71 protein-coding genes, 2 tRNA genes, 1 pseudogene and 1 riboswitch are annotated in these 80,808 nt (G+C 70.3%); of the genes and pseudogenes, 35 read left to right on the top strand and 39 right to left on the bottom strand.

The annotated features are described in order from the left end of the window. Window positions 1-193 precede the first annotated feature (193 nt). From FVS66_RS03420 to FVS66_RS03430, 3 genes are read left to right on the top strand one after another with little or no spacing between them, the layout of a single operon-like run. Window positions 194-1,786: a transposase gene (locus FVS66_RS03420; protein ID WP_262386790.1), complete on the top strand. Its 1,593-nt coding sequence runs from the start codon at window positions 194-196 to the stop codon at window positions 1,784-1,786. Then, on the top strand, window positions 1,783-2,901 hold the full coding sequence (locus tag FVS66_RS03425) for an AAA family ATPase (RefSeq protein ID WP_149179472.1): 1,119 nt from the start codon (window positions 1,783-1,785) through the stop codon (window positions 2,899-2,901). Before FVS66_RS03420 ends, FVS66_RS03425 begins: the two co-directional genes overlap by 4 nt. Beyond that, window positions 2,898-5,552, top strand: a complete 2,655-nt coding sequence (locus FVS66_RS03430; RefSeq protein ID WP_149179473.1) for a TniQ family protein — start codon at window positions 2,898-2,900, stop codon at window positions 5,550-5,552. Before FVS66_RS03425 ends, FVS66_RS03430 begins: the two co-directional genes overlap by 4 nt. 12 nt (window positions 5,553-5,564) lie before the next feature. On the opposite strand, the gene FVS66_RS03435 is transcribed toward FVS66_RS03430, so the two are convergent. From FVS66_RS03435 to FVS66_RS34785, 3 genes are all read right to left on the bottom strand, one after another. Then, window positions 5,565-5,966, bottom strand: a complete 402-nt coding sequence (locus FVS66_RS03435) for a hypothetical protein (protein ID WP_376501253.1) — start codon at window positions 5,964-5,966, stop codon at window positions 5,565-5,567. A gap of 720 nt (window positions 5,967-6,686) precedes the next feature. Continuing rightward, on the bottom strand, window positions 6,687-7,904 hold the full coding sequence (locus FVS66_RS03445; RefSeq protein ID WP_149179474.1) for a hypothetical protein: 1,218 nt from the start codon (window positions 7,902-7,904) through the stop codon (window positions 6,687-6,689). Window positions 7,905-8,240: 336 nt separating this feature from the next. Further along, window positions 8,241-8,774: a hypothetical protein gene (locus tag FVS66_RS34785; protein ID WP_187645365.1), complete on the bottom strand. Its 534-nt coding sequence runs from the start codon at window positions 8,772-8,774 to the stop codon at window positions 8,241-8,243. A gap of 145 nt (window positions 8,775-8,919) precedes the next feature. Between FVS66_RS34785 and FVS66_RS03460 the strand changes: the two genes are divergently transcribed. Both FVS66_RS03460 and FVS66_RS03465 read left to right on the top strand, forming a co-directional pair. Continuing rightward, a complete protein-coding gene (locus tag FVS66_RS03460; RefSeq protein WP_149179475.1) occupies window positions 8,920-9,315 on the top strand; it encodes a hypothetical protein in 396 nt (131 codons plus the stop codon). A gap of 385 nt (window positions 9,316-9,700) precedes the next feature. Then, window positions 9,701-10,171 carry a DIP1984 family protein gene (locus tag FVS66_RS03465; RefSeq protein ID WP_149179476.1) on the top strand — a complete coding sequence of 157 codons (471 nt, stop codon included), beginning with the start codon at window positions 9,701-9,703 and terminating at the stop codon, window positions 10,169-10,171. Between the two features lie 646 nt (window positions 10,172-10,817). Here the strand turns inward: FVS66_RS03465 and FVS66_RS35665 are convergent. Then, complete coding sequence (locus FVS66_RS35665; RefSeq protein ID WP_262386791.1) at window positions 10,818-10,949, bottom strand: hypothetical protein; 132 nt, start codon at window positions 10,947-10,949, stop codon at window positions 10,818-10,820. Between the two features lie 720 nt (window positions 10,950-11,669). Here FVS66_RS35665 and FVS66_RS03470 point away from each other — a divergent pair. After that, window positions 11,670-12,305, top strand: a complete 636-nt coding sequence (locus FVS66_RS03470; RefSeq protein WP_149179477.1) for a LysE family transporter — start codon at window positions 11,670-11,672, stop codon at window positions 12,303-12,305. 6 nt (window positions 12,306-12,311) lie between these two features. Here FVS66_RS03470 and FVS66_RS03475 read toward each other — a convergent pair whose 3' ends face one another. Further along, window positions 12,312-12,989 carry a GPP34 family phosphoprotein gene (locus FVS66_RS03475; protein WP_149179478.1) on the bottom strand — a complete coding sequence of 226 codons (678 nt, stop codon included), beginning with the start codon at window positions 12,987-12,989 and terminating at the stop codon, window positions 12,312-12,314. Between the two features lie 88 nt (window positions 12,990-13,077). Here FVS66_RS03475 and FVS66_RS03480 point away from each other — a divergent pair, with 88 nt between their 5' ends. Next, window positions 13,078-14,448: a serine hydrolase domain-containing protein gene (locus tag FVS66_RS03480; protein ID WP_149179479.1), complete on the top strand. Its 1,371-nt coding sequence runs from the start codon at window positions 13,078-13,080 to the stop codon at window positions 14,446-14,448. 19 nt (window positions 14,449-14,467) lie between these two features. On the opposite strand, the gene FVS66_RS03485 is transcribed toward FVS66_RS03480, so the two are convergent. The 5 genes from FVS66_RS03485 to FVS66_RS03510 all read right to left on the bottom strand — a co-directional run bounded on the left by FVS66_RS03485 (window position 14,468) and on the right by FVS66_RS03510 (window position 18,509). Then, window positions 14,468-14,920 carry a GNAT family N-acetyltransferase gene (locus tag FVS66_RS03485; RefSeq protein WP_149179480.1) on the bottom strand — a complete coding sequence of 151 codons (453 nt, stop codon included), beginning with the start codon at window positions 14,918-14,920 and terminating at the stop codon, window positions 14,468-14,470. Between the two features lie 396 nt (window positions 14,921-15,316). After that, the gene (locus FVS66_RS03495; RefSeq protein ID WP_149179481.1) at window positions 15,317-15,796 is read right to left on the bottom strand and encodes an NUDIX hydrolase; all 480 of its coding nucleotides are present in this window, start codon (window positions 15,794-15,796) and stop codon (window positions 15,317-15,319) included. 62 nt (window positions 15,797-15,858) lie between these two features. After that, window positions 15,859-16,755 (bottom strand): LysR family transcriptional regulator, encoded by an 897-nt coding sequence (locus tag FVS66_RS03500; protein WP_149179482.1) that lies wholly within the window; start codon window positions 16,753-16,755, stop codon window positions 15,859-15,861. A 231-nt stretch (window positions 16,756-16,986) separates the two neighbouring features. Further along, on the bottom strand, window positions 16,987-18,129 hold the full coding sequence (locus FVS66_RS03505; protein WP_149179483.1) for a cystathionine gamma-lyase: 1,143 nt from the start codon (window positions 18,127-18,129) through the stop codon (window positions 16,987-16,989). Continuing rightward, entirely contained in the window at window positions 18,129-18,509 is a 381-nt protein-coding gene (locus FVS66_RS03510; RefSeq protein ID WP_149179484.1) for a phage holin family protein, read from the bottom strand. Before FVS66_RS03510 ends, FVS66_RS03505 begins: the two co-directional genes overlap by 1 nt. 50 nt (window positions 18,510-18,559) lie before the next feature. On the opposite strand from FVS66_RS03510, the gene FVS66_RS03515 reads away from it, so the two are divergent. From FVS66_RS03515 to FVS66_RS03530, 4 genes are all read left to right on the top strand, one after another. Beyond that, on the top strand, window positions 18,560-18,877 hold the full coding sequence (locus FVS66_RS03515) for a cupin domain-containing protein (RefSeq protein WP_149179485.1): 318 nt from the start codon (window positions 18,560-18,562) through the stop codon (window positions 18,875-18,877). A 132-nt stretch (window positions 18,878-19,009) separates the two neighbouring features. Further along, the gene (locus FVS66_RS03520; protein WP_149179486.1) at window positions 19,010-19,252 is read left to right on the top strand and encodes a DUF5326 family protein; all 243 of its coding nucleotides are present in this window, start codon (window positions 19,010-19,012) and stop codon (window positions 19,250-19,252) included. Between the two features lie 246 nt (window positions 19,253-19,498). Then, a complete protein-coding gene (locus tag FVS66_RS03525; protein ID WP_149179487.1) occupies window positions 19,499-20,263 on the top strand; it encodes an IclR family transcriptional regulator in 765 nt (254 codons plus the stop codon). A gap of 138 nt (window positions 20,264-20,401) precedes the next feature. Then, window positions 20,402-20,836 carry an SsgA family sporulation/cell division regulator gene (locus FVS66_RS03530; protein ID WP_149179532.1) on the top strand — a complete coding sequence of 145 codons (435 nt, stop codon included), beginning with the start codon at window positions 20,402-20,404 and terminating at the stop codon, window positions 20,834-20,836. Window positions 20,837-20,980: 144 nt separating this feature from the next. Here FVS66_RS03530 and FVS66_RS03535 read toward each other — a convergent pair whose 3' ends face one another. Continuing rightward, entirely contained in the window at window positions 20,981-22,387 is a 1,407-nt protein-coding gene (locus tag FVS66_RS03535) for a YibE/F family protein (RefSeq protein ID WP_149179488.1), read from the bottom strand. 71 nt (window positions 22,388-22,458) lie between these two features. Further along, window positions 22,459-22,614: riboswitch (TPP riboswitch) on the top strand. Between FVS66_RS03535 and thiC the strand changes: the two genes are divergently transcribed. Continuing rightward, window positions 22,608-24,386, top strand: coding sequence for a phosphomethylpyrimidine synthase ThiC (thiC, locus tag FVS66_RS03540; protein ID WP_149179489.1), 1,779 nt, complete (start codon window positions 22,608-22,610; stop codon window positions 24,384-24,386). Its footprint overlaps the riboswitch before it by 7 nt. 253 nt (window positions 24,387-24,639) lie before the next feature. After that, the gene (locus FVS66_RS03545; RefSeq protein WP_149179490.1) at window positions 24,640-24,993 is read left to right on the top strand and encodes a DUF805 domain-containing protein; all 354 of its coding nucleotides are present in this window, start codon (window positions 24,640-24,642) and stop codon (window positions 24,991-24,993) included. 132 nt (window positions 24,994-25,125) lie between these two features. Here the strand turns inward: FVS66_RS03545 and FVS66_RS03550 are convergent, their stop codons facing one another. The 3 genes from FVS66_RS03550 to FVS66_RS03560 form a co-directional block, all read right to left on the bottom strand. Beyond that, window positions 25,126-25,869 (bottom strand): hypothetical protein, encoded by a 744-nt coding sequence (locus tag FVS66_RS03550; RefSeq protein WP_149179491.1) that lies wholly within the window; start codon window positions 25,867-25,869, stop codon window positions 25,126-25,128. A gap of 127 nt (window positions 25,870-25,996) precedes the next feature. After that, window positions 25,997-27,166, bottom strand: a complete 1,170-nt coding sequence (locus FVS66_RS03555; protein WP_149179492.1) for a metallophosphoesterase — start codon at window positions 27,164-27,166, stop codon at window positions 25,997-25,999. Window positions 27,167-27,490: 324 nt separating this feature from the next. Further along, window positions 27,491-28,606 carry a LacI family DNA-binding transcriptional regulator gene (locus tag FVS66_RS03560; protein WP_149179493.1) on the bottom strand — a complete coding sequence of 372 codons (1,116 nt, stop codon included), beginning with the start codon at window positions 28,604-28,606 and terminating at the stop codon, window positions 27,491-27,493. A gap of 391 nt (window positions 28,607-28,997) precedes the next feature. Here FVS66_RS03560 and hisC point away from each other — a divergent pair, with 391 nt between their 5' ends. From hisC to FVS66_RS03585, 5 genes are all read left to right on the top strand, one after another. Further along, window positions 28,998-30,080, top strand: coding sequence for a histidinol-phosphate transaminase (gene hisC / locus FVS66_RS03565; RefSeq protein ID WP_149179494.1), 1,083 nt, complete (start codon window positions 28,998-29,000; stop codon window positions 30,078-30,080). A gap of 502 nt (window positions 30,081-30,582) precedes the next feature. Beyond that, a complete protein-coding gene (locus FVS66_RS03570) occupies window positions 30,583-32,088 on the top strand; it encodes a cytochrome ubiquinol oxidase subunit I (RefSeq protein WP_149179495.1) in 1,506 nt (501 codons plus the stop codon). A 16-nt stretch (window positions 32,089-32,104) separates the two neighbouring features. Beyond that, window positions 32,105-33,106, top strand: coding sequence for a cytochrome d ubiquinol oxidase subunit II (gene cydB / locus FVS66_RS03575; RefSeq protein WP_149179496.1), 1,002 nt, complete (start codon window positions 32,105-32,107; stop codon window positions 33,104-33,106). 23 nt (window positions 33,107-33,129) lie between these two features. Then, a complete protein-coding gene (gene cydD, locus FVS66_RS03580) occupies window positions 33,130-36,777 on the top strand; it encodes a thiol reductant ABC exporter subunit CydD (RefSeq protein ID WP_149179497.1) in 3,648 nt (1,215 codons plus the stop codon). A 265-nt stretch (window positions 36,778-37,042) separates the two neighbouring features. Beyond that, window positions 37,043-38,113 (top strand): peptidoglycan DD-metalloendopeptidase family protein, encoded by a 1,071-nt coding sequence (locus FVS66_RS03585; RefSeq protein WP_149179498.1) that lies wholly within the window; start codon window positions 37,043-37,045, stop codon window positions 38,111-38,113. Between the two features lie 32 nt (window positions 38,114-38,145). Here the strand turns inward: FVS66_RS03585 and FVS66_RS03590 are convergent, their stop codons facing one another. Then, window positions 38,146-38,970, bottom strand: a complete 825-nt coding sequence (locus FVS66_RS03590) for an HAD family hydrolase (protein WP_149179533.1) — start codon at window positions 38,968-38,970, stop codon at window positions 38,146-38,148. Between the two features lie 167 nt (window positions 38,971-39,137). Beyond that, window positions 39,138-40,043, bottom strand: a complete 906-nt coding sequence (locus FVS66_RS03595; protein WP_149179499.1) for an LLM class flavin-dependent oxidoreductase — start codon at window positions 40,041-40,043, stop codon at window positions 39,138-39,140. Between the two features lie 535 nt (window positions 40,044-40,578). On the opposite strand from FVS66_RS03595, the gene FVS66_RS03600 reads away from it, so the two are divergent. From FVS66_RS03600 to FVS66_RS03620, 4 genes are all read left to right on the top strand, one after another. Further along, window positions 40,579-41,487, top strand: coding sequence for a hypothetical protein (locus tag FVS66_RS03600; RefSeq protein WP_149179500.1), 909 nt, complete (start codon window positions 40,579-40,581; stop codon window positions 41,485-41,487). 189 nt (window positions 41,488-41,676) lie between these two features. Continuing rightward, window positions 41,677-42,075, top strand: a complete 399-nt coding sequence (locus tag FVS66_RS03605; RefSeq protein ID WP_316248162.1) for a roadblock/LC7 domain-containing protein — start codon at window positions 41,677-41,679, stop codon at window positions 42,073-42,075. A gap of 135 nt (window positions 42,076-42,210) precedes the next feature. Further along, window positions 42,211-42,615 carry a hypothetical protein gene (locus FVS66_RS03610; protein ID WP_149179535.1) on the top strand — a complete coding sequence of 135 codons (405 nt, stop codon included), beginning with the start codon at window positions 42,211-42,213 and terminating at the stop codon, window positions 42,613-42,615. Window positions 42,616-43,134: 519 nt separating this feature from the next. Further along, window positions 43,135-45,144 carry an NHL repeat-containing protein gene (locus tag FVS66_RS03620; RefSeq protein ID WP_149179501.1) on the top strand — a complete coding sequence of 670 codons (2,010 nt, stop codon included), beginning with the start codon at window positions 43,135-43,137 and terminating at the stop codon, window positions 45,142-45,144. 401 nt (window positions 45,145-45,545) lie between these two features. Here FVS66_RS03620 and FVS66_RS03625 read toward each other — a convergent pair whose 3' ends face one another. The 4 genes from FVS66_RS03625 to FVS66_RS03640 form a co-directional block, all read right to left on the bottom strand. Next, entirely contained in the window at window positions 45,546-46,088 is a 543-nt protein-coding gene (locus FVS66_RS03625; protein WP_149179502.1) for an RNA 2'-phosphotransferase, read from the bottom strand. A gap of 125 nt (window positions 46,089-46,213) precedes the next feature. Next, complete coding sequence (locus FVS66_RS03630; protein WP_149179536.1) at window positions 46,214-47,155, bottom strand: MerR family transcriptional regulator; 942 nt, start codon at window positions 47,153-47,155, stop codon at window positions 46,214-46,216. A gap of 191 nt (window positions 47,156-47,346) precedes the next feature. Continuing rightward, a complete protein-coding gene (locus tag FVS66_RS03635) occupies window positions 47,347-49,116 on the bottom strand; it encodes an SDR family oxidoreductase (RefSeq protein ID WP_149179503.1) in 1,770 nt (589 codons plus the stop codon). Next, window positions 49,113-49,976: a M24 family metallopeptidase gene (locus tag FVS66_RS03640; protein ID WP_149179504.1), complete on the bottom strand. Its 864-nt coding sequence runs from the start codon at window positions 49,974-49,976 to the stop codon at window positions 49,113-49,115. Before FVS66_RS03640 ends, FVS66_RS03635 begins: the two co-directional genes overlap by 4 nt. A 225-nt stretch (window positions 49,977-50,201) precedes the next feature. Between FVS66_RS03640 and FVS66_RS03645 the strand changes: the two genes are divergently transcribed. The 6 genes from FVS66_RS03645 to FVS66_RS03670 all read left to right on the top strand — a co-directional run bounded on the left by FVS66_RS03645 (window position 50,202) and on the right by FVS66_RS03670 (window position 55,544). Continuing rightward, window positions 50,202-51,170 carry an ABC transporter ATP-binding protein gene (locus FVS66_RS03645; protein ID WP_149179537.1) on the top strand — a complete coding sequence of 323 codons (969 nt, stop codon included), beginning with the start codon at window positions 50,202-50,204 and terminating at the stop codon, window positions 51,168-51,170. Further along, on the top strand, window positions 51,167-52,045 hold the full coding sequence (locus FVS66_RS03650) for an ABC transporter permease (protein WP_149179505.1): 879 nt from the start codon (window positions 51,167-51,169) through the stop codon (window positions 52,043-52,045). The genes FVS66_RS03645 and FVS66_RS03650 overlap by 4 nt, the downstream gene beginning before the upstream one ends. After that, window positions 52,042-52,953, top strand: coding sequence for an ABC transporter ATP-binding protein (locus FVS66_RS03655; RefSeq protein WP_149179506.1), 912 nt, complete (start codon window positions 52,042-52,044; stop codon window positions 52,951-52,953). Before FVS66_RS03650 ends, FVS66_RS03655 begins: the two co-directional genes overlap by 4 nt. Before the next feature lie 15 nt (window positions 52,954-52,968). Further along, window positions 52,969-53,691, top strand: coding sequence for an ABC transporter permease (locus FVS66_RS03660; RefSeq protein ID WP_149179507.1), 723 nt, complete (start codon window positions 52,969-52,971; stop codon window positions 53,689-53,691). A gap of 116 nt (window positions 53,692-53,807) precedes the next feature. After that, a complete protein-coding gene (gene lpdA, locus FVS66_RS03665; RefSeq protein WP_149179508.1) occupies window positions 53,808-55,211 on the top strand; it encodes a dihydrolipoyl dehydrogenase in 1,404 nt (467 codons plus the stop codon). 248 nt (window positions 55,212-55,459) lie between these two features. Continuing rightward, a tRNA-Ser gene (locus FVS66_RS03670) sits at window positions 55,460-55,544 on the top strand. Between the two features lie 119 nt (window positions 55,545-55,663). On the opposite strand, the gene FVS66_RS03675 is transcribed toward FVS66_RS03670, so the two are convergent. From FVS66_RS03675 to FVS66_RS03715, 9 genes are all read right to left on the bottom strand, one after another. Further along, window positions 55,664-56,470 (bottom strand): HAD family hydrolase, encoded by an 807-nt coding sequence (locus tag FVS66_RS03675; RefSeq protein ID WP_149179509.1) that lies wholly within the window; start codon window positions 56,468-56,470, stop codon window positions 55,664-55,666. Beyond that, window positions 56,467-57,744, bottom strand: coding sequence for a serine--tRNA ligase (gene serS, locus FVS66_RS03680; RefSeq protein ID WP_149179510.1), 1,278 nt, complete (start codon window positions 57,742-57,744; stop codon window positions 56,467-56,469). Before serS ends, FVS66_RS03675 begins: the two co-directional genes overlap by 4 nt. A gap of 487 nt (window positions 57,745-58,231) precedes the next feature. Next, on the bottom strand, window positions 58,232-59,170 hold the full coding sequence (pheA, locus tag FVS66_RS03685; RefSeq protein ID WP_149179511.1) for a prephenate dehydratase: 939 nt from the start codon (window positions 59,168-59,170) through the stop codon (window positions 58,232-58,234). Window positions 59,171-59,205: 35 nt separating this feature from the next. Then, complete coding sequence (efeB, locus tag FVS66_RS03690) at window positions 59,206-60,450, bottom strand: iron uptake transporter deferrochelatase/peroxidase subunit (protein ID WP_149179512.1); 1,245 nt, start codon at window positions 60,448-60,450, stop codon at window positions 59,206-59,208. A gap of 7 nt (window positions 60,451-60,457) precedes the next feature. After that, window positions 60,458-62,416 carry a FixH family protein gene (locus FVS66_RS03695; RefSeq protein ID WP_149179513.1) on the bottom strand — a complete coding sequence of 653 codons (1,959 nt, stop codon included), beginning with the start codon at window positions 62,414-62,416 and terminating at the stop codon, window positions 60,458-60,460. Window positions 62,417-62,438: 22 nt separating this feature from the next. Then, a complete protein-coding gene (locus FVS66_RS03700) occupies window positions 62,439-62,957 on the bottom strand; it encodes a copper chaperone PCu(A)C (RefSeq protein ID WP_149179514.1) in 519 nt (172 codons plus the stop codon). Continuing rightward, window positions 62,954-63,652: an SCO family protein gene (locus FVS66_RS03705; protein WP_149179515.1), complete on the bottom strand. Its 699-nt coding sequence runs from the start codon at window positions 63,650-63,652 to the stop codon at window positions 62,954-62,956. Before FVS66_RS03705 ends, FVS66_RS03700 begins: the two co-directional genes overlap by 4 nt. A gap of 49 nt (window positions 63,653-63,701) precedes the next feature. Beyond that, window positions 63,702-64,472 carry a YcnI family protein gene (locus FVS66_RS03710; RefSeq protein WP_149179516.1) on the bottom strand — a complete coding sequence of 257 codons (771 nt, stop codon included), beginning with the start codon at window positions 64,470-64,472 and terminating at the stop codon, window positions 63,702-63,704. Between the two features lie 156 nt (window positions 64,473-64,628). Beyond that, a complete protein-coding gene (locus FVS66_RS03715) occupies window positions 64,629-65,420 on the bottom strand; it encodes a hypothetical protein (protein WP_149179517.1) in 792 nt (263 codons plus the stop codon). A 222-nt stretch (window positions 65,421-65,642) separates the two neighbouring features. On the opposite strand from FVS66_RS03715, the gene FVS66_RS03720 reads away from it, so the two are divergent. Beyond that, complete coding sequence (locus FVS66_RS03720; protein WP_149179518.1) at window positions 65,643-66,089, top strand: ATP-binding protein; 447 nt, start codon at window positions 65,643-65,645, stop codon at window positions 66,087-66,089. A gap of 151 nt (window positions 66,090-66,240) precedes the next feature. Here FVS66_RS03720 and FVS66_RS03725 read toward each other — a convergent pair whose 3' ends face one another. Together FVS66_RS03725 and FVS66_RS03730 are read right to left on the bottom strand one after the other, a co-directional pair. Continuing rightward, entirely contained in the window at window positions 66,241-67,704 is a 1,464-nt protein-coding gene (locus tag FVS66_RS03725; protein WP_149179519.1) for an aminopeptidase P family protein, read from the bottom strand. Window positions 67,705-67,877: 173 nt separating this feature from the next. Further along, window positions 67,878-69,560 carry a PP2C family protein-serine/threonine phosphatase gene (locus tag FVS66_RS03730; RefSeq protein WP_149179520.1) on the bottom strand — a complete coding sequence of 561 codons (1,683 nt, stop codon included), beginning with the start codon at window positions 69,558-69,560 and terminating at the stop codon, window positions 67,878-67,880. 523 nt (window positions 69,561-70,083) lie between these two features. Between FVS66_RS03730 and FVS66_RS03735 the strand changes: the two genes are divergently transcribed. The 3 genes from FVS66_RS03735 to FVS66_RS03740 all read left to right on the top strand — a co-directional run bounded on the left by FVS66_RS03735 (window position 70,084) and on the right by FVS66_RS03740 (window position 71,683). Beyond that, complete coding sequence (locus FVS66_RS03735; RefSeq protein WP_149179521.1) at window positions 70,084-70,770, top strand: bifunctional DNA primase/polymerase; 687 nt, start codon at window positions 70,084-70,086, stop codon at window positions 70,768-70,770. Continuing rightward, a complete protein-coding gene (locus FVS66_RS34790) occupies window positions 70,770-70,937 on the top strand; it encodes a hypothetical protein (RefSeq protein ID WP_187645367.1) in 168 nt (55 codons plus the stop codon). The genes FVS66_RS03735 and FVS66_RS34790 overlap by 1 nt, the downstream gene beginning before the upstream one ends. Window positions 70,938-71,056: 119 nt before the next feature. Next, the gene (locus FVS66_RS03740; RefSeq protein ID WP_149179522.1) at window positions 71,057-71,683 is read left to right on the top strand and encodes a hypothetical protein; all 627 of its coding nucleotides are present in this window, start codon (window positions 71,057-71,059) and stop codon (window positions 71,681-71,683) included. 285 nt (window positions 71,684-71,968) lie between these two features. On the opposite strand, the gene FVS66_RS03745 is transcribed toward FVS66_RS03740, so the two are convergent. The 3 genes from FVS66_RS03745 to FVS66_RS03755 form a co-directional block, all read right to left on the bottom strand. Further along, the gene (locus FVS66_RS03745) at window positions 71,969-72,940 is read right to left on the bottom strand and encodes a DUF5926 family protein (protein WP_149179523.1); all 972 of its coding nucleotides are present in this window, start codon (window positions 72,938-72,940) and stop codon (window positions 71,969-71,971) included. A gap of 71 nt (window positions 72,941-73,011) precedes the next feature. Further along, window positions 73,012-73,698: an ATP-binding protein gene (locus tag FVS66_RS03750; RefSeq protein WP_149179524.1), complete on the bottom strand. Its 687-nt coding sequence runs from the start codon at window positions 73,696-73,698 to the stop codon at window positions 73,012-73,014. Window positions 73,699-73,745: 47 nt separating this feature from the next. Then, complete coding sequence (locus tag FVS66_RS03755; RefSeq protein WP_149179525.1) at window positions 73,746-74,552, bottom strand: glycerophosphodiester phosphodiesterase; 807 nt, start codon at window positions 74,550-74,552, stop codon at window positions 73,746-73,748. Between the two features lie 217 nt (window positions 74,553-74,769). Between FVS66_RS03755 and FVS66_RS03760 the strand changes: the two genes are divergently transcribed. Then, entirely contained in the window at window positions 74,770-76,386 is a 1,617-nt protein-coding gene (locus FVS66_RS03760; RefSeq protein ID WP_149179526.1) for a trypsin-like peptidase domain-containing protein, read from the top strand. Here the strand turns inward: FVS66_RS03760 and FVS66_RS03765 are convergent. The 4 genes from FVS66_RS03765 to FVS66_RS03780 all read right to left on the bottom strand — a co-directional run bounded on the left by FVS66_RS03765 (window position 76,383) and on the right by FVS66_RS03780 (window position 78,603). Further along, window positions 76,383-76,691 (bottom strand): hypothetical protein, encoded by a 309-nt coding sequence (locus FVS66_RS03765; RefSeq protein WP_149179527.1) that lies wholly within the window; start codon window positions 76,689-76,691, stop codon window positions 76,383-76,385. The genes FVS66_RS03760 and FVS66_RS03765 overlap by 4 nt on opposite strands. A 52-nt stretch (window positions 76,692-76,743) precedes the next feature. Then, a complete protein-coding gene (locus FVS66_RS03770; protein ID WP_187645368.1) occupies window positions 76,744-77,025 on the bottom strand; it encodes a hypothetical protein in 282 nt (93 codons plus the stop codon). Next, window positions 77,022-77,426 carry a DUF1622 domain-containing protein gene (locus FVS66_RS03775; RefSeq protein WP_149179528.1) on the bottom strand — a complete coding sequence of 135 codons (405 nt, stop codon included), beginning with the start codon at window positions 77,424-77,426 and terminating at the stop codon, window positions 77,022-77,024. The genes FVS66_RS03770 and FVS66_RS03775 overlap by 4 nt, the downstream gene beginning before the upstream one ends. A gap of 223 nt (window positions 77,427-77,649) precedes the next feature. Beyond that, a complete protein-coding gene (locus FVS66_RS03780; RefSeq protein WP_262386793.1) occupies window positions 77,650-78,603 on the bottom strand; it encodes a DMT family transporter in 954 nt (317 codons plus the stop codon). A gap of 37 nt (window positions 78,604-78,640) precedes the next feature. On the opposite strand from FVS66_RS03780, the gene FVS66_RS03785 reads away from it, so the two are divergent. Both FVS66_RS03785 and FVS66_RS03790 read left to right on the top strand, forming a co-directional pair. Further along, entirely contained in the window at window positions 78,641-80,047 is a 1,407-nt protein-coding gene (locus tag FVS66_RS03785) for a PLP-dependent aminotransferase family protein (protein ID WP_149179530.1), read from the top strand. Window positions 80,048-80,244: 197 nt separating this feature from the next. Next, a tRNA-Ser gene (locus FVS66_RS03790) sits at window positions 80,245-80,329 on the top strand. A 154-nt stretch (window positions 80,330-80,483) separates the two neighbouring features. Here the strand turns inward: FVS66_RS03790 and FVS66_RS36515 are convergent. Continuing rightward, window positions 80,484-80,808, bottom strand: a pseudogene (locus tag FVS66_RS36515) (hypothetical protein); the annotation flags it as partial.

Below are 80,808 nucleotides of genomic sequence, written 5' to 3' on the forward strand. Positions count from 1 at the left end.
CCCAGCCGGATCGGCGACATCGCCCGAGCCGCACTCGTCCTCAACGGAATCTGGAAGTGATCACCGTTGAGAAAACCTCACTGATCGCACTATTCGACGGTGGGTCGCCGACTACCGCCGACACGGTGAGGCCGGCCTGGTCCAGCGGACAAGTCCCCAGGCACGGTCCTTCGGCAGGGCCGATGACCGATGGGTGGAGACCGCGCTGGAAGTCATGGTCGAGCACACCGGAGAGTCGAAGCCATCACGCAAGATGGTCATAGATCGGAATCAGGCCCGGGTGATCGCGCGGTTCGGTCCTGAAGTCGTACCCCAGCCCAGCCAAGCCACGGCCTACCGGGTGCTCACAGAGTTGGAGCGGCGACACCCGCTGTTCCGGCTGAGTACGAAGCGCAACCGGGATATCGCCGATCGGCCGGAGGGTCCGTACGGCAAGCTGCGGCCGACGCGGCCGGGCGAGTACCTGCTGATGGACTCCACCCGCCTGGACGTCTTCGCGTTCGACCCGCTGACCCTGAAGTGGGTGCAGGCCGAGCTGAGTGTCGGGATGGACTGGTACACCCGCTGCATCACGGGGATCCGGCTCACGCCGGTCTCGACGAAGGCGGTGGATGTCAGCGCAGTGCTGTTCCAGTCATTTCGGCCGCGGCTTGCGGGGCGGGACTGGCCGCGGCACGCGGTCTGGCCCGAGCACGGCATCCCCCGCACCGTCCTGGTCGACGTCAAGGGCGCCACCGGGCCGGGGCTGGCCTCGCCGCCTTTGGTTCCCGAGACGCTGGTCGTCGACCACGGCAAGGTCTATGTCTCGGAGCACCTGACCAGTGTCTGCCGACGGATGGGCATCTCCATCCAGCCGGCCCGGCTGCGGACGGGCCGCGATAAGGGGCCGGTCGAGCGCTACTTCCGGACTTTGCGGGAGGGGCTGCTGCAGGTGCTGCCCGGCTATAAGGGCCCCGACATCCACTCGCGGGGTGAGAGCCCGGAGGACGACGCGTTCTTCTTCCTCGACGAGCTTGAGGCGATCATCCGGGAGTGGACCGCGGCGGTCTATCACTTCCGGCCGCATTCCAGTCTGGTCGATCCGGGTCTGCCGGGTCTGCGGATGTCCCCGGTGAAGATGTTCGAGCACGGCATGGCGCGGGCGGGTTACATCGAAGCGCCCTGCGACCGGGACCTGGCTTACGAGTTCCTGCAGACGAAGTGGCGCACGGTCCAGCACTACGGGGTCGAGATCGGCCGCCGCCGTTACAGCGGCCCCGGCCTGCCCGAGCCGGGAGTCCGTAGCCCCTACGACAGTCCGGTCAAGAACGGCTGGCCTTTCCAGGTGGACCCCGACGACATCACCCGGATCTACTTCCGCGATCCGGCTACTCGGGCCTGGCGCACGCTGGTCTGGGAGCACGCGCCGTCGGCCGAGATGCCGCTGAGCGAGGACGCGTTGACGTTCGCCCGGCAGCTGGCGGCCTCGAAGTATCGCTTTCCTGACGACCGGCTTGCCGTCGCTGATTTGTTGGAGCGGTGGAATCTCGGGCTGGGCACCACGATCGCCGAGCGGCGCATGGCCCTGCGGCTCTCGCGCGAGCAGGCCGCCATCGAGCTTCCGGAGAGTGAGGCGGAGACGGTCGTCTCGCTTCCGTCCGTACGCAAGGCCCTCGGCCAGGACGAGCAGACCGCGGAACTGCGGGAGCCCGACGTGGTGACGGAGACGGGGGATGACGACGAGGCCGATCTGGAGGACCTCGCCGGGGAGGACGACTTCTACGCCGATGCCCTGGAGGACGTGTGAACGACGGCAGCGTTCCGCATCCGGGCAGTCTTGCCTTGTCGCGGAAGGAGGACTTCAAGGCGTTCGCAGAGAGCCCTCGCCGCAGCCGGCCCGACCTGCTGACCCGCAAGCAGCTGAAGTCCCTGCCCACACAGGCGCGGGCGGACTACGACCGTCAGCGCCGGCAGTGGCACGCGAACATCGGCCCGGTCAAGACGCCGCAACTGACAGAGCTCCATGAAGACCTATGGGACATCGTCGACAGCAACGAGCAGGACGGCGACAAGGCCAAGGGGGCGGTGGCCGTCGACGCGTTCCCAGGGCTGGGTAAGACGACCTCGGTGCTTGCCTTCGCCCGCGACTTCCACCAGCGGGAGATCGAAGAGTCAGGAGCCTTCACCAGCCAGGGGCACGAGCGGATCCCGGTCTGCCGGATCGGGCTGACCGGGAACACCGGAATGAAGGATCTCAACCGGGCCATGCTGGAGTTCTTCGGCCACCCCGGACAGATGCGGGGGACCACCGCCCAGTTCGGGCGGCGGGTGCTGGACTGCGTGCTGTCCTGTGATGTCCGCCTGGTGGTTCTGGACGATCTGCACTTTTTGAAATGGGGACAGAAGAGCGGCATCGAGGTGAGCAACCACCTGAAGTGGATCGCCAACGAGTTTCCGGTGACGTTGCTGATGGTGGGGGTCGAGCTCGCGAAGAAGGGCCTGTTCGGCGAGGGAACGAACGGGCGCGACACCGCTCTGGCCCAGACCGGCCGCCGCACCACCCGCCTCGGGCTTCGTCCGTTCACCATCGATATGGAGGCCGGGCGCCGGGAGTGGCGGCAGATGCTGCTGGCCCTCGAACAGCGAGTCGTGCTCACCGACAAGCATCCCGGCATGCTCGCGGACGACCTGTCGGACTACCTCTTCGCCCGCAGCACCGGACACATCGGCTCGCTGATGACGCTGATCAACCGCAGCTGCCAGCGGGCGGTCCGCACCGGCGCCGAACGTCTTGACCAGGAGCTCATGGACCGGGTGAAGAACGACGAGGCATCCGAGGCCGCCCGCCTCGAACTGCAGGCCGCGCTGGAGAAGAAACGGCTGACCAGCCGCCCGCGGCCCCGGAGCCTGCGACCCGCATGAGAACGCCGGTCCGCACCCTGCCGATCCGGCTGCCTCCACTGCCCGGCGAGGCTCTGGACTCATGGCTGGAGGCGATGGCCAGGCGGATGGACACCGCGCTCGGTGATGTCCTGCTGCACTTCGGCTTCCCGGTCCGGCACCGGGCCGGAAACCAGTTCAGGGGCATCCCGGCAGACTGGACGATCGTCCTCGACGAGCAGCAGACCAATGCCGTCGCGCACGCCACCGGGACGTCCCCGGAGACAGTCGCTGCCCTGACCCTGGCTCATTACGACGGACGGGCCCTCCACCTGAGTGCCGGGGGCCGGGCCGTGTCACGGCACGTCCTTTGGGGCCGCGGAGGGGGATCCCGGTTCTGTCCGGAGTGCCTTCATGCCACTGGTGGGCGATGGCAATTGTCCTGGAGGCTCGGTTTCTCCTTCGCCTGCACCCGGCACCGCAGGCTGGTGGCGGACTGCTGCCCGCACTGCGGGAGGGTGCTGCGGCAGCGGCCCCGTTCCGGCCGGTCCGTCCCCCGGCCTGAACTCTGCGGCAATCCACCGACCCGCCCCACCCGCCCGTTCTCGGCGGGCTGCGGCACCGATCTGACCCGCGCTTCGACGCTCCTCCTGCCTCCTGGCCATCCGGTTCTCACGGCGCAGGACCGAGTGATGGAGATCATCGACGGGGCAACGGCAGCTTTCGGCCCCTACCGAACCTCTCCCCAGCCGGCCTCGGCGGTGCTGGCCGACATCCGGGCCCTGGGCATACGCGTCCTGAGCGACCTGCCCGCAGCTGTCCTACGAGAACAGATCCCGGCTGACATCGCAGAAGCTCACCTCAGCACCGATGCGGTCTCCCCGCACACCGGACAGGCCATGGAACGTCCGGGGTTCATGGCCCCGCCCCGAGCCGCGGACACGGCCGTCGCGGTCACCATGGCCCTGAGCATCCTGGAGCAACCAGGAATCCACCCGGCCGGCGAGGCCCTGCGGAGCCTGCTGGAAGCAGTACGCGAGGAACTCACGCAGATCTCGGCGACCAGCATCGACAGCTGGGGCAGGGGCATCAGCCCGGTGCTGCAGTCCGTGCACCTGGCGGCCCTCGCCCCTTCCCTCCGCCCCAGCGAATACGTCCGCTACCGCATCATGACCGAGACCCCCCGCCGGCCGACCCGGACCACTCGGGACATCGAGCAGCGAGCCAGGAAGATCCCCACGATGTTCTGGCCGCCCTGGACGATCCGCCTCGCACCACCTGAAGGAATCCATGCGCGGGCTCTGGCTCCCGTTCTCGCCTCCCTGTTGCTGATTCCCGACAGCCGCACATCCCTGGACCAGGCAGCCGGGTTGATCGGTGACGTCATCGACGGCACTGAGGTGTCACGCCTCCTCCAGGAAGTCGACGACCTTCCGCAATGGCCGGACATCGCCACTGCTCTGGACCGGCTCGCGGACTACCTCGGTGCCAACAGCACCCCCATCGACTACGGTCGGCGCCGACTCCTCGACTACACCGGCCTGCTTCCTCATGACCGCTGGCTGGAGATCTGCCGCCACACCGGAACACCACCGGGAACCGGACGGCGCGAACGCATCGCACGCAGCCAGCTCTTCCAACGTCTCAGCGGCCTGCCCGCCGAGTCTGCCCCCGACGACCTGGGCGGGCCCGACAGTGCAGAGTTCCGGGCGACGTCCCTGCGGTTCACCGCGCTTCAGACCCCTGAACTCGCGCACGCCCTCCAGCAGGAAGCCCTCAACTTCCTGGCCTCACACCACATCCACGACGAGCCCATGACCTGGCAGCCGCCCGCCACCCTGCTGGCAGGGCTCTCCCTTCCCGGCCCCGACCCGGCACACGTCGACCTACCCCGCCTGCACCAGCTTGTCCGCGAACGCCAGCACCCTGTTCAGCACGCCGCCCAGGTTCTGGGCACGACCGTCGAGGCCATCCGACATGTTCTCGACGAACATCCAGCCCCTGCACCCCCGCTGACGAAGAGCACCGCCAGGGCCGCCGACCGCATCCGGCAGCAGGCCCGGCAAGCCATTCCGGCAGAGCGCTTCACCCGGCTCTACCTTGACGAACACCGGTCCCTCCAGCAGATCGCCACCCTCACCGGCTTCTCCCGCAGAGTGCTGACCGACCTTGCCAAGGAGTACGGCATCCCGCTCCGCGAGGGCCCCAAGGACTACAAGCGCCGCGGCACCGTCGAACGGGCCTGGCTCATCGAGCAGTACGTCCACCGCCGCCGGACCCTGCCGGACCTCGCCCGAGAAGCTGGCATGAGCACCGCGAACATGGCCCGCTGGGCCAAGACCCACAACGTTCCGCTGCGACCACGCGGAGGATCCAGTCACAGCCAGGTACTTCGGGCAATCGACCAGGCCAGCCGAGCACCAAGCATCCTTCGGCCGGCACTCGGCGGCCAGGGGGCCAGCGAACGGTTGAGCCGATTCGCGGCTGCATCTGCCTACCCCAGCCTCGGTGCCGCAGCGAGCGGCCTCGGCCTCAACACGTTCACCCTCGTCGCACAGATCAACCGGATCGAACGAGAACTCGGCGGACCACTCCTGGTCCGGGCGGAACGCGGTAGGCCCATGACGCTCACTCCCCTGGGGAAGAAGGTGCTCAAGGCCATTCGAAAGATGCAGGACAACACGATGCCCTGAGACGCGGCATGATCATTCCGGGTCGGCAATGCGTCGAAATACCCCGTCGAACTCGCCGGATGCCACGAGCCCGGCAATCACGCGCACCATGCTGCCGATGCCGGGATTCCGCACGATCAGCCCGTCCGCGCAGAAGAAGCACTGCCCGGAGACCGCCTCTCCGCTCGCCTCCCAGCTCCGCATGAGCCGATCCACCTCGGCGAGAGTGAAGATCGTGGAACTCCAGCGCGACCCGTCGGCAAGATGAACCTCGGCATCGACGTTGCAGACCTCTTCGATCGCCTCGTCCGGTTCCACGAGGAAGAGCACCTGGAAGCCGGCGGCCCGAACCCGGTAGTAGGGAGCCTCCCAGTCGGCATCAGAAGCCCGACCCTCGGACGCCGGGCCCGCCTGTTGCGGCATCGACGCCGTCACTGAAGCTCCTCACCCGGCGGTATGAAGGCGTCGGCGCTGTCGGCGTCCTCCACATGCCCCTGAGCATCGACTGTGATGGCAGTCGCCCGGCCCTGCGAAGTGATCAACCAGGCCAGCACCTGCTCCGTGAGAGGTGATCCACCCGGCCCTTCATCCGTCCAGTGTGCCCGCCATCCCCCACCGGGTATCGCGGCGACCACCTGATCGGCCCGCTCCAAGTGGGAGAAGTCCACGTAGTCCGTGACCTGGCGCAGTGCCCCTCGTTGCGGGTCGACCACCAAGGCTGTCCCGGTTGCGGGATCCCATCCCTCCACGCGCACCATGCGACCGATCTCGGTCTTAGTGCCATTGAAGATGGCGGTCCATCCGGTCTGATTGAAGTATCGGAGTTGCGTGGCGTCATGATCCCGGAGGTCCGGCGACCTGCTCGACCTCCGTGTCGTGGAAGCCGTGGTTATCAAGAAACCGGCAGGCCGGTGATACTGATGTCAAAGACCCGACGGACTGTGGAAGCGGACCCAGACATTCCTGTAGGGCTCACGGAGCTTGTGGCCGACCGGCGGGCAGCCGGGCCAGCGTTGCTGCCACAGATCCGTCAGAAGCACCCGCACATCTCCAGTCAGTGGAGCCGCGACTGGCTCCCCAAGCAGGGGAGGCCGCCGAGTAGGCGGGAGAGAGTGCGGTCAGTGGATTGCTGCTTTTCTATGCTGGTGCACACATTCACTCGTTGGGGGACTCCGTTGCCAGCGGGATACCGCACCGCCAGCAGTCGTTCGCGTGGTCGTCCTGGCAGACGTAGCCGATGGCACCATCCACGCACCATTCGGCGGCCTCCTCGGAAAGCAGGTCGGGCCCGGCAAGGAGCAGCCGACGAAATTCCGTGGTGTCCGCAATGTCGGCCGGCCGGTTGGTGAACCACTCGTCGAACCAAGGCTTGTCCCGGTATATGCGCCAGTGCGCATTCTCCCGGTCGTCGACAGCCGTAAGGAACCGATCGACGATGCGCCCCCAACTCGGTGCTCCGAACCAGCCGTTGTCGGACGCACAGAAGGATTCGATCAGGGTTCGCAGGCCGAACTCCTTCTCGTGAAGGCAGTACCTTCGCCCCCATGAGATCGCGACCTGCGCCATCTCCGCGAGTTCTTCTCGCGGATCAACCTCGTGCGCCGGGTCGTCAGGGTTGTGGCAGGCCAGCCCGAGCTCGAGTACGGACTGCCCTGTCGGTAGAACCCGGGACGGGTTGACGATCGCGAGACCGAGACCGATCCAGTCGACATGGTCGAACGACAGCATCGAGCGCACGAGTCGGGTGGTTGCCGTGTTGATCCGCATCATTGTGCCGTCGTGGAGCGGACTCTTCCCGGCATGCCAGTTCTCGACAGGTGTGTTGCGCCACACGGCGAGCGTGATGCGGGTGGCAGCGAGCCACAACAGGGCGTCGTCGTCGAGGTGCCCGAACCGCTTGGCACACTCCTGGGCGCCGTAGGTGATCAACTCTTCCGGTTTCGGCCACCTGTGGCTGTCGGGCCCTTCAGGCGCGTACTCATAGTCGTCGGCGTACTCGTCGAGGATCGCACTCAACTCGGTTGCGCTGTAAGCCTCGCTGTACTCGGAGCTGTCCGGCTCCTCGACGGTGTACATGTCGTGGTCCCAGGAGACGTACAGGTCGCCCCAGAGCACGACGTCGTCGCACTCGCTGGCGTTGTCCGTCACAACCGGCCTGATGGTGATCGGGGCAGTACGCCCGTCGGTTCGCTCGCCGTCCTTCTCGGCGGCCCATGCGGTGATGATCTTGAGTGGCTTCGGAAGGAGAGGGCCGACCTCGGTGATGCTGAAGGGTTCGTCGTCGTCATCGGTGTCGAACCGGCTGTTGACGAACGCGACCGCCTCGGAGGGCGTGCTGACGATGGACTGGGTACCGCTCTCGTTGTCAACCACTCGCCACAACGGGCTGTTCTTCAAGGTGCTCTCCGATCGCGGTGAGTGCACCCGGGGTGGGTGCGATGCGCCGGGTCGCTCGGCACTGACACCAACTTATGGGCTGATCAACCCATCCGTAGTCCCGAAGGTGCTTGTCGGCGATGACGTTCGGTACGTTCGCGTGCAACCTGCTTTTCGCGACCGCGGCGACACAGCACAGTCCAACAGCGGAGGAGGCGAAGATGGCGCTGAACAAGAAGGGTTCCCGGCGCATAACCGTTGACGGGATCGAGTACCGCTGGCGGATCCGCAGGAAGCCCTCCTACATGCAGGGACTCTGCTGGACACCGAGACCTATGCAGTTGAAGCGGCCAGCGGCAGCCAGTCGGGCGCGACCTTGATCGTCACCAGCGGCCAGGCCCATCCCAGCAACTGGGTGGGTGCCGAGGCAGTGCCCATCCGCCCAGCCCACGTTGCTGCCAGCATCCGAGAAGCACGGGACCGAGGCTGGGAACCAACCAAGGCCGGATCTCCCTTCCAGCTCGACCGATCCGCAGGGTTCATCGCCCAGCCATGAGACAAAGCGAACAAAAGCAGTCTATATCGGTCGAACTGCCGCAGAGGCTCCAGGCCTGGTTCTCCGAGCATGAGGAACGCCTGTAATCCTGCGGAATCACGGGTGCGGTCCAGCAGTCGCCCGAGGGCGGCCGAACCAAGAACAGCACCTGGATGACGCTCGAAAACGATGACTTCGTCGCCGTGCTCATCGTCTGGAGCAGCGGGGAAGCCGAGCTTGAGTACGGGGACATGGCAACAGGCTAGGTCCGACAACAGCACCGGGATCTCTGCACCTTCCAGGACCTCCTCGACGCCATCGAGACCATCCACGAATGGATCCGCATAAAGGGCGAGCCGTCCGTGGAAGGGTGACCTCCGGCGAGTTTGAGAAAGCCTGGGCCGAGTTCCTTGACAGATTGCAACCCGATCCCGCCGACCTCTCGGTGTTCCGAGGACTTCTTGGCATCATCGCGACATGACCCCGACCCTTCCCCGCACCATCCGAGCCGTCGACAGCGCTCAGCTGCTGGACCTGGCCCAGGAGGCCGCCATGCATGGCTTCAGCCAGCGGCTCCCGGTCGACTGGCTACGAGAGCACCTCGCCGCAGAAGCGACGCATTACCTGTTCCCGACGCTCGTGCAGCGGCTCACGCACCGTCCCGAGGTGCCGCTGCAGTGGAGGTGCCAGCAACTGCTGACCGTCAGCACCGGCGAGCAGATCTGGGGTCTCCTCGACGTCCTTCCCGACACCTTCGACAAGATCCCGGAGACCTTGGATACGGCGTCCAAGAAGGACATCGTCAACCGCATCGAGCAAGCAGTGAAGGTGCGGGAGTGGATGGAACGGACGGCCGCCGATGCAGGTTCATGAGGTCCGGCGCAGCCGGCTGGGCAGTCTGAGGAAATGACATCGATTTGAGACAGCCGCCTACGACACGTCGTGAGACTGGAGGGGAACGTCCAGGTCATAGCGTCGGCACATGACACCGAAAGTGAGAACCTACAGCACATGTGGGTTCTCAAATCCCGTGTCCTTTTCCCATCGGCGATGTCCACCGCGTGGCCAATCGGACAGGGGAGTGGGAGCCAGGCTGCCCTGACGCGCCGAGGCTGTCAGATTCCCAGTAGTTCTCCTTCGTGGCGTCCGCTCTGGCTCCAGTGGCTGGTCAGGACTCCAGCGGATCAGAATCCAGGTGCGTATGAGTTGATTCGCACTCGTATACTCGTGCGAGCTCTTGGAGGGGGAGGTGGAGACAGTGAAGCTTGCTGAGGCACTGGCAGAACGTGCGGAGGCGACGCGGCGTGTAGAACAGCTGCGAGCGCGCGTCGTCAGCAGTGCGCGGTACCAGGAAGGGGAGACACCCGCCGAGGATGCAGCTCAGCTATTGGCTGAGGCCGGTGAGGTGCTGGATGCTTTGGAAACGTTGATCCGGCGGATCAATCGGACCAATGCCACCGTGGAGATGGGTCCAGATGGGACGCTCACCGATGCCCTCGCACGCCGGGACGTCCTGCGGTTGCGTCACTCTGTGGTCACTGCGGCGGCGGACGCGGCAGCGGGTAAGGGCGAGCGGGGATACGGTCGGCAGCTTCGGTCCGAGCTGATGATGCTTTGCGCGCTTCCGGTCGCGGAACTGCGCGGTCAGGCGGATGCAATCGCCCGAGAGATCCGCGAGGTCGATGTGCGGATCCAGCGTACGAACTGGGAGGTCGACCTGCTGGACTGAGTAGTCCAGCAGGCTGGGACGATGTGGAGTAGGTAGCTGCTTCGGAGGCGTGCACACACCGAGGGCTGGCGGTTTTCCAGCCCACTCCTGGCGCGTGAAGAGCAACGCGGGGGTTCGACTCCCCATATAACAGTGCAGCTCAGCACCGCGTACAGGTAACAGTGCACATCGCACAGCACATCACCACGTGCAGATCCAGGCGGCGAGGGCGGGTTCGGGGCTTCCACATCGCAGCACCATGGAGAACGGCGATTTCCGGCGGACGCTGTTGGCGACTTCAGCGGTTCTCCTGCATCTTTCGCGAATGAGACTTCCGCGAAAGCCGGGTCGTCTGAGAGCGCTGGCTACCGGCGATCTCAAAGGACCTGGCAGCCGCGCAAGTCAGCAGCCCGCCAAATGCCACACGCCAGACGCAGTGCAACAGGACACATGCGGCGTGAACGAATAATTCCCCTCTTCGTGTACGGGACCACTCTGATCGTCGTCTTCGTGTGTACCAGGGGCAGGACCTCGGCGTTCGGCGGCTGAGAGGGCCGCTTCCGGAAACCCGAGGTTGGTGGGTCCGATGAGTACAGCGGTGGCCGCGCCGGTACGGCTGAGTGTGCGGCGTGGTGACGAGGCGGTGGTGAAGGACCTGGAGTGGCCGTCAGTGCCGCTCGGGCTGCTGCGGGAGGCCCGGCCGTGGCGGACGTTCCGAGGGCCGGGACCGCGCCTCCACCCGCCAGTGCTGTCTCAAGTGCAGTGCCTTGACGAGCCGTTCGGTCATGGGGCCGGTCATACGACTTCCTTTCTGTGCGGGCCTCTGGACGCCCAGTTCTGGTGCACCCCCCCCATGTTCCACCGTGGTGGGGACCGCAGGGTCGCTCCGCTCTCGGCCCCCGCCTCCCTGGTGACCGTCGGCAGCAGCGGCTTGCCGAGCCCGCTCGCCGCGGCCGTACCGGCGACGTCGACCGCGAGCACTGCCCACCCGCCCGGGTCGCCACGAGGACGTGCAACCGGGAAGGGAGATCGTGGCGGCGCGGAAGGATCCGGGGAGCACGGGCACCGCTGGCCCGGGCGCGGGACATGGCCGACCCCCGGGGCCCAGCCACCTGGCCGGGCTCCTGGTGGCCCCGCACTCCCTTGCGGGTGAGTGGCCGCGGTGGAGGCGGAGGGCGTCTTCGTCGCGCCCGGCCCAGAGGGCGCCCGCGCCCTCTTTCCGGCCCTCGACAACACCGAGCGAGCCACTGTCCGGTGAGGAAACGACACGGTCCTGAGATCCGAGGAACCTCGTCATCCACCGAGATCGGCTACAGAGCCGCTGGTCAGGAGCGCGTCATGTGAAGCGGTCGGTGAGAACCCACAGCGCGGAAATGGGTTGCCAGGCAGGGGTGGCCGTTCGCAGGATGCGGTTCATGACGAAGACCTGTGCCCGCCCGCTGCTGCCGACCTCCGCCGTACGTTGTTCGCGGCGTCAGCAGCAGGTCGGCCGGCGGTGGGGGTCGACGCGCGTGTTCGCGTGATCACCGCGCTGGTCGCGGGGCTCCTCGCCGGGTACGGGATCGCCGTGCCGGTGGGGGCCGTGGGGACCTACTTGGTGGCGCTGACGGCGCGCACGTCCTTGCGGGTCGGTGCCTGTGCGGCGCTGGGTGTTGCCACCGCCGACGGGCTCTACGCCCTGGTCGCCGCGGCCGGAGGGTCCGCGCTCATTCCGGTCCTTCAGCCCGTCATGGGGCCGCTGCGCTGGGTGTCCGGGATGGTGCTGATCGGGCTGGCGGTACGGGGCGGGGCCGCGGCGATCCGGCAGTACCGGCGGCGGCATGCGGTCGCAGCGGGATCGGACCGCGCGTCTCTCGGGCCGCTGCGGGCCTATCTGGTCTTCGTGGGCATCACGTTGATGAACCCCATGACCGTGATCTACTTCGCTGCCCTGGTGCTGGGAAGCCGCTCGGCCGTGGAGCCCAGCGTGCTGGAACAGGGGGTGTTCGTCGCCGCCGCCTTTGCGGCGTCCGCCAGTTGGCAGCTGTTTCTCGCCGGGGGCGGCGCGCTTCTCGGGCGGGCGCTGACCGGTGGCCGGGGGAGGCTGCTCACCACGTTGGTGTCCAGCGCCCTGATCACCGGTCTCGCCGTTCATCTGCTGCTGACGGCGGACTGATCTCCGTCAGGCGACGGTGCTCGCGATGGTCGCGGCGGTGACCGCGGCCATCGCCGCCTGCATGTCGCGGATGGCTTTCCGGACGCTCGCGCCCGCCCACTGGCCTTCGGCGATCTCCGCCATGCGGGGCTCGACCCGCCTGCGGGGCACGTCCGGGAACGTGATGCGGTGCAGCCGGGCACCCTGCAGCAGGGCGATGAGCGCGGAGGTGCGTTCGTCGGGACGGGCGCCCTCCAGGACGACCCGGGCCAGCCGGTCGCGCAGTTCGCGCTCCACCGAGCCGTCGGCCTCCGGGTAGCGCCGTACGGGGAAGAGGCCCAGCGTACGGTGCCGCTCCTCCACGACCAGGCCGTGCTCGCAGAGGCTCCGCACCGTCGCGCGCACGGCCGTCGTCTGGTCCTTCGCCAGCCAGTCGGTGACCTTCCCGCGACGGTTGCGGTGCGCCCAGTCGGTGAGCCGGCTCAGTCGCTCGTCGAGCAGCGGGACGCCGGTCGGTGAGTCGTCAGCGACTCTCGGACGGCCGCCGGTGACGGCTACGCGGTGCCTCAGGGCGAGTTCCAGGAGGGTGCCGCCCGCGACGGCCCAGCCGGCGGAGGAGCGGTCCTTCGCCACACCCGACACGTCGTCCAGCGACAGCAGCATGACTTCCTCGCTCAGCGTCACGGACTTGTACAGCTGCGACATACACGGCTCCCCTCGATCACCACGGTCACAGAGGTCGACGCCACGGTCCGGGCGGAGGTTGCGTGCCGGGGGATGGATCATGGGGCCCATGACCTCATCACTCGAAGCGCTTCTCCCGGGGACGGAGCGTGCGCTGCTCCACCGGATCGCCGTCGGCCAGTCGGAAGGCCGGGCACCTTCACTCGTCGGGGCCGTCGCCAGGGGCGGCCGCGTGGTGTGGACGGGCTCGTGCGGAGATGTCGGTTCCGCCGTCGATACGCAGTACCGGGTCGGCTCCATCACCAAGACCTTCACCGCCGTGCTGGTGATGCGGCTGCGTGACGAGGGGCTGCTCGGCCTGGACGACCCGCTGGAGATGCATCTGCCGGGCACCGGCGTGGGGGAGGCGACGATCGCCCAACTACTCGGCCACACCGGCGGTTTGGCCGCCGAGTCGCCAGGTCCCTGGTGGGAGCGTACGCCCGGTTCGCTGCGCCCGGAGCTCGCCGACGTGCTCGGCGAGCGGCCGTTGGCGCATCCGCGCGGGCGCCGCCACCACTACTCCAACACCGGTTACACGCTGCTCGGTTCACTGGTCGCGGCGGTGCGGGGCGTGTCCTGGGAGGAGGCCCTGAGCGCGGAGGTCCTGGAGCCGCTGGGGCTATCCCGGACGACGGCACGGCCTGTCGCGCCGCACGCAGACGGCTGGGCGGTGCACCCCTGGGCCGATGTGCTGCTGCCCGAACCCGTCGAGGACCTGGGGTTGATGGCTCCTGCCGGTCAGCTCTGGTCGACCGCCGCCGACCTCTGCCGGTTCGCGAACTTCCTCGCCGAGGGCGATGAGCGGGTGTTGTCCGCGGAGTCCGTCCGGGAGATGCGTACCCATGCCGTGCCGCCCGCTGCCGGGGACTGGGACAGCGGCTACGGGCTCGGGATGCAACTGATGCGGCAGGACGGCCGTACCCTCGTCGGTCACTCCGGCTCGCTCCCGGGCTTCGTCGCCGGCATGTGGCTGAGCGTGGACGACGATGTCGCCGCTGTCGTCCTGGCCAACGCGACCTCCGGGCCGCAGAGCGCCGTGCTCGCCTCCGACCTCGTACGGATCGTGGCCCAGGCCGAGCCCCGGATGCCGGCGCCGTGGAGGCCGCTGCCCGCGGCCGATCCGTCGCTCCTGGCCCTGACGGGCCCCTGGTACTGGGGCACATATGCCTACGCCCTGCGGGTGATCGAGGACGGCGGTGTGGAGTTGCAGCCGCTGCGCGGTGCCGGGCGGGGTTCACGGTTCCGGGCCCGCCCGGACGGCACCTGGGTCGGACTCGACGCCTACTACGACGGAGAGGTGCTCCGGGTCGTCCGGCGCGAGGACGGCACGGTGAGCCACCTCGACCTCGGCTCCTTCGTCTTCACCCGCGAGCCCTACGAGCCGGGTGATGCCGTGCCGGGCGGGGTCGACGACGCCGGCTGGCGGGGCGCCCGTTGATGTTTCACGTGAAACGGCCTCAGAGCGCCATCTTGAAACCCACATGCGAGGCCGTGAAGCCGAGTCGCTCATAGAAGCGGAGGGCATCGGTACGGGAGGCGTCCGAGGTCAGCTGGACCAGCACGCAGTTCCGGCGGCGTGATTCGGCGATGGCCCACTCGATGAGCCGCGTACCGAGCCCGCTGCCGCGTGCCTCCGCGTGGATCCGTACCGCCTCGATGAGCGAGCGGGTCGCGCCGCGCCGGGACAGCCCCGGAATGATCGTGAGATGCACGGTGCCCATGACCTGGCCGTCGCGCACGGCGACGACCAGGTGCTGGTGAGGGTCGGCGGAGACGCGCTCGAAGGCGGCGAAGTAGGGCGCGAGGTCATCGGGCGATTCCCGCTGGGCGCCGAGTGGGTCGTCGGCGAGCATCGCCACGATGGCGGGAACGTCGGCCGGTGTCGCGCGCCGAATCTCAAGATCGCTCATGGCGCGGAGACTACCGCCGTCGCAGACGGCGGCCCCTGCGCGTCAGCCCCGGGTGTGGGACAGGCCCAGCCGGCCTCATGGAGACGGCGACGTGGACGGCGAGGAGCGCCCGGCGAACGGGGCGCTTGAGTGGTTTCACGTGAAACACCGTGCCGCCGCACCAGCTCCTCCGGTGATTCCATGTCCGGTACGGCGTTGTTCACGCGGCGTTCATGGCAAGGGGGCCGTGAAGCCCGACCCCGCGGTGCTCGCGACTACCTTCGCCACCTCGGCCGCGGCCGCCGGCCCGGCATGATCCGCAGTGGTGTCGACGTGCTGCGGGGTGTCGGCGTCCTGTGCGAGCGTATCCGCCACGACTCGCTCGACGAGCTGGTGGCGGCCGCCGGACAGGGTCGCTCACCCCAGATCGGGTGCGTGCATCGCCCGTACGCCCTCGATGTTGCCGTCCAGATAGTGCCGCAGCGACAGCGGAACCAGATGCACCGCGGCGATACCGACCCGGCTGAACGGCACCCGCACGATCTCGTACTCGCCGACCGGCTCGTCCACCTCTGGGCCGTGTCGTTGTCCCGGGTCCATGGATTCCATGCGGCACACGAAGAAGTGCTGCACCTTCACGCCCGATACGCCGCCGTCCACGATGTGCTCGACCGTGTCGACGAAACACGGCACCACATCGGTGATCTTGGCGCCCAGCTCCTCGTGGACCTCCCGGTGCAGGGCGTCGACCACGGTCGCGTCCCCGGGCTCGACCCCGCCGCCCGGGGTGAGCCAGTAGGGGTCCACCCCGGGTTTGGTCCGCTTGATCAGGATCAGGTCGTCCCCGTCGAGCAGGATGGCGCGTGCGGTGCGCTTGACCACTGGACGTTCGGTCATGGCATGAAAATGGCCCATGTCGTTCCGCTTGAAACGCGCGGAGGGACTCCGACCCCACACGGTCACCACTCGGCCGCTGCCCGCAGCAGCGTCTCGTGGGCCCGCGCGATGTGCGCGAGGGCCAGGGTGCCGGTGCGGACGATCAGGAAGTACGTGCGCAGCGGCGGGACGGGCGGGTCGAGCAGCTCGACCAGACGGCCGCTCTCCAGGGCCTCCTCGCACAGATAACGGGGGAGCACGGCGAGCCCGGCGCCCGAGGCGGCGGACTCCAGGACGGCCCGCAGGTCGGGGGCGATGACCGTGCCGGAGGCGGCGGGCTTCGACTCGAAGATCGCGGCCCAGTAGCGGGCCACGAAGGGCAGCGACTCGTGCACCTCGACCACGGGCAGCTGGTCCAGGACCACGGCTCCCCTGTCGAGCAGCACATCCGGCGCCAGCCGCGCGGCCCAGCGCGGTGCGGCCACCAGTACATGCTCCTCGTCGCACAGTGGTGTGGCGGTGAGCAGCCCGCCGCGTGGCTGTGCGGTGGCGACGGCCAGGTCGTGGCGGCCGGCGGCCAGCCCGTCCAGGCTTTCCTCGGCGGCGCGGAAGAACGATGTCCGCAGCGTGAGCCCCTCGGAGACGAGCGGCGTCAGCGCCGGTAACGCCCGTAGGGAGAGGAATTCGGGCGGCCCTGCGAGATGGAGGGTCCGAGCCCCGACCCGCCCGTGCAGACCGCTCTCGGTGATCTCGACGAGGGCGTCCAGGTGGGGGGCGGCCCGGTGGGCGAGCTCGTCGCCGACGGTGGTGGGTGTGACGCCACGGGCCTGCCGGAGGAACAACGGACGGCCGAGCTGGCGCTCCAGCGTACGGATCTGGCTGGTCACGGCGGGCTGGGAGAGCCCCAGAAGGGCGGCGGCGCGGGTGAAGGAGCCGGATCGGTGCACGGTGACGAAGGTCCGCAGCAGGCTCAGATCCATGCCCCTCCCTCTTCCTGGTCGGCGCCTCCCCCGAGCCGTACAACTATAAATATGTCGATAGGTCGCTGTCGCTAGCGTGATTGGATACTGACGTAGGGTCAACTAGCCTGGTTCAGGCCGGTTTCGGGCACATGAGGCAGGACGGTCCGAGCCATGAGGGGGGAGGCTCGGACCGTCCGTTTCGCGTAGCTGTTCCGGTGCGGTGGCCCGTCGGCCCGCCGCCCCGCTCCGCTAGCTCCGCCCCGTCGACATGTCCAGGGCGTGCAGCACGTCGGCCACGAGATCGCCGGGGTCCTCCGCGCCGACCGAGAAGCGGATGAAGCCCGGGGGCACCGCGTCGCCGCCCCACCGCCCGCGCCGCTCCGCTGTGGAGCGCACACCGCCGAAGCTCGTCGCGTCGTCCACCAGCCGCAGCGCGTCCAGGAACCGCTCCGCGCGGTCCTTGTCGGCCAGCACGAAGGACACGACCGACCCGAACCGGCGCATCTGGCCCGCCGCCACCTCGTGCGACGGATCGCCCGCCAGCCCCGGGTAGCGCAGCCCCGTCACGTCTTCGCGGCCCGCCAGGACCTCGGCCAGCGCGAGGGCGTTGGCGCACTGCCGCTCGACGCGCAGCTGGAGCGTGGCCAGGGAGCGATGGGCGAGCCACGCCTCCATCGGCCCCGGAATCGCTCCGGTGATCTTGCGCCAGCGCCGTATCCCGGCGATGAGCCGCGGGTCCCGGCAGGTGACATGGCCGAGCAGGATGTCGCCGTGCCCGGTCATGCCCTTGGTGTCGCTGGCCACCGAGAAGTCGGCACCCAGCGCCAGGGGGCGCTGCCCGAGGGGCGTGGCGAGTGTGTTGTCCACGGCGACCAGCGCTCCGGCGTCGTGCGCCGCCGCCACCAGCCGCCGGATGTCGCACACGTCGAGGCCCGGGTTCGAGGGCGTCTCGAGCCACAGCAGTTTCGCGCCGTCGAGGACGGACAGCTGTGCGTCGCCGCCGGTCGGCGCGGTCCGCACCCCGATCCCGTACGCCTCGAGCTGCTCGCGTACGAGGGGCAGCGCCTGGTAGCCGTCGGACGGCAGGACGGCCACGTCCCCCGCGGTGAGCTGCGAGAACATCACAGAGGAGGCCGCGGCCATGCCGGAGGCGAAGACCACGGTCTCCACCGCGCCGTCCCCTGGCGCCTCCAACTCGCCGATGGCCCGTTCCAGCAGCGTCCAGGTCGGGTTCTCGTCACGCCCGTACGTGTACGGGCCGGTCGGCTCGCCGGGCAGGTGGTAGTGCGCGGCGAAGACCGGTCCGGGCAGCGTCGGCTCGTACTTCCGGGGCTCCGGCAGCCCCGCCCGTACGGCGCGGGTGCCGTCGCCCCAGTCCTGTTCCGCCCCCATCAGCCCCGGCCGTCGGGGAGTACGAGGTTCAGCGCCCACGACACGACCGAGATGATCAGGCCACCGAGCACGGCGGTCCAGAAGCCGTCGACATGGAAGCCCAGGCCCAGCTGGTCGGCCAGCCAGGAGGTGAGGAGCAGCATCAGGGCGTTCACGACCAGCGTGAACAGGCCGAGCGTGAGAACGAACAGCGGCAGGGTGAACAGCTGCACCAGCGGCTTGACGAGGAAGTTCACCACGCCGAAGACCAGGGCGACCAGGATCAGCGTCCAGGTCTTCCGGCCGGTGCTCTCGCCCGTGAGGGTGATGTCCTGGAGCAGCCAGATCGCCACCGCCAGGGCGCCGGCGTTCGCGAGCGTCTTGACTACGAAATTCATCATGTGTCTGATCGTGGCAGACGTGATCGGAACTAGGCAGGGGCGTACAGGCGATGAAGGCATTCCGGCTGGACGAACTGGAGGCGGAGCGTGCCGCCAACAACGGTGCGTACCTCCAGTTCCTGCGCGAACGGAACGTGTCGGTGGGGCTGTACGCGCTCGACGCCGGGCAGCTCGATCCGCAGCAGCCGCACAAGGAGGACGAGGTCTACTTCATCGTCAGCGGCCGGGCCTCGATCACGGTGGGCACGGAGACCGAGCAGGTCGGGCGGGGAAGCGTCGTCTACGTACCGGCCGGGGAGCCGCACCGGTTCCACCACATCACCGAGGACCTGCGGGTGATGGTGGTGTTCTCTCCGCCCGAGAGCTGACCTGGAGACCCCGGCTTCCCTAGGGGGCACCTCAGGGGACTTCAAGGGACGCGGAGCCCCCGCGGGACACCTTCCCGCCCATAGCATCGAAGGCGTTCACCGTTGTAGGACGCACAGAGAAGAGGCAGGGCAATGGCGGTAAAGGAACTTCTCGCGGGGCTGCCGTGGTGGGTGAAGTGGGTGGCCATACCGGTCATCGCCGTGGTGGTCTTCGGCGGCATGATCGCGAACGCTGTGTTCTTCGTGATCGGTCTGCTCTTCAAGGTGCTGGTCTTCGTCGCGCTCGTCGGCGGACTTATCTACGTCGTACGGAAGTTCACCGGTTCGTCGTCCTCCTCGTCTTCGTCCTCGTCCTCGTCGCGTGACGAGTGGTGAGTCGGCTTCTCCGTTAGCCCGCTTGGGGGAACGGCCCTGGCGGAACCCACCCCCGAACGGAGGCTGCCATTAGAGTGGCAGGGCTTCCGCAGCCCTTGGAAACAGGGGCTGACTGAACGCCTTACCAGCGGTTTGTACGACTGTTGCGACTGTATGCGCCGGAAAGTTCAGCGACGGACAGGAACGCGCGCAGGGGTGTCAGCGGCGATCGCTCGTGGGCACATGCCCTGGGGGTGACCTTTGGTCATGGCTTCGACTACCACTGCCCCAACTCTGATCGGCTCGGTGCAGCGGGCGCTCAGACTGCTGGAGGCCGTGGGCTCCCATGCGGGTGGAGCCCCCGCCAAACAGCTCGCGCGCGAGACCGGGCTGCCGCTGCCCACCGCGTACCACCTGCTGCGCACCCTCACCCACGAGGGCTATCTGCTCCGTGACAAGGGTGTGTTCACGCTGGGCGAGGCCGCCCGGCGCCTGGCCAGGGCAGGATCGCTGCAGAATCGTCGCAGCAAGATCGAGGACTCGCTGGCGCACTGGCGGGACGCCATCGGCGTGCCCGTCTACTTCGCCGTGTACCGGGACGGCGAGATCGAGCTCGTCGCCGTCTCCGACACGCCCGCCGCGCCCGCCGTCGACGAGTGGGCCGACTTTCGCGAGACCGGTCACGCCCACGCCATCGGCCAGTGCCTGCTCAGCCAGCTGGACAACCGGGCCCGCCAGGACCACCTGGACCGCCACCCCGTCGACGCGATCACGCCGTTCACCGTGCGCGACCGGCGGACGCTGCTGGAACGGCTGAACCGTGCGCAGCCGCCGCGGACCTTTGTCGAGCGCGAGGAGTACGCCCTCGGCACGGTCTGCGCCGCGATTCCGATCACCGCCGGCGCAGCCGCCGCGGCGATGGCTGTTTCTCTCCCCCTGCACTATGAAGAGCGATTGCTTCCCGCGGTCGAGGAGCTACGGAGTGAGATCGGAAGGCTGCTCAGCTCGTTCGCCTTCTCTATCAGTATCTGAAAACTCACTCCTTGTGATCTGCTAGCGCGTGCAGGACGATTACGTCAAGAGGGCCAGGAGGGGTCAATCCTGGCCGTTTTGTCATCACCAGTGCTTTCAGAACTGCATCGAGAACATTCATCTACAGCGGGGTACATGATGCGCGAGTCGGTTCAGGCCGAGGTCCTGATGAGCTTCGTCGTCTCGGAGGAGCTCTCCTTCAGGATCCCGGTCGAGCTCGGGTACGAGACGAGGGACCCCTTCGCGGTCCGGATGACGTTCCATCTGCCCGGCGACGCCCCGGTGACCTGGGCCTTCGGCCGTGAGCTGCTCGTGGACGGGATCAACAGCCCCGCCGGGGACGGCGATGTGCGGATCGAACCGGCCGGCGACGAGGAGCTCTCGGACATCCACATCCGGCTGCGCGTCGCCTTCGACCAGGCGCTGTTCCGCGCGAGCGCACCGCCGCTCGTCGCGTTCCTCGACCGCACCGACAAGCTGGTGCCCCTGGGGCAGGAAAACACGCTCGGCGACTTCGACGAGGGCCTGGAGGAGGCCCTCGGGCGCATCCTCGCCGAGGAGAACGCGGGCTGAGCGGACGTCCAGCCGCCTTTGCCGCCGTACTGCTCTGCCGCACCGTTCTGCGTACCGCCTCGCCGTATGCCCTGCCGGACCACCGGGCCCGGGCCCCGGGGGCGGGGGGTCCGGGCCCGGTAACGCCCGCTTCAACGCCCGGCGTCACTTCCTGCGGCGGCGCCCTCGCCCGGAGCGCCCGGGAGGGGTACCGGGAGGGGTACCGGCGGCGGGCGCGCCCGCCGCCGGCCGGTCGGCAGAGACGACCAGCGCCGCCAGACCCGTCGTCACCGGCACCGACGCCACCAGGCCGATCGAGCCGACCAGCGTACGTACGATCTCCTGCGCCACCAGTTCGCTGTTGGCGACGGTCCCCACGCTGCTCTGCGCGATCGAGAACAGCAGCAGCAGCGGCAGCGCCGCACCCGCGTACGCCAGCACCAGCGTGTTGACCACCGAGGCGATGTGGTCGCGCCCGATCCGGATGCCCGCCCGGTACAGCGCGCGCCGACCCATCCGCGGATCCGCCTGGTGCAGCTCCCACACCGCCGAGGTCTGGGTCACCGTCACATCGTCCAGCACACCCAGCGAACCGATGATGACACCGGCCAGCAGCAGACCGGACATGTCGATGTCCGGATAAAGCCCGTGGATAAGGCCGGTGTAGTCGTCCGTGTTGCCGGTCAGCCGCGCCCAGCCGATGAACAGAGAGCCCAGCACGCCGATCAGCACCAGCGAGATGAGCGTGCCGATCACCGCGACGGATGTCCGCGCACTCAGGCCGTGGCTGAGATAGAGCGCGATGAGCATGATCGCGCTCGCTCCGACCACAGCCACCACCAGGGGATTCGAGCCCTCCAGGATCGCCGGGAGGATGAAGAACGTCAGGAAGGCGAAGCTGCTCCCGAGCGCGACCAGTGCCATCACGCCGCGCAGCCGCCCCACCGCGACCACTGCGAAGGCGAAGAGGGCCGCGAGAACCACCAGCGGGAACTTCCGGTTGACATCCGTCACCGAGTACTGGAGGTCCTCCGGCGCGTCCGGCGCGTACGCCACGATCACGCCCTGGCCCTGCTCGAGTTGGCGGGGCGCGTCGGGCTGCACGATCTCCGTGAACGTACGGCCCTTGTTCTCACCGGTGGTGACCTCGATGGTCACCCGCTTGCACTGCCCCTGCTGCGCGTTGACCGCCTCCCGCCCCTGCGGTGTGCTGGTGTCACCGGTCGGCGGGACCTGCGCGGCGTTCACGTCCTTGCAGTCGACCTGCTCGACGCGGACGACGTCGCCCTGCTCGGTCTGCCGGTCGAAGCCGACGCCGGTGCGTTCGTGAGCGGGGGCTCCGTCCGGCCACAGGACGGCGAGGCCGACGAGCACCGCCGTGGCGAAAGGAATCAGCACTGCGGTGATGACCTTGCGCAGATGCTTGGAGACGGGCGCGGCCGGCCCATGGGCGTGCGTGTGGACGTGCGCGAGCGCGTCGGGGTCCGGGTGGCCGGATTCAGGGCCGTGTCCGTGGCCGTGCTCCGGGCCCTGCTCCGACCCGTTCTCCGGGTGCTGATGCGAGGAAGTCACCGACCGATCATCGCAAGAACGGTAGGGGCCCCCTGTTCAGCGTGGCCGGAATGGCGTTAGCGTGGTGGCACATTTGCACACGCGGGAGCTCGGAGCACCGGGCTGAGAGGGCGCTGACCTCCGTCCCCGCGATGTTTCATGTGAAACATCGCCGACGGAAGCCGCTGCGTCGACCGCCGAACCTGTTACCGGGTAATGCCGGCGTAGGGAGTAGGTCAGGATGACCGTTCAGGACGCACGCACGCCTGCCTCCAGCACCGAGGAGAGCGGGAAGTCCATCGGCTGGCACAAGGGGTACGTCGAGGGGTCGCGCCCCGACCTCCGCGTGCCGGTCCGCAAGGTGCACCTCACCAACGGCAAGGACGTCACTCTGTACGACACGTCCGGGCCCTACACCGATCCGAATGTCGAGACCGACGTACGCCGCGGGCTGTCGCCGCTCCGCGAGAACTGGATCGTCGCGCGCGGCGACACCGAGGAGTACGCGGGCCGTCCGGTCCGTCCCGAGGACGACGGCATCAAGCACACCTCGCCACGCGGGGGCCTGCGCAACCTCGACGCCGTCTTCCCGGGCCGGCCGCGCCAGCCGCGGCGGGGGCGGGACGGCCAGGCGGTGACGCAGCTCGCGTACGCCCGCCGTGGCGAGATCACGCCGGAGATGGAGTACGTCGCGCTCCGCGAGAACGTCTCCCCCGAGGTCGTACGCGAGGAGATCGCGGCCGGCCGCGCGGTGCTTCCGGCCAACGTCAACCACCCGGAGATCGAGCCGATGATCATCGGCAAGCGGTTCCTGGTGAAGGTCAACGCCAACATCGGCAACTCCGCGGTGACATCCTCCATCGAGGAGGAGGTGGAGAAGATGACCTGGGCGACCCGCTGGGGCGCCGACACGGTCATGGACCTCTCCACCGGCCGCAACATCCACACCACCCGTGAGTGGGTGCTGCGCAACTCCCCCGTCCCGATCGGCACCGTGCCGCTCTACCAGGCACTGGAGAAGGTCGATGGCAGGGCCGAGGAGCTGACCTGGGACATCTACAAGGACACGGTCATCGAGCAGGCCGAGCAGGGCGTGGACTACATGACCGTCCACGCGGGCGTGCTGCTGCGGTACGTGCCGCTGACCGCCCGCCGCAAGACGGGAATCGTCTCGCGTGGCGGCTCCATCATGGCCGCGTGGTGCCTGGCGCACCACAAGGAGTCGTTCCTGTACGAGAACTTCGAGGAGCTCTGCGAGATCCTCGCCGCGTACGACGTGACGTACTCGCTCGGTGACGGCCTGCGGCCCGGCTCCATCGCCGACGCCAACGACGAGGCGCAGTTCGCTGAGCTGCGCACGCTCGGGGAACTCAACACGATCGCCAAGCGGCACAACGTACAGACCATGATCGAAGGCCCGGGCCATGTCCCGATGCACAAGATCAAGGAGAACATCGACCTCCAGCAGGAGATCTGCGAGGAGGCGCCGTTCTACACACTCGGCCCGCTGACCACGGACGTCGCCCCGGCGTACGACCACATCACCTCGGGCATCGGCGCCGCGATGATCGCCTGGTGGGGCACCGCGATGCTCTGCTACGTCACGCCCAAGGAGCACCTGGGCCTGCCGAACCGCGACGACGTGAAGACCGGCGTCATCACGTACAAGATCGCGGCGCATGCGGCGGACCTCGCCAAGGGGCATCCCGGCGCGCAGGAGTGGGACGACGCGCTGTCGGACGCGCGGTTCGAGTTCCGCTGGGAGGACCAGTTCAATCTGGCTCTCGACCCGGACACGGCCCGTGAGTTCCACGACGAGACCCTCCCGGCGGAGCCCGCCAAGACCGCGCACTTCTGCTCGATGTGCGGCCCGAAGTTCTGCTCGATGAAGATCTCGCAGGATATTCGGCGCGAGCACGGCGGCGATCTCAAGCAGGACGAGATCGAGGCCGGAATGGCGGAGAAGTCCAAGGAGTTCGCCGAGGCGGGCAACCGGGTGTACCTGCCGCTCGCGGACTGATGGTAGGTGGGCGGTGCCCCGGTCGGTCGACTGCGGGCACCGCCCCCTCGTCTGAGGCCGTCTCACTCTGTCCCGGTTCGGGGACGTCGACCGACGGCCGTTGCCGGGGCGAGGACACGGTTGAGCTGCGGATCGGTGACGCTTTGGCCAGGAGCCCCAGTTGCCTTGATCATGCGACCGGCGCATGGATAAGTTTCGGCCGCTTGGCTGAAATTTGATGCGCTTCTGACAAGGGGCATGGGGAGGGAACCGAGTGAGCTGGTACCTGGCAGTGCTCAAGAACTACGCCGGATTCAGCGGACGTGCACGCCGCACGGAATACTGGATGTTTATGCTCTTCAGCATGATCTTCACGATCGTCCTGGCGGGCATCGGCGTAGCCATCGAGACGATGATTCCCTACGCGCTCTACTACGTCGCGGTCCTCGTTCCCTCGATCGCCGTGACGGTCCGTCGCCTGCACGACACCGGACGCTCGGCCTGGTGGCTGCTGATGTACTTCGTGCCGCTCGTCGGCGCCATCGTCATGCTTGTCTTCCTCGCCACCGACGGTCAGCACGAGGAGAACAAGTACGGCGTGAACCCCAAGTTCTCGCCCGCCGTCTGAGCCGACGTCCCGGCCGTGGCCGGAGCGCGAACAACGGGCCGGACCAGCGTCGAGCTGTCCGGCCCGTTGTCATGCCGACGGGCCAACGGGCGCTCCGACACGGCGGGCCAACGGGCGCTCCGACGCGGCCGGTCAGTCCGTGCGGGGTTCCGGGCCTCTCAGGTCCGGGCTGGTGAAGCCGGTGCCCGGCGGGCGGGCGAGTCGGCGTGGCGGGTCCGGGACGGCCGGGGCCGTGCCCGGTTCGGCCAGGGCCTCGCGGAGGAAGGGCAGGATGCCGCGCTCCAGCAGGGCGTGCCGCCAGGCCTCCCGTGCACGGGAGATCTCGTCGGGCAGGTCACCGCCCGGCTCCTGTGGTGCGGGCACCTCGGTCGAGCGGTTTCGCAGGGCCGTGACCAGCAGTCCGATGGCTGCGGCCAGGATGCCGGCGGCGGTGACGGCGGCGAAGAACCAGCCGGCGGCGAGTAGCGGATCGGCGATGTCCGGCGGCGGGTCGAGCACCTTCAGCAGGTAGCCCACGAGCAGGAAGATGATCGCCGCGGTGCCCGCCAGGATCGGCGCCAGGACCGTGACGACGACACCGAACCCGGCGCCGGGTGTCGTCTCGTCACCCGAGCCGCCGAGTACCGAGGCCATCACGGACACGCCCGAGGGTCTGCGGTGCTCTTCGCGCACGCGTACGAAGTGGTCGTACTCCGTCGCGGCGGCCGTGCTGATCAGCGCCGAGGCGTCCAGCGCCATGGTGCGGAGCTGCTCGGCGTTGAGGCGCTCGCCGAGCGCGTCCAGATCCGGTCGGTCGGGCGCGGTGCGCAGCGCCTCGTCGAGGATTCGCTCAAAGTCGGCGCGGTCCTCGGGCAGCAGGTGCGGAGCGCTCTTCATGGTGCATCCCCCGATACTCCCGTTGGGCATGGAACCCGCGTAGAAACGGCAGTTGGGCACGCCGATGGTAGAGCCGTTACGGCGAGGGGTGACAGAGGTTTCCGCAAATCGCCTGCCCCGGCTGCGCTCAGTTATGCAGCGGGAGCCGGCGAACCAGCAGCTTTCCGGCCATGGTCACGCCGCCGTCCATGGCGATCGCGAGCCCGTCCGCGTACACGTGCGGGCCCTCGACCGTGGGACCGGTCGCCTCGCCGTCGGCGGCGTCCTCGGTGCCGACCTCGCCGAGCAGGTACGGGATCGGGCTGTGTCCGTGTACGACGCGCTGCCCGCCGTACGCCGCGAGCAGTTCCCGGACGGCGCCGGAACCGCCCTCGTCGCGGAACGCGAACCGCTTGGTGAGCTTGCGGAAAAGCTCCCAGCATTCATCGGCGTCGTTGCGGGTGAGTACCTCGTGGACGGTGTCGTTGACGTCCTCGATGCTGGTTCCGTAGTCCAGGTAGGCGGTGGTGTCGGAGTGCAGGAGGAGGTGGCCGTCCTCCTCGACGATCGCGTCGAGCCGGGACATCCACTGGAGGTGCACGTCCTGGAGGCGGTCCATGTCGCTCTTCTGGCCACCGTTGAGCAGCCAGGCCGCCTGGAAGGTCGCGGTGCCGGCACCGGAGTTGACGGGAGTGTCGCCGAACCGCTTCGCGCCGAGCAGCAGCAGTTCGTGATTGCCCATCAGGGCCTTGCAGTAGCCGCCGGCGGCGGCAGCCTCCGCGGACAGGCGCATGACCAGGTCGATGACGCCGATGCCGTCGGGGCCGCGGTCGGTGAAGTCGCCGAGGAACCAGAGGCGGGTGTTGCCGGCCGCCCAGCGCCCCTCGGCGTCGATGAGGCCCTGCTCGTGCAGCGCGGCGACGAGTTCGTCCAGATAGCCGTGGACGTCGCCGACCACGTACAGCGGGCCGGGAGTCGCGCCGTGGGTGCCCTGCGGGGCGGGAGCCGTCGCGGGGACCTCGGGCGGGGCGACCGGGACCTGGAGCGTGTCGCCCCGGTTGATCACCGGGAGGTCGCGCTCGGTGGGGGTGTACCCGTCGGGGTATTCGTCCTGAGAGTAGGCGTCGCCGGGGTGGGCGCCGACGGAGTGCGGCGGCTGCGCCTGCGGAGCCTGCGTCGCGGGATGGTCCGCCTCGGGCTGCTGCGGGTGAGGTTGCGTGGAATGACCCTGTACGGGCACCTGGGCGTACGGCGGTACGCGGAAATCACGCAACGTCGCCGTCCGCACCACGGGTCCCTGACTGGCCCCCTGAGTCATCGACCCCTCCACCACCGTCGCGACGCCCTCACATCGCGGACCGGCCTGGTCGGGGCGGCCCGCGGTGTCGTGCGCCCATCATAGGAATGAGGCTTGTGCTGTGTGACGCACCAGGGGTGGTGAATCAGGGTGCACACCCGGTTCATCGGCCGTTTCGCCCTAATTGAGAAGGTTTGGACCGGGGGAGACGGGGTTCCTGGCAGGGTGCCGCCAGGAACCCGTCGGCTTCTTGCGATGTTATGCCCCGTTGTTACCGGGCTGTCATTCTACGTCCGCACGCGTCCTCAAGTGTCCTCAAGCCCCCGGACCGTGCGCGTCCGCGTCCTACTCCTGGTGCGGAGAGCGCGGTGCGCTGACCGTCGTGCGGGGCGACCTCCGCTGTGACGACGTCCGGATGATCAGCTCCGTCGGTATCACCTGCTCGACCGGCCGGTCGTGGTCGATGCCCTCGATCGCGTCGATGAGCAACTGGACCACGGCGGTGCCGATCCGGCGCGGCTTCAGCGACAACGTGGTGATCGGCGGCTCGGTCGTGGCGTACACGGTCGACTCGCTGCAGCAGACCAGGAGCAGGTCCTCCGGGACGCGCAGCCCGTACCGCCGCGCTGCGGCCAGCAGGTCCGTACCGTTCGGGTCGAACAGGCCGTACACGGCGTCGGGCCGGTCGGGACGGGCCAGCAACCGGTCGGCGGCGACCGCGCCGGCGCACGGGTCGTGGGCCGGGTACGACTCGTACACGGGGTTCTGGCCGACGCGCTCGCACCAGTTCAGATACGCGGTGGTGGACAGCCGGGTGTACGTGTCGGTGGTCGTCCCGGTGAGCAGGCCGATCCGGCGGGCGCCGGCCTCGGCGAGGTGGTCCAGCAGGCCGACGACGGCGGCCTCGTGGTCGTTGTCGACCCACGCGGTGACCGGGAGGGTGCCGGCGGGGCGGCCGTCGGAGACGACGGGGAGGCCCTGGCGGACCAGTTCGGTGACGACCGGGTCGTGGTCGGAGGGGTCGATGACCACGGTGCCGTCGAGAGCCACGTTCGACCAGACGTCGGCGGGGCTGCGGCGCGAGGTCGCGGGCAGGATGACCAGGGCGTAGCCGCGCGCGAGTGCGGCGGAGGTGGCCGCTCTGACCATCTCGGCGAAGTATGCGAACTCGGTGAAGGTGAAAGGTTCATCCCCGTATGTGGTCACCGTCAGGCCGATGAGGCCCGATTTGCCGGTACGGAGGGTTCGGGCGGCCGCGGAGGGCCGGTAGCCCAGCCGGTCGGCGACCTCGCGGACGTGCCGGCGGGTGGCGTCCGGGAGCCGGCCCTTGCCGTTGAGCGCGTCGGAGACAGTCGTGATGGAGACGCCGGCCGCGGCGGCCACGTCCCGGATGCCCGCGCGCCCCTGCCGGCTTCCCCGGGTCTGTGCCCGGCTCACCTGGTGCTTCCCTGCTGCTGTCATGGCGAGCCGATAGTAGGGCGATGGCGGGCGGGTGGGACGGTCGCATATTCACTCGTTGACAGGCACGTTTCTGCATGGTCTCGGCCCGTCAACGGCATGGAATCCCAAGGAAGTTGGCAGGTCGTGCGGTGGGTCGCCGGTCGTTCATGCGTATGGGCCCGCCTTCTGGACGAGGTTTCGAAGAGCTTTCAACTCACCTCTACGGGGGATGCGCGCCACGGCGCGAGCCACCGGCGCTCGCCATTCGGCCGCGCGCTCCCCCGGGTGTGGCGGAAGGTTTCGGCCGCGTTCCGGACGTCCTCCCGATCGCCGTCCTTCGGCCATTCGCAGGGGCGCGGAATCCTCATAAGGTGTGCAGTATCGGTGGTACATACGGTCGAGGAGGACCACAGTGAGCGAGACGACCCCCAAGCTGCGCGCAGCGCTGGACGACATCCCCACCTACAAGCCGGGCAAGCCGGCCGCCGCCGATGGCCGGGTCGCGTACAAGCTGTCCTCCAACGAGAACCCCTATCCGCCGCTCCCGGGTGTGATGGAGAGTGCGCTGGCCGCCGCGGCCGACCTCAACCGTTACCCGGACATGGCGTGCACCGGCCTGATGAACGAGCTCTCCGATCGCTTCGGGGTGCCCCTGACACATGTGGCGACCGGTACCGGGTCGGTGGGTATCGCCCAGTCGCTGGTGCAGTCCACGTCGGGGCCCGGCGACGAGGTGATCTTCGCCTGGCGGTCCTTCGAGGCGTACCCGATCATCACGCAGATCAGCGGCGCCACCGCCGTGAAGGTCCCGCTCACCGAGGGCGGGGTGCACGACCTGGACGCGATGGCGGAGGCGATCACCGAGCGCACGCGGCTTATTTTTGTCTGCAATCCCAACAACCCCACGGGCACGGTCGTGCGCCGGGCCGAGCTCGAGCAGTTCCTGGACCGTGTGCCGTCCGACATCCTGGTCGTCCTTGACGAGGCGTACATCGAGTTCATCAGGGACAACGAGGTGCCGGACGGGATCGAGCTGTACCGGAACCGCCCGAACGTGGCGGTGCTGCGGACCTTCTCCAAGGCGTATGGTCTCGCCGGTCTGCGTGTCGGGTTCGCGATCGCGCATGAGCCGGTGGCGTCCGCGCTGCGGAAGACGGCGGTGCCGTTCGGGGTGACGCAGGTGGCGCAGGACGCGGCGGTGGCCTCCCTGCGCGCGGAGGACGAGCTGCTGGGCCGCGTCGGGTCGCTGGTCTGCGAGCGCGCGCGGGTGTGCGAGGGGCTGGCGGCTCAGGGCTGGACCGTGCCCACGACGCAGGCGAACTTCGTGTGGCTGCCGCTGGGTGAGCTCGCCGCGGAGTTCGCCGCGGCCTGCGAGCAGGCGGGTGTGGTCGTACGGCCGTTTCCCGGGGAGGGCGTCCGGGTCACGATCGGCGAGGTCGAGGCGAACGACATCTTCCTGCGGACGGCCGAGGCGTTCCGCAAGGAGAAGTTCTGACCCGGCTGTGCCGGCCTGGCGGTGCCGACCGGGCTGTCCTGCCCCGACCCTTCTGACCAGACCGTTCTGAAGCAGTCCGTTCTGAAGCAGTCCGTTCCGACCCGGCCGCGGGCTCCGAGCCGCGACGGTCACTCGTCGCCCCGGGAGATCGGCGTCGGCCCGTAGGGCAGAGCCGGCGCGTCGCCGTCGGTCCAGAAGGCCACGGTGCGAGGACCCCCGCGAGCGCCTTGCTCGTGGGGGTCTCTTCGATGGTCGCGGTCGTGTGGCCCGCGGGCCGGGAGATGTGTATCCGCATGGCCGAAATTCAACGGTATGTTGAAGTTTGTTGAAAGGGGGACCCCGGTCCTGGCTGCGGATTCCGTGTAGGCCATAATGTTTGTGATTGTGAACGCATTCACAAGCACGCACGATTCCTCCCAGGATCAACCGGAATCGGCGGGCGAACGGAAGGCCGTGGGGCTGCGAGGCCACAGGGCTGCTAGGCCGAAAGGAGAAGATCGTCGTGGACCTGGCTCTGGCGCCGGAGACGCTGGCGCGGTGGCAGTTCGGTATCACCACCGTCTACCACTTCCTCTTCGTCCCCCTGACCATCTCACTCGCCGCGCTCACCGCAGGACTCCAGACGGCGTGGGTGCGCACCGGTAAGGAGAAGTACCTCCGGGCGACCAAGTTCTGGGGCAAGCTCTTCCTGATCAACATCGCGATGGGTGTCGTCACCGGCATCGTGCAGGAGTTCCAGTTCGGCATGAACTGGTCGGACTACTCGCGGTTCGTCGGTGATGTCTTCGGTGCCCCGCTCGCCTTCGAGGCGCTGATCGCGTTCTTCTTCGAGTCCACATTCATCGGCCTGTGGATCTTCGGCTGGGACAAGCTCCCGAAGCGGATCCACCTCGCCTGCATGTGGATGGTCTCGATCGGCACGATCCTCTCCGCGTACTTCATCCTGGCGGCCAACTCCTGGATGCAGCACCCGGTCGGGTACAAGATCAACCAGGAGTCGGGGCGGGCCGAGCTCACCGACTTCTGGGCGGTGCTGAGCCAGAACACGACCCTGACCCAGGTCTTCCACACCATGGCCGCGGCCTTCCTCACCGGCGGCGCGTTCATGGTCGGTATCGCCGCCTTCCACCTGGCACGCAGGAAGCACATCCCGGTGATGAAGAGCTCACTGCGGCTGGGCCTGGTCACCGTGGTGATCGCGGGCATGCTGACCGCGATCAGCGGCGATCTGCTCGGCAAGGTCATGTTCAAGCAGCAGCCGATGAAGATGGCCGCCGCCGAGGCACTGTGGGACGGCGAGGGGCCCGCCCCGTTCTCGGTCTTCGCCTACGGCGACGTCGACAAGGGGCACAACAAGGTCGCCATCGAGATCCCGGGCCTGCTCTCCTTCCTCGCGAACGACGACTTCTCCTCGCACGTGCCCGGCATCAACGACACCAACAAGGCCATGCAGGAGAAGTACGGCCCCGGCGACTACCGGCCCAACATCCCCGTCGCCTACTGGTCGTTCCGCTGGATGATCGGCTTCGGCATGGCCTCCTTCAGCCTCGGGCTGCTGGGGCTCTGGCTGACCCGCAAGAAGTTCCTCCTGCCGGGCCACCTGCGCGTCGGTGACGACGAGGTGCCGCATCTCGTCCTCTTCAAGAAGCCCCTCGGCCACAAGCTCACCAAGCTGTACTGGCTGACCGCCCTGTGGACCCTGGCCTTCCCGCTGATCGCCAACTCCTGGGGCTGGATCTTCACGGAGACGGGCCGCCAGCCCTGGGTCGTCTACGGAGTGCTGCGCACCCAGGACGCGGTCTCCCCCAGCGTCACCCAGGGCGAGGTCCTCACCTCGATGATCGCCTTCACTCTGCTGTACGCGGTGCTCGCCGTGGTCGAGGTCAAGCTGCTGGTGAAGTACATCAAGGCCGGCCCGCCCGAGCTCACCGAGGCCGACCTCAACCCGCCCACCACGATCGGCGGCCACGACCGCGACGCCGACCGGCCCATGGCCTTCTCGTACTGAGGAAGGGGACCGAGGCATGGAACTGCCCACCATCTGGTTCGTACTCATCGCCGTCCTCTGGACCGGCTACTTCTTCCTCGAAGGCTTCGACTTCGGGGTCGGGATCCTGACCAAGCTGCTCGCCCGCGACCGGGCCGAGAAGCGGGTCCTCATCAACACCATCGGACCCGTCTGGGACGGCAACGAGGTGTGGCTGCTGACCGCCGGCGGCGCCACCTTCGCCGCCTTCCCCGACTGGTACGCCACCCTCTTCTCCGGCTTCTACCTGCCGCTGCTCCTCATCCTGCTCTGCCTGATCGTGCGCGGCGTCGCCTTCGAGTACCGGGCCAAGCGGCCCGAGCCACGCTGGCAGCACAACTGGGAGCAGGCCATCTTCTGGACCTCCCTCATCCCCGCGCTGCTCTGGGGTGTGGCCTTCGGCAACATCGTCCGAGGCGTCGAGATCGACGCCTCCAAGGAGTACGTCGGCACTTTCTTCGACCTGCTCAACCCCTACGCGCTGCTCGGCGGACTGGTCACCCTGAGCCTGTTCACCTTCCACGGAGCGGTGTTCACCGCACTGAAGACCGTGGGGGACATACGGGAGCGGGCCGGGAAGCTGGCGCTGACCCTCGGCCTGGTCGCCGCCGTCCTCGCCCTCACCTTCCTGGTGTGGACACAGGCCACCCGGGGCGACGGGACGAGCCTGGTCGCGATGGTCGTCGCCGTGGCCGCGCTCCTCGGGGCGGTCGGCGCGATCAAGGCCGGACGGGAGGGCTGGTCCTTCGCGCTGTCCGGCATCACGATCGCCGCCGCGGTTGCGATGCTGTTCCTGACGCTCTTCCCGAACGTCATGCCGTCCTCGTTGAACCCGGACTGGAGCCTGACCGTGAGCAACGCGGCCTCCAGCCCGTACACCCTGAAGATCATGACTTGGTGTGCGGTGATCGCCACGCCGCTCGTCCTGCTCTACCAGGGCTGGACCTACTGGGTGTTCCGCAAGCGGATCGGCACACAGCACATCGCCAAGACCCACTAGGCCACCGGCAGGGGATGTTTCACGTGAAACCGATCGACCCGCGTCTGCTCCGGTACGCCCGGGCCACCCGTCTGTTCCTCATGGCGCTGGTCCTCCTCGGCCTGGTCGGGGCGGCGCTGGTGGTCGGTCAGGCGATGCTCATCGCCGAGGTCGTCGTCGGGGCGTTCCAGCGCGGGCTGGCCGTCGACGACCTCACCGTGCCGCTGGTGCTGCTCGCCGTGGTCGCGGTCGGCCGCGGGCTGGTGTCCTGGCTCACCGAGCTCGCCGCCCACCGGGCCGGCGCGGCGGTGAAGTCCGAGCTGCGGCGGCGGCTGCTGGAGCGGGCCGCCGGGCTGGGTCCGGGGTGGCTGAGCGGGCAGCGCACGGGGTCGCTGGTGGCGCTGGCGACGCGTGGTGTGGACGCGCTGGACGACTACTTCGCGCGCTACCTGCCGCAGCTGGGTCTTGCCGTGGTCGTCCCGGTGGCCGTGCTGGCCCGGATCGTCACCGAGGACTGGGTGTCGGCGGCCATCATCGTGGTGACGCTGCCGCTGATCCCGATCTTCATGGTGCTCATCGGCTGGGCCACCCAGGCCCGCATGGACCGGCAGTGGAGGCTGCTGTCCCGGCTGTCGGGCCATTTCCTCGACGTGGTGGCCGGACTGCCCACCCTGAAGATCTTCGGGCGGGCGAAGGCGCAGGCGGAGTCCATCCGCGCCATCACGTCCCAGTACCGGCAGGCGACGCTCCGGACCTTGCGGATTGCGTTCCTTTCGTCGTTCGCCCTGGAGTTGCTGTCGACACTGTCGGTGGCGCTGGTCGCCGTCGGCATCGGCATGCGGCTCGTCCACGGCACCCTCGACCTCTACACGGGTCTGGTCATCCTGATCCTCGCGCCCGAGGCTTATCTGCCGCTCCGGCAGGTCGGTGCCCAGTACCACGCGGCGGCGGAGGGCATCTCGGCCGCCGAGGAGGTCTTCGCGGTGCTGGAGGCCCCGGTACGGAAGGGTGGCACAGGCGTTCTGCCCGACGGCCCCGTCCGGATCGAGCTGGACGCGGTGACCGTACGTCATGCCGGGCGGAGGCACCCGTCGCTGGACCGGGCATCGCTGGTCGTCGAACCCGGTGAGACGGTGGCCCTGGTCGGGCCGAGCGGTGTCGGCAAGTCGACGCTCCTGGACGTGGTGCTGGCCTTCACCGCGCCGGAATCGGGTTCCGTACGGGCCGGTGGCGTGGACGTCGCGTCGCTGGACCCGGAGCGGTGGCGGGAGCGGATCGCCTGGGTGCCGCAGCGGCCGTACCTGTTCGCCGGGACCATCACCGAGAACGTCCGCCTCGCCAGGCCCGACGCGGACGACGACGCCGTACGGGCGGCTCTGCGCGACGCCGGTGCCGACTTCGTCGACGACCTGCCGGACGGCGCCGCAACGGTGCTCGGCGAGGAGGGCGCCGGTCTGTCGGCCGGCCAGCGGCAACGGCTGGCGCTGGCCCGGGCGTTCCTCGCCGACCGGCCTGTGCTGCTGCTCGACGAGCCGACCGCCGCGCTGGACGGCGCGACCGAGGCAGCGGTGGTGGAGGCGGTACGCAGGCTGGCCGCCGGGCGGACGGTTCTGCTGGTCGTGCACCGTCCCGCGCTGCTGGCCGTGGCGGACCGAGTGGTCGCGCTGCGGGAGGAGGAGCGGGCCCTTCCGACCCCGGCTCCGGCCGGGGCCGGGGAGCCGGAGCAGGGCCAGGGGCAGGGGCCGGAGTCGGCGACGGGGCCGGGTCCGGGTCCGGGGCAGGCCGGCGCGGCCCATGTCGGCGCGGACATGGTCGACGACGCCTTCGGGGTCGTGGGCGGTCTGCACGGTGCCCACGCGGCGGCCGCACGTCCGGTGCCCACCGTGTCCGACCCGCCGGCCCCGCTGCCCGGGCGGCGCGTGCTGGCGCGGGTCCGGGGCATGGCCGGGGAGTTCCGGGGGCGGCTCTCGCTGGCGCTGCTGCTGGGCAGCCTCGCACTCGGGTCGGCCGTCGGACTTATGGCCGTGTCCGGCTGGCTGATCTCCCGCGCCTCCGAACAGCCGCCCATCCTGCACCTCATGGTCGCGGTGACGGCCACCCGCGCGTTCGGCATCGGCCGGGCCGTGTTCCGGTACGCCGAGCGGCTGGTGTCGCACGACGCGGTGCTGCGCATGCTCGCCGACCTCCGGGTGGCCAGCTACCGACGCCTGGAGCGGATCTCCCCGGCGGGGCTGCGCCGGACCCGCCGCGGCGACCTGCTGTCCCGGCTGGTCTCCGACGTGGACGCCCTCCAGGACTACTGGCTGCGCTGGCTGCTGCCGGCCGGTACGGCCCTGCTGGTCGGCGCGGGCGCCGTCGGGTTCACCGCGTGGCTGCTGCCCGAGGCCGGCGCCGTGCTCGCGGCGGGCCTGCTCGTCGCCGGGGTCGCCGTCCCGGCGCTGGGCGGCGTCGTGTCCCGCCGTGCCGAGCAGCGGCTCGCCCCCGCCCGGGGCGCCCTCGCGGCCCGGGTGGTCGACCTGCTGCGCGGCTGCGCCGAGCTGACCGTGGCCGGTGCGCTGCGGAGCCGTATCGCCCGGACCCGCGAGGCCGACGCGGTGCTCACCCGGATCGCCGCGCGCCAGTCGGCGGCCACCGCGCTCGGCGGCGGGCTGACCGCGCTGTCGGCAGGGCTGACCGTGGCCGCCGCCGCGCTGGTAGGCGTTCAGGCCGTACGGGACGGGCGGCTCGGTGGCGTGGCATTGGCGGTCGTCGTCCTCACCCCGCTCGCCGCGTTCGAGGCCGTCATGGGACTGCCGCTCGCCGTCCAGTACCGACAGCGCGTACGGCGCAGCGCCGAGCGGGTCTTCGAGGTGCTCGACGCGCCCGTCCCCGTACCGGAGCCGGAGTGGCCAGCGCCCCCGCCACAGAGCCCGTTCCCGCTGGAGCTGCGCGGCGTCACCGCGCGTCACCCCGGGCAGGACCGGGACGCGCTGGTCTCCTTCGACCTGCGCCTGGAGGCCGGCCGGCGGGTCGCCGTCGTCGGTGCGTCGGGGGCGGGCAAGACCACCCTGGCGCAGGTGCTGCTGCGGTTCGTGGAGACCCGGGCCGGTGCGTACCGGCTGGATGGCACCGACGCGACGGCGCTCGACGGGGACGAGGTACGCCGGTTCGTGGGGCTCTGCGCTCAGGACGCCCACCTCTTCGACAGCACCATCCGCGAGAACCTGCGGCTCGCCCGGACCGGTGCGAGCGACGAGGAACTGCGCCGGGTGCTGGCCGAGGCCCGGCTGCTGGACTGGGCCGACGCCCTGCCCGACGGCCTGGACACGCTGGTCGGCGAGCACGGTGCCCGGATCTCCGGCGGCCAGCGGCAGCGCCTCGCCCTCGCCCGGGCGCTCCTCGCCGACTTCCCGGTCCTCGTCCTCGACGAGCCCGCCGAGCACCTGGACCTCGCCACGGCCGACGCGCTCACGGAGGACCTGCTCCGGGCGACGCGCGGCCGCACCACGGTGCTGATCACCCACCGGCTGCACGGTCTCGACGCGGTCGACGAGGTCGTCGTCCTGGAGGACGCCAGGGTCGTCCAGCGCGGCCCGTACGCCGAGCTCGCCGCCGTCGACGGGCCACTGCGGCGGATGCTGGAACGGGAGCGCGCAGCCGACCTCCGCGTCGAGGGCCCGGAAGCGTCGGGCGTCTCCGTACGGCGCCGATAGTACGGGGGCGGGCGTACGCAGGGCGGGCCTCCGCCGCCCGGGCGGACCGGCGCCGCCCGGCCGACGGCGGGGCGGGGACCGGCCGACGGCGGGGCGGGGACCGGCCGACGGCGGGGCGCCGGACAGGTCGGCGACGGGGGTGTGGCCGGACAGCGGCGTGCGGGTGGGCCGGACGGCGGTACTGCTGTAGGCCGGTCGGCGGTACGGCGCCGGGTGGGACGGCCAGATGCGGGAGAAGCCCTGTCCGAAGAGCGACTATCCCAGGATGCGCCTTCCCCACGGTCGGCGGTCGCTGCTCGGGCCGGTGCTGTCCGCGCTGATCGTCCTGCTCGCCCCCCCGTCCACGGCCGCCGCCGCTCCGGTGGCCGGGCCCGACGGGCCCGCGGTGAGCGCCGAGGTGGCGCGGCTCTTCGAGGAGGCCGGCAAGATCACGGAGGCGTACGAGCGGGGGCTCCGCGCCTCCGCCGCGCAGCAGGCCAAGGCCGACCTGCTCCAGAAGAAGCTGGACGAGAAACGGCGCGAACTGGCCGCCCTGCACAACCGGGCGGGTGAGGTCGCCCGCGCCCAGTACCGGACCGGCAGCTCCTTCGCGGTGACCGCGCGGCTGCTGCTCGCCGACAACCCGGAGGACGCGCTGCGCGCCGAGCGGGTCGCACGCCAGGCGGGCCAGGTGGTGCACCAGTTGATGAAGCACACGGGCCGGGCAGAGCGGCGGCTGGCGTCCGCCGAGAACCAGGCGAGATCCGCGTGGCGGGACCTGGATGTCGGCCGGGCGCGGCTGGCGGAGGTGAAGCGCGATCTGGAGACGCGGCTGGAGCGGGCACAGTGGCGGCTCCAGGCGGAGGCGGACCGCAGTGCGGCGGCGGGCAGCTGCCCGGGCGCGGCGCGCCTCGACCAGCCGGACGGCCGGTGGGACGAGGGCCGGGCCTGGGTGGCGCCGGTCTCCGCGAAGCACGGGTACGAGCTGTCGGCGGGCTTCGACAGCGCGGGGAGGCACTGGGCGCACCGGCACACGGGGCAGGACTTCGCGGTGGACATCGGTACGCCGGTGCGGTCGATCGGAGCGGGGCGCGTCCAGTCCGTGTCGTGCGGGGGCCCGTTCGGGATCGAGGTGGTCGTACGGCACACGGGCGGCTGGTACTCGCAGTACGCGCATCTCGCGTCGGCCGCGGTGGACCAGGGGGAGGCCGTCGCCGCCGGGCAGTGGATCGGCCAGGCAGGGACCACGGGGAACTCGACCGGGCCCCATCTGCACTTCGAAGTGCGGGTCACCCCGCACCTGGGCTCCGGCGTCGACCCCATGCGCTGGCTGCGTGAGCACGGGGTCGAGCTGTGAGGCGGGTCCCGGTGACCGGCTCAGTAGTCGGCTCAGTAGTCGGCGAGGATGCCTTCGATGACCGCCGCCACGCCGTCCTCCTGGTTGGCGACGGTCCGGCCGGAGGCGGCGGCGACGACGTCCGGGTGGGCGTTACCCATCGCGTACGACGTGCCGGCCCAGGTGAGCATCTCGATGTCGTTGGGCATGTCCCCGAACGCCACGACCTCGTCCGCGGAGATGCCGCGCTCGGCGCAGCACAGGGCGAGCGTGCTGGCCTTGGACACTCCCAGGCCGCTGACCTCCAGCAGCGCGGTGGGGCTTGAGCGGGTGATGGTGGCCCGGTGGCCGACGGCCGCACGCGCCAGGGCGAGGAAGCCGTCGGGTGTGAGCTCGGGGTGGAGCGCGAGCAGCTTCAGCAGGGGCGCGCCGAGCCCGGCCACGTCCTCGTGGAGGAGCTTCTCGGCGGGGCCGATGTCGAGGGCCGCGTCGAGGTGGAGGGGCGGGTAGTCCGGTTCGTGCCGGATGCCGTCGGCGAACTCCATCGCGAAGGCCGTGCTGGGCGACTCCATGCGCAACGTCTCGACGACGTCGAGTGCGGTCTCCCGCTCCAGGGACCGCACGTCGATGATCTTCCGTCCGGCGTGCAGATCGACGACGGCCGCCCCGTTGGAGCAGATCGCCAGCCCATGGCCGTGGACGTGGGCGCTGACGACGTCCATCCAGCGGGCGGGCCGGCCGGTGACGAAGAAGACCTCGATCCCCGCCTCCTCAGCGGCGGCCAGTGCCGCGACCGTGCGGTCCGAAACGGACTTGTCGTTACGCAGAAGCGTTCCGTCAAGGTCGGTGGCGATCAGCCGTGGACGCGCCTTGGACATCGGACGGGGGCGGGGGAAGGTCGTCGGTGAGGTCACCCGTCCATTGTCCCGTACCAGTCACCCACCAGGTGCACGAACGTGCGAAACCGTGCGCATTTGAGCCGCACGCTTGTGCGCAGGCGAAACGGGTGAAACGGCGGAAACGGGGGTGGTGGATGGGGTGACCGTCAGGCGTTCAGCTGGGCGAGCCCCTCGGTGGCGATCCGCTCGAAAACGGTCTCGTCGGTGGCGAAGACGGAGTCCGGGATGGGTGCGTGCACCACGATCTCGTCGAATCCGAGCTCCGCGTGCCGACCGGCGAAGTCCACGAACGCGTCCACGGACTCCAGTGGGCGGTTCCCGTCCGGGGTGAAACCGGTCAGCAAGATCTTGTCCAGTTCGGCCGCGTCCCGGCCGGCCCCGGCGCACGCCTTGTCCAGTTTGTCCAGCTGGTCGCGGAGAGCGAGCCGGGACTGCTCGGGCGTGCCCGTCTCGGTCAGCTTCGGATCGCCGGTCGTGACCCACGCCTGGCCGTGCCGGGCTGCGAGCCGCATCCCGCGCGGGCCGGTCGCCGCGACGGCGAAGGGCAGCCGGGGCCGCTGGACACAGCCGGGAATGTCGCGGGCCTCGTGCGCCGAATAGTGAGTGCCCTCGTGGGTGACGCTGTCCTCGGTGAGGAGTCGGTCGAGCAGCGGGACGAACTCGGCGAACCGGTCCGCGCGCTGCCGGGGCGTCCACGCCTCCTGCCCCAGCGCCGTGGCGTCGAAGCCGTTGCCGCCCGCGCCGATGCCGAGCGTGATCCGGCCGCCGGAGATGTCGTCAAGGGAGATCAGCTCCTTGGCCAGTGTGACCGGGTGCCGGAAGTTCGGCGACGTGACGAGGGTGCCCAGGCGGAGTCGTCGGGTGGCCGTCGCGGCGGCGGTCAGCGTCGGCACCGCGCCGAACCAGGGGCCGTCGCGGAAGCTGCGCCATGAGAGGTGGTCGTAGGTGTACGCGGCGTGGAAGCCCAGTTCCTCCGCCCGTGTCCACTGGTCTCGGCCGCCGTCGTGCCAGCGGCGTACGGGCAGGATCACGGTGCTCAGGCGCAGAGTCATGCCCCGAGCCTACGTCCGCCCCAGGACTGTCCCCCTGCGCGGAATGGCCTCAGTATTCCGACCTGGGTGCTGCCATCTCCAGGCCATACCGCCGCCGTCGGCGCGGTCACAGCCGTGACAGCGGTCTGTCTCCTGTGGGTGACCGGCAAGGGCGCACGGTGTCGAGTGGAGGGCCGTTCTGACACATCGTGTCCGGCGCCGAGGTCACTCTGTCGAGTGGCTTTCCGGCAGAGCCGCTCCATAGATGGCGTGGATTCAGCAGGAAAGGGTCACGAGGTGACCTCTGGCGAAAGAATCCAAAGACTTCCGGCATCTTCGATCACGGATTCGGCGGAGCTGACTACCGTGCGATTCCGAGGGCTGGATGACCCACGGCACCCTCCGTGGATGTCCTGTCGGAATTCAGCCGCTGACAAGGGGTGACCGTGCTCGACATCACCATGCCGGGACATCGGACGGCTTCGGTCTTCGCCGCCCCGGAGACCCGCCGGGCCGTCATGGACGTGGCTGTTTCACGATCAGGAGCCGAATGGTGATGCATCCCGATTTCCCCGGAGCCCCTTGGGCATCACCGGCACGGTCGCTGCCGTCGCCGTCGGACCACGCCGCCGAGGAGCTGGCCCGGAACCTGGTCCGTGCTCGTCACGAGCGGCTCTCCGGCACTCTGGTGGTGGTGGGCGACCCGGGCGGCACCTTTCATCTGGCGAACGGCGCCATCGTCGCGGTCGAGTCGCCCGGAGCCCCGACCGTGGAGACCCTGTTGCTGTGTTCCGGGCGTCTCGGGACGGCCGAGTGGGCGGCCGCCTACCAGGCCGGTGCGGCCGATGGCCGGATCGGAACAGAACTGATCGACCGGACGCTGGTCGGAGCGGCCGAGCTGCAGTTGATATGTCACATGGCAGCCCTGGACGGCGCCCTCTCCGTCTGCATGGGCCGCATCGACGAGTGCCTCCTCGAACCCGGCGGGGGCCATCACCTGACGGCACCCCAAGCCATCGAACCGGATTGGCTGCTCCCGGAGGTGAGCCGTCGTATCAAGGCACTCGCTTCGCTCCGGGTCTCGCTCTGCCCTTTCAAGGACCGGTTGACTCCGACGTCCGCGGGAGCCGCACTGCTGAGCGGTTCGACGTCCGGTACGCGACGGGAGATCCTTCTACGCGTCAACGGACGCCGCAGCGCACGGGACCTCTCCTTCCTGCTGGCGCGGGGCCTCTACGCGGTCACGGTCGAACTCACACGCATGCTGAGCGAGGGTCTGGTCGCGGTGGTGTCCTCCCGTACGGCCGTTCCTGTCGGCGAGCCGGCCGAGGCAGCCGATCGGATGCCGAACGCCTCCCGCCTCCCTCACCGCCCGGCCGACGCGAGCGGCCTTCCTCAGCGCCGACGCGGCATGAGCGGAATCCACGACGTCCTCCCTCTGCGGCCGGTGACGGATTGCCGGTAACCGATGTCCCTTCCCGCGGGGAGCCTCAGTCCCACTGCGGGCCAGGGCATGCGACGCCAGCCCCCGTCGTGGTCCACAAGGGGGGCGGAACCCCTGGCCTCATCCGGGACGGACGATCAGGCGCGCTACGCGTCGAAGAAGCTGCACAGCCGGCCGGGAGTGATCCCGGCTTGAACACACAGGAGAGTTGTGACTATCAAGAATGACGAGCTGACCGCTGAGATGCGTGCACTCCGCGATCGGGTCGTCGGTGTCACGGACGTGGTCGTGGCTTCGGCCGACGGCCTTCTCATCACTGCTGAGGCGGACGACACGGTGGACGGAGAGTGCCTGGCCGCTCTCACGGCAGCGGCACTCAGCATCGCCCGCCGCACGGGCGCCGCCACAGGCAAGGGACTGGTCCAACACACCGTCTCACGGTTCAGCGGCGGTTATCTGGTCGCACAGGCGATCGGCGACATGGCGTTGATGGCGGTGCTCGGCGACTCGGGCATGGACGTGAGGCGGTTCCACGCCGAGTCGCAGGTGAGCGCCGACCGGATCGGCCTGCTGCTGACTTCCGAGACCGGGACCACTCAGGTCGGCTGAGCCGGACGCCCTCTGCGAAACAGGGCCCAGGACTGCACGATCGCCCAGGGTGGGAGCCGGCTTCGGTCCTCACCCGACACCGAATCCATCAGAAGGAACACAATGAGCGCAGCGGGAACCTCAGGCCACCAGAGCATGTCCGGCCGAGTGGTCAACATTGTCAAGACCCTCCGCACGGAGGTGCCGGAGTGCGTGGCCGCCGGGATCATCGACATGTCGACGGGCATGTTGTTGTCGGTGGAGACCAGTGACTCGCACCCGCCGGAGGTACTCGACATGCTGGCGGCGGCCACACTCGAGCTCTTCCAGGGCCGCAATGTGGTGATGATCGAGAACATCTTCAAGGAGCGCCGCGGAGTGGTGTCCGACCGGCACTACTTCCAGGAGATCCTTGTCAACAGCGACAACCTGGCGCACCTCTTTCTGCGTGTCGACAGCGCCGACGAGGTCGTCGCGGTCGTCGTGTGCCGAAAGTCGGCGAACGTGGGGATGCTCTTCGCCCAGGCCCGAAGGGTCCTGAAGGACAACGGACCGCTGTGACGGGCCCTCCTGCCCGGATGGGCCGGAGCAATGCTCAAGGTCCACCCGTCAGGCCGCTAGGGGCGACCGAGGTCTGACCGAGGTCTGACCGAGGTGACGAGGGTTCCCAAGGACATGCCGTGTGTCACCGTCGTCGCAGCCGTGCCCGTGGGGACCGCGCGGAGCAGCGGTCCGCCACGGAACGAACGCCGGGAAGATCGAGCAGGGACGGGCAGCGGATACAGGAGGACCGGGCCGCGTTCAGGGGCTTCTGCGACGACGAACCGGTCCTTCCGCCTGCCTGAGCCGAAGACTTCCGGGTGGTGCGTCCGGAACGTCACCAGTCCACGAGGCGTGGCCCCCGGACCCGCCTGGTCCTCCCCTTCGGTCACCCGAACAGGTGGCGATGACGCCACGTCATGGTGTCCGACCCTGTGGCGTGCCGCCCCCTGGCACCGTGAGCCGCGTCGTCGACGTGCTGTGACCCGACCGGCGGAGCGCCCGGCGGCCTCATGTTCCTGCCCCGGAAAGGGAACTCTCGTGCGTCTTCGCAGAGCTGCTCTGCTCACCGCTCTCCTGGTTCCACTCACGTTCGGGGCCTCCCATTCGGAGGCCACCGGTGGACCGCCCCCGGGACACGGCACGCTGGAGCAGCACGGCGTCGTGCGCAGCGGCAGCCGGCCCATCGCCGCCGCCGAGGTGACGCTGTTCCAGGCCGGTGGCCATCCCGGCGCCGGCGCCCGTCCGCTGGCCCGCACCCGCAGCGACGCTCACGGCCGTTTCAGCCTCTCGTACCGTGCTCCGAAGGCCCCGGACGCCGTGCTGTACCTGACCGCGGACGCGAGACCGGCCGGCCACGGGCACTCCCGGGCCGCGCACCGGGTGCGGCCGGTACGGCTGGTCACGATGATCGGCACCGGCCGTCGCACCGGCAAGGTGGTACTCAACGAGCGCACCACGGTCGCGGCGGGCTTCGCGATGGCGCAGTTCACGCAAGGGGGTGAGGTGGCAGGACGCAGCCCCGGGCTGCAGAACGCGGCGGCGGTCTCCCACAACCTGGCCGACATCGACGACGGGGCGGTGGCCGAGGCACTCGCCACCGCCCCGAACGGCGAGCAGACGTCCACTCTGCGCGCCTTCAACACGCTGGCCGACATTCTGTCCGGCTGCACCGCGGGACAGACCTGCGACACCCTCTTCGAGCTGGCCGGACATCCCGGGGCACCCGCGCCCCGGGAGACCTTCCAGGCCGTCGCGGACATCGCCCGGCTGCCCGGCAACCACGCAGCCGAACTCTTCGCGCTGGCAGAGGGCCGCACCGACTACCTGCCAAAGCTGACGAAGGCCCCCGACGCCTGGACCATCGCGTTGCGCTACGTGGGCAATGGTCACGAGCTGGACGGGCCGGGCAATGTCGCGTTCGACGCCGAAGGCACGGCATGGATCGGCAACAACTACACGTACGGCGCCGACCCCCGCAGGTCCGTCTGCGGATCCCGCATCCTGTCCCGGCTCACCCCGACCGGCCAGGACGTCCCGGGTGCCCCGTACCGCGGCGGTGGACTGTACGGGGTGGGCTTCGGTACCGCCATCGACCCCGACGGTCATGTCTGGGCGGCCAACTTCGGCTTCCAGGGAAGCGACTGTCCGCTCGACGCGAGCCGCCTGTACCGCAGTATCTCGGAGTTCACCCCCGATGGCCGGCCCCTCTCGCCGCCGCGTGGCTGGCGGCGCGGTGACATCGTCCAGCCGCAGGGCACGGTGTCGGACCGGGAGGGAAACATCTGGGTCGCCAACTGCGGTGGCAGGAGCGTGACCCGAATCCCGCAGGGGGACGCGCACCGGGCCCGGAACATCGCACCGGGCGGTGACAGCCTGATCAAGCCGTTCGGCGTCACGGTGGACACCCGGGGGCGTGCCTGGGTGACCGGAAACGGAAGCGACAGCGTGACGTTGCTTTCCCCGCAGGGCAGGCCCCTGCGCTCGATCACCGGCGGTGGGATCAAACGGCCCATGGGCGTCGCCTCCGACACTCTGGGCAACGTGTGGGTGGCCAACGGCGGTGCGGTGGTGGCGCCCTGTGAGGGCACCACACCCGCCATGGTCGCCGAGGCGGTCGAGGACGTCGTCGCCCGACACGTCGACGCGTCGGTCACGCTGATCCGCCCCGACGGCACCACCCCGGCCAAGCCGTTCGTCAACGACGGCCTGTTCCTGCCCTGGGGCATCGCCGTCGACGGCAACGACACCGTCTGGGTGGCGAACTTCGGCGGTCACCGCCTGGCCAACCTGTGCGGTGCCCGCGTGTCCGCCTGCCCGCCCGGACTCCGGACGGGCGACGCGATCTCGCCGGCCGGCACCGGGTACACCAGCGACGGACTGGAACGGAACACCGCCGTCCAGATCGACCCCTCCGGCAACGTCTGGCTGGCCAACAACTGGATGACCGTGCCGCTGCAGACCAACCCCGGCGGGCACGAGATGGTGGTGTTCGTCGGGCTCGCGGCTCCGGTGCGGACGCCACTGCTCGGACCGCCCCGCCATCTCTGACCGGTGAGGGGCCCGGGGCGGTACCGCCGGATCTTCACTCGGCGTCCGCTCCCGCCCCCGGGCGGGGCTGTTCCAGGGCTGCGGGGATCGCTTCCGGACGCTACGACCGCAGCGATCCCCGCCGGGCGTCCGGACCGTGACGGTCCACGCCGGTCCGACCGGGAGGGGCGAAGGGGACGGCGTACGGGACGGGGGAACCGAGACGGGGGAACCGAGACGGGCGACCGGGACACGACCGGGGACACGAGGCCGCCCAAGCGGGCGCCCCGCGCAGCACGGGACGGGTCGATCGCGAAGCGCTGTGGCGCCTGGAGGCGGCCGTGGGCCGCGGCGAGGCCGCGACGGTGGCGGACGACATGCGTACGGTGCCGCCGCGGGTGCTCCGGCCCCGTCGGCCGCCGCTACTCCTGGAACCGCAGATAGCGCGTGGGCACCGCGTCCGTGAGCCAGACCCCGTTGGCGCTGACGTGGAAGACGTGCCCGTCGCGGTGCATGGCGCCCGCGTCCACGGACAGCACGACGGGCCTGCCCCGCCGTGCCCCGACCCTGGTCGCCGTCTCCCGGTCGGGCGACAGGTGGACGTGGTGGCGGGCCATCGGGCGGAGGCCCTCGGCGCGGATCGCGGCCAGGTTCGCGGCCACGGTGCCGTGGTAGAGGTACGCGGGCGGGGTGGCCGGCGGCAGGCCGAGGTCCACGTCGACGGTGTGGCCCTGACTGGCCCGGATGCGGTCGCCGTCGATGGTGAAGCGTCGCTTGTCGTTCACGGCCACGACGTGCTCCAGCTCGGCGCGGCTGAGGGGCATGCCGTGCCGGGCCATGGCACGCAGCAGGTCGTCGACCGCGACCCAGCCGTGCGGGTCGAGGACGAGTCCGATCCGCCCGGGCTGGTGGCGCAGATGCCGTGAGAGGTACTTCGACACCTTCACGGTGCGTCTTCCGTCCATGACGGAAGCGTGGCAGGGATCACGCCCGTCCCGCCACAGAAAATTCCGTGAGCAGGTTTGGTCCACAATCAACTCGTGTTATCCACAGGAAGATGGGCGATTCTGTGGACAACTAGCGGCCTCTCTCAGGGGCTTGGGGCTCCTTCGGCCGCTTCCCGGGCCCGCGCGGTGAGTGCGTCCAGTGTCCTTGCCTGCACCTCGCGCTCGGCGGCCGCCGCGATGAACGCCGGGGCGTTGGCCGCGCCCACCAGCCCGTGCACCGCCTGGACGGTCGCGGCGGGAAGGACGACGGCCCGGTGTTCGTCGTCCCGGGCCGGCGGCCCTCCGGGGGTGAGGTGCTGCTGGAGGTGGCGGGTCGCGAAGATCCGCATCGCGCGGGCCAGCTCGGCGTCCACCGTCTGCTGGGCGAGCGGCCGCAGCCGCCGCACCAGCGAGGCCGCCTCGGCCGCGTCCTCGTCCGTCGGTGGCCGGTGGCCGAGGTAGCGGGCGAATACATGCTCCGTGGTGAACTCCAGGAACCGGGCCGCTATGTGCTCCACCTGGGCGCGCAGCTCCCGGAGGTGCCCGGCGATGGCGAGCAGCGGCACCCCGGCCGTGTACAGCTCGGCCGCCACGGCCAGCTCCTGCGGGCTCGGCACCAGAAACTCGTCGTCCCGCCCCGGGACACGCTCCAGCACACCCAGCTCGACGGCTTCCTGGACGGCCCGCTCGTCCGGGGTGCCGCCGAACGTGGCGTCGAGCTCCGCGCGCGTGATCCGGTCGGCCTGCTCGTCCGTCCACGGCCCGTTCACCTCGGCGACCAGGCCGAGCACGCCGCCCAGGCCCCGGCCGGCGTCCCATGCCTCCAGCAGCTCCTTGATGGACGCCAGGGTGTAGCCCCGGTCGAGCAGGTCGGCGATCTGCCGGAGACGGGCCAGATGGGCGTCCCCGTACACGTTCGACCGGCCGCGCCGCTCGGGCCTGGGCAGCAGGCCGCGGTCCTGGTAGGCGCGGATCGTCCGGACCGTGGCGCCGCTGAGATGCGCCAGGTCCTCGATCCGGTACTCGGCCGCCGGACGCCCGGCCACCTTCTCGTCCACAGGTCTTCCGCCTGCCGGCTGCTCGGACACACTCGCTCCTTACCGCCCCGCGCCGTCCTGTCAGGGATGGTACGGCCGCCGCCGCGCCCGGCTGGGGGCGGAGGTACCAGGAGGCCGGTCCGCGTTGTCGCCATGTGTGTCCACCGGCGGTGCGGTGGTCGCCCGGACCGCCTACGCCCTCACAGCGGCGGCGACAGCCTCGCTATCCCCCGTAGTGCCCTCGGCGCGAACCGGGACATGAGCAGGGCTCCCCGGGCCTCCGGGGTCACCGGCACCACCGCCCGGTTCTCCACGACGGCCCGCAGGATCGCCTCGGCGACCTTCTCCGGGGGGTAGTTCCGCAGCCCGTACAGCCGAGACGTGCGCTTGCGCAGCCGCTTCTGCTCCTCCTCCGGTACCCCCGCGAAGTGCGCCGTCGACGCGATGCCGGTGTTCACGATGCCCGGGCAGATCGCCGTGACCCCGATGCCCTGCCCGGCCAGCTCCGCCCGCAGGCACTCGCTGAGCATCAGCACCGCCGCCTTCGACGTGCTGTACGCGGGCAGTGCCTTCGACGGCTGGTAGGCGGCGGCAGACGCCGTGTTCACGATGTGGCCGCCCTGGCCGCGCTCGGCCATCTGCCTGCCGAAGATCCGGCAGCCGTGGATCACACCCCACAGATTGACGTCCAGGACCTTCTTCCAGTCCTCGCTCGTCGTGTCGAAGAACGACCCCGACAGGCCGATCCCGGCGTTGTTGACCAGCACGTCCACCGTGCCGTGCTCGGCGGCGACCTTCGCGGCGAGCTTCTCCATCGCCTGTTCGTCGCTGACGTCGGCCACCTCGGCCCACGCCCCGGGCGCTCCGAGCAACCGGGACAGCTCCGCCGTGCGCGACGCGCTCTCCGCGTCCCGGTCGACGGCCACGACCCGCGCCCCGGCCTCGGCGAACGCGAACGCCGTGGCCCGCCCGATACCGCTGCCCGCGCCGGTCACGAGCACCAGCTGCCCGCCGAACCGGTCCGCGTACCGCCGCCCCGAGGCGACCGGGGCCGGTACCTCCGCGCCCTTCTCCTCGTGCGCCGTCACGAACTCGCTGATCCACCCGGCGAGCTGTTCCGGCCGCGTGCGCGGTACCCAGTGCTTCGCCGGGAGCGTGCGCCGCACCAACTGCGGGGCCCACAACGCCAGCTCGTCGTACAGCCGCTCCGACAGGAAGACATCACCGGTCGGCGTGATCAGCTGCACCGGCGCGTGCGCGTAGGCGTCCGAGCGCGGGCGCAGCAGCCGCGCCCGGACGTTGTCCCGGTACAGCCACGCGCCGTGCGCCGCGTCCGTCGGCAGTGACGCCGTCGGGTAGCTGTCGCCCGGCACCTTCTCGACCCGGCGGAGGATCGCCGGCCACCGCTTGCCGAGCGGCCCGCGCCAGGCGAGCTCCGGGAGCACCGGGGTGTGCAGCAGGTACACATACCAGGACTTGGCGCCCTGGCCGAGCAGCTGCCCCACGCGGCGCGGGGTGGGCCGGACGACCCGCTGCTTGATCCAGTGTCCGAAGTGGTCGAGGGAAGGCCCCGACATGGACGTGAACGAAGCGATCCGGCCCTCGGTGCGCTTCACCGTGACGAACTCCCAGGACTGGACGGACCCCCAGTCGTGCCCGACCAGGTGCACCGGCCGGTCCGGGCTGACCGCGTCCGCGACCGCCAGGAAGTCGTCCGTCAGCTTCTCCAGCGTGAACCCGCCGCGCAGCGGCACCGGCGCCGTGGACCGGCCGTGCCCCCGTACGTCGTACAGAACGACATGGAACCGCTCGGCGAGCCGCAGCGCGACCTCCGACCACACCTCCTTCGAGTCGGGGTAGCCGTGGACCAGCACGACCGTGGGCCGGTCGCGGTCGCCCAGCTCGGCGACGCACAACTCGATCCCGCCCGTACGAACCCAGCGCTCCCGCGCACCCCTCAGCAGACTCATACGGCCGCCTCCTCGGTCCAGCGCCGCACGTGCGGCAGGTCGTCGTCAAGCCAGAACGCGCTCTGCTCCGGGTCCTTGGAGTCGGTCACCACGAGCAGCTCCTCGAACTTCACGCCCGTACCCCGGAATCCGAGATGCGGCTCGACCGCCCACAGGCCCGGCTGCGGCGGGTGGTCGGAGAACGTGTACGGGGACCACAGCGGCGACCAGCCCTCCCGGTGCCCGTGCAGCGCGTCGCCCGCCAGCCCCTTCAGCGCCTGTGTGCCGAACCCGAACAGCGTCGGCGACCAGCGCCGCTCCCGCACCCGGCCCACCTTGTGGGCGATCACCCCGAACGGATACGCGCGGTGCCGGTTGGCGTACCCCTGACGGACCATGAGCCGGTCCACGTCCTCGTAGATCTCCCGCAGCGGCCTGCGCTCTCGCACCTCGCGCAGGATCAGCTCGCGGTGCCCCCGCAGATCGGCGAGCAGCCTGTCGTGCACCGGGTTCAGACCGAGACAGCCCGAGTAGCCGATATCCGCCGTGAAGCCCTTGTACACGGGCGCCATGTCGAGGATGAACGGCATCCCCGGCTCCAGCCGCCGGCCGGTGGGGAAGAACTGCAGCGGTATCCGGAAGTTCGCGAACGCCGTGCGGTCGCCGAACCAGGCGAACGGCAGATGGAACCAGTCGCGCACCCCACGCTCCCGCAGCCACTCCCGCTGCATCCGCGCCGCCTCACGCTCCGTCACCCCCGGCTTGAGCTGCGCGGCCACCGCCTCCGCGCACTCGTACGCCAGGCGCTGCACCTCCCTGAACCCGCGCAGCTCCGCGCCCGGTCCAGCCCCTACCTCCGCCGCTGCCGTCACTGCTGCCATGACACCCGCCTGTCCGTAGGCGACCCAATGCGGTACGCGTCCGTAACTTGACACCAATGAATGTGACAATGACCGGCGGCGACGTCAAGGGGCAAGCACGACCTGTGGAAAACCCCCGACCGCGTACGCCTCCCGTACGGGGCCCTACTCCTCGAGTCGGAGAGGGATACAGCCGCCAGGGCTGACGTTCGCTGTGGCCCGCGCCACTACCTTCGAAACGTGACTGTGATCGCCACCGAAAGCCTCAGCAAGCGGTTCCCCAGGGTGACCGCTCTCGACCGGCTCTCCCTGGACATCGGGCCCGGTGTGACCGGACTGGTGGGTGCCAACGGAGCCGGCAAGTCCACCATGATCAAAATCCTGCTCGGTCTGTCCCCGGCCACCGAGGGGCGTGCCGAAGTGCTCGGCCTCGACGTCGCGACCAGCGGCCCCGCCATCCGCGAGCGCGTCGGCTACATGCCGGAGCACGACTGCCTGCCGCCCGACGTCTCGGCCACCGAGTTCGTCGTCCATATGGCGCGCATGTCCGGCCTGCCGCCCGCCGCGGCACGCGAGCGCACCGCGGACACGCTCCGCCACGTCGGCCTGTACGAGGAGCGCTACCGCCCCATGGGCGGCTACTCGACCGGCATGAAGCAGCGCGTGAAGCTCGCCCAGGCCCTCGTACACGACCCGCAGCTGGTCCTCCTCGACGAGCCGACCAACGGCCTCGACCCGGTCGGCCGCGACGAGATGCTCGGTCTCATCCGCCGCGTCTGGACGGACTTCGGCATCTCGGTGCTGGTCACCTCACACCTGCTCGGCGAGCTGGAGCGGACCTGTGACCACGTCGTCGTCATCGACGGCGGCAGCCTCCTGCGCTCCAGCTCCACCAGCGACTTCACGCAGACCACGACGACCGTCGCCGTCGAGGTCACCGACTCCGACACACACCCCGACGGCACCGCCGCCCTCCGCGCCGCCCTCACCGCCGCCGGAGTCACCCTCCACGCGCGCGTGGAGGACGGCCTGCCGGGCGCCGGCCATATCCTCCTCATGGAGGCGACCGGCGACGACATCTACGACACCGTGCGCGACACCGTCGCCGACCTGGGGCTCGGCCTCGTCCGCATGGAACAGCGCCGCCACCACATCGCCGAGGTGTTCCGCCCCGAGGCCGCGGCCGGCCAGTCCCTGGAGGTACAGGCCCGATGAGTACCCAGACGCAGATCCACAACATCGGGTACCGCAAGTACGACGGCCCCCGCCTCGGCCGCGCCTACGCGCGCAGGTCGCTGTACACGCAGTCTCTGCGCGGCGCCTATGGACTCGGCCGCAGCGCCAAGTCCAAGGTCCTGCCGATGATCCTTTTCGGCGTCATGTGCGTACCGGCGCTGATCATCGTCGCGGTCGCCGTCGCCACCAAGGCCAGCGCCCTGAGCGTCGACTACACCCGCTACGCGATCCTCATGCAGCTGGTCATCGCCCTGTACGTGGCCTCCCAGGCGCCCCAGTCCGTCTCCCGCGACCTGCGCTTCAAGAGTGTCCCGCTGTACTTCTCCCGCCCCATCGAACGGGCCGACTACGTCCTCGCCAAGTACGGCGCGATGGCGTCCGCGCTGTTCATCCTGACCGCCGCGCCGCTGCTCGTCCTCTACGTGGGGGCGCTGCTCGCCGAGATGGACTTCTCCGACCAGACCGAGGGCTTCGCGCAGGGGTTGGTGTCCGTGGCGCTGCTGTCGCTCCTCTTCGGCGGAATCGGCCTCGTCCTGGCAGCCCTGACACCCCGTCGGGGCTTCGGCGTCGCCGCCGTCATCGCGGCGCTCGTCATCTCGTACGGCGCCGTCTCCACCGTCCAGGCCATCGCCTGGGGCACCGACAACCTCGACGCCGTGACCTGGCTCGGCCTCTTCTCGCCGATCACCCTCATCGACGGCGTGCAGACCGCCTTCCTCGGCGCGGCGTCCTCCTTCCCGGGCAACACCGGACCCGACGCCGTCGCAGGCGCGGTCTATGTGCTGGTCGTCCTCGGACTCATCGCCGGTTCGTACGCCGCTCTGATGCTCCGCTACCGAAAGGTCGGGCTGTGACAACCCTCAACATCGACCACGCATCGCGCTGGTTCGGCAATGTCGTGGCCGTCAACGACGTCACCATGAACATCGGCCCGGGCGTGACCGGCCTCCTCGGCCCCAACGGGGCCGGGAAGTCCACCCTCATCAACATGATGGGCGGCTTCCTCGCCCCCTCCACCGGCACCGTGACGCTCGACGGTCAGCCCATCTGGCGCAACGAGTCCGTCTACCGCCACATCGGTGTCGTACCGGAGCGCGAGGCGATGTACGACTTCCTCACCGGCCGCGAGTTCGTCCTCGCCAACGCCGAACTGCACGGCCTCGGCGCGGCGGAGGCACAGCGCGCCCTCGCCACCGTCGAGATGGAGTACGCGCAGGACCGGAGGATCTCCACGTACAGCAAGGGCATGCGGCAGCGCGTGAAGATGGCCTCCGCGCTCGTCCACGACCCGTCCGTGCTGCTTCTCGACGAGCCGTTCAACGGCATGGACCCGCGCCAGCGCATGCAGCTGATGGATCTGCTGCGGCGGATGGGCACCGAGGGCCGTACCGTCCTGTTCTCCTCGCACATCCTGGAGGAGGTCGAGCAACTCGCCTCCCACATCGAGGTCATCGTCGCCGGACGGCACGCGGCCAGCGGCGACTTCCGGCGCATCCGCCGCCTGATGACCGACCGCCCGCACCGCTACCTGGTCCGCTCCAGCGACGACCGGGCACTCGCCGCCGCGCTCATCGCCGACCCGTCGACCGCCGGCATCGAGGTGGACGTCACCGAGGGGGCGCTGCGGATCCAGGCGGTGGACTTCGGCCGCTTCACCGAACTGCTGCCGAGGGTCGCCCGCGAGCACTCCATCCGGCTGCTGACGGTCTCGCCCTCGGACGAGTCCCTCGAGTCGGTCTTCTCCTACCTCGTCGCGGCCTGAAGGGAGCCCTCGACCATGTATCACCCCACTGTCGCCCGGCTCACCTACCGGGCCCTGCTGGGCCGTCGCCGTGCCGCGGTCCTCTTCGTACTCCCCGTCCTGCTGGTGGCCATCTCGGTCGCCGTCCGCGTCTTCAACGGCGCCGACGACCAGATCGCCGCCGACGTCCTCGGCGGGTTCGCGCTCGCCACGATGGTGCCGCTGATCGGTGTCATCGCGGGCACGGGCGCGATCGGCCCCGAGATCGACGACGGCTCGATCGTCTATCTGCTCGCCAAGCCGGTGAAGCGCCCCACGATCATCTTCACCAAGCTGATCGTCGCCATCGCAGTGACCATGGTCTTCTCGGCCGTCCCGACCCTTGTCGCCGGCCTGATCCTCAACGGCAACGGGCAGCAGGTGGCCGTCGCGTACACCGTGGCCGCGCTCGTCGCGTCGATCGCGTACAGCGCCGTCTTCCTCCTCCTCGGCACGGTCAGCCGGCACGCCGTCGTCATCGGCCTGGTCTACGCGCTCGTCTGGGAGACGCTGTTCGGCAGCCTCATCGACGGGGCCCGGACCCTGAGCGTCCAGCAGTGGGCCCTGGCGGTCGCCGAGAAGGCCACCCGGGGCGAAGGGCTGATCTCCTCGGATGTCGCCCTGCCGGTCGCGGCGGTCCTGCTGACCGTGGTCACCGTCGCCGCCACCTGGTACGCGGGCAGGAAGCTGCGGACGCTGACGCTGGCGGGTGAGGAGTAGGGGTTTTCCACAGGGAGACCGGTGCCGCAGCGGTCCGGCCGCGCCGGGATTACTGTGGGCGAGGGCGCCACCCACACGGCCCGTACGACCCACACTCACACTCTGGGGAGCAAGCCATGTCAGACCGCTTCGACGTCGTCGTGCTCGGAGCAGGCCCCGGCGGCTATGTCGCCGCGATCCGCGCGGCCCAGCTGGGCAAGCGTGTCGCGGTGGTGGAGGAGAAGTACTGGGGCGGCGTGTGCCTGAACGTCGGCTGTATTCCCACCAAGGCGCTGCTGCGCAACGCCGAGCTGGCGCACCTCTTCACCCATGAGGCGAAGACGTTCGGCATCAAGGTCGACGGGCAGGTCTCCTTCGACTACGGGGAGGCCTTCCGGCGCAGCCGCCGGGTCGCGGACGGCCGTGTCAAGGGCGTCCACTTCCTGATGAAGAAGAACAAGATCACCGAGTTCACCGGCCGGGGCACCTTCCTGGACGCGAACACCCTCCAGGTGGCTCAGTCCGACGGCGGCACGGCCACGATCAGCTTCGACAGCTGCATCATCGCGACCGGCGCCACGCCCCGGCTGCTGCCCGGCACGCGGCGCAGCGACCGGGTGTGGACGTACGAGGAGCAGATCCTCGCCGAGGACCTGCCACAGTCGATCGTGATCGCGGGTGCGGGCGCGATCGGCATCGAATTCGCGTACGTGCTGCACAACTACGGCGTGAAGGTCACCATCGTCGAGTTCCTCGACCGGGTGGCACCGATGGAGGACAAGGACGTCTCGGCGGAGCTGGCCAAGCAGTACCGCAAGCTCGGCATCGACGTGCTGACGTCGACCCGGGTGGAGTCGATCGACGAGTCCGGGCCGCAGGTCCGTGTCACCGTCACCGGTAAGGACGGCGCCCAGCAGGTGCTGGAGGCGGACAAGGTCCTGCAGGCCATCGGCTTCGCCCCGAACGTCTCCGGGTACGGCCTGGAGGCCACGGGCGTCCAGCTCACCGAGCGTGGCGCCATCGACGTGGACGGGCGCTGCCGGACCTCGGTGCCGCACATCTACGCGATCGGTGATGTGACCGCGAAGCTGATGCTCGCGCACGCCGCCGAGGCCATGGGCGTGGTCGCCGCCGAGACCATCGCGGGCGCCGAGACGATGGAGCTCGAGTACCCGATGATCCCGCGCGCGACGTACTGCCAGCCGCAGATCGCCAGCTTCGGCTGGACCGAGGAGCAGGCCCGCGAGAAGGGCTTCGACGTCAAGGTCGCCAAGTTCCCGTTCATGGCGAACGGCAAGGCGCACGGGCTGGGTGACACGACCGGGTTCGTGAAGCTCATCAGCGACGCGAAGTACGGGGAGCTCATCGGCGCCCACCTGATCGGCCCCGACGTCACCGAGCTGCTGCCCGAGCTGACGCTGGCCCAGCAGTGGGACCTGACCGTCCATGAGGTCGCGCGGAACGTGCATGCGCACCCGACGCTGGGCGAGGCGGTCAAGGAGGCCGTGCACGGGCTCGCCGGGCACATGATCAACTTCTGAGCGCCTTCCGCGCCCGGAAATTCACTGGCGCGGAGCGGCCGCCCCCCGGCAGAGTGGTGGACGTACCGACCACCGCAGGGACCGGGGAGGAGCGCGACGATGACCGAGGAGAGTACGAGTCCGTCGGGCTCCCAGCAGGGCAGCGCGGGGCAGGCACCGGAGTAGCCACCGAGACTCCGTGAGCCGCCTGTCGGCTGCTGCCCGGGGGCGGCCGCTTCGAGCGCGCGTATGCGCGGGCCGCCCCTCCCGGAAGATTGGCCGAGTGGTAAGGCACCGGCTTGCTAAGCCGTGGTCGGGGTCACCCCCGCGCGCGTTCGATCCGCGCATCCTCCGCAGGGCCCTTGAACGGGCCGCGAGAACAAGGCCGACATGCTCAGCGCTGTGCCCGCTCGGTGCTGTACCTGTCGGCGCGGTGCCCGCTCAGTGCCGTATCTGTCCGGCTCCGGCCACGCTCAGCGGGAGAGAAGGCCCTCCAGCACCACCGCGATGCCGTCCGACTCGTTGGACGCCGTGATCTCGTGGGCCACGGCCTTGAGCGAGTCATGGGCGTTGGCCATGGCTACGCCGTGGTGGGACCAGGCGAACATGGGGATGTCGTTCGGCATGTCGCCGAAGGCGATCGTGTCCTTGGCCTTCACGCCCAGACGGCGGGCCGCCAGGGAGAGACCCGTCGCCTTGGTGAGGCCCAGGGGCAGGATCTCGACTATGCCCGGGCCGGCCATGACCACGTCCACCAGGCTTCCGACCGTCTCGCGGGCGACCGTAGCCAGGGCGTCGTCGTCCAGGTCGGGGTGCTGGACGTACACCTTGTTGAGCGGCGCCGACCACAGATCGGCGGGGTCCTTGTACGGGACGTACGGCAGCGGGCCTTCCTGGACCCGGTAGCCGGGTCCGACCAGCACATCGCCGTCCAGGCCGTCGCGGCTCGCGGCCAGCGAGAGCGGGCCGACCTCGGCCTCCAGCTTCGACAGGGCGAGCCCCGCCAGCTGCCGGTCCAGAGTCACCGACGTCAGCAGCCGGTGCTCGCCCGCGTGGTAGACCTGCGCGCCCTGGCCGCACACCGCGAGCCCCTCGTAGCCGAGGTCGTCGAGGATGTGCCGGGTCCAGGGCACGGAGCGTCCGGTGACCACGATGTGCGCGGCGCCCGCCTCCGTGACGGCGGCGAGCGCGTCGCGCGTACGCTGCGAGACCGTCTCGTCGGAACGAAGCAGCGTCCCGTCGAGGTCGGTCGCGACGAGCCGGTAGGGGAAGGGGCTCACTTGGCCGCGGGCTCCAGCAGCTCCCGGCCTCCGAGGTACGGCCGGAGGGCCTCCGGGACACGCACCGAGCCGTCGGCCAGCTGGTGGTTCTCCAGGATCGCCACGATCGTGCGCGGTACGGCGCAGAGCGTGCCGTTCAGGGTGGCCAGCGGCTGCACCTTCTTGCCGTCGCGCATGCGCACGGACAGCCGGCGGGCCTGGAAGCTGTCGCAGTTGGACGCGGACGTCAGCTCGCGGTACTTGCCCTGTGTCGGGATCCACGCCTCGCAGTCGTACTTGCGCGACGCGGACGCGCCCAGATCACCGGTGGCGACGTCGATCACCTGGAACGGCAGCTCCAGCGACGTCAGCCACTGCTTCTCCCACTCCAGCAGCCGCTTGTGCTCGGCCTCGGCCTCCTCCGGCGCGACGTACGAGAACATCTCGACCTTGTCGAACTGATGGACGCGGAAGATGCCGCGGGTGTCCTTGCCGTACGTGCCGGCCTCGCGCCGGTAGCAGGGCGAGAATCCGGCGTACCGCAGCGGCAGCTTGTCCGCGTCGAGGATCTCGTCCATGTGGTACGCGGCGAGCGGCACCTCGGACGTGCCCACCAGGTAGTAGTCGTCCTTCTCCAGGTGGTACACGTTCTCGGCGGCCTGGCCGAGGAAGCCGGTGCCCTCCATGGCGCGCGGCCGGACCAGCGCCGGCGTGAGCATCGGGACGAACCCGGCCTCCGTCGCCTGGGCGATCGCCGCGTTGACCAGCGCGAGCTCCAGCAGCGCGCCCACGCCCGTCAGGTAGTAGAAGCGCGAGCCGGACACCTTCGCACCGCGCTCGACGTCGATGGCGCCCAGCGCCTCGCCCAGCTCCAGGTGGTCCTTGGGCTCGAAGCCCTCGGCGGCGAAGTCCCGGACGGTGCCGTGCGTCTCCAGGACGACGAAGTCCTCCTCGCCGCCGACCGGGACGTCCGCGTGGACGATGTTGCCGAGCTGGAGCAGCAGGCGCCGGGTCTCGTCGTCGGCCTCGTTCTGCTCGGCGTCGGCGGCCTTGACGTCGGTCTTCAGCTGCTCGGCCCGCTTGAGCAGCTCGGCCCGCTCCTCGGGCGACGCCTTGGGGATGAGCTTGCCGAGCGACTTCTGTTCGGAGCGGAGCTCGTCGAAGCGGACGCCGGACGACCTGCGCCGCTCATCGGCGGAGAGCAGGGCGTCGACGAGCTCGACGTCCTCTCCACGGGCGCGCTGGGAGGCGCGAACACGGTCGGGGTCCTCACGGAGCAGGCGAAGGTCAATCACCCCTCCAGGCTACCGGTGTGCGCAGACCGCATCCCACCGCATATCCACTGCGCCACAGCGTGTCACTTTGTCCTGATTGCCGGAATTATTGAAGCTAGCAATGAAACGTCTGCTATTCAACGGCAAAGCACCGTCCACGCGCGTCACTTGTCCACAGAGGGGGCCGGCTCGGAAATGTTATCCACAGGCTGTGTGGAAGAGATGTGGACTTCTGAATTGATCATTCCGAAAGTCGTGCGTGCGGAGAGGGATTCGCCGATCAAACCTGTTCCACACACTCATTCGGGTGGGAATTTCTCGCCCTAAGGGGTTGATCAAAGGAATTGGGGTGACGCGGGCGGACAAAACCGACTGTGGACGCCGGTGAGGTAGCTACACCGATTTATCGACCTTGTCCGGGTCCGTTGAGGCCCGGCGTATGCCGCGATGTCGACTTGTCCCCAGGTTGAGAAGGGGCCCTGTGGATAACTCGGGCCTGGGTCCTGCCTCAGGCCCCCCGGCCGTCCTGGCACCGCGCCAGCCAGTCCGCCGCCGCCGTGAAATCCGTGTCCGACGTGCCGGGCCGCAGGGCCCGCACCTGGTCGGCCGAGACACCCGCCCGCGGATACGACCCCAGGAAACGCACCTTCGGGCAGATCCGCTTCAGGCCCATCAGCGCCTCGCCCACCCGCCGGTCGGAGATATGGCCCTCGGCGTCCACCGCGAAGCAGTAGTTACCGATGCCCGCACCGGTCGGCCGCGACTGGATCAGCATCAGGTTGACGCCCCGCACCGCGAACTCCTGGAGGAGCTCCAGCAGCGCGCCCGGGTGGTCGTCCCGCAGCCAGATGACCATCGACGTCTTGTCGGCCCCGGTCGGCGCGGAGGGCCTGGCCGGCCGCCCCACCAGTACGAACCGGGTCTCCGCGTTCTCCGCGTCGTGGATGTCCGCGACCAGGGCCTCCAGCCCGTACGTCGCCGCCGCGAACTCGCCCGCGAACGCCGCGTCGTACCGCCCCTCCTGCACCAGCCGCGCGCCGTCCGCGTTCGACGCGGCCGACTCCCACAGCGCCTCCGGCAGGTGGTCGCGGAGCCAGTTCCGCACCTGCGGCTGGGCCACCGGGTGTCCGGTCACCGTCTTGATGTCGGTCAGCTTCGTGCCCGGCCGCACCAGCAACGCGAACGCGATCGGCAGCAGCACCTCGCGGTAGATCATCAGCGGCTCGCCGGACGCCAGCTCGTCGAGCGTCGCGGTCACCCCGCCCTCCACCGAGTTCTCGATCGGTACGAGAGCGGCGGCTGCCTCGCCGTTCCGTACGGCGTCCAGGGCCGCCGGCACCGAGACCATCGGCACCAGCTCCCGCGTCGCGGATTCCGGCAGCGTCCGCAGGGCCGCCTCGGTGAAGGTGCCCTCGGGACCGAGATAGGTGAATCGCGTGGCCGACATACCGGTCACCCTAATGCGCCGGAGCCCCGGACGGTTCACGCTTCCAGCAGCCGCTGCCCCACGTACTCGCCCTCCGCCGGCCCGCCCGGTACCGCGAAGAGGCCACTCGACTCGTGCCGGATGAACGCGGACAGCGCGTCGCCCCGGTCCAGCTTCCGCTGCACCGGTACGAAGCCCTTCAGCGGATCGGCCTGCCAGCAGATGAACAGCAGCCCCGCGTCCGGCGTCCCGTCGGGGCCGATCCCGTCGTGGAAGGAGAACGGCCGCCGCAGCATCGTCGCCCCGCCGTTCTGCTCCGGCGCCGAGATCCGGGCGTGCGCGTCCGCCGGGATCACCGGCTTGCCGTCCGCGCCGAGCTTGTCCAGATCCGGCTCCGTGGTCTCCGTACCGCCCGTCAGTGGGGCGCCGTCGGACTTGCGGCGCCCTATGACCTGCTCCTGGCGCTTCAGCGGCACCTTCTCCCAGTCGTCGAGGAGCATCCGGATACGCCGCACCACCGCGTACGACCCGCCCGCCATCCACGGCTGGTCGCCGCCCGGCGAGACGAAGACGTGCCCGTCGAAGCCGGGCTCGGCCGGCTTGGGATTGCCGGTGCCGTCGATCTGCCCCATCAGGTTGCGTGCCGTCATGGGCTGTGCGGTCGCGCCCGGCGAACGGTTGAAGCCGTTCATCTGCCAGCGCACGGTCGCCGCCGCGCCCGCCTCCCGCTGGATCGTGCGCAGCGCGTGGAACGCGACCAGCGCGTCGTCGGCGCCGATCTGCACCCACAGGTCTCCGTTGGACCGCTTCGGGTCCAGCTGGTCGGACGAGAACGCGGGCAGCGGGTCCAGCTGCTCCGGCCGCCGCGCCACAAGGCCGGCGCGGTCGAAGAAGGACGCGCCGAACCCGAACGTGACCGTCAGGGAGCACGGCCCCGCGTCCCGCGCCACCCCGGCGTCCGCGCCGCCCACCGGCTCGCCCGCCATCAACAGCTCGGCCGCCGCCGACCAGCGGCGCATCAGCGCCACCGCCTCCTTGCGGCCCGCGCCCGCCGCCAGGTCGAACGCGACGACATGGCCGCGTGCCTGCAACGGTTGCAGGATGCCCGCCTGGTGGGGCCCCCGGAACGGCACCCGGGTCGCTCCGACCGTCGTCAGCGCCGGCCCCCCGGCGCCCGCCTCGTCGGCGACGGACGCGTATGTGGCGGCGCCGCCGGCCGCGCCGAGCGCCAGTCCGGTCGCGCCCGCGGCACCCACAGTGCCCAGCAGCCGCCGCCTAGAGATCTCCAGGTTGTCGCTCATAGTCAGGTCAACCGATCTTCACGTTCTTGTCGATGGTGGTCTGGTCGATGTCGGACGTGCGGACGGTCACCCGGATCCGCCAGTCGCCCGGCATCGGGAGCTGTGCGGATCTGGCGGTCCACCGGCCCGCGGCGTCCCGGTCCAGTGCGACGGGCAGCGGCCCGATCTCCTGCGCGTCGAGTGTGAACGACACCTTCAGCTCGGCCACGTCACGCGGCCGCCCGTCCGCCCCGTCCACGGATACGCGGAGCGTGTTGCCGCCGGACCGGCCGGGGTCGAGGTTCAGCCGGACGGTACCCGTGCCGTCCGGGCCGCCCGTGTCGAACGGCAGGCTCACGTCGACCGGCCGGTCGGGTACGGCGGTCGAGGCGGCGGCCCGCTGCCCGTCCGCCCGCTCCTGCGTCCGTCCCGGCTCCGTCGCCGTCAGCGCGGTGGTCACGCCGAGGAGCACCACGACGACGGCCGACTCGGCGAGTACGGAGCGGCGCAGCCCGGCCCGTGCGGGGTCGGCGTCCCGGACGCGGCGTTTCCGGGCGACCGCCACGGCGGCCCGCTGCCGGGCTAGCTGCGCGGCACGTACGGGATCACCGGCACCGCCGCGGACCGGGGCGCCGCCCTCGGCCTGGTCCTCCGCACTCTCCTGGCCGCCGTCGCCGGCCCCGTCCTTCTTCTCGGACGAGGTGGGAGGCGCCGTCTCCGCCGAAGCGACCGCCACCGTCTCCGCCAGCCGCCGCGTCCAGCGCCGCGAGACCCACCCGGCCCCGAGCAGAACGGCGATCAGCCCGACCTTCACCAGCAGCAGCCGCCCGTACGCCGTCCCGGTCAGCGCCGTCCACGAGCCGACCTGCCGCCACGACTGGTACAGCCCCGTCGCGGCCAGCACCACCACGGCGCCGAACGCGAGGCGCGAGTACCGCAGCACCGCCGCCCGCTCGATCGACGGCTCCCGGTACAGCGCGACCAGCAACGCCGCGAGACCGCCCAGCCAGGCCGCCACGGCGAGCAGGTGCAGCACGTCCACCGGCATCGCCACCCCCGTCTGGAGCCCGGTCGACGCGTGTTCGGACAGCGCCCACGTCCCGGCGATCCCGGCCGCGACGACCGTCCCACCGACGGCGAGCCCGAAGACCAGGTCCGGCCGGTCCCCGGGCCCCGTGCGCCGGGCGTACGACCCGAAGAGCACCGCGACGAACAGCGCCGCCGCCCCGGTCAGCAGCAGCCGGGAGGTGAGCGCCGCACCGGTCTTGGTGTCCAGCACCCCCTGGAGCACGCCGAGGTCGAAAACGTCGCCCAGCTCCCCGGACCCGGTGTACGGCCCGCGCAGCAGCAGAAGCGCCAGCGTCGCCGCGGTGAGCGTCACCCACCCGTACGCGATGAGCCGTTGCACCGGCCGCGCCGCCGCCCCGCGCGGCCAGCAGGCCAGGACGAACGCCGCGCCGCCCACCAGCACGACGAAGCCCGCGTACGACACGTACCGCCCGATGTCGTAGAGCGCGCCGACGAGTCCGCCGCCGGCCTGCTGCTCCGGCAGGGTGACCGTAGTCTCGGACGGCTCGCCGACGGAGAAGGTGAACGCGCCCGAGATCGGGTGGCTGTCGGCGGACACGGCGCGCCAGGCCACGGTGTACGTCCCGTCGGGCACCCCGTCGCGCAGGTCGACGCCGTACTTGACGACCGAGCCGCTGCACAGGTCGCGCAGCTCCCCGATGTCGGCGCGCCTGCCGCTCGGTTCGAGCACACGGATGCTGTCGTCGCCCATGGCGACCTGCTCGGAGAAGGTGAGCGTGACCCGCTGCGGCGCCGTGGCGACCACCGCCCCGTCCTCCGGGTCGCTGCCGGACAGCGTGGAGTGCGCCGCCGCCACGCCGGAGAGCGCGGTGCCGAGCAGTGCCACGGTGAGCAGCAGCAGCGCCAGCAGCCGGGGCGGGCGGGTGGTGCCTCCGGAGCCGGGGGCGTTGGCCGTCATGGTGATGGTGCTTCCTCGCCGCTCAGTGCCGCATGCCGTCGTGCTGCTGCCCGTGCGTGTCGTGCTGCTGCCCGTCCTGCTTCGGGTTGTGGGTCCTGGCCTCGACCGGGACCTCGACCTCGATCGGGTCGGACTCCTTGAAGCGCAGCTCGATCCGGACCTTCTCGCCCTGCTTCGGTGTGCGCTTCAGATCCATGAACATCAGATGGCTGCCGCCGCGCTCCAGCCTCAGCTCGCCGTGCGCGGGCAGGCCGTAGCCGGTGACCTGCCGCATCTTCTGGTCCTTCGTCTCGTGCAGCTGCACGTCGTCGGAGAGGTCGCTGGTGACGGCCGTGAGCGTGTCGCCGGCGTCGCCGGTGTTGGTGACGGTGAGGAAGCCGCCGGCCATGTCGCTGTTCACCGGTTCGGGGATGAAGGCCCCGCTGACCTTCAACCGCGGCTTGCCGTCCGCCGCGTCGGCGGACGAGCAGCCGCCCAGGGCCAGGCCCGTGACGAGCGCGAGCGCGGCGGAGAGGGCGGCGGTGGTGGTGCGGCGGGTCACGGGTTCTCTCCACGGATGAGCTTCGGCAGGTCCTGGGCGTAGTCCTCGACGCTGGTGTCCTCGCCGTAGACGACATACCCGCGGTCGGTCTTCGGCGAGAACGCCATCACCTGCGCGCCGTGCATGGAGACGACCTTGCCGTCCTTGTCCGTCGACGGCGGGTCGATGCCGATACCGAGCCGGCGGGCGCCGGCCTGGATCGTCGGGAACGCGCCGCTGAGGCCGACGAAGCTGGGGTCTCCGGCGGACGGCAGCCACTTGGCGAGCTCGGCGGGGGTGTCGCGCTCCGGGTCGGTGGTCACGAAGACGACCTCGAGCTTGTCCCGGTCCGCCTTGGGCAGTTCCTTCATCGCGGTGGCGATGTTGCTCATGGTCAGCGGGCACACGTCGGGGCAGTGCGTGTAGCCGAAGTAGACGAGGGTGGGCTTGCCCTTGGTCCGCTCGCGTAGGTCGTACGGCTTGCCGGTGGTGTCGGTGAGGACGAGGTTCGGCTTCTCGAACGGGCGGTCCAGGACCGTCCCGGGCTTCGAGGCGTCGGCGGCCATGGACACGTCGGCGACGGGGCTGCTGCCCGCCTTCGTACCGGTGCCGCAGGCGGTCAGGGCGAGCGCCGACGCGGTGACGAGGGCGGCGGCGATAAGCCGGGTGCGCCGGGCCCCGTGGCGGGGCCGCGCGGCGCGGATGACAGTGCGCATCACGATTTCTCTCAGATCAGTCAGTCGGGTGGCTGGATGTGTCCGGGGGTCACGCGGAGCGGCGGCGCCCGGACACGACGGCGAAGGCGACACCGGCGGCACCGACCAGGATGCCGACGACACCGAGGACGCGGGCCGTGGTGTCGCTCACGTCACCGGAGGCGGCCGCGGTCTTCTGCCCGCTCTCGTTCTCGCCGCTCTCGTTCTTGCCGTTCTCGTTCTTGTCGTTCCCGTCGTCCGCCTGCTCCGCCCCGGCGGAGCCGCCCTTGCCCTCGGCGGCGGACAGTTTCAGGACGGGCGCGGGGGAGTCGGGCTCGGCGGCGCCCTCCTCGGCCTCCTCGATCCAGCGCACGACCTCGTCGTTGTCGTACGTCTGGAGAGCCTTGAAGACGAGCTGGTCGGTGTTCTCCGGCAGGCGGCCGAGCGACACCGGGAACTGCTGGAACTGCCCAGGACCGATCTTCGAGCCGTTCGCGGTCCAGGTGATCTTGGACGGGGCCTCGGTGATCTTCTTGCCGTGCAGATCCAGCGGGGTGGCCAGCTTCGCCTTCTCGACCACCACGGTCCAGCCCGGCACGGGCTGCGGCATCACGGAGGCCAGCGGATGGTCCTTCGGCAGGGTTACCTCGAGCTTCACGGTCGAGGCGCTGTCCCGCTCGTTGGGGACCTTGAAGTTGACCGTGGCGTACTTGCCCTTGGCGGCCTCGCCCTGCGGCTGGACGGTCACATGGGCGTACGAGGCCGAGGAGAGCAGCAGGACGGAGGAGACGGCGGCGCCGCCGACGAGGGCGAGCCGGGAGGACAGACGGGTGACGTTCATGTCGGAACACTCTCCACAGAGAGAAGGAGAACGGGCGTGCACGCCCGACGCGCAGACGGTCGGAGATGCGCACGCACGTACGGGCATGGCGGCACCACCCCTGCGAGGAAGGCCGGGTGGGCCGCGTCGGGCTGCGGGAAAGCCGGACCGCGTGGGTCAGGCCGCGAGCTCGACGCCGGCCGGCGGGCCGCGCCTGATCACGGTGTGCTGGAGCGCGCCCGCCGCCACGGGCAGCGGGACGTCCTCGTGCGCACCCGCCGGACGCGGCCCGGCGACGAGCAGCGACCGCACCCCGGCGAGCAGGACGCGTACGAGAACGAGGGCAGCGCGCAGCGCCCGTACGAGCGCCTCCTCGGCGGCCTGGACAGCGCCCCGCGCCGACAGCTCGGCCAGCCGGGCGAGGCGGAGCAGCGCCAGGTCGCCGCGGCGCAGCAGCCAGCCGGTGACGAGCGCGGCGAGCAGGTGCCCGAGCGCCATCGACAGGCTGGGCAGCGTCTGCGGGTCCACCGGTGCCGCACCGGCGGCGGGACCCGCGGCGGCCGCGGCCGCCGTCGGGTCGAGCCCCGCCGCCGTGACGATCCGGTGGGCGTCCCCCGGCGTGAGCGGCCGGGTGCCCGCGCCGCACACCAGCCGCGCGGCGGCCCGGATCAGCGCGTCGCTCGCGGGACCGCCGCCCGTGGCGGCGGGGGCGGCGTGCTCCTGGCCGATCCCGAAGAGCGTGTGAAGTGCCAGCTGTCCGCCCGCGAGCGCTGTCGTGATCACCGGCATCGAGCGCTCCCGGCCGGTGAACGGCAGGGACAGCAGGAAGACGCCGGCGAAGCCGGCGGTGAGCGTCCACCACGGAACGGCCTCGCACGCGGCGAGGACATGGCCCAACGCGGACAGCACGACACAGACCGCGGTGAACACCGCGGCCCTCAGCAGCCGTGGACCAGTGGGGGCGAACATGGCCGGGCCATCATCCCACCACGCCCCCGTCGCCCACACGGCAGGTCCGGTACGTCGTCTTTGGTGCCGGAAACCCGAAAGGCGCCCCCATGGATCTCCCATACACGGCGTACGAGGCACGCACATCCGCTGAAAGAGGGATCAGGCGTCAACTCCATGCTTACCCGTCGAATATGGGGCAATACGTAACGGTATGTCGAGCCGCAGCCAGGAGGCTGAAGCATGAGCATCTGGTGGTCCCTCCACTTGCGGCGCGAGGCTGCGAGCGTTCCGCTCGCCCGACGTCTCCTCCTCGGCGCCATGGAGGCCGCGGGGGTCGACCCGGACACCTCCTACGACCTGTCGCTGGCGCTCGGTGAGGCATGCGCCAACGCGGTCGAGCACGGTGGCGAGGACTCCGCCGAGTTCCGGGTGACCGCGTACCTGGACGGAGAGAAGTGCCGTATCGAAGTGGCCGACTCAGGGCCCGGGTTCCCGCCCGGACCGGTGCGTGTCGTGCCCCGTGGCTCCGCGCCCACGGACGCCGAGGGAGGGCGTGGCCTGCGCCTGATCGAAGAGCTCGCCGACCACGTCCACTTCGGGAACAGAGCCGGCCGGGGCGGTGCCGTGGTGTCCTTCGACAAGATCGTGAAGTGGCGCGCGGACGCGCCCTTGGCGCTGACGACGTGAGCGCGACGGTCTGAGTTCGACGGCCTGAGTTCGACGGCCTGAGCCGCGACATCCCGAGTGTGTGTTTCACGTGAAACGCTCCCTGTTTCACGTGAAACGTCCCCCGCCAGCGTACCGGCGGGGGGACGTTCTTCACTGATCTGCTGGGGCCTCAGCCCTTCAGGCCGGCCATCCACGCCTCGACCTCGTCGGAGCGGCGCGGCAGCCCGTCCGACAGGTTCCGGTTGCCGTCCTCGGTCACCAGGATGTCGTCCTCGATCCGGACGCCGATGCCGCGGTACTCCTCCGGCACGGTCAGGTCGTCCGCCTGGAAGTACAGGCCCGGCTCCACCGTCAGGCACATGCCCGGCTCAAGGGTGCCCCCGACGTACGCCTCGGTGCGCGCGGCGGCGCAGTCGTGGACGTCCATGCCGAGCATGTGGCCGGTGCCGTGCAGGGTCCAGCGGCGCTGGAGGCCCAGCTCCAGGACGCGCTCGACCGGCCCCTCGACGAGGCCCCACTCGACGAGCTTCTCGGCGAGGACACGCTGTGCCGCGTCGTGGAAGTCGCGGAACGCGGCGCCCGGCTTCACCGCCGCGATGCCGGCCTCCTGGGCCTCGTACACCGCGTCGTAGATCTTCCGCTGTAGGTCGGTGAACGTGCCGGAGATCGGCAGCGTCCGGGTGACGTCGGCGGTGTACAGCTCGGTCGTCTCCACGCCCGCGTCCAGCAGGAGCAGGTCTCCGGAGCGGACCGGGCCGTCGTTACGAACCCAGTGGAGGGTGCAGGCGTGCGGGCCGGCCGCGCAGATGGAGCCGTAGCCGACGTCGTTGCCCTCGACGCGGGCACGCAGGAAGAAGGTGCCCTCGATGTAGCGCTCGGAGGTCGCCTCGGCCTTGTCGAGGACCTTCACGACGTCCTCGAAGCCGCGCGCCGTGGAGGCGCATGCCTTCTCCAGCTCGGAGATCTCGAACTCGTCCTTCACCAGCCGGGCCTCGGAGAGGAAGACGCGCAGCTCCTCGTCCCGCTCGGCGGTGACCTTGTCGGTGAGGGCCTTCTCGATCCCGGCGTCATGGCCGCGCACCACCCGCACCGGGCCGGTCGCCTCGCCGAGCTTGCCGGGCAGCTCGCGCACGTCGTCGGTGGGGATGCCGTACAGGGTGGCGGCCTCGGTCAGCGAGTGGCGGCGGCCGACCCACAGCTCGCCCTGGCCGGAGAGCCAGAACTCGCCGTTCTCGCGGTCGGAGCGCGGCAGCAGGTAGAGCGTCGCGTCGTGACCCTCGCCGTCGGCCTTCGACTCCAGGACGAGGACGCCGTCCTCGGTCTGGTCGCCGGTGAGGTACGCGTACTCGGTGGCGGCGCGGAAGCTGTACTCGGTGTCGTTCGAGCGGGTCCTCAGGTTCCCCGCGGGGATCACCAGGCGCTCGCCCGGGAAGCGGGCGGAGAGCGCGGCGCGTCGGGCGGCTGTGTGCGCGGCCTGCGGGACCGGCCGCAGATCGCGCAGCTCCGTGTCGGCCCAGCCCGACTTCATGTTCTCGGCGAGCTCGTCGGAGACGCCCGGGTACAGGCCGTTCTTGCGCTGCTCGATCGGCTCTTCGTCGCTGTCCGGGGTCTCCGGAGTGAGCTCATCGGCCACGGGTCCGCCTCCTTCAGGTACGACACTGAACCCCTGCCCCCGGGTCGCACGGACCCAGAGGTACGTTCACCATCGTACGGGCGTACGTAAGGAGGCCCAGGGGTCAAGCACCTGTCCGGCGGCACCTGGCCGAAAGGACCTGCCTCGCTCCGGTCGGCCCCGTCCTGGTCGAACTAGTCGAAGCGGGCCGCGAGCATCACCACGTCCTCGTCGCCGCCCTGCCCGCCCTTGTCCGGGCTGTTCGGGTGATCGGCGAGGACCAGCCGCAGTACATGGTCGGCGACCGCCCCGGGATCGCCGCGGTCGGCCTTCGGCGCACTGGCCGCCGCCGCGTGCAGCCGGGCGAACGCCCGGTCCACAGGGCCGCCGATCCGGCGGAGCAGCCCGTCCGTGTAGAGGAGCACCGTCTCTCCGGGCTCCAGGGCCAGCTCCACGCTCGGCGCCTCCCAGCAGGCGAGCATGCCCAGCGGCGCCGACAGGGACGTCTCGACGTACTCGGTGCGCCGTCCGCCGACGACCAGCGGCGGAGCGTGACCGGCCCCGGCCAGTACGACCTTCCGCCGCGCCGGCTCCGCGTAGGCGAAGAGCGCGGTGGCGGAGCGCGCGGGTTCGGTGAGCCGCAGCAGCAGCTCCAGGTCGGACAGCACGGCGACCGGGTCCTCGCCCTCCATCACGGCGTACGCGCGCAGGGAGGCCCGCAGCCTGCCCATCGCGGCCAGCGCGCTCGGCCCCGACCCGGAGACCGAGCCGACCGCCAGGCCCAGCGCGCCCTCCGGCAGCGGCAGCGCGTCGTACCAGTCGCCGCCGCCCTGCGCCCCGGTGACGTGCCGCGCGGCCAGCCCGACGCCCGGCACACGGGGCAGCCGGGTGGGCAGCAGTTCCTCGGTGATGGTGGCGATCTCGGCGCGGCTCCGCTCCAGCTCCACCAACCGGCCCAGGTGCTCGGAGGCGTACTGCCCGTAGAGGCCCACGAGATGGCGGCGGCGCTCGTCCGGTTCGGCGGGCTCGTCGTACAGCCAGAGGGCGGCGCCCAGCCGCCCGTCCGCCACGGTGGCGAGCGGTACGGCGTAGCTGGCGGCGAAGCCGAGGCGGGCGGCGACCTCGCGGTGCCGGGGGTCGAGGTGCTCGTCGCCGAGCAGGTCGGGGACGGCGACGGGGCCGGGAACACCGTCCGGGCGGTGCGGCCCGTCCGGGCGGTGCCGACCGTCCAGGTCGTCCGCGGCGGTTCCGCGCCGGGGAACCGCCCCGTGCTCGGGTGCCGTCCCGTGCCCGGCCCCCGCCTCCGTCCCCGGCTCGGACACGGGCCGGCGGCCGGGGAGCGGCCCGCCGGGCAGGCCGTCGAGGATGCGCCCGTACGAGGTGGCGCTGCGCGGGACGGTCTCGATGGTGCCGAGGTCTGCGTGGGCGAGACCGAGCCCGATGGTCGTGGTGGGGCCGTGCCCGTCGGCCGGTTCGAGGACGGCCATGCCGCGACGTGCCCCGACGAGCGCGGCGCCGGCGCGCAGCAGTTCGCGGAGGGCCTCGTCGATCGTGCCCGTCCGGGCGAGGCGTTCGGTGAGTTCGTGGAGGGTGGTCAGGTCGGAGACCCAGCCTGCCAGCCGGTCCTGGATCAGTGTGCCGGGTGCGGGGGCCGCGGCAGGAATGCCCGGGAGAGGCGTTGCAGTGTGCGCAGGAGCGGGAACCGTTGGATCGATTCCAGCCACTTTCGGCAGGTGAGGGGCGCTCATGGCAGCTGGCTTTCCGGCTGCTTCTCTTTGCTCAATAGCATCGCAAACCCCCATGTCAATCCGCATGTCATGCTGCGCCGCTATCACTGCATCCACATGTACACGTACACGTGAGGGGATGTCCAGCATTGTCCAGCGGGGCGCGTGGTGTCTGTGCGATGCTGAACTTGGCCAAAAAATAGCCCCGATGGGGAGGTTTTGCGGTCGACTGAGCGCGTTCGGCAAGGGGGCACCGCCCGAGGCGACACCATGTGAACTCGGGAGGCAGCGTCATTCCGAGCGTGCGGGGTACGTAATCGGTGGTGGCCAGGGGAAGTTGGGGCAGGTCCGGAACCCGGCGGGAAGCCCTGGCGTCCTCACCACCGAGGGCGCGCCCCGGCCCCGCGTGCGCGTGGCGGGGAAAGATCAGCGGGACTGTACGGCGGTTCTTCAGCGGTACCACTTCAGCGGCACGGAAAAGCGCCCTGCGCGCGCCACCCCTCGCCATGCGTTCAATGGACTCAGCCGACGCTCGCCCCCCAGCGGTGTTGTCCGACCGCACGGCATTTCCGCCGGCGGCCAGGCGGCGGTACGCCGCCCCGTACGCACAGTGAAGTAACGCACACGTGTTGTGATGTGGACCTCGGCGTTCAACGGAAAGGAACGAGCGCTCATGCGCGAGATCCTCGGAAGGCGACGCAGGCTCCGGTTCGGGCGCAAGAAGCGGCCGTCCCACCTCGACGCGGCGCTTCTCTGCGCCACCGGGTGGCACTGGCCCGTACTCCCGGGCGTGGGGCTCAAGGCGACCGGCGGTCGCGGCGACCGGGAGCGCGGCTGTGCCTGCCCCGATCCCGAGTGCGTCGTCCCGGGCGCGCACCCCTTCGACCCCGGGCTGCTCGCGGCCTCCACCGACCCGCGGATGGTGCGCTGGTGGTGGACCAACCGGCCGGACGCGCCCATCGTGCTCGCCACCGGCGGCCGCGCGCCCTGCGCGGTGAGCCTCCCCGCCGTCGCGGGCGCCCGCGCTCTGGCGGTACTGGACCGGAACGGCATGCGGCTCGGCCCCGTCGTGGCGACGCCGACGCGCTGGTCGCTGCTGGTCGCCCCGTACTCCCTGGAACGGCTCGGCGAGCTGCTGTACGTCAAGGACTCCGTGCCGAGCTCGCTCCGGTTCCACGGCGACGGCGGGTATGTCGTGCTGCCGCCCTCGGAGACCGGCACGGGCCGGGTGCGCTGGGAGCGGGCGCCGCTGTCGACACCGGGCGGCGCGCCGTGGCTCCCGGACGTCGAGACGGTCGTGGACGCCCTCGTCGAGGCGAGCACGGGCGCCCCGGGCGGCGGCAGCCGGCTGCGCTACTGATGGCGCGGCGCCGACCGGGCGTACGTGATGCGCGCGGCGCCGGCGGTGCGTACGCGAGCGCGCGCGGCGCCGACGTCGCGTACGACGTCGCGTACGACGTCGCGTGGGGCGTCGCGTGGGGCGCTACCGACGTGCCGGACGCGAGCGCGTCACTCGTACGGGTGTGAAGCGGGGCCGACTTGTACGGGAAACGGGCACGCGGCCCCGAAGGCGTGTGCCGACCACCGATATCGTCAGCCCACCGTAGGACAACCCCGGCAGGCCGCCCAGGCCAGGTGGGACACCCATGAATCTCCGCATGATCGGGCTCGGCGCCGTCGTGGCCGCCGCGACGCTGCTGCCGATGGTGGCGATCGCGGGACCGGCCGGAGGCCCCGAACACACCGTGGTCGCCGCCGACGGCGAGCGGGACCCGGCAGCGGCCGCCCCGACGCCCGACGCGTCCCCCGTCGGCTCATCCGTCTCCGACGACAAGGCCCCCGGGGCGGACCCGGGCTCCCTGGACTCCCCGCTTTCGCCGCTTCTGGCCGAAAGTGACAGCACTTCCTATGCCGACAGCGAGAGCCGCGTCACACAGTGCGGACCGGCGCTCGTGTCACCGGACGGCGTCGAGGCACAGACATGCGTCGTCGCCGAGGCCGCCGAGTCATGGGCGCGGACCTACTACCGCAACATCAAGGGCGAGGAGCTGCGCGCGATCCTCAGCTTCATGGGCCCGGCGGGCCGCACCGTGCGCACCCACTGCGTGGTGGCGGCGGGCGATGAGCCACGAACCTGCGAAACGCCACGTGAAAGCGTGCGCGGTGGGATCGAGGACTATACGGCGGTGGCGGAGTTCGCGGCCAGTGGAGATCCGGAAAGCCCGCTGCTGCTGAGGTCCGGCAGCAACCGGCCGCAGACGGCGGCGGGTTGAGCCGGGTCCGGGAAGCGGAACCGGAAGATCGGATTCCGGGGAAATGCAAGAACCCGGTCGCTGGCGACGGGGGATGCACCAGCGACCGGGCTTCTAGAACGGTAACAAGAGATCGGCTATTCGCAAATTCGATCTCTCTTATTCGGACAGCGATTTACCGACGAGTAAGGGCTGTGTGACGGTCGGGCCGAGCGCGCGGCCGGTGTTCCGCCAGTGTTCCGCCGGTGTTCCGCCGCTACCCGGCCCGTACGGCGCCCGTAGCTCACCCGTACTCCGCCGGGGTGCTCAGCTGAGGGTGACCTGACGGTTGGTGAGCCCACCGCGCGCCCGCCGCTCCTCCGCGGTGAGCGGGGCGTCGGAGGCCAGAGCGCCCGCCAGCCGCTCGGCGAACTCGGTGGCCGGCTTCTCGCAGTCGGCCGCGCTCATCTCGCGGGGCAGGTCCCAGACCGGGACGACCAGGCCGTGCGCCCGGAACGACCCGACCAGCCGCGTGCCGTCGCCGAGCGACGAGGTACCGGCGGCGTGCAGCCGGGCGAGCGCGTCGAGGAGCTGCTCCTCCGGATGCGGCATGACCCAGCGCAGGTGGTTCTTCTCCGGGGTCTCGCACCAGTAGGCGGCGTCCACGTCCGGCAGCTTGACCGTCGGGATGGCGGCCGCGTTCGCCCGCTCCAGCGACGCGGCGACGTCCGGCGACGCGCTCTCCGCGGACTCCGGCACCCAGAACTCGAAGCCCGTGTGGACGACCGGCTCGAAAGCGGCCTCCGGGTCGAGCAGGTCCTGGAGCCGCGGCCCCTCCGCGGGCACCCGGCGCGCGGCGACCGGAGTGCCCGGCTCCGCTTCGAGCGCCCGCTGGAGCGTGTCCGCCATGTCGCGGCTGAGGTCGCCGGAGGACGTGTCGTTCTGCAGCGCCAGCAGCACGGAACCGTCGTCACGGCGCAGCGCTGGCCACGCCATCGGGAGTACGGTCGCCAGCGTCACGGACGGTACGCCCTCCGGGAGCCCGCCCTTGAGATGCAGCGGCGCCGTCGCCGCGGGGACCAGTTCGCGCAGGGCGACCCAGTCGCACTCGCCGGCAAGACTCTCGAACGGGCGCTGGACCAGCTCGGTCACCGCGTGCGCGGCGGCCCGGCCGTGGCACGCCTTGTAGCGGCGGCCCGAACCGCACGGGCAGGGCTCGCGGGCGCCGACGACCGGCACCTCCCCGTTCGTCACCTGCGGTGCGCCGGCGGCCTTCTTCTGGGGGCGCTTCTTGGCCATGCGTGGGTTCTCCCGTTGGAACGCGGTCCTGTGTCGGACCGCGAGCCTAGTCGTACGGGACCTCGGACGGCTCAGTCCACGTCCTCGTACGCGTCGAGAAAACCCAGATCGCCCCCGAGTGGACCCCCGCCACCGTGCAACGGCGCGGTGCCGTTCACCCCGGAGGGAGAGGAGGGAACCTGTCTGTCACGGCGATGACCGTTGAGGCGCGTAGCGAGACCGTCGCGGCACGGCGCCGCTCCGGTCACCTGGACCCAGACCGTGACCTCGCCGGACGTGCTGTCCCGTACGCCCCAGTCCTGGGCGAGCGCGCTGATGATGTTCAGCCCGCGGCCGCCGCGCGCGGTGACCGAGGGCGTGGCCGGAACTGGTCGGGTCGGACCGCCTCCGTCCGTCACCTCGACCGTCAGTGCGCCGTGGACGTCGACCCGCCAGGCGGCCCGGACGGCGCCTTCACCGATCTCGGTCGCGTCCAGCGGTCTGCCGTGCCGGCATGAGTTGCTGAGCAATTCGGAAAGGATGAGTACGGCATCGTCGACGACCGATTCCGAGACGCCGCTGCGCAGCAGCTGCTCCCGCATCCGGTGTCTCGCCTCGCCCACGCCCGCAGGGCCATGGGGTACGGCCATGCTTGACGACGTCGGCACTTCCTGTGCCACCACCAACGCCACCCCCGAGACCTCCTTCGCCCCACGCCACGGTGTGAATGCCCCAATGGCCTGGACCGGAAACCGGCCAGTCCGCATACAGTGACGCATTCGACACAGGCCGACACGGAGCGGACGCGCCGGAGCACTCCCCGTAACTACTGGGGCGTACGTCCCAGTTGGGACAGAACCTGTTTGGGGCGGTTTGTGATGATCGCGTCCACTCCGAGGCGTACGCACAGTTCGACGTCCTCGGGGTCGTCCACGGTCCATACGTGGACGCGGTGGCCGGCACGGTGGAGCCGGGCGACGTAGGCAGGGTGGTTGCGGACGATCCGGATGGAGGGCCCGGCGATCCGGGAGCCGGCCGGGAGCCGCCCGTCGCGCAGGCGGGGCGAGACGAACTGTGTGAGGTAGACGGTCGGGACGTCCGGCGCGGCGGCCGCGACGCGGTGCAGGGACCTGGCGGAGAAGCTCATGATCCGTACGGGCGAGTCGGCGGGGGTGGGCGGATCGTCGAGCCCGTACCTGCGCAGCAGCTGGACCAGCCGCTCCTCCACCTGGCCCGCCCAGCGTGTGGGGTGCTTGGTCTCGATCGCCAGCTCTATGTGCCGGCCGGTGTCGGCGACCAGGCCCAGCAGTCGCTCCAGCGTGAGGACGGAGGTGAACTCGGGGTCGCCCCAGTCGGGGCTCTCGTCGCGGTCCTTCCAGGACCCGAAGTCGAGGGCCGCCAGGTCGGCGAGCTCCAGGGCGGATACCGCGCCGCGCCCGTTGGAGGTGCGGTTCACGCGGCGGTCGTGCACACAGACCAGGTGGCCGTCCGCGGTGAGCCGGACGTCGCACTCGAGGGCGTCGGCCCCGTCCTCTATCGCCTTCATGTACGCGGCGAGGGTGTGCTCGGGTGCGTCCTCGGAGGCGCCGCGGTGGGCGACGACTTGGATGGTGTGCTGCCGTGCGTGGGTCACCGCGTCATGGTGCCATCGTTCGCCCGGTCGGCGGACGCCACCCGGCATACTTCGGCCGCGGTAGAGAATGCGTTGTTTGTCCAGAAATAAAGACAGAGGTGGCATACACACAGCTCCCGCTTACAGTGGCCTGACGAGCAGTAGGAAAAGCTGAGTGCGGATACTGCACGGCGGGCTCTTGCCGATACGACGACGTGGATACCGAGGAGAACGAGCTGTGAGCACCGAGAACGAGGGCAACGCGGTCCCGTCCGCCCCCGACGCCCCGTCCGCGTCCGCTCCGGAGGGCACCCCGGCGAAGCCCACGCCGCCGACGCCCGAGTCCGCGGCGCCCGAGTCCGCGGAGGCGGAGCATTCGGCCCCGCCCGAGCAGTACGCCCCGGCCGAGCAGCCCACGGCGGCGCACCACGCCACCGCCGATACCTCCGCCACCGACCCGACGACACAGATGCCGACGCAGGCGGAGGCCCCGGCTCCGGCCCCGGCCCCGACGCCCCCTCCCCCGGCCGCGCCGCCGGCGTACCCCCCGTACGGAGCACCGGCCGACCCCCACGTACACAGCGCTCAGGGCGCACAGGGCATGCCGGGCGGTGTACCCGGAACCGGCACCACCCAGGGCGCATACGGCGCCGCACACGGCCTGCCCCCGGCGGGCGGCGTCGGCCAGGTCTGGGGAGCCGCTCCGTACCAGACGCCCGCCGCCCCGGCCCCGCGTAGACGTTCCGGCGGCCTGGTCGCGGCGGTGCTCGTCGCGGCCCTCATGGCCGGCGGTGTCGGCGGCGGGATCGGCTACTGGGCGGCGGAGCGCAGCGACAACCCGGCCGGTTCGACGACCGTCTCGGTCGGCGACGCCCCGGCCGACTTCAAGCGCGACCCCGGTACGGTCGCGGCCGTCGCGGCCAAGGCGCTGCCGAGCGTCGTCACGATCGAGGCGAAGTCCGGCGGCGCGGACGGCGAGGGCGGTACGGGAACCGGCTTCGTGTACGACCGGGAAGGCCACATCCTCACCAACAACCACGTGGTGGCGTCGGCGGCGGACGGTGGCACGGTCACGGCGACGTTCTCGAACGGCAAGAAGTACGACGCCGAGGTGGTGGGACGGGCGCAGGGTTACGACGTGGCCGTGCTGAAGCTCCGTAACGCGCCCTCAGGTCTGACGCCGCTCCCGCTGGGCGACTCCGACAAGGTGGCGGTGGGCGACGCGACGATCGCGATCGGCGCGCCGTTCGGCCTGTCCAACACCGTCACGACCGGCATCATCAGCGCCAAGAACCGCCCCGTGGCGTCCAGCGACGGTTCGGGCGGCAAGAACTCGTACATGAGCGCGCTGCAGACGGACGCGTCGATAAACCCGGGCAACTCCGGCGGCCCGCTGCTCGACGCCCGCGGCGCGGTGGTCGGGATCAACTCGGCGATCCAGTCGCCGGGCTCGGGGGGCTTCGGCCAGTCGCAGGCCGGATCGGTGGGCCTGGGCTTCGCGATCCCGGTCAACCAGGCGAAGAGTGTCGCGGAGCAGCTGATCAAGACGGGTGAGCCGGTGTACCCGATGATCGGGGCGACGGTGAACATGACGGAGAAGGGCGAGGGCGCCACGATCGTCGACGAGGGCGCGGGCGGCACGCCGGCGATCTCGCCGAACGGCCCCGCGGCGAAGGCGGGTCTGCGGCCCGGTGATGTGATCACGCGCTTCGGCAACCGGATCATCGACAGCGGCCCGACACTGATCAGCGAGATCTGGACCCACCGTCCCGGCGACACCGTCACGCTCACGTACAAGCGGGGCGGCCAGGAGAAGCAGGTCCAGATCACACTCGGCGAGCGCAAGGGCGACTAGGCCGTGGTCCGAAAGGACGCACCGGGCTCGGACGGCTCGGCGATGCTCAGCGGAAGACGACGGACCGCAGCGTGAGCCGGGCACCGGCGCCGCCGCCGGGCGCAGCCGGAAGGCATCGCATCACCCTGGCAGCGCGGCCCCTTGTGGACGAAGGCGCTGGCACCGGTGGCGTTGCGGGGGCTGTGGGCGGGCTCGATGAGCTCGTCCGCGGCCTCCGGCAGGTCGAGGCAGAGGTGGTCGGTCGGGTCGATGAGCACTCCGACGCGGAGCCGGCCGTCGGCGTCGTCGTACGAGCACCCCCCCACCGAGCGGCTCAACTCCCCCCGCAGGCAGGATTTCCGCGCTTCAAACCCCACATCACTCCTGTGGGTGACCCTCATGTAGGCGTGCCACAGTTGACACACCCACGCTCGTGATCCGCCCGGCGACGACCTGGCGGATGGCGATGACGACGGCCGCGACGCCGATGCCGCCCCAGCCGGGGTCGGCGGCAAGCCGCAGGAGCCCGGCGGCGGTGAGGAAGTCCAGCAGTACGGCGATGACGGCCCGGACGCGCCGGCCGGCCCGGTACGCGAAGGGGCAGGCGACCAGGCCCGCGGCGACACACAGCCCGGCGGCCTGGAGCAGCCAGCCCCTCACGGAGCCGGTGCCGCGGCCGGCTGCCGCTTACCGCCGTACTCGATCTCGTCGCGCTCCTGGGCGATCTCCCGGCCGAGGAAGTAGTTCAGCGCGGTCCGGATCGCGGCGATGGCGGCGAGCTGCCCGATGTCCGTGAAACTCGGCGCGACTGCGGTCCGCAGAACATCCCCCGCCAGCTGGAACTCCAGCCCGAGTACGAGAAAGCGCCCCAGCCGCAACCGAATCCGATTGAACCCTTGGGCCCGCCCCCGCTCACGCCACCCGACGGTGAGGAACTGCACGAAGGCCCACACGGCCCCGACAAAGATGATCAGCGCCCCGGCCAGCTCGATCAGCCGCACCAGCAGCCCGATCGCCTCCCGCAGATCCGACTCGGACAGTACTTCGAGGGAGAGCGTCATACGTGACGGCGTACCCGCCCCTGCGCCGGGGGCAGGCGGCGACACGCCTGGCGCGAGCGCAGACCGTCACTCGGATGGATCCGCGGCAAGGGTTTCGCCCCGGGAAAGCACCCGGGGCGTCAGATCACCGCGACCGGGCCGGAAGCCCGCCCTGCGGGGTGGCGGCACAGGAGCTGACACACTCGGCGGACTCTCCAAGCGAATCCCCCGACTGACCCCCTACTCACCTCCGACTGACCCCCTGCTCATCCACCCGAGCATCCGCAGCGCCCCACCTCGCGTCCGCACCCGCCACGCGCCCAAGCCGGGTGCGTACGGCGATGCCGGCGCAGGCGATGACGGTGACACCGCCGAGGACGGTGGACCAGGTGACGTGCTCGCTCAGGAACAGCGCGGCCCAGCAGATGCTCATCACGGGCTGGACGAGCTGTATCTGACCGACCTGCGCCATCGGGCCGATCGCGAGTCCCCGGTACCAGGCGAAGAAGCCGAGGAACATGCTCACAACTCCGAGGTAGGCGAACGCGGCCCACTCGATCGACGTGCCGGTCGGAGGGCGCTGCGACATCGAGATGCCGAGCAGGGCGATCATCAGCGGCGCGGAGAGCACGAGCGCCCAGGAGATGGTCTGCCAGGCGCCCAGCTCACGGGCAAGGAGCCCCCCTTCCGCGTAACCGGTCCCGGCCGCGACGACGGCGCCGAGCAAGAGCAGGTCGGACCAGTGGAGACCGCTGAAGCCGCCACCCCGCAGCGAGGTGAACACGATCGTGGCGATCGCACCGATGATCGCCATGGCCCAGAACGGGACCGGGGGTCGTTCGTGCCCGCGGAGCACCGCCATCACGGCGGTCGCGGCCGGCAGGAGCGCGATCACGACGGCACCGTGGCTGGCCGAGGCGGTGGTCAGCGCGAAAGAGGTCAGCACAGGGAAGCCGACGACCACGCCGGCGGCGACGACCGAAAGACGGACCCACTGGACACCGCGGGGCAGGCGCTGTCTTGTGATCGCCAGCGCGGTGGCTGCGAGCAACGCCGCGATCACCGCACGGCCGGAGCCGATGAACAGCGGCGACATCCCACCGCCTTCGACGGCGACACGGGTGAACGGGACGGTGAACGAGAACGCCGCGACCCCGAGGAGCCCCCACCCGAGACCTGCGCGGGACCGGGATAGCACCGGCGTCTCGATAAGAGTAGCGCTACTATTGTCTGTCATGTATGACGATAGCAGTTCGCGGATCGTCGCTGGGCTCCACAAGTGGATCGCGACGGCCGTGCCGGGTGCGAGGCTGCCGTCCACGCGGGTACTGGTCGCGCAGTACGGGGCGAGCCCGGTCACGGTGCAGAAGGCACTGCGGACCCTGGCGGCGCAGGGGGTGGTGGAGAGCCGACCCGGAGTGGGGACCTTTGTCCGTGCGATCCGCGTGGCTCGTCCGAACGACTACGGGTGGCAGACGGCGGCGCTCGGATCGCCGCAGAACCGCACCCCGCAGCTGTCCACAGCGCTGCGGACCCTCCCGAACGACGTGATCGCGCTGCACTCGGGCTACCCGGACCGCGATCTGCTGCCGGAGCGCCTGGTCCGGGCCGCGTTCACCCGCTCGGCCCGAGGCGATGCCGCCGTCAGCCGTCCGCCGGCGGCGGGGCTGCCGGAGCTGCAGGCATGGTTCGCGACCGAACTCGGCACCGCGATGCCTCTCGGGGTCGCGCCGCCGACGCCGAGCGACGTCGTCGTCTTCCCCGGCAGCCAGAGCGGTCTCAGCACCGCCTTCCGCGCCCTCGTCGGCGCCGGCCGCCCGCTGTTGGTGGAGTCACCGACGTACTGGGGGGCGATCCTCGCCGCCGCCCAGTCGGGCGTGCGGCTGGTACCCGTCCCCAGCGGAGCCCACGGCCCGGACCCTGACGAGCTGGCGCGAGCGTTCGAGCAAACGGGAGCACGCGCGTTCTACGCCCAGCCGAACTTCGCCAACCCCACCGGCGCCCGATGGGCACCCGAACTGGCCGACCGTGTCCTCGACGTCGTTCGCAAGTACGGCGCGTTTCTGATCGAGGACGATTGGGCGCACGACTTCGGTATCGCCGCAGACCCGGTCCCCATCGCAGCCCGGGACGACAGCGGGCACGTCGTCCACCTGAGATCTCTGACCAAGAGCGTCTCCCCGGCCGTCCGTATCGCCGGCATGATCGCCCGCGGCCCCGCCCGGATGCGCATCCTCGCCGACGCCCAAGCCGAGTCCATGTACGTCAGCGGCGTCCTCCAGGCCGTCGCACTCGACGTCGTCACGCAGCCCGCGTGGCGCACACATCTGAGAAGCCTCCGCCACCAGCTTGCCGCCCGCCGAGACCTCCTCATCGGCGCGCTCCGTGAGCACGCCCCCACCGCTCGCCTGGAAGCCGTACCGCAGGGAGGGCTGAATCTCTGGCTCCGGCTGCCGGACAACACCGACCTGGCACGACTCGTCCGGGACTGTGAGACCGCCGGAGTGATCATCGCCGCCGGCAACGAGTGGTTCCCCGCCGAACCGACCGGGGCCTACCTCCGGCTCAACTACTCCGGACCGAATCCAGGCGCGTTCCCTGACGGCGCACGCGCCATCGGGCAGGCACTCGCGCAGCAGTAGGCACGGACAGCCGGTCCCGAAGGCGGCGCCGTCGCCCGCCCCCGGAGGGCCCCGAGACCGCAGAGCAACCCTCGCGCGGTGGCGCCGCGGGAACGATCACTGCTGGGGCCGGTGGTCATCCTCCAGTCAGCCCCACCCACCGCATTCGTGCAGCCGGTAGGCTGTAGCCGCTCCGCAGGCAGGTGAGGCGGGGCAAGGGTGGGTTGCCCGAGCGGCCTAAGGGAACGGTCTTGAAAACCGTCGTGGCGCGAGTCACCGTGGGTTCAAATCCCACACCCACCGCAGCAGGTCAGAGAACGTGCTGATCAGAAGGGGTGTCCCGACGCGGGGCACCTCTTCCGCGTGGCGGCTGTCTCACCTTGATCCGCCTCTGTCACGTTGCCGATCAGTGTCTGTGGACCAGGCGTGGACCACGAGTCAGGGGCCAGGGCGGACCCTAGGCCAGCTTGCGCTCGATCACCTCGCGCACCTTTTCTGTGGCCTGCTCGTCGAACCCTGAGGGCACTAGCTGGAACCGATGGAGCTTCGGCCGTTGGCCATCTTGATAGCCAGCGATCTTGCCGCCCTCGAAGTAACGGCCTGCGTCCTCCTGGACCTCTACGAGTGAGGGGCCACGAAGTTTCCGGACAGGGACCCAATAGGGTTGTCCTGAACAGGAAACGAGGAAGAAGTGGCACCACCCAGTAAGTACTCGCCGGAGTTCCGCGAGGAAGCCGTCCAGATCGCGCTGAGATCGAGCAAGACGATCTCCGAAGTCGCCC

Source organism: Streptomyces sp. TRM49041, assembly GCF_008271805.1.
Lineage (GTDB): Bacteria > Actinomycetota > Actinomycetes > Streptomycetales > Streptomycetaceae > Streptomyces.

What these genes read in the sequence shown, in the direction of transcription:
- FVS66_RS03485 (WP_149179480.1), bottom strand. Translation starts at nt 14,920, where the DNA reads ATGAGCGATCTTGAGATTCGGCGCGCGACACCGGCCGACGTTCCCGCC.
- FVS66_RS03650 (WP_149179505.1), top strand. Translation starts at nt 51,167, where the DNA reads ATGAGTACCCAGACGCAGATCCACAACATCGGGTACCGCAAGTACGAC.
- FVS66_RS03560 (WP_149179493.1), bottom strand. Translation starts at nt 28,606, where the DNA reads ATGACAGCAGCAGGGAAGCACCAGGTGAGCCGGGCACAGACCCGGGGA.
- FVS66_RS03625 (WP_149179502.1), bottom strand. Translation starts at nt 46,088, where the DNA reads ATGGACGGAAGACGCACCGTGAAGGTGTCGAAGTACCTCTCACGGCAT.
- efeB (WP_149179512.1), bottom strand. Translation starts at nt 60,450, where the DNA reads ATGAGCGACAACCTGGAGATCTCTAGGCGGCGGCTGCTGGGCACTGTG.
- FVS66_RS03785 (WP_149179530.1), top strand. Translation starts at nt 78,641, where the DNA reads ATGTATGACGATAGCAGTTCGCGGATCGTCGCTGGGCTCCACAAGTGG.
- lpdA (WP_149179508.1), top strand. Translation starts at nt 53,808, where the DNA reads ATGTCAGACCGCTTCGACGTCGTCGTGCTCGGAGCAGGCCCCGGCGGC.
- FVS66_RS03510 (WP_149179484.1), bottom strand. Translation starts at nt 18,509, where the DNA reads ATGATGAATTTCGTAGTCAAGACGCTCGCGAACGCCGGCGCCCTGGCG.
- FVS66_RS03475 (WP_149179478.1), bottom strand. Translation starts at nt 12,989, where the DNA reads ATGTCGCAGCTGTACAAGTCCGTGACGCTGAGCGAGGAAGTCATGCTG.
- FVS66_RS03600 (WP_149179500.1), top strand. Translation starts at nt 40,579, where the DNA reads ATGCATCCCGATTTCCCCGGAGCCCCTTGGGCATCACCGGCACGGTCG.
- FVS66_RS03460 (WP_149179475.1), top strand. Translation starts at nt 8,920, where the DNA reads ATGACCCCGACCCTTCCCCGCACCATCCGAGCCGTCGACAGCGCTCAG.
- FVS66_RS03585 (WP_149179498.1), top strand. Translation starts at nt 37,043, where the DNA reads ATGCGCCTTCCCCACGGTCGGCGGTCGCTGCTCGGGCCGGTGCTGTCC.
- FVS66_RS03745 (WP_149179523.1), bottom strand. Translation starts at nt 72,940, where the DNA reads ATGGCCAAGAAGCGCCCCCAGAAGAAGGCCGCCGGCGCACCGCAGGTG.
- FVS66_RS03590 (WP_149179533.1), bottom strand. Translation starts at nt 38,970, where the DNA reads ATGTCCAAGGCGCGTCCACGGCTGATCGCCACCGACCTTGACGGAACG.
- cydB (WP_149179496.1), top strand. Translation starts at nt 32,105, where the DNA reads ATGGAACTGCCCACCATCTGGTTCGTACTCATCGCCGTCCTCTGGACC.
- FVS66_RS03500 (WP_149179482.1), bottom strand. Translation starts at nt 16,755, where the DNA reads ATGGATCTGAGCCTGCTGCGGACCTTCGTCACCGTGCACCGATCCGGC.
- FVS66_RS03515 (WP_149179485.1), top strand. Translation starts at nt 18,560, where the DNA reads ATGAAGGCATTCCGGCTGGACGAACTGGAGGCGGAGCGTGCCGCCAAC.
- FVS66_RS03750 (WP_149179524.1), bottom strand. Translation starts at nt 73,698, where the DNA reads ATGCGTCACTGTATGCGGACTGGCCGGTTTCCGGTCCAGGCCATTGGG.
- FVS66_RS03695 (WP_149179513.1), bottom strand. Translation starts at nt 62,416, where the DNA reads ATGACGGCCAACGCCCCCGGCTCCGGAGGCACCACCCGCCCGCCCCGG.
- FVS66_RS03730 (WP_149179520.1), bottom strand. Translation starts at nt 69,560, where the DNA reads ATGCTGGACATCCCCTCACGTGTACGTGTACATGTGGATGCAGTGATA.
- FVS66_RS03495 (WP_149179481.1), bottom strand. Translation starts at nt 15,796, where the DNA reads ATGACCGAACGTCCAGTGGTCAAGCGCACCGCACGCGCCATCCTGCTC.
- FVS66_RS03480 (WP_149179479.1), top strand. Translation starts at nt 13,078, where the DNA reads ATGACCTCATCACTCGAAGCGCTTCTCCCGGGGACGGAGCGTGCGCTG.
- FVS66_RS03610 (WP_149179535.1), top strand. Translation starts at nt 42,211, where the DNA reads ATGTCCGGCCGAGTGGTCAACATTGTCAAGACCCTCCGCACGGAGGTG.
- FVS66_RS03505 (WP_149179483.1), bottom strand. Translation starts at nt 18,129, where the DNA reads ATGGGGGCGGAACAGGACTGGGGCGACGGCACCCGCGCCGTACGGGCG.
- FVS66_RS03660 (WP_149179507.1), top strand. Translation starts at nt 52,969, where the DNA reads ATGTATCACCCCACTGTCGCCCGGCTCACCTACCGGGCCCTGCTGGGC.
- FVS66_RS03525 (WP_149179487.1), top strand. Translation starts at nt 19,499, where the DNA reads ATGGCTTCGACTACCACTGCCCCAACTCTGATCGGCTCGGTGCAGCGG.
- FVS66_RS03740 (WP_149179522.1), top strand. Translation starts at nt 71,057, where the DNA reads ATGAATCTCCGCATGATCGGGCTCGGCGCCGTCGTGGCCGCCGCGACG.
- FVS66_RS03775 (WP_149179528.1), bottom strand. Translation starts at nt 77,426, where the DNA reads ATGACGCTCTCCCTCGAAGTACTGTCCGAGTCGGATCTGCGGGAGGCG.
- FVS66_RS03720 (WP_149179518.1), top strand. Translation starts at nt 65,643, where the DNA reads ATGAGCATCTGGTGGTCCCTCCACTTGCGGCGCGAGGCTGCGAGCGTT.
- FVS66_RS35665 (WP_262386791.1), bottom strand. Translation starts at nt 10,949, where the DNA reads ATGACCGGCCCCATGACCGAACGGCTCGTCAAGGCACTGCACTTGAGA.
- FVS66_RS34790 (WP_187645367.1), top strand. Translation starts at nt 70,770, where the DNA reads ATGGCGCGGCGCCGACCGGGCGTACGTGATGCGCGCGGCGCCGGCGGT.
- FVS66_RS03635 (WP_149179503.1), bottom strand. Translation starts at nt 49,116, where the DNA reads ATGAGTCTGCTGAGGGGTGCGCGGGAGCGCTGGGTTCGTACGGGCGGG.
- FVS66_RS03530 (WP_149179532.1), top strand. Translation starts at nt 20,402, where the DNA reads ATGCGCGAGTCGGTTCAGGCCGAGGTCCTGATGAGCTTCGTCGTCTCG.
- FVS66_RS03710 (WP_149179516.1), bottom strand. Translation starts at nt 64,472, where the DNA reads ATGAACGTCACCCGTCTGTCCTCCCGGCTCGCCCTCGTCGGCGGCGCC.
- FVS66_RS03555 (WP_149179492.1), bottom strand. Translation starts at nt 27,166, where the DNA reads ATGACTCAGGGGGCCAGTCAGGGACCCGTGGTGCGGACGGCGACGTTG.
- FVS66_RS03735 (WP_149179521.1), top strand. Translation starts at nt 70,084, where the DNA reads ATGCGCGAGATCCTCGGAAGGCGACGCAGGCTCCGGTTCGGGCGCAAG.
- FVS66_RS03550 (WP_149179491.1), bottom strand. Translation starts at nt 25,869, where the DNA reads ATGAAGAGCGCTCCGCACCTGCTGCCCGAGGACCGCGCCGACTTTGAG.
- FVS66_RS03520 (WP_149179486.1), top strand. Translation starts at nt 19,010, where the DNA reads ATGGCGGTAAAGGAACTTCTCGCGGGGCTGCCGTGGTGGGTGAAGTGG.
- pheA (WP_149179511.1), bottom strand. Translation starts at nt 59,170, where the DNA reads ATGTCGGCCACGCGATTCACCTATCTCGGTCCCGAGGGCACCTTCACC.
- FVS66_RS03595 (WP_149179499.1), bottom strand. Translation starts at nt 40,043, where the DNA reads ATGACTCTGCGCCTGAGCACCGTGATCCTGCCCGTACGCCGCTGGCAC.
- FVS66_RS03705 (WP_149179515.1), bottom strand. Translation starts at nt 63,652, where the DNA reads ATGCGCACTGTCATCCGCGCCGCGCGGCCCCGCCACGGGGCCCGGCGC.
- FVS66_RS03715 (WP_149179517.1), bottom strand. Translation starts at nt 65,420, where the DNA reads ATGTTCGCCCCCACTGGTCCACGGCTGCTGAGGGCCGCGGTGTTCACC.
- FVS66_RS03430 (WP_149179473.1), top strand. Translation starts at nt 2,898, where the DNA reads ATGAGAACGCCGGTCCGCACCCTGCCGATCCGGCTGCCTCCACTGCCC.
- FVS66_RS03640 (WP_149179504.1), bottom strand. Translation starts at nt 49,976, where the DNA reads ATGGCAGCAGTGACGGCAGCGGCGGAGGTAGGGGCTGGACCGGGCGCG.
- thiC (WP_149179489.1), top strand. Translation starts at nt 22,608, where the DNA reads ATGACCGTTCAGGACGCACGCACGCCTGCCTCCAGCACCGAGGAGAGC.